We start from the raw sequence: 114,445 nt of genomic DNA, 5'->3' as shown, positions 1-114,445 counted from the left end.
ACATATCGCACTTCCTTTGTCGTAATCAATGATTCTTTCTGTCATCTATTATAACAACATTTTTTATTACCTGGTACTAATTTTTAAGATTTCTCCCGTTAAAACGCCAAAAAGCTGAGGATTCGCCCTCAGCTTTTGTTATATTTCCTCTCTGGTCGGCGGGGCCATAAACTCCGGTCCGACAGGGTCTGATATCGTATTTTCCAATATAGTATTGATATCTTTCTGATCTTCACTGTTCAGCGTCCAGCCTGTAATCTCAGATAGGGCCTCAAGCTGCCCAGGCTTTCTTGCCCCCCAAAGAGCGATATCCGCTCCCGGCTGATCTAAGATCCATCTGACAGCCAAGTGAATCACTGATTTTCCATAACGTGTCTTCGCCAGCTTATCCAATTGATTGACAGCAGAAAGATACTCTTTAAAGCGGGGCTTCTGGAATTTTGGATCGTGATTACGCAGATCATCGCCCTCAAATGTATACTCTTCGGTCATTTTGCCTGTTAACAGCCCTCTGCATAAACTGCCGTATAATAATGTTGTTATCTTGTTATCTTTCGCATAAGGAAGAACACTCTCTTCCATCTCTCTTTCAAACAGATTATATGGAGGCTGAATCGTATGGAGAGGTGCGACGGCGCGAAATGTATCCATTTGCTCAATTGAAAAATTGCTGACGCCAATCGCCCGGATTTTTCCCGCATCATATAATTCCTTCATGACTTCAGCCGTTTCTTCAATTGGCACAAGCGGATCGGGCCAATGCACCTGATAAAGATCAATATAGTCTGTTTGAAGCCGCTTCAAAGAATTCTCAACTTCCTCTACAATTCTCGCTCTGTTCGCATGGCGGAACAGCTGGTTGTTCTTCCAGTCCAGAGCCGTTTTCGTTGCGAGAATCACCTGGTCTCTTTTGCCGTACTCTTTGATTGCCTTTCCGACGATTTCCTCGGACTGCCCGAAGCCGTAAGCCGGCGCGGTGTCAATCATTGTAATCCCCTGATCAAGAGCGGCTCGGATTGTTTCAATCGATGTTTTTTCATCAGTGCCTCCCCACATCGTTCCGCCAATGGCCCATGTGCCGAGGCCGATTCTGGAGGCTTCTATTCCTGTATCTGCTATACTGGTATATTCCATTGTGCCACTCCTTCACTTTTTCACTATCTTTTCCCCTCTGGAAAAAATGTTAAACATTTCTCCGCACTATCTTTTGCGGGCATTTTTGGGTACTATATAGTAATGGTGTTTGATTAGGTATAAAAAAGCCGTTTGCATGTAATGTGCAACTTTAAACCTTTCTTATGCGTGTATAACATAGAGGGGAGAAAAGGCAGTGACGATCGATGAAATTTACCAAATGTACATGAATGATGTTTACAGGTTCCTGCTCTCCATGACAAAAGACAAGCATCTTGCTGAAGACTTACTGCAGGAAACCTTTATGCGGGCATACATACACATTCACTCCTATGATCACAGCAAAGTAAAGCCCTGGCTTTTTCAAGTGGCGCGAAACGCCTTCATTGATTACGTCAGAAAGCATAAGAAAGAAGTAACCATTTCTGATGACTTAATCGGAAGCCTCTTTCAAAATGCTGTTCAAAGTCCTGCCCATCAGGTAGAGATAAAGGAAGTGCTGACTGGTTATATGTCCGAGCTCCCCGATAATTATCGGGAGGCCTTAACGCTATATTATTTAAAAGAGTTAAACTACAAAGAAGCATCCCATATTATGAATATTTCAGAGGCGAATTTTAAAAGTGTTTTATTTCGTGCCAGACAGCGGCTGAAAGCACTTTATAATAGAGGTGTTAATGATGAATGAAGAATTTAAAAAGCGTTTTGATCAATATAAAAATGGGGAAATGAGCGACCAGGAAATGACTGCATTTGAGGAAGAACTTGAGAAGCTCGAAGTATATCAGGAACTGATTGAAAGCGAACTCGAGGACGATAACGATTGGGATCTCAGCATCAGTCCTGAAAAACAAAAAGCGATTTTAGCCTACGGCAAACGCAAGTCTTATTTGCGAATTTCTGTGCTTGCCGTCATTTCGACATTGATGATTTTGCCGCTTTGTACGCTGGGAAGCTACCTCTATTACGGAATGGGTGGAAAACACAGCACCGGCAATGAGTTTATGGAAACTGCCGCGGTCACTGTAGCCCTGACCATGCCGAATGTTCTTGTTGATACTTCCGGACTGAAAAGCCAAGTGAAGCTATTTGGAATGAATACGGAATTCCCGCTGCAAAAGCAGATTGGCACGAAGACGGCTGCCGTAGGGAATGAACGGGTTGAAATGTTTTATAACAAAGTAAAAGCACCGGCAGTAAACTACTATGACTTAGAAGTGAATAAAACCGGCCATTACTTTACACATCCTTCAAACAAGTCTGAACAAACGACCGCAAAAGCAGAAAAAACGTTAAGCACATTGCCTGAAGGAACGGTATCAGAGGTCTACCTTTCATATGACCGTGCATATCCGACAAAAGACGTGTATAACAAATTCAAAGGCTATGATGTGAGCTTTTTGTGGAACGCAATCGAAACAGAGAAAAACACAAATAAGACAGCTTCCACAGAACCTCTTGGCTATCCTGGAAAGGATTCAAAGTTCTTGGCCGCCCTTAATACAAAAGGCAAGTCGAATGGCGATCAGTTTATCAACGCCCTGAAATTCATGTCCAAACACGAAAAATGGGCTCAGGTCATTTCAAAACGGAAAGACCTGAATGTAGATAACCGATTAGATTATGTAGAGAAAAACGGTGTCAATGTATACGGTTCGGTCGTTACAGGGCCAACCAAGGAAATCCAGCGCATGCTGAAAAATAAATCTGTAAAATCAGCGAATGTCGGCGAGGTGGAATTATGGAACTGGTAAGAATTTTTAAAGAACACAATGTATTCGGCTGGATCTCTGTCGGGACAGCGGTTCTGTCCCTGCTGTTGCTGAATTTGGCCATTATCAGCAACGTCACGTTTTATTCCTATCAAATGCTTCCGTTCGCCATGGCTGCCGTTCCGTTCGGCGTTGTTGAACTCTTCATCAAGAGAGGGCGCACAGGTCCAGGCCTGCTCGGCGTCATCCTTAATCTCTTTGTGATTATTTGTGTGTATACCATTGTATCTGTAGATACGAATTTACAGTTTGGCTTTTAAAAAAGACGCCTTTTCAGGCGTCTTTTTTTCATTACACCGGTTTTTGGAACAAATAACTTTCTATAGTAAAACCCATTTTATCTGTATAAAATCGATGTGCGTCTTTACGCTGAAGGCCAGATGAAAGACTGACAAAACCAAGTCCGGCTTTTCTCGCCCAGTCTGAGGCATAATCCAAAAGCATTTTGCCGTATCCCTTTGATCGGCAAGGTGCCGTTGTAACAAGATCCGCAATCCACAAGTGCTCTCCTTTATGAATGGAAACTCTCGGCAGAGCCCCGCACAGCGCTCTGATTGCTGTATCTTCATATAAGGCAAACAGCATATACGATTCTTTCTGCACACAGGCTTCAAGCCTTTGTAAATACGTCTCTATATCCAGTTCTGTTCTCAATTCACTCATAATCGGATACGACTCAGCCCATTCTTCTTTCGAGGTTAATTGTTTCATATGGATCATCTTCTCAATCCCCTTTCCTTTCGTTACAATGATCATAGCTAATAAATGGCATTTTCCAAATAGCCAATCTCAGAAAAAATGACCACGCCAGCTACAAAGGAGACATGAGATGGATATTACGCCGTTTCTTGATAAAACGAGCAAAACACCGCTGTATGAGCAGCTTTATACCTTTTTTAAACAAGAAATTTCACATGCGCGAATCACAAAGGGAACAAGACTTCCGTCAAAACGCAGGCTCTCCAGCTTGCTCGATGTCAGCACGGCAACTATAGAACGAGCTTATGAGCAACTAACTGCTGAGGGCTATGTCAAAAGCAAGCCGAAAATCGGCTGGTTCGCGGCGGAAGTAGAACCAGGCTTCCCGACAGCTCCTGACCCTTTTCAGCAGTCTGTACAGCCGGGATTACATGAAAAGAACGCACCTGCTATTGACTTCCATCAGGGCAGCGTTGATCCGACCCTCTTTCCCTTTAACGCATGGAGAAAAAGCATAGTAAAAAGTCTTGATCGCTATTCCGGATCGTTTCACACCTCTGGCGACCCTCAAGGAGAATACGAACTCAGGCACATGATTGCCCGATTCGTCAGGCTGTCTCGGGGAGTAAATTGCGAACCCGGCCAGATTATCATCGGCGCAGGAACCACCGTGCTTCTGCAAATTCTTTGCCTTTCGCTAAAGCCAGTACAAAAATCGGCTTTGAAGAACCGGGCTTTCACCGTTCAAGAAGGATGTTTGAAGCAAATCACATGGATGTCACTCCGATTTGTTCTGATGCAGAAGGCGTCCTGCCGGATGAGCTCTACCGCCAGAATCCTTATCTCATGTATACGATTCCTTCGCATCAGTTTCCGATTGGGACCATTATGACGATTACCCGCAGACAGGAGCTGCTGGCATGGGCGGCAGAAACAAATTCATTCATTATAGAAGATGATTACGATGGAGAATTTCGCTACAGCGGCCATCCCATTCCGTCTTTACAGGGTCTTGATCCGAATGGCAGAGTCATATATCTGGGCACTTTTTCAAAGTCACTTCTGCCTTCCTTGCGGCTCAGCTTCATGATTGTGCCCCCTGAACTCATGGAACCGATCAAAAACAATGCTCAGTTAATGAAGCAGACCGTCTCTGCCTACTCGCAATTGGCACTGGCAGACTTCATCGAAACCGGAGAGTGGCAAAAACACATAAATAGAATGAGAAGCTTATACCGAAAAAAACACGCTATCCTGTTAGAAGCCATCCGCTCTGAACTAGGAAACACCGTTGAGATTCTCGGTAAGAACTCTGGGCTTCACATCCTGTTGCGCCTTTTGTTTCCAGCAAGTGAGGATGAAGCAATACAAGCAGCTGCAGACCACGGTGTAACCATCTATCCCGTGTCTCCCTCATATAAAGAACAGACGGCTTTTACTTCTGTCTTAATCGGTTATGGCGGTTTGTCAGAAGAGGATATCAGGCTCGGCATCCAAAAACTGAAAACGGCATGGGCACCGTTGATATCATCTTATTAAATAAAAAAAAGGCCCCGGAAACGGAGCCTGTTTTTTAAAATGATAAAATTCCGATTAGATTTAAGAACACGATAATAATGGCAAGCGGCACGATAAAACGAAGCAAATAAAACCACGTGTAAAAGAATGCTTTACCTGCATTTGATCCATTTCGCATTTCAGCCAAGAGTTCGCTTTTCGAAATTTTCAGCGGGATAAATAGAGAAATTAACAGAGCGCCTGAAGGCATCAAAACATTGCTGACGGTAAAGTCGGCAATATCAAAAAACGTTTTGCCAAATAGGTGCACATCACTCAAAACGCCATAAGACAAGCAGCATGGGATTCCGACCAAAAAGATCAAAAGCCCGCTCGTCCATGACAGTTTTTTTCTCTTCTTTTCGTCCCCTTTTCCGATTGTGGCAACGATAATTTCAACCATCGAAAATGCTGAGGTTAAGGCTGCAAATAAAAATGCAACGAGAAAACCGATAAAAAACAACGTGCCGAACGGAAGCTGTTCAAAAACGGCCGGAAGCACTGTAAACAGCAGTGTCGGTCCTTCATTTGGCTGAAAACCGAATGAGAAAACCGCCGGAAAAATAGCCAAACCTGCCAAGAGTGTCACAATGATATTCATCAAGACAATGGAGGCTGCCGAACGAGGGATATTTTGTGTTTTCGGCAAATAGGAGCTGTAGGTCACCATCACCGAAACCCCCAGTGTTAACGTAAAGAAGGCCTGTCCCAGCGCGAATAATATGGATTCCGGAGTCAGATCGCCGAAATGAGGCACAAGCAGAAACTTTACGCCTTCCATTGCACCATTAAGCGTAAGAGACCGAAGAACGAGCAGAATAAACAATAAAAACAAAATCGGCATCATCACCGCGCTTACCCGTTCAATCCCTTTTTGAACCCCTCTTGCGACAACGATGACAGTAAGTACCATAAAGACAAGCTGAGCCGCGAGCGTCTGCACCGGATTTTGGATAATAGAAGCAAAAAGAGCGCCATACTGTGCTTGAGAAAGCCCGGACAGTGAGCCTGACGCCGTTTTTACGATATACAGCAAAATCCATCCCCCGATTACACTGTAAAACGACAGAACTAAGAAACACGCGGCTACGCCGATCCACCCTGTAAGAAACCAAGCTGATCGCGGCGCTTCTTTTTTATATGCATCAATGGCATTCGTCTGGTTCCGTCTTCCAAAAATAAATTCCCCCACCAAAAGCGGATAGCCTAAGAGGATGGTAAATAACACGAAGATAAGAAAAAAGGCTCCTCCCCCATTGGTCCCCGCTACGTAAGGGAACTTCCAAATCGCGCCCAAGCCGATAGCCGAGCCGGCCGCTGCCATGACGAAACCGATTTTCGAAGCCCATTGGACTGGTTTTTGCTCAGACAATAAACGTCACTTCCTTTCCAGCCTATATTATCTCTTATTTTTGTCTTCATTTCTATAGATTCATTTGCCAGGAACAGAAAAGAGAGCGGCCTGTATGGCCGCTCTCTTTATCAAAAGGTTATTGATTTAATTTTGAATGCTTTCTTGAATACAGGAAATAGATTACCAAGCCGATTAACAGCCACACTAGGAAGCGGACAATCGTCACCCACCCCAGATTTAAAATCAAGAACAGGCAGAACAGAATCGCCAGGCCTGGGATAAACGGAACTCCCGGGCATTTAAAGGCTCTCGGAAGATCCGGTTGCTTCTTTCTCAAAACGATAACTGCCACAGAAATCAGTACAAATGCCGACAGCGTCCCGATGTTCACCAGCTTTGCAAGTTCATCCAGCGGAACAAGTGAGCCGAGAAGCGCCGACATCGTTCCGAAAAACCAAGTGGCTACATAAGGTGTTTTGTGCTTTGGATGCACTTTAGAAAGTGAGCCCGGCACAAGCCCGTCACGCGACATGGCAAACATGACGCGTGTCTGCCCGTAAAGCATGACGAGCATAACTGTTGTCATTCCCAGCACGGCGCCAATATCAATGATGCCTGCCACCCAATTTTGTCCTGCGCTTTGAAGAACTAGAGAAACCGGATGATCCACACCCGCAAATTGAGCAAACGGGATAACCCCAGTCATGATCGCTGATACGGTGACATATAAAATCGTGCAAACCAATAAAGAGAAAATAATGCCTTTAGGCAGATCCTTCGCGGGATTTTTCGTTTCTTCCGCAGCAGAGGATACAGCATCAAATCCGATAAAAGCAAAGAATACGAGCGCCGCTGCACTGAACACGCCGCCAAAGCCCATCGGCATAAACGGCTGCCAGTTGTGCGGCTTCACGTAAACGGCTGCCACCGCGATAAACAGCAGAACAACCAGTATCTTCAAGATAACCATGATATTGTTGACTCTTTTTGATTCTTTGATGCCTAAATAAAGCAAATATGTGATCGCCATTACAATGACGAATGCAGGAAGATTAAACAGGGTAAAGGTGCCTTTCACTGCGCCCGGTGCCGCTGTTAAAGCAACCGGAAGATGAATGCCGAGCCCTGATAAAAACGATTGGAAATAACCAGACCAGCCGACCGACACTGCACTTACCGCCAGCATGTATTCTAAAATTAAATCCCACCCGATAATAAAGGCCATAAGCTCTCCCAATGTCGCATAAGTGAATGTATACACCGAACCTGAAACAGGCACACTTGACGCAAATTCCGCGTAAGACAGGGCAGCGAATAAACAAGCCAGCGCCGCCACAACAAATGAAATCGTCAGCCCGGGACCGGCCGTGACTGCACCTGTTCCCGTCAGAACAAAAATCCCTGTGCCAATAATGGCGCCGATTCCAAGCAATGTTAAATCAAATGCCCCTAATTCTCTTTTTAAAGATTTTTCCCCGCTCGTCGCAGCGATTAAATCCTGAATGCTCTTCTTCCTAAAAACGCTCCCTTTCATTCCCCTTCAACTCCCGATCATCTATTTTTATATATTTTATTTGAATTTTCTGAATTCATGAGCAACAATGGTCATTTTTCTTTTTTTCTACTATATTTGTACTGGTCGCGAATCATTCCTTTCTCCTACTCAATATTATATAGAAAATTGCAAAAATGAAAACAAAATTGTTAGAAAAATCGACAAATTTTTTATTTTGAAATTTTTTACCATACAAAAAAACCAGCTCTGGAGCTGGTTTTTCGTTGATTACGTTGAAATAAAACGGCCGCCATTCACATGAATGGTCTGCCCTGTCATATAGGAAGATTCGTCAGACGCCAGCAGAACATAGGCGCCTGCATGCTCAACCGGCTGTCCCGGTCTTCCCATTGGGGTATCCAAGCCGTGCTGTTTCACTTTTTCCTCAGGGAATGTCGCCGGAATAAGCGGTGTCCAAATCGGACCGGGCGCCACCGCATTCACTCTGATGCCTTTATCTGCAAGCGACTTCGCCATGGAACGCGTAAAGGAGACAATCGCACCCTTTGTGCTGGAATAATCAATTAACGCCGTATCCCCTTCATAAGCGGTAATCGATGTCGTATTAATAATGGCACTCCCCTCTTCCAGGTGAGGCAAAGCTTTCTTCGTCATATGAAACATGGAAAAAATATTTGTGCGAAAGGTTTTTTCCAGCTGTTCTGTTGAAATATTAAGAATGCTGTCCTGGGGATGCTGTTCAGCGGCGTTGTTCACCAAGATATCGAGTTTACCAAAATGGTCCACTGTTTGCTGCACAGCTTGTTCACAATGGTTCTCGTCCCCGACATCTCCCGGGATAAGCAGGCAGCGGACATTCTCCTTTTCGATCCGTTTACGTGTTTCCTCTGCGTCCGAATGCTCGTCTAAGTATAGAATGGAGATATCAGCCCCCTCTTTAGCAAAGGCAATAGCTGCTGCTCTCCCTATTCCGCTGTCGCCTCCAGTAATGATCGCGACTTTTCCTTTCAGTTTTCCGCTTCCTCGATAATCCTCGTCCTCTGACAGCGGCAGCGGGTTCATTTTTGATTCAATGCCCGGCTGTCTGTCCTGATGCTGCGGTTCTTGTCCTTCTGTTTGTCTGTCCATTGGGTTCACATTCATCACTCCTAGACATGTGGTTGATACTGAACGTTACCACACGACAGAAATGAATAAACGCCAAAATATGTTATGAAAGTACTTCCTCGGGAATGGCACCGGTATATTTCGCTGACGGGCGGAAAATCATGTTGTTTTCTGCCTGTTCCAGCACATGGGCGCACCACCCTACCATTCGGCTTGCTGAAAAGGTCGGAGTAAACAATTCATCGTCAAAATCGATGGCCTTCATCACTGCAGCCGCGTAAAATTCAACATTTGTGTACAGCTTTCGTCCCGGTTTGTAGATTTCAAGCAAACGAATCGCTTCTGCTTCTACATGCAGCGCAAGATCAAGATCACGGTCATTGCCGGCCACCTCTTCTGCTTTCTGTCTCAAAGCTTCTGCCCGCGGGTCTTTTGTTTTGTACACCCTGTGGCCGAATCCCATCAAGCGCTCTCCTTTTTCGAGTTTTTCTTTCAGATATGCTTCAGCATGTTCTTTTTCTCCAATGTCTTCAAGCATTTTTGTCACCGCAGAAGGAGCGCCTCCGTGCAGCGGACCTTTCATCGTGCCGAGAGCAGACGTGACGGCTGACACTAAATCACTCTCTGTAGATAACGTGACTCGTGCCGAAAAAGTGGATGCGTTCATGCCGTGCTCCATGGCCAGAATCATATAGGTTTCAAGCGCTTTCTTTTTTGCCTCTGAAGGCTGTTCGCCTGTGAGCATATAATAGTAGTTTTCGACATGTCCGTACTGGGAAGAAGGTGCAATTGCTTGTTCACCGCGCGTCCATCTTTTTCTGTATGCAATGATGGAAGGCGTGATTGCAATCAGCCGGATTGCTTCTTCTGTTTTCGGATGGAATGTGTACGTATTTTCCCCCAATGCTGAAACAACCGTTCTCAGCACCGACATATCGTCCATGTTGTTTGGCAGTGATTGAATCAAGCGCTCAATATGTTCCGGAAGATTCCGTTCCGCAGCCAGCTTATCTTTAAATACCTGCAATTCTTCAGTTGAAGGCAGTTTTCCAAATAAAATCAAATAAGCCGCTTCTTCAAAGCTGTGATTCAGTGCGATGTCTTTTGCATGATGTCCTCTGTAAATCAGACGCCCTTTTTCACCATCAATATGGCTGATGGATGTTTCTACACATGTAATTCCCTTTAATCCGTAATGTACCATTTGAATTCCCCCTATCCTTTTCTGTTATTATAGTAAATATAATATTTAAAAAATAATGAATATTTTAAAGGGAATTAATTAAAAATATTAATCAGAGGGAGAATAGAAATGGATTTCAAATGGCTTCACACCTTTGTGACCGCTGCAAAATATGAGAACTTCCGAAAAACAGCGGAAACGCTTTTCTTATCTCAGCCCACTGTGACCGTACATATCAAGCAATTAGAAAAAGAAATCAGCTGCAAGCTGTTCGAGCGTAAAGGCAGGCAAATCCAGCTGACTGATGAAGGCAGGGCGTATTTGCCGTATGCGCTCAGGCTTCTTGATGATTATGAAAACAGCATGGCAGAGCTTCACAGAGTGAGACAAGGCTACTCTCAAACCTTACAGCTCGCGGTTTCTCCGCTTATTGCAGATACTGTGCTTCCTTCTGTCATGAAGCGGTACACAGCAATGAATACAGAAACAGAAATGGCGGTTACGATTTTCGAATCAGCGGAAATCGCGTCACTGATTAAAGCCGGGGAAGCAGATATCGGACTAAGCTGTTTAAAGGTACAGTCTTCTTCTTTAAGCTGCCACTGCTTATACAAAGACCCTGTCGTCCTTGTTGCCCCGCCCGATAAGCGTTTCATAGAAGACAACGAAATTGATGCCAAAGAAGTGCTCGAACAATACCTGCTTTTGACCCACAATCATCCTGATTACTGGGACGACTTGCTCCGTCAAGTCAGAATGACATTTCCATTTGTGAGAACAATGAAGGTCACTCAAACACATATAACGAAACGGTTTATCAAGGAAGGACTCGGAGTTTCATTTCTGCCTTTATCTACAGTAAAGCGTGAGTTAGCAGAGAAACAGATGATCAGAATTCCTTATCAGTCTGTACAGCTGCCCTATGCCGGCGCTTACGCGATTGCCCTTTATGAAAATAAGAAAGAAAAAAAATTCTTGGATTTTTTATCACATTTTCATTTTTAGGAGCAACCAAAACGCCTATGCTCCGTCTAATAAAAAAACCCGTTCCAATGAACGGGTTTTCTCTAAAATTAGAATCTTTTCGCACCGAGGTAACGAGGCTTCCAGTAGCTGTTGTTCAGGCTGCTGATTTGTACGCCGTCAGATCCTGCATGAATGAAACTGTTGTTTCCAATGTAAATCCCCATGTGAGAAGGGCCGGATTTATATGTTGTGAAGAAGACGAAATCACCAACAGACGGGCTGGCAATGCTCTTCATAGAACTCCAGTATCCTGCAGTGCTTGTTCTGCCCACACTCGTTTGTTTATTCAGTACGTACCAAATGAATCCGCTGCAGTCAAAGCCAGAAGTTGTCGTTCCGCCCCATTTATATGGCGTTCCGACTAACGCTTTTGCATCAGAAACCAGTTTGCTCACATTAAGTGATGTAGATGACGTTTTGCTGCTTGAAGATGATGAAGATGAAGCAGGTTTTGAGCTGCTTGTGCTTGTTCCTTTCACCTTCAATACTTGGTTGACATAGATTACATCTGATTTTAAGCCGTTTAAGCTTTTTAATTTGCTAACCGTAGTGCCGTATTTGCTTGCAATTTTAGAAAGACTGTCTCCGCTCTTCACTTTATAAGTAGAAGTTGAAGACGATGACACTTTTGATGAGCTGGAGCTGCTTGAACTAGTTGAACCTTTCAGTTTCAGGACTTGTCCAACACGAAGCAAATCTGATTTTAAGCCATTCAGCTTCTTCAGTTCATTGATTGTCATGCCGTATTTTTTTGAAATTTTCCAAAGGCTGTCCCCGCTCTTTACTTTGTATGTAGAAGAAGAGGAAGAAGAACTGCTGCTTTTTGAACTTGTAGATTTGCCGTTAATCGATAAAGTTTGTCCCACATAAATAATGTCTGAACGAAGGTGGTTCTCTGATTTAATTTTACTGATCGTTGTGTCGTATTTTCTTGAAAGATCCCATAACGTGTCGCCTTTTTTCACCTTAATGCTTTGTGCAGATGCCGCTCCTGCAAATAACGTCGATCCTAAAACAACTGCTGTCGTAGCTGTAATGATTTGCTTTTTCATATTTTCCTCCCCAAATGTTAACTCTATATATATGTATCTCTTTTTTTAATTAATCTTATTGATTTCTATTATAAGGATAGATTCCCATCAGAAATAGTCTTGACTTCATGTGACAAATTTCTTAATTATTCGTTCTAAAAAAAAGTTTTTAAGGGTATTAAATATTTCATTTTCGTTGCAAAGGTGACAAAAAACGAGTGCTTTTGTCATGTTTTATGGGATGTTTTTCAACATAAAGGAAATAAATGAAAAACTTTCGGGGTCGGCTCACATATCTGAAAAATGAGTGATAAAGAATATTCGAGGAGAGCTGCGGTTATCCGCAGTTTTTTTATTTAAACAAACATATCATGCAAAGACAGAGAGGTAAAGATTTTTCTGAAAAATGAATGCTTTACATCAAATAAGGCAAGATAACGAAAAGCGTTTTTTTATTTCCTTACAAGGCTTTACTTATTGTTTACATGATCAACAGCCGCATTTAACAAAATTTCCCTAACATGATAAACGGAATACATTAAAGGAGGCATGAAAAAAATGAGTTTGTTTCAAAATATGAAATCAAAACTTCTGCCAATCGCCGCTGTTTCTGTCCTTACAGCTGGAGTCTTTGCCGGAGCTGAGCTGCAGCAAACAGAAAAGGCCAGCGCCAAAAAACAAGACAAAGCTGAGATCAGAAATGTCATTGTGATGATAGGCGACGGCATGGGGACGCCTTACATAAGAGCCTACCGTTCCATGAAAAATAACGGTGACACACCGAATAACCCGAAGTTAACAGAATTTGACCGGAACCTGACAGGCATGATGATGACGCATCCGGATGACCCTGACTATAATATTACAGATTCAGCAGCAGCCGGAACAGCATTAGCAACAGGCGTTAAGACATATAACAATGCAATTGGCGTCGATAAAAACGGAAAAAAAGTGAAATCTGTACTTGAAGAGGCCAAACAGCAAGGCAAGTCAACAGGGCTTGTCGCTACGTCTGAAATTAACCACGCCACTCCAGCCGCATATGGCGCCCACAATGAATCACGGAAAAACATGGACCAAATCGCCAACAGCTATATGGATGACAAAATAAAAGGCAAACTTAAAATAGACGTGCTGCTCGGCGGCGGAAAATCGTATTTTAACCGCAAGGACAGAAACTTGACAAAGGAATTCAAACAAGCCGGCTACAGCTATGTGACAACTAAACAAGCATTGAAGAAAAATAAAGATCAGCAGGTGCTCGGGCTTTTCGCAGAGGGAGGGCTTGCTAAGGCGCTCGACCGTGACAGCAAAACACCGTCTCTCAAAGACATGACGGTTTCAGCAATTGATCGCCTGAACCAAAATAAAAAAGGATTTTTCTTGATGGTCGAAGGGAGCCAGATTGACTGGGCGGCCCATGACAATGATACAGTAGGAGCCATGAGCGAGGTTAAAGATTTTGAACAGGCCTATAAAGCCGCGATTGAATTTGCGAAAAAAGACAAACATACACTTGTGATTGCAACTGCTGACCATACAACCGGCGGCTTTACCATTGGCGCAAACGGGGAAAAGAATTGGCACGCAGAACCGATTCTCTCCGCTAAGAAAACACCTGAATTCATGGCCAAAAAAATCAGTGAAGGCAAGCCGGTTAAAGATGTACTCGCCCGCTATGGCAATCTGAAAGTCACATCTGAAGAAATCAAAAGCGTTGAAGCAGCTGCACAGGTTGACAAAAGCAAAGGGGCCTACAAAGCCATCATCAAGATTTTTAATACTCGCTCCAACAGCGGATGGACGAGTACCGATCATACCGGCGAAGAAGTACCGGTATACGCGTACGGCCCCGGAAAAGAAAAATTCCGCGGATTGATTAACAATACGGACCAGGCAAACATCATATTTAAGATTTTAAAAACTGGAAAATAAAAAGGATGCAGAACGCTGCATCCTCTTTTTTATAAATATCTGCGGTGAACACCTTTTCCGTCGTACGAAAACATGACTTCCTTATCCTCAAGCACAGACTCAATGTGCACGCTTCTTCCCCAAAGCTGGAATAAATAAGGGAGCACTTTCTCCAAATATTTCAAATCTAACTCTATTCCTTCATACCAATGCTTAATATAGAGCTCGTTATTTTTCATATAATCGCCGTCGTTTACTGTCAAATATGGAAAACCGCCATTTACCCGCATGCTTACGAGCTGGTCGCGCACCGACTTCCACTGTTTATCGATGATTTTATAATCTCGGCCCTGTTTTTGAAACAAATAAAGATCCTCGCGCATGACTAATTCTTTGGTTAAATAATTGCGGATGAAAGAGATATCGGATTCAATCTCCCTGACCTCAAACATTTTCTCCCGGCCGGAGTCAGGCTGCACGCCCATTTTCTTCATTTCCTCCGTCGGGTTGTTGTACCTCTCCTCAATGTCTTCAAATATTTTTAGCCCTAAATAATAAGGATTAATGCCTGTTTTGGACGGCTGAACGACACCTGCATTCAGCTTGGCGAACTCGATCGCTTCATCAGAGGTTAAATCAAGCTCACGTATAATTCGCTGGTGCCAATAGGAAGCCCAGCCCTCATTCATAATCTTGGTTTCCAGCTGAGGCCAGAAATAAAGCATTTCCTCTCTCATCATCGTTAATATATCACGCTGCCATGGCTCCAGCTCCCGGGAATGCTCCTCGATAAAAAGCAGGATATCTTTTTCAGGCCGCGGCGGGAACGGTTTTTTCGATTTTTTCACTTGTTTTTTCGGTTTCTTTTCATCCAATGACCATAGATCATCGTAAGGCGTGGCTGCCTCTTCAATCTCCTCTTCCTCATCATCCACACTCCATTGGAGCTTTGGTCGGACCAACGACGGATCGATATGCTCCTGAATCGAAAGGATCGCATCTAAAAAAGATTCGACTTCTTTAATCCCGTGAACCTGTTCATAGTGTTTTATCCGTTCAGCCGTTGCCGCCATGCTTTCCACCATATCGCGCTTCGTGTTTTGGAAACGGCAGTTGTTTTTGAAGAAATCGCAATGGGCAAGAACGTGTGCGACAATCAATTTATTTTGGATCAGTGAGTTGCTGTCCAGCAAAAAAGCGTAGCATGGATCTGAGTTAATGACCAGTTCATAGATCTTACTTAACCCTAGATCATAGTGCAGCTTCATCTTGTGAAACTGCTTGCCGAAGCTCCAGTGGCTGAATCTTGTCGGCATCCCGTACGCGCCAAATGTATAAATAATTTCAGCCGGGCAGATTTCATATCTCATCGGGTAGAAATCAAGGCCGAATCCTTTTGCAATTTCGGTAATTTCCTCAATTGCCCGCTGTAATCCCTTCTTCTCCTCCGCGTTCAACCGAATCCCCCCTACTTGGACTTATCTATAATGTATGAGCCCGCCAGACAAAAGATGATAGTCTCACTCGGGCAAGAAAAAATTCCCCCGGCACATTCATCTGTTTGCTTATTGGATAAGTGGGTAAACACACACCATACTACGAAAAAGGAGCGATACCAATTGAATGTAGCAGACGTGTTTTCTTCTTATCTCAGTAAGCTGCCAAACGTAATCATTGCTTTACTCGTCTTATTAATCGGCTGGGCTATTGCTAAAATTATTGAAAAAGCTGTATACAAAGGACTCAGCAAAACAAAAATCGACGACAAGCTCTTTGCTGGGAAAAAGCCTTCACGCTATTCCTCGGAAAAAGTCATAAGCAAGGTCGTTTATTTTATCGCACTGATCATCGTCTTTATTTTATTCTTTAACATTTTGCACCTGACAACAGTGGCATCGCCGTTTGTCAGTATGCTTTCGGCGATTGCAGCCGCGATCCCAAGCGTGCTGAAAGCTGGACTCATTCTGCTGTTAGGATGGGCTGCAGCCTCTGTTTTAAGCTTCCTTGTCAAAAAAATCGGGATGAAGCTGAACACGAGTGACAAACTGCGCAAGTGGAATTTGGTGTCTGAAGGAAAAGATATTCACCAGGCTGTCAATACCGCTTCACAAATTGTCTTTTATCTCGTGCTGCTTGTTTTTCTGCCAGGGGTCTTATCTTCTTTGAAAATCAGCGGCATTTCAGGTCCTTTTACAAATATGATGGAAAGCGTGCTCGCTTTTCTGCCGAAATTATTTGCAGCGGCGCTTATCGTATTAATCGGATGGCTTGTTGCCCGCCTTGTCCGTGATATCATTACGAATTTCCTTGCAAGCATCGGCACGGAAAGATTCGCGGCACGTATGGGTTTATCAATTTACTTAAAAGACACAAGCCTTTCAGCAGTCATCGGAACAATCGCTTATGTACTCATTATGATTCCGGTGGTCATTTCAGCGCTTGATCAGCTGGATGTCGCCGGCATTTCAAAACCAGCTGTCTCTATGCTGAATACGATTTTAAACATGCTTCCGAACATCATGATTGCCATCGTGCTTGTATTAGCGGGTATCTGGGCAGGAAAATGGGTGAAATCCATGGTGTCCGGACTGCTCCATCGCGCAGGCTTTGATTCTGTCTTAGGGAAAATGGGCATGGAAGCCGGAACGCCTGCAAAGCTGTCCTTGTCTCAAGTTGTCGGTATGATTGCGCAAATCATTGTCATTCTGCTCTTTACAGCTGAGGCGCTTCAAATTGTTCGGCTGCACTTCCTCGTAGAAATTGCCACTGGCATCATCGCGTATCTGCCGAATGTCCTTGTCGCAGTATTCATTCTCGGACTCGGCCTTTACGCAGGAGAATTGGTGAGAAAAGTGCTCTCAAGCATGATAAAAGGCCAGGAATTCAAGTCTTTAGCGCCTATTGCTAAATATACGATTATCGCACTTGCTTTCTTTATGGCCCTGGATCAGCTTGGTGTCGCTGCGACAATCGTCAATTCCGCGTTTATCATCGTTCTTAGCGGCTTCGCACTCGCTTTCGGTTTATCCTTCGGCCTTGGCGGTAAGGATTTTGCATCACGTTATCTGTCTACATTTGAACGCAAAATGCAAAACACAGAAATCGAAAAAAACCGTAAAAACCAAAATCCGCCGAATGACATGTAAGCAAAAAACATGCACCCAGCTGGGTGCATGTTTTTTTAATTCCTTTTTTTTCATTTTTCAATCGATTATGATAAGATATAGAAAATGTCTTATTCTGAGGTCTTATTATGAAGTTAACCAATTATACAGATTATTCATTAAGAGTGTTGATTTTTCTGGCTGCAGAGCGTCCCGGAGAACTTTCAAATATAAAACAGATTGCCGAAACGTATTCTATTTCAAAAAATCATCTCATGAAAGTCATATACAGGCTCGGCCAGCTCGGCTACGTAGAAACGATACGCGGACGGGGCGGCGGCATACGATTAGGCATGGAACCTGAAGACATCAACATCGGTGAGGTTGTCAGAAAAACGGAGGACGATTTTAATATTGTTGAATGTTTTGATGCGAACAAGAATCTCTGTGTTATTTCCCCGGTTTGCGGCTTAAAACATGTGCTGAATGAAGCGCTTTTAGCCTACCTCGCAGTTTTAGACAAATACACACTGCGCGACCTCGTCAAAAACAAAGAAGATATCATGAAGCTTTTAAAAATGAAGGAATAGATTAAGATTCCTTCTTTTTTTATGCCCTTTTTCCCCCTTATTGTTAAGATAATTTGGCTATTTTTATAAAAAGGCAAAACGATGAGACAAATGTGCCGATATAAAAAAGAAACAGCAAATGCAAAATCATTGGGGGAAAAAGGAGAGCTAAGATGAAAAAGAAATTAGCAGCAGGGCTGACAGCATCTGCGATTGTCGGCACAACTTTAGTAGTGACACCAGCTGAAGCAGCAACGATTAAGGTCAAAAGCGGAGATTCTTTATGGAAACTGGCCCAAACCTATAACACAAGTGTGGCGGCCCTCACATCCGCCAATCATCTTTCGACTACTGTTCTGTCGATCGGCCAGACGCTTACTATTCCAGGCAGCAAATCCAGCACTTCTTCATCTACTTCAAGCTCAACAACCAAGAAGAGCGGAAGTTCTGTTTACACAGTGAAAAGCGGAGATTCACTTTGGCTGATCGCAAATGAGTTTAAAATGACCGTGCAAGAACTGAAAAAATTAAACGGACTAAGCAGCGATTTAATTCGTGCTGGGCAGAAATTAAAGGTGTCCGGTACAGTTTCTTCAAGCCCTAGTTCCAGTAAAAAAAGCAACTCTAATAAGAGTTCAAGCTCCAGTTCAAAAAGCAGTTCTAATAAGAGTTCAAGTTCTTCATCTTCTACGGGAACATATAAGGTGCAACTTGGAGATTCACTTTGGAAAATTGCAAACAAAGTCAATATGTCCATCGCTGAATTGAAGGTCTTGAACAACTTAAAATCAGACACCATTTACGTGAATCAGGTGTTGAAAACAAAATCAAGCGGCTCTGATACGTCTTCTAAAGACAATTCATCCAAATCGAACCAAACTTCAGCAACAACTAAATATACCGTTAAAAGCGGTGATTCACTTTGGAAAATCGCAAATAACTATAACCTGACTGTACAGCAAATCCGAAATATCAACAATCTGAAATCAGATGTGCTTTACGTTGGACAAGTATTGAAGCTGACAGGTAAAGCATCTTCAGACTCTTCATCATCGTCGTCTTCTTCGTCAAATGCAAGCTCCGGCACGACGACTACATACACGGTGAAAAGCGGTGATTCCTTATGGGTGATTGCTCAAAAATTTAATGTAACAGCTCAGCAGATTCGTGAGAAAAACAATTTAAAAACGGATGTCTTGCAGGTTGGCCAAAAGCTGGTCATTTCCGGAAAAGCTTCATCATCGTCTTCATCCGGTTCTTCAAACACCACCAGCTCAACGAGTGCGAAGATTAACACAATGATTTCGGCCGCTAAAGCGCAGCTTGGGGTTCCGTATCGCTGGGGAGGCACGACACCGTCCGGGTTTGACTGCAGCGGATTCATTTACTATGTACTGAACAAAGTCACATCCGTATCTAGATTAACGGCAGCGGGATATTGGAACACAATGAAATCAGTTAGCCAGCCTGCTGTCGGAGATTTTGTTTTCTTTACAACATATAAAGCCGGCCCTTCCCACGTCGGAATTTACCTAGGCAACGGGGAATTCATAAATGCCAACGATTCCGGAGTTGTCATTTCCAATATGAACAACTCTTACTGGAAACAGCGCTATCTCGGTGCAAAACGATATTTCTAAAAACAGAAACTGTGCGGCCTTAACGGCTGTACAGTTTTTTATTAGAGCCTAAAGACGTTGATGCTGATCATATGATTTGTCACCGGATGAAAATAGACTTCGGCCCGAACAGAAAAAGTGTCATCTTTCTGTCTGACTGTCACCCGAAAGACATCTTTCGTCTGCTGATCATTCACCTCTGTACGCCCCATATAAGCATAATCAGAAAATGAAGCGCCCTTATATTCATCCTGAATTTTGCTCCAGGCAAGCTGTTCCCACTTTTGAACGGACTCGTCTGTGTCCGTTGAATGACCTTTTGCAGCCATTGACACGATAATCAATCCGCAAAAAAGAAGCGCGATGGTATACGGCAGGGATTTCATTTTTTCAGTCTCCTGTACCCAGAATATATTCCCTCATAGGTTTACCAAAAGCGATATCTTCATTCAGGCATTTTGATTTTATGTCTCCCTCATATTGCTACCCCTTTACTGACGCAGACGGCAAGTTTTGCCCCGTCAATAACAGAGGATGCGGCATAAACTAATCATGAACTTCTCACCCAAGAAAGGAGAAGCGATTCATGGATTATGCCGATTACGATAAAGCGCTTTATTACACCCATCGTTCTCAATGGGATAATTTATTAATTTTAATGGTGCGTACAGAGGACGATTTGTTATCAAAACGAATTGAGCATTTTCTGCATGCGTATCATTTTGAACAGGATTACGCCGTTTTAGAAAAGATGCTGTATTCCCTTCTCCGATATATTGATCATGCCACAGAGCTGACTTATGAAGATCAAATAGCCCTTCTCACATAAACAAATCCCGGCGTTTAGACGCCGGGATTTCCTGCTTTTGCGAACATGCTGAGTTCTTCGACAAGCTCTTTTATGCTTTCCTTAATGTTTTCAGCCACTGTAGCATTTTCAACATCAATATGCACCGGATCAAGCACCAGCTGCTTCGGAATGACATTGGCGTAGACACCCCGCATCACAGTTCTCATATTGTTCAGCGCATTGATGCCGCCTTTTCCGCCTCCCGCTACTGCCAATAATGCAACGGGCTTATATTTGAATTGTTCGCTGCTTAGAAAATCCAAGGCATTTTTTAAAGCGCCGCTCATGCCGCTGTGATATTCAGGCGATAATAATACAATCGCATCCGCTTTCGTAACGCGTTGCTTAAGCTCCTGTACTTTCAACAGTTCAGATTGTTCCGCTTCACCGTTAAAAACGGGCAATACAAACTCGCTTAGATCAATCAAATCCGTGTGATACAGAGCTGCAATATAGGATGCTGCAATTCTTGTTCTGCCATGTTTTCTTGGCGTGCCATTTATGACTAACATGTTCATTTTGAGATCTCTCCATTCAGGTTATATTTCACTGCGAAAAGCGCTGCTTGCGTGCGATCGGCCACTTCAAGTTTTGCTAAAAGATTCGATACATGGGTTTTTACTGTTTTTTCTGAAATAAACAAGGCTGCTGCGATTTCTTTATTGCTTTTCCCGTTCGCTATTTCAGTCAGAACGTCTTTTTCCCTTCTAGTTAATTGATAGTATTTTTCTTTTTCCGGGTCGTGCTGATTTTTCATATGTGTCAGCACATGGGGCATAATAGCTGTAGAAAGCTTGTATTCGCCACCATGCACTTGTCTTAGTGTTTTCACCAATTCCTCGGGCTCCGTATCCTTTAATTGATACGCCTTCGCGCCTGCCTGAAGCGCGGGGATGACGTGCTCCTGATCAGAGTAGCTCGTCAGCACAATGATATTCGTATCCGGAAATTGCTGTATTGCTTTTTTAATGGCTTGAATGCCGTCCATCTCGGGCATAGACAGATCCATTAGCACAAGATCCGGCTTTGTCTCTTCGATGACACGGAGAGCTTCTAATCCAGTTGCAGCTTCTCCGACGACTTCAATATCATCCTGGGTGGCAAAGAAAAAACGCAGACCCTTTCTGACAACATGATGATCATCAGCAATGACAATTTTCATACCGCCCCTCCTTTTCGGCTTGTTAGCGGAAGCCTGATGGACAGCTTTGTTCCTGTTCCAAGCGCTGACTCAATCCAAAACTTAGCTCCGGCTTTTTCCGCTCGCTCTTTCATACCTTTTATGCCAAGTGAAGGCAGACCGGCATGTGCTTCATAGCGAAATCCCGCCCCATGATCGATGATATCCAGCTCCGCATGGCACAAAGAAGCAGTCAGACTAACATATGCCGTATCCGTTCCGGCATGCTTTTTGCAGTTATTTAAAGCTTCCTGTACGACACGCCATAGCATATGCTCCTGCTCATCAGTCAGAACAGGACAGCCTTTTTGTGTAAAAATGATCTTCAATCCAATGAGCGCACCATAGCTTTTAATGGCTTCAGCCAGCCCTTTTTCCAATCCTCCGGGGCGAAGCTGCCAAATTAACGCTTTCATTTCTGCGAGCGCGTCCTGTGATAGGTTTTGAATGAAATCAATCATCTGCTGTAAATTTTCATCTTTTGTTAGTGTCTTCGCAGCTTTGGCAGTTAAACTGACGGAAAACAGCATTTGATTGACTGAATCGTGAAGCTCCTGAGCGAGGCGGTTACGCTCCATTAAAAGAGCATTTTTTTGTTGATATTCAGAAAGCCTCATACGCTGGATTGCCGTTCCGATCTGAAAGGCGACAGACTCGAGTAAATGCAGCTCTTCCTCATCAAACATGGTTTTTCCGGCCGCCGCTACATTTAACAATCCGAATCTTCTGTCCCCGTCTTCTAAAGGCACAGTTGCATGATGCGTAATCCCTTCTGTGTCAAAACAATGCAGGTTTTCTGCTGATTCGATGCGTTTGCAGTTCATGATATTTGCAGCCTTTCTAAGCCCTCCGTTATTGAATTTCGTCAGGCAGTAACACTCCCCTTCGCACATCAGCACTTTTTCCTTGCGGCTTAAAGCCGGGGGCAGATAAGCGTCGGCCGCTAACGTATAAGACCCATCTTCTTCGATCAGAAAAATCCATCCGGATTGAAGGTTTGTCAGACTCAGCAACTCTTTTAAAACCTCATCCAGTGTTGCTTTGATATCGTGCCCTTGATTTAAGGTTTCCGCAATCGTTTTCAGCGTTTTTAATTTTTCCATCCTCGTTTTGCTCACGTTTCTCACTCCGGCATTGATCTTGTATTTAAGATTATACCAGTTTTTTGTATTTCATTACTTCACTTGTAGGATGATTTTCTTTCAGACTTTTGGATGAGAAAAGAAAAAGCCGGATCATTTACAATGACCCAGCTCATACTTGAATTATTTTGCCGTCGACTCAACAATTTCATCCACCGTCTTCATTACATCTTCAGAAAGGGCGGCAAGACGCTGTTCACTGTCTTCCAAAGATGACCCTTTTACGGCGAAATAAAATTTCACCTTCGGCTCAGTTCCTGAAGGACGAAGACAGAACCAAGACCCGTCTTCCAGGAAGTATTTCAATACATTTGATTTTGGCAAGTCGATGGCTTCTTCTTTGCTTTCAGTCAGAAGCGTCCGTTTGCTTACAGCGTAATCTTCTGCTGTGACAACCTGTTTGCCCGCCATTTTCTGCGGCGGATTTTGTCTGAAGGAAGCAAGAATCGCTTCAATTTGCTCTGCTCCTTGTTTGCCTTTCAGCGTCAGGGATTTCAGCCCTTCACGATAGAAACCATACTCGTTAAAGAGATTGATGAGCGCCTCATACAAAGACATTCCCTGTTTTTTATAGAACGCGCAAACTTCAACTGCCAAAAGCGCAGCCTGAATGGCGTCCTTATCGCGGGCAAAATCCCCGATTAAATAACCGTAGCTCTCTTCATAACCAAATTGGAAGGTATACTGGCCTGATGCTTCGTATTCCTTAATCTTTTCACCGATAAACTTAAAGCCTGTCAGCGTATCAATCGTATCAAGGCCGAATGAAGAAGCTACAGCACGGCCGATTTCGCTTGTGACGATCGTTTTGAGAACAACACCGTTATCAGGCAGGATGCCTTGTTTTTTCTTTTCAGAAAGCAGGTAATGAAGCAGCAGCGCTCCGGTTTGGTTTCCTGTCAGCACTGTATATTTGCCTTGATCGTTTTTCACCGCGATGCCGAGGCGGTCAGCATCAGGATCTGTCGCGATGAGAATATCTGCATTCTGCTCCTCCCCAAGCTTAATGGCATATTCGAATGCCGCATGCTCTTCCGGGTTCGGCGATGTAACAGTGGAGAAGTTTGAATCCGGCAGTTCCTGTTCTTTGACAACCGTTACATTTTTGTAGCCGAGTGCTTCAAGACCGCGTCTGACCGGTTTATTTGCAGTTCCATGCAGCGGTGTGAAAACAACCTTTACATCTACTTCTTCCGATAATTCAGGATGTACAGAAATGGACGTCAGTTTTTCTGTATAAACTTTATCAATATCTTCACCGATGATTTTGATTAAGCCTTTTTCTTTTAACTTATTTTCTTCGTCCACTGTGATCGTCAGCTCATTTTCAATCGCGTTTACCTGCTCAATGACGATGTCCGCTTCCTTTGGAGGCAGCTGGCCGCCATCATCCCCGTATACTTTGTAGCCGTTATATTCAGGCGGGTTATGGCTTGCCGTTACCACAATTCCACCATAAGCGTTCAGCTGTCTGACAGCGAATGACAGCTCTGGCGTCGGGCGAAGCTCATCAAACACGTATGTTTGGATGCCTTGTGTTGCAAGTGTTTTTGCCGCTTCCATCGCGAACTCCGGAGATTTATGGCGGGAATCATAAGCAATGACAACGCCCCGTTTTTTCGCTTCCTCACCTTGCTTCGAGATGTATGCCGCAAACCCGGCCGATGCTTTGCGCACAGTGTAAATATTCATCCGATTTGTCCCGGCGCCGATTTCCCCGCGCATTCCGCCGGTACCGAATTCAAGGTCTTTATAGAAACAGTCCTCAAGGGCCTGTTCATCTCCCTCTAATTCAATAAGGCGCTCTTTTAATTCCGGATCTAAATGGTCTGTCTGTTTCCAGCGTTCATAGCTCTTTCTCCAAGTCATATTCGTCCTCCTATGTATCAGCTTATGCCATTATTTTATATGAAGCGGGTGCCTCTGTCACTTGATAACCTGAGATCTGGCCCTTTCGGCACGTAAAAAGAAATAACAGGCTGCAGACAGCCCGTTATGATTTATTGCTCAAGCGGTACGACCGCATCGTGTAAAAGCTTGTTGAGGTTTTCTGTATGTTTGTTTTTCGCCTGCTCATCCCATTGGAATCGCTCGCTCATAAAATCAATAACGGCATCTTTATATGTTCTTACCCAATTGATATCGAAAAATAAACGTCCCGTTCTGCGGACAAAGAAGTCAGCAGGGGTTGCAGTCATCTCTTCTTCTATACTGTATTCTGCCTCAGCAAGAATATGAACCGGAATGTTGCGTTTCGCGGCCTCATCTTTCAGCGCTTCTACCCGGTCAAAGACGCGATCTACGTTAGAGCCGTATCTGATCGCAAGCTGTTTTGCGTCTTTTTCTGATAAACCGGCTGCAATTCCTTCTTTTGTTTTCGCGGTAACGAAGGACATAAGATTTTTCGAACCGCCGACGTGCCCGCCAGAGATTGGCATGTTTTTCGTTTTACATGGTCCAAAATCCTTTTCGCCCTCTTCTTTTAAGCGATCACGGACAAGATCAACGATGTGCTCCGCCATTTTTCTGTATCCAGTCAGTTTTCCGCCGGCAATGGTGATCAGGCCTGAGTCAGATGTCCAAATCTCGTCTTTCCGTGAAATTTCAGAAGGATCTTTGCCTTCTTCATGAATCAGCGGACGCAGCCCCGCCCAGCTGGATTCGATGTCATTCGCAGTGATATTCAGTTCCGGGAACATGTAATTGATTGAATTGATGACATAATCACGATCCTCCGTTGTCATCCGCGGATGCTCCAGCGCCTCTTTGTAAACAGTGTCTGTTGTTCCCACGTATGTTTTGCCTTCACGAGGAATCGCAAATACCATCCGGCCATCAGGTGTATCGAAATATACAGCCTGTTTCAGCGGAAAGACAGACTGGTCAAATACAAGGTGAATGCCTTTTGTATGCTGCAAATGCTTTCCGTTTTTCGAATGGTCTTTTTCTCTGAGCTGATCGACCCAAGGGCCTGTAGCATTGACAATTTTTTTCGCATACACTTTATATTCTTTCTTTGTCAGCACATCTTCAATTAATACGCCGACGGCTTTGCCTTTTTCGTAAAGAAGCTCCTTCACTTTGGAGTAATTCACAGGCTCTGCCCCGAATTTCACCGCTTCCTTCATGACTTCGATGGTCAGTCTCGCATCGTCAGTGCGGTATTCCACATAGTACCCGCCGCCTTTTAAGCCGTCTTTTTTTACCAAAGGCTCTTTTTGCAGCGTTTCTTTTGCTGAAAGCATGCTTCTTCGTTCTGACTTTTTCACACCTGCAAGGAAGTCATAAACCCTTAACCCGATAGATGTTGTAAATGAACCGAATGTGCCGCCTTTATGAAACGGAAGCAGCATCCATTCCGGTGTAGTGACATGCGGGCCGTTTTCATACACAATCGCCCGCTCTTTTCCTACCTCAGCGACCATTTTCACTTCAAATTGTTTTAAATAGCGCAAGCCGCCATGTACCAGCTTCGTTGATCGGCTAGATGTTCCCGCCGCAAAGTCCTGCATTTCGCTTAGTGCGACCTTCATTCCCCTTGATGCCGCGTCAAGAGCTGTTCCGGCTCCTGTAATTCCTCCTCCGATAATAAATAGGTCATATGTTTTTTTCGTCATGTCTGTCAGCATGCGATCTCTTTCAAGACTTGAAAATTGATGTTTCATCATTACGTCTCCTCCTTGTTGTCACGGTAAATAGAAAAAGAGACCACAACAGCCAAAGTGCATGCTTACACTTTGGTGCTGTGGTCTCTCCTCATCTCAGGACCGTTCTTATTAACTTGTAACCATTATACCATAGTATTACTTTATTTAAAAGCCATAGCTGCTTTCACGGCTTTTTGCCAGCCTTTATACAGCTCATTTCGTTTTTCTTCTTCCAATTTAGGCTCAAACCGTTTATCCAGATTCCACTGGTTCGCGATTTCAGAACGGTCCTTCCAGAATCCCACAGCGATACCCGCCAAATAAGCCGCGCCAAGTGCAGTCGTTTCATTAATTTCCGGGCGCTCCACAGGAACATTCAACAGGTCTCCTTGGAACTGCATTAGGAAATTGTTTTTCACAGCTCCTCCATCTACACGAAGCGTCTTTAATGAAATGTTTGAATCTGCTTCCATTGCGTCAAGCACATCTTTGGTCTGATAAGCCAATGACTCCAGTGTCGCACGGATAAAGTGCTCTTTTGTTGTCCCTCTTGTCAGGCCGAAAACCGAACCGCGCACATCACTGTCCCAGTAAGGCGTTCCCAGTCCGACAAATGCTGGAACAACATACACGCCGTCAGTTGAATCCACTTTTTCTGCATAAGATTCGCTTAGCGATGAATCCTGGAACATTCTCAAACCGTCTCTAAGCCACTGGATGGCAGAGCCTGCGACAAAAATGCTTCCTTCTAACGCATAGTTCACTTTTCCGTCAATGCCCCAAGCGATTGTTGTCAAAAGCCCATGTTCGGACTTAATTGCTTTTTCCCCGGTATTCATCAGCATGAAACATCCTGTGCCGTAAGTGTTTTTCCCCATGCCTTCTTCAAAGCATGCCTGGCCGAACAATGCGGACTGCTGGTCGCCTGCCGCTCCCGCAATCGGGATATTTTTTCCGAAGAAGTGATAATCAACAGTCTCCGCATACACATGAGAGGACGGCTTCACTTCAGGGAGCATGGATTTCGGTACGCCTAGAATGTCGAGCAGTTCTTCGTCCCATTTTAAATCGTAAATATTAAACATCAGTGTTCTTGAGGCATTGGAGTAATCGGTCACATGCGCTTTTCCGCCTGACATTTTCCAAATGAGCCATGTATCAATCGTTCCAAACAGCAGCTCGCCTTTTTCCGCTTTTTCTCTTGCGCCTTCCACATTGTCTAAAATCCACTTCACCTTCGTGCCGGAGAAGTATGGATCGATTAAAAGCCCAGTTTTTTCTCTGAATTTATCATTATATCCTTTTTCACGAAGTTCCTCACAAATGCCGGACGTCTGTCTGGACTGCCAAACGATTGCATTATAGACAGGACTTCCTGTATCTTTATCCCACACAACCGTCGTCTCGCGCTGGTTCGTGATGCCGATGCCGGCAATTTGAGAAGCGCTGATTCCTGATTCAGAGATGACTGAGGCGATAACCGCGAGGACAGAGCCCCAAATTTCATTGGCATTATGCTCAACCCAGCCAGGATGCGGGAAGTATTGTGTAAATTCCTTTTGAGCAGAGTGGACAATTTTGCCTTCTTTATTAAACAGAATCGCTCTTGAACTTGTCGTCCCCTGATCTAAGGATAAAATGTACGTTTCCATAAGATGTCTCCCCTTTGATTAAATATATTTTGAATTTGATAATGTTTTAGCAGAATGTGATTTCGTATAAACATAGAGTCCTAACAATACCACAACCAATATAACGCTTACAATCCAGAAGCTGCTTGTGATGTGCCCTTTAAATGCAGCGTTGTAAAATACGCCGCCGAATGATCCGCCTAAAATCGGGCCGACTACCGGAACCCATGCGTATTTCCAGTTTGATGAGCCCTTCCCCGGAATCGGAAGAAAAGCGTGGGCTATCCGCGGACCTAAGTCACGTGCAGGATTGATAGCATAGCCGGTGGTGCCTCCCAGAGAAATACCGATTGCTACAATGAGGAAACCGACGATTAAAGGATTAAGTCCTTCTGTAAATTGATTTGCCCCAATGGCCAAGATTCCAAGCACAAGGACAAATGTCCCAATCACTTCGCTTAAAACGTTTGCAAATGTATGCGGAATGCTGGGCCCTGTTGAGAAAACACCCAGCTTGGCAGCGGGATCATCCGTTGACTTCCAGTGCGGGAGGTAATGCAGATAAATAATCACCGCACCGATGATCGCTCCGATCATTTGCGCCGCAATATAAACCGGAACCTCTTTCCAAGGAAAATCTCCTACAAATGCAAGCGCTATCGTTAGCGCCGGATTCAAATGGGCACCGCTGATGCCGCCAACCGCGTATGCCGCCATGGCAACACCCAATCCCCATCCAAATACAACAACAATCCAGCCAGACTGGAATGAAAGCGATTTCTTTAAATTGACACCTGCACAAACACCTGCACCAAAAATGATAAGCAGCATCGTACCGATGACTTCTCCCCAAAATGCTGTCATAGCACATTCCTCCTAAAGTCACGATTAAAAAGCATGATAGAGAAGAAGAGAATAAAAAAACCACAACAAACCGCTTTACGGGTGCATAAACATTTGCCGTAAAGAGCTGCTGTGGTCTCCGAGTTCTCCATCACAATGTATTAACCTAGTGCAATTGTATCAGTGCATGAAAGCGGTGTCAATCACTTTCCGTCAAAAAGTTTTCATATTTTTTCCACAATTTGGTATTAGATGTTGTGACAGCTACAGCCCCCGCTTTCAATGCCTGCTCTACATCCTCTTCCGTACGGATGAAACCCCCGGCAAAGATGGGAATCCCTGTTTTCTCTTTTATTTCCTGAATGAGTGACGGAACGATGCCGGGAAGCACTTCGATGAAGTCAGGCTTATGCTTGCCGATAAACTCCATGCTTTTCTCCATCGCGCTTGTATCAAGCAAAAACAGGCGCTGAATGGCATAAATTTTCTTCTGCTTCGCTTTGGCAATCACATTCGATCTTGTGGAAATAATCCCAGCGGGCTTGATATCCTGACATATAAATTCCGCACCGTATTCGTCATGCTTAATCCCTTGAATGAGATCGACGTGCACCATCATGTTCTTTCCGTGCTTTTGCGCTTCTTTGATCACGCCCTTCAGCTGGCCGAGATGAATATCAAGAATAACACCGTAAGAGAACGAACTGTTCAAAAACTCATCAAATTGCTTCATATTGCGAATAGCCGGTAAGATCGGCTGGTTGTGAAAACTCATCATGTGCTCCTTTAATAAATCACTTTTATATTATATCGTTTGAAAACTTTCTTTCACCGTTTTCACGATAAAGGAAAGGTCCTCTTCTGTCAGGCAAAATGGCGGCGCAAGCTGGATGACATTGTTGTAGCCGGCGACTGTATCGCCGTTTTTGCCGATGATCAGCCCTTTTTCTTTGCACGCCGCAACCACTTGGTTTACTTTGGCGGCATCAGCCGGCTCTTTAGTCAATTTGTCTTTGACGAGTTCGATTCCGATCAGCAGCCCTTTTCCTCTAACATCCCCGACTGCCGGGTGTTCTCTCAGAGCTTGAAGCTCACCTAAAAGCTTTGCTCCAAGATCGCGGGATCGCTGAATCAGCTGTTCGTCCTCCATAATTTGCAGGTTTTTCAACGCCAAAGCACAGGCAGCCGGGCTTCCGCCGAACGTGTTTACGTGGCGGAAACGGTCATAAGGAGCTTCCCCCTGATACACTTCGAAAATGTCCCGTTTCACAGCAGTCGCTGACAATGGCAGATACGCGCTTGTGATTCCCTTTGCCATCGTAATGATATCAGGCTTCACACCGTAGTGCATAAACCCGAACGGCTCACCTGTCCGTCCAAACCCGCAGATCACTTCATCGCAAATCAAAAGGGCTCCGTGGCGCCGGCAAATGTCCTCCACCTTCTTCATATATCCGTCCGGCGGCATTAGGATGCCTCCGCCTGTAATGATGGGCTCCATAATGACCCCGGCAATCGTTTCGCTTAATTCCCATGTCATGATGCGGTCGATTTCATTTGCGCTTTCAAGCGTGTCTGCATCATCAGGATTCCGGTATATATCTGGCGGAGCTGCATGCAGGAACCCTTGGCTCAAAGGCTCGTATTTATATTTCCGCTGCGCCTGTCCGGTAGCTGAGAGCGCTCCCAATGTATTGCCGTGGTATGCCCGATATCTTGAGATGAATTTATAACGGCTGTGGTCGCCGTTTTGCAGATGGTACTGGCGGGCAATTTTAAAAGCAGTTTCGTTTGCTTCCGATCCGCTGTTGGAAAAAAAGATAACATAATCGCCGCCAAGCCATTCATTCAGCTTTTCCGCCAGTTGAATTGCGGGTGCGTGACTTTGCGTTAACGGGTAGTAAGACAGTTCCTTTAGTTGCTCATAGGCAGCCTCCGCAAGCTCCTTTCTGCCGTAACCAATGTTGACGCACCACAAACCGGACATCGCATCCAAATAGCGGCGTCCGTCTATGTCGGTTACCCAGGCCCCCTCGGCCTTCTGGGCTATCAGGCTGTCCGCTTGATGCGCCCCCTTCATGGCATGCCACACAAATTGCTCATCTTTTTGCTTTAATCCCTGATTTTGCTGAATGTTTTCCATCCCCATCATCTCCATTTCATTAGCGTTCCCTATAATGCCAATTCAATTGAAACAGACCTTCTCTTTATGTGATGTCTTGGTGATGATTTCCCTGCCTTCAATATAAAGCCAGACCGGGTCAGAGTCAATAAACCGCGTAAATAATAAAACATCCCCTTTCTCAAGAAGAAAGAGGATGAAGCTTCCAAAGCAAAACAGGCAAAGTGACAATGCTCAGCATCGTACTGATAAAGGTTGCACTCGAAACAACTTGGACAGCCATTGCAATAGCAATATGAAGCCTAGCCGTTTTCTGTATGATATAGGAAATGGCGAAAATACAGAAACTCCATAAGGCACCTCCGCTATACCTACTTTTATTTTAAAGATAGCACCTAAACAATTCCGCTTTTGTTTTAAAAAACCCGCCAATTCAGGCGGGTTTTTTGGGGATTATTTTTCATATTGAATATGATAAATATCACGCCGTCTGTCTTTTAGCTGGCGCACTGTACCGTTTTGGCGCTGTCTTCTGAGAATTTCCAGGTCAACATCGCCGATGACGACCATTTCAATATTCGGGTTTGTTTCGCCAACAATGCCGTCTCGGGCGAATTCAAAATCAGACGGGGCAAAGATGCCTGACTGGGCGTATTGGATATCCATGTTTTCCGTTTGCGGAAGGTTTCCAACCGTTCCCGAGATAACCGTATAAATTTGATTTTCAACCGCTCTTGCCTGCGAACAGTATCTGACACGCAGATAGCCTTGACGGTCTTCTGTACAAAATGGCGTAAAGATGATTTTGGCTCCTTTATCAGCCGCAATCCGGGCAAGCTCAGGAAATTCAATGTCATAACAGATCTGGATCGCGATTTTTCCGCAGTCCGTATCAAACACGCGAACCTGGTCACCTGCGCTGATCCCCCACCATTTGCGTTCATTCGGCGTAATATGGAGTTTGTATTGCTTTTCGATTGTTCCGTCCCGTCTGAACAGGTAAGCGATATTATAGATCTTGCCTTCCTCTTCGACGAAATGAGATCCGCCGATAATGTTGACGTTATACTTCACAGCCAAGTCAGTAAACAGGCTGATGTAATCTTCTGTATACTCGGTAATTCTCTGCACCGCCAAGCTCGGTGACCGTTCCTCAAGGAAGGACATCAGCTGGGTTGTGAAAATTTCTGGGAACACCGCAAAATCAGATCTTGCGTCTGAAGCAACATCGACATAGTATTCTACTTGATTCGCAAATTCCTCAAAGGAATAAATTTTCTTCATTTCGTATTGGATCACACAAATTCTAACAGGGAACGCCGATTTATAATAGCGTTTTGTCTGCTGCGGTAGATAATCGACATTATTCCATTCCATCAGCGTCGCATACTTGATCGAAGCTGTATCATCCGGGAGATAGTTCGGGTTAATTCGCATAAGGGTAAAGCCGTTCATCAGCTGAAAAGAAAGAACCGGATCGTAAATTTGGTGGCGTGTCACCTGTTCAACATACTCTCTCGCTGTCATTTCCTCTGCATATTTATGATAGTTTGGAATCCGACCGCCTATGATGATGCTTTTCAGGTTTAAGCGTCTGGCTAAGTCCTTTCTCGCCTCGTACAAACGGTGGCCGATTTTCATTCGTCTGTATTTCGGGTGCACCATGACTTCAATTCCGTACATATTCAAGCCGTCAGGATTATGGTTGGTGATATAACCGTCATCTGTAATGTCCTGCCACGTATGGCGGTCATCATATTCATCAAAGTTAATCAGGAGACTTGAGCACGAACCGATAATTTCACCCTCGAATTCTGCACAAAACTGTCCTTCTGGAAAATGCTCCAAATGGCTGATTAAATGCTCCCGCTTCCAAGGCTCCATTCCTGGAAAGCAGTCCTTTTGAAGATCGATAATCTTGTCGATGTCTTTCTCTTCGATATTGCGGATAACCATTTTCTTTTCAAACCGGGTCAAATCTAATTTCTCAGACAACCTACTCGCTCCTTTCTAGTTTTGTGAGTTCAGATGATCAAGCAATAGGGCGAGCTCCATCTCCGCCATTGATTCAAGCCTGTGATCATAGTCTTCAAACATCAAGGTACCCGTTACTTTATTCGGGACAATGACACACTTCATGCCTGCACGTTTCGCAGCAATCGAACCATTGACAGAATCCTCAAACGCGAGACATTCCGCTGGCGATACCCCGAGGTTCTTTGCCGCCAATAAATAGAGTTCAGGATTCGGCTTTACCTCTTCCACATCATCAGCAGTTTGAATAACTTCAAAATCATCAAACAGGCCGATTTGCTTCAAATGGCCGGAAACCCATTTATAATCAGAGCTGGAGGCAAGGCCTACTTTTAAGCCTAAATCCTTTGCCGCATTCAAATACGCTTCGACACCAGGTCTCGCTTTTTCTGTTTCCATGCGTTTGGCGAACCGCTCTCTTCTCAATTTTGTGAGTTCTTCATGGTTCAGCTTTTTCCCGATCTGCTCTTCTAAATAGTCAAAAGGCCGGAATCCCGCAGCAGTTCCGATGACCTTTCCCCAGACAGATAGCGGCAGCACTGAGCCGTGCTCTTCAAATATTTCCTGAAGAACCTCATATTCGTGTGTTTCTGTATCTAGAATAAGCCCGTCAAAATCAAAAATTAACGCTTTAATCACTGGGTACAACTCCTTTAGTCCGAATTGAGACATATGTATACACTCAACTATACCCCGAAACAAGTCTGCTTTCAAAAAGTAAAGCTTTATGTGAAGAAAGAGCCTGCACACTGCAAGCTCTTTCTTATTAATGAATGTTTTGGTGAGAAATGTTTGTCAGCGCTGATCCCGCAGACTCGTTCGACATCTGATTGACTGCCAGGTCTCCAAGCGCAACGATCCCGACTAGATTGTTTTGATCTACAATAGGAAGGCGGCGGATTTGGTGCTGGGCCATCAGCTGCGACGCGTCTTCCAGACTCATATTAGGGTTTCCTGATACGAGTTCTGTTGACATCACTTCTGAAACGGGTGTCTGGCCATCACGGCCCTGAGCTGTAGTTCTTAATGCAATGTCACGGTCAGTCAGCATTCCTTTTAAAACACCTTGCTCTACAACGGGGATCGCCCCGACGTTATGCTGTTTCATTAGAGAAGCCGCTTCCTGAATCGTTTGATTCGGAGAAACGGTTGCCACCTGCGTTGTCATTGTATCTTTAACTGAACTCATTGTCAGCACCCCTTTCAATCATTAGTATGTTCAGACACGAGCCGTTTAAAAAGGGAGTTAGAGGAAAGGTTTTATGATATGATTTCTCTGATACAAAAAAGAGCTTTTCTGAAAATAGAAAAGCCCTTCCCGCATGATTATATCAGCCTTCTTTGACCGAAAAAGGCTTTGTTAGTCTTCTTTTGAAAGTCAGAAAAAGCAAACGGAAAATAAATCCCAAAATCATTCAGCATCTTGCTGTTTTTTTCAAAAATCGCCTGATCACTCAAATCAGAGTACGGCGAAGGCTTGGTCAGGATAATATGTATCATTTGCAGACAAGCCATAATTTGAAATGCTTCTTTTAATGTTCCTTGGTAATAATGGTTATTTAAAGACAGAACGCCTTTCTTTTTAAAGCGCTGAATGTCCAGTTCGGAGAAATAAAGAGGAAATACATCATGGATCAGCTCCATAGTCAGCTCCTTGATAAAGCTCTCCTGTTCTGCAGTTGCTGCGTTCACAATTCTCACGTCAATCACCTTTCTTGCCATCGAATATCCTAAAGTCTTACTCAAGAATAGCACAGAAAAAAACGCGAAAGCTAAGGTAAGTGTTTCCTATGAGAAACAGCAGCCTTCCGCTTCGAAAAGGAGCCATTTAATATGAACCAAAAAGGCAGAGGGCTTGAGATCCTCATCAATGAAAAACAGGACGGCCAATGGCTGTTTTCCGTACTCAAAACAGCGCTCAAAGCTTCTAAATCAGTGATACAAGACTGGATGTCCCATCAACAGATAAAGGTCAATCACGAATCCGTCTTAAACAATATGATTGTAAAAAAGGGAGACCGCGTGTTCATTGATCTTCAGGAAATTGAAGCATCTTCGGTCATTCCGGAGTATGGCGAGCTTGATATTTTATATGAGGACAATCATATGCTCATCGTCAATAAACCCGCTGGCATCGCGACGCATCCGAATGAGGATGGGCAAACCGGCACACTGGCTAATTTGATCGCGTATCATTATCAGATAAATGGCGAAACATGTAAGGTGCGCCACGTCCATCGTCTTGATCAGGATACATCTGGCGCTATCGTTTTTGCCAAGCATCGTTTGGCACACGCCATCTTAGACCAGCAGTTAGAGAAAAAGACGCTGAAGCGTACGTATACCGCCATCGCTGAAGATAAGCTCCGGACGAAAAAAGGGACAATTAATTCACCGATCGGCAGAGACCGATCACACCCGACAAGACGCCGGGTTTCACCAGGCGGGCAAACAGCCGTCACTCATTTCAAGGTAATGGCCAGCAATGCGAAAGAACGGCTGTCGCTCGTTGAATTAGAGCTGGAAACAGGCAGAACACACCAAATCCGTGTTCATATGGCGAGCATCGGACATCCGTTGACAGGAGACTCGCTTTACGGAGGCGGGAGCAAGCTGCTAAACAGGCAGGCACTGCACGCCAATAAAGTACAAGCGGTTCACCCGATAACAGACGAGCTCATAGTTGCTGAAGCCCCTTTCCCGGCTGATATGAAAAACCTTTGCCGCACATATTTTTCATGAAGAAAAGCCGCAGGCACTGCCTCGGCTTTTTAAGTCACTCGTTTTCCATATATAATATAGCGTTTCGGGGCATTTCCGACGTATGAAAACGGATAGCAGGTCGTCAGAATCAGCTCTTCCTTTTCATGCTGGAGCGTGATAATAGATGTGTCATCCTTATCGACAATTTTTGTTTTTACAATTTCATATCTGAATTCTCCATATGACAGGAGAATGCGGAGCTGATCCCCCTTTTCCAGCTCTCCCGTCCGGCGAAACACGGTATCCCGATGCCCCGAAAGCACAATTTGTCCGTTTTCATCAGGATAATAGCTGTCCTTGTAATGCCCGACACCTTTTTCTAAATCATCAGCATCGGTGCCCTCCACGATCGGAAGCTCTGCATTGATTTTCGGTATTTCTAAAATGCCGCTCGCTTGGCCGGTCTCAGGCTTAAATGATGCTTTGTTCTTTGCTTGATCTGCGCTATTTTTTGTCCCCAAAGGTTCCTGCGGCTTTTTAGCCGCCAGTTTTGCTTCTTTTAATGTCTGTTCCGTTTTCATATTCGTATCGATCAATTTAAAGCCTCCATAGCCTGTGATCACTAGGCCGGCAGCAATGATAAATAGTGGAATAACTTTTTTCACGTTCTGGAGGCGCTCCTTTTTCTTCTGACATATAGATAAGTTCCGGACAATGTCACCGCCGCACCGATCACCATAAAGTTATAGTAGCCCGCTGACGTATCCGGAAGCTGATGATCAGACCCGCTTTCCGCAGTCTCGGTTTGTAACGGCAATGTGCTGATGCTATTAGCAGTATCAGCGGTTTTTGTGTTGTTGATTGGTATTTCATTGAATCTCGAAATGGCTGAAGGCGGAAGCTGATGAACCGGTGCTGTTCCCGGAGTTTCTTTTATATCATGCAAATCTTCATCTGGCCTTGGATCCTCTTTAATCGGATCCTCCGTCCCCGGATCATCTCCAGGCTCTTCCGTAATCGGGTCTTCTGTTACAGGGTCTTCAATATCACTGGCTGCAGCGAGCTTAATTCTTCCCTCTTTTGTATACGCAATTGGCTCATCAAAACTCTTCACGTACTCAACTGCCGCTTCCAAATCCTCTGGCCCAGTCACCGGATTTTTTCCCAGCAGTCCGATTGGCTGATATTTGGTTCCTGTCGCAGTCGCCATAAAGTTGTTGACGGTCAATGTATATGTGGCATCGGGCTGGATCTCGGTGCCATCTGCCATTTTCATATCAACTGCTTTTCCGGTATCTTTATCCCACGTATACGTAAACCCGCTGATGCTGTAGTCAGGCCCAAAAACCGGCGAGATTTGAGCATTGATAATCTCTCTTAAATCTTTTCCTTTAATCTCAAGCTTCGTTAACACATTTCCAAACGGCTGAATGTTGTAAAGATCTCCCCACGTAATCGGGCCCTTCTTCAACGCTTCACGTATGCCGCCGCCATTCATAAGAGCAAAATCCGTTTTCATGGCAGCTCTCATACCATCCGCAATCAGGTTTCCAAGAGGTGTATCGCCGTCATTTGAATACCCCCCTTCCATATCAACAGCGGCTTCGCCGACTACCTCGCTGATAATCGGTTCCGCAATTGTTTCGTATTTCTTTAAAATGGCTGACGCGCTGACATCCGGTTCGATTTTACTTTGATCAACATATACGATTTCCGCGGACTTTTTGACAATGTCTTTTGTCGTTTTATCGATCTCTACATCAACGACACCTATCGCTTTTCCATATTCAAACGCTTGAACAATCAGTTTTCCATTCACTTCACCGTTAACAACCTGATGATTATGCGCGGCAAAAATCATGTCAATTTCAGAATCTGTTTTGTTTGCAAGATCAGCAGACTCACCGGTAATGGCGTTGCCGTTTTGTCCAGCTGACATATGTGCGAGAACCGCGATGGCCTTCACGCCTTTTTTCTTGAGCTCTTCGGCCGCCTTATTCACCGCTGTCACTTCATCTGTAAACTCGATATTTTTTATTCCTTCAGGCATAACCATGCCAGCTGCCGACTGTGTGACAACCCCGATAAAAGCAACGGGTACGCCCTCCACATTTATGATGTCATAAGCCGGCAAAAAGGGCTCTCCAGTTGATTTCATTTTACAATTGGCACATACAAGGGGAAAGTTCTGTCCATCATATCCGCTTGTGCCTTTCGGATGATCACCGCCATTTAAGATCCTCAGCAGTTCATCCGTGCCTTCATCAAATTCATGGTTTCCCACGGTTCCGACATCAAATCCGATGTCCTCCATCAGTTCTACAGTCGGTTCATCTTGAAGAAGAGAGGAAACTGGAGAGCTTCCGCCGATCATATCTCCCGCGTGCACAATCAGCGAGTTTTTCTTTTCAGCCTTTTTTTCTTTTAAATATGCGGCGGCATAATCCATGCGTCCAAACGTGCCGTCTGCAATTCCATTTCCATCAAGATCAAGCTCATATTGCTGATCGATTTTGCCATGCAAATCATTCATGCTGAGAATTCTAAGCGGCACATGTTCTTGAGGTGCCGTTTGCCTTTTTTTATATCCCGCGCTCTCCGCTTCACTTGCTGAAGCGAAGAAAATTCTGTTTTCCACAGCTACCTTCTTCCAGTCAGCTGGCTGCACATATGTTTTATTCGACGAGTCCCCCACATATCTTGTTAAGCCTTTCCCTTGCTCTCTGGCTCTGAATTCAAACGGCATTTCCATGAGCGGATCGTTTTCATTCCAAATTCCTTTTTGGTCTTTTTTTGCAGCGGCTACTGCGGCCTGAAACTGCTGATAATCCTCTTCATTGTCAACCGGCCAAATAAAATACGTCGGAGCATAGCCATTTTTTACAAGCTCTAAGTTTACGTTGGAACCTGATTCGGTTATGACTTGTCCGAGCAATCTGCCATAGCTGTCCTTGGCTTCACTCCCGACCTTGACAGTAATTTTATCACCCGGGGACAGAACCGTTTTTAGATAGTCAGATGCTTTTTTGCCAAATCTTAATTGATTTTCATCTGCGTCGTTTTTTGGTGTGTGATATGTTTCGGGTGTATCTACATTTACAAACCGGATTTTTGTCGTTCCAAGCACCGGAGATTTGAGATGAATGGTATCGCCATCAACTACCCGGTCAACAATCCCTTCATATTCTCCCTCTGCAGACGGAGGTGCGGGCTGCTCTTCAAGCAGCTTCAGGTCAGCCGATTTTCGCGGAAGCAGCTGAAAGGTTTGGTATCTGCTTAACACACCGGTAAATTCATACCATTTGCCCTCATCAAGCTCGTTTATCACCGCTGTTTCATTCATAACCCGGAGCGTCATTGCCTGATGGTCGTCATCAATCATTGTTACATTGTAACCGCCGCCGGCAGGAGAACTTGGAATTGAGGAAACAAAAGCGGTTAGTTTCACAAGGCGTCCTTCATACTTATCACCTAGGCTGCCGTTAATAAGTTCATTGATTGTTAAGTGTTTGGGGGCGGGGAGGGATTGATTTGACTGGTTGATTTTGATGCCTGATGAGTTTGGAACGATTTCTTTCAGCCCCTGGTAAGACGTGATTTTCCCTGTCACCGTGACATCCATACCCTCTTTTAATTCGGGAAATTGTTCAGGGGATGGCGAATAAATGTTAATGCCTCCGGTTTCATCTTGCAAAAAGGTCGACAGTTTCCCGCCTCCGATTGCGTTTTGATCAGCTGTAATGATCCCTTTTATCGTTACTTCTTCATTCAGCCTTCCCCGTGCTTCATTTATGGTCACTGGCTGTTCAGCCGGCGGAGTTTTCGTGTCATCGGTTACGTTCATCGACTGAACGTTTTTAAGTCCTGTCGTGTTAAAGTAATTTTCAAGCTTTCCTTGAACCGTTATCTTTTTCCCAAGAAGAAGCGGATTAGTTTGCAGCCCAAATTGGCTTCTGAAGGCGGAGGGGATTTGCACAGGAAGGATGTGTTCGGGCGATGTCTCGTTTTTACGGTCTGCCAGCGCAACATTATAATCATTTGAAAAAGGGCTTGTCAGCTTATAATGCTGCGGGGAAACAGCCTGGCCGACTGCATATCCTTCGACAAGCGCCTGTCCTTCTTTTTGCTGTATTGCCTTCTCAATCGATATAGGCTGTTGCGGTTCAGCTGCAGCTGCCTTTACAGCTTCGCACGTGTACATTACATTTAAGAACATCAATGCCGTGATCAACACAATATGCAGAATACGCCTCATCATATTTCCTCCCTTAATATACACATAATGACAACGATTTTGTCTGCTTATCATTTCGACAGACAGCATATAATTCCTTTCAGGCTTCTGCATAATACACGGCAGACTGACACAAAATACAGCTGATCTGAAAAAAAAGGAGGAATTCGGTTTGGATCAGTTCAATCAGCAGCAGCAATCCCAAATGAACAAAGGTATTCCTGGCAAACCGCATAAAAACCACGGCGGACATGAAATGTTTGATATGCATGAGGTGCTTTCCGGAACACTTACTGTGCTAGATCAGTTTATGATGCTGAGACAATTCTGTAAGGATCAAGAATTATTAAACATCCTTGATCGTCAACATCAATTCATTACATCTCAATACAATATAACTGCAGAATGCTTCAAAACAGGCAGCGAACCTTCACAAAAAACAGCAACTTATATGATGAAGGAGGACAACCAGGCTGTTTACGGCATGCAGCCGTCACAGCCTAAAAAACCTGTTCAATCCATGAATGATATTGATGACAGCATCATCAGCCGACAAATGCTTTGCGCGATTAAAGCACAAGCTTCTATGCTGACGATGGCTTCTCTGGAAATGACAAATCCGGCCGTAAGACGCGTACTGTCTGCGCAAATTCAGGAGTATGTTGAAATGGCATTTGAAATTTTCCTATACCAAAACAAACACGGCTATTACCAGGTTCCTCAGCTTGATGCGCAGGATATGGAACAGCTGAGAAATTCATTCGCCCCTGCCCAAGGACAAATGCCTCCGACACAAGGCGGAATGGGTCAGCAAGGACTTCACTAATAACAAAGGCATTGGATAGATACTATCCAATGCCGCACTGTTTTTTTCAAATTTTTTCTTGAAATCTTTTTCAAATTGATCAAGACTTTCCTTTGTTGCTGATTTAAACCCTTTTTCAAAGTCCCCTTTTTTTGCTGTTTCCTTAATCATTTCTGAAATAATGTCTTTCCCATATTTGTCCGTCAGCTCATCGATCATATAAAAGCTTTGCAAATAGACATCAGTGTCATATTCGGCTCTGGCTTCCTGCCAGTCTCGATCAGTCTGCAAACGGTCAAAGGGCACGACAGAAAACGTGATCGGATCTATGAGCAATTCGTAGTTCGCAATCCACTCGCTTAACCCTTCATGAAACCATAACGGAAACTCATCGGGATCCGTCTCAAGCTCCTTCAATTTCTGGTGAAACGCATGGTGCGAGTATTCATGAATCAACAATCTCTGGTACAAATAAACCGCTACCTCGTCCCCTTCTAACAGTTTCTTTTTCTCTTCAGGCAACAATCCGATCAGCTGCTCCCGTTCAGAATAAAAACCAACTACATCCAATAAACCGGAGTAAGCCTCCATCTGTTTTTCATTAGGAAAAAAAATAATGTCAATAGGCTTTTGATTCGAATATCCAATCATAATCTGATTAATACTGACCGCATATTCAAGCGTTTCTTTCGTCAATGGCAGTAAGGACTTTTCCTTAGAAGTGTAATAAATATCGGCCTGTTTGAATGACTCTTTCTTCATGTGCTTCGTCACTTGTTCTTTTGTTATTCCAGATGCCTGACCTGGAAAAGACAGGATATACATCGCGCTTGATACGATGGCTGAGCTCACAGCCAGCATCACAAGGACTCCGCACAGGAATAGAGCGGATGCCGCACGCTTTCCTATGCCATCCCGCAAACGTCTCCCTCCCTGAGCCGGTCCGTCTTGTACCTTTTTATTTTTACTCTATGCAGCCTGAGTTCGCAGTGTGTCATTAACGCAAAGAAAAAGCCGCACAAATTGTGCGGCTTTTTTTATTTATTCAGCGTTAGGGAATACGCGCTGTACAGTTTGTGTAAATTCATCAAATAATCCGGCGATTGGGTCACCATTTTGAATACGTTTTCCATATCCTTGCATACGCTCTACAAAATCAGGGTTAGCTGAAACGTAAACATTATCAATGTTTTTGTCAGTAGATCTTACCTTTTTGGCTATTTTTTTCTTCAGATTGTTTTCTACTGCACCTTTATTTCCATTGGTTAAAACGACTGCAACGTAGGCTTGATTTCCAGCCACAATGATATCGGCATGCTTTACTTCTTTTAGGTCTGTTACTTTATCAGCTGCTTCATCAGCAACCTCAAGTTTTCGGTCGTTGTTATTATCGTCATTTACACGATTGTTATTGACATTATCATTAACATTATTGTCAACGTTATCCCGATTGTTTACATTGCGCATATCGTCATTGGCCGGATTTCGATAATTTACGTTTCTTACATCATTATTATCACGTCTGCCCTCACCTTGGTCGGCCACACCGCAGCCAGTCATAAGCAAAGGGATAAGAAGCACAGACGCAAGGACTTGTTTTTTTCCAAACATGTGAATTCCTCCTTTATCACTTTACTTATAGGTTTTTCTAACTGGCTTTAATTATGCATGCAAATCTGGAGGAAATGCTTTCCCGGGAAATATAACGGTTAATTTGTCTAACGAGGGGGAAAATATGAATACACTGCAAAGGAGGGATCATGTTGTTCAACCAGCGAAGAGGAATCAGCCCCGCAGCATTGATCATAGGATCAACTATGCTTATTGCTGCATTATCACCTCAGATCCGCCACAGAATCAGCGGGTTTATCACAGGACAAATGAACAGACGAAATTCAGAAAATAACACGTTTGATGCTTCTAATGTAGGAAACATGGTCAAACAAGCATTTAGCGGAAGCAGCGGTGATAACCAGGACCGTTCGCAGCATCAAAGCCAGCGGCAAAATGGCCGTCAGCACCAGCACGCCGGACAGCAGCAAACACAGCACCAGCATACACAGTCTCAAACTAGGCAAACTGAGACAGCCGCGAAAAAAAGACAGCAGCATTATGCTGAACCCATTCATTTTGAACAAAGCGCAATGAATGTCATGGACGACAACACGATGATGGAAATGCTGGAGGACTTAGAACCCGGCCGTTAAAAAAACGTGTAATCCTGTTGGGATTACACGTTTTCATATGTTACGCTTCTTCAGCTTCAATCACTCTGGATTGATCATGAAATGCCCCTTGATCAATTTCCTTTGTGACCTTACTTGTAATAAGACCGGATGTCATGCTTCCGCTGACATTCAAAGCAGTACGCCCCATGTCGATTAACGGTTCAATTGAGATTAATAAACCGGCGAGCGCGACAGGCATGTTTAATGATGATAAAACAAGAAGCGCCGCGAATGTCGCTCCGCCGCCGACTCCGGCAACACCGAAGGAGCTGATGGCAACGACTGCAATAACAGTGATAATAAACACCGGGTCAAATGGATTTTGGCCGACAGTCGGAGCAATCATCATCGCCAGCATCGCAGGATAAATGCCGGCACATCCATTTTGGCCGATCGAAAGACCGAACGAACCGGCAAAGTTTGCGATTCCCTCCGGTACACCCATGCTTCTCTGTGTTTTAATATTCAGCGGTAAAGCACCTGCGCTAGACCTTGACGTAAATGCAAATACAAGTACAGGCACCGCTTTTTTCAAATAAATCACCGGATTCAAGCCGCTGAACGTCAGCAGCAGCAAATGAATGATAAACATAGTGATTAACGCGGCATATGAAGCAATCACGAACATGCCCAGTTTTAGAATGCTGTCAAGATCACTCGTGGCAATTGTTTTTGTCATGATGGCCAGCACCCCATAAGGCGTCAGTCTCAAAATGAGTGTGACAACACGCATGACAATGGCATAAACGGCATCAACCAGTTTTTTAAATGTTTCTGCCTGTTCCGGCTGTTTGTGTTTTACGCCGAGGAATGCCACTCCAAGGAAAGCGGCAAAAATAACGACAGCGATTGTTGAAGTCGGTCTAGCTCCCGTGAAATCTAAAAACGGGTTTCCAGGCAGCAGTTCAACAATCTGCTGCGGCAGCGTTTTCGCTGTCATATCCTCTGATTTCTGCTGAAGCTCCTGCCCCCGTGAAAGCTCTGTACTTCCTTGGTCAACCTGAATCGCCTGCAGATCAAATGAAAGCGCGGACGCGATACCGACAGCTGCAGCAACTGCTGTTGTTGCTACTAAAATCCCGATAATCAAACCGCTGATTTTCCCAAGATTTTTTGTCAGCTTCAGCTTTGTAAATGCGCCGAGAATCGAAATAAAGACGAGCGGCATGACAACCATCTGAAGCAATTTGACATATCCGCCCCCGGCAATATTAAACCAGTCGGCTGTTTGAATGACTATATTTGAAGTCGGGCCGTAAATCAGCTGAAGCGCAAATCCGAATACAATTCCCAGCCCCAGCGCAGTAAATACACGTTTAGAGAAGGAAACATGTTTTTTCTGCATAACAAAGAGCCCTAAGATAAGTAAAAATAAAATAAATACATGTAATACAACCAGTAAAGTCTCCAAAGCAGGTAAACTCTCCCTTCAAATTTTCTCATTTACTATATTACACTAATTCCGATGGGTCAAGTGCGAATTATTTTAACTTATCAATTCAAGTAAAAAAACCTTATATAATGCCTTTTTTGTTCTTTTCTTTCCCTTCCATCTTTAGTACCTTATATAAGGGTGATAATATTGCTGAAAGAACTGTTTGTAAATTTGACCATTTTAATCACATTTAATTATCTCTTCACCCACCTGTTTAAAGAAAGGTTAGTACATAAAAAAGACAGCATATCTTTTCAAGCTGTTAAGGGACTGGCCTGCGGTTTACTCGGGGTTATTCTGATGGTTTTTGGATTTACCTATCAGCATTCAATTATTGATCTTCGAAATATCCCTATTATGATTGCCGCTCTTTATGGAGGCTGGGTTTCAACGGCAACGGCCCTGGCCATGATCACTGCAGGCCGCTTGCTGATTACAATGAACACATCTGCACTATACTCGGTTATTATCATTTGTATCGCTGCCATCCCGTCACTCATTGTTTCTAGAAGAAAAAAAGTTCAACTAAAACATGCTTTCTATCTTTTAATAATCACAAATAGCTTGATCTCCTTTTCCTTTTATTTTCTTATAGATTTACATTCATACGAACTTCATTTGTATTTTTGGATCATATCAATAGCGGGCGGCATGCTCAGTTTATATATTATTGATCATGAAACAAATGCACATCTTCTTTTTAAACAATATAAGTTTCAGGCGCACTTTGACTTTTTAACAGGCGTGTATAACCGAAGAAAGTTTGAAGAAACCACAAAAGCTCTGTATCAGCAGGCGGCCGATACCCCGCATTTTCAATTTGCACTGATTTATATGGATATCGATCATTTTAAGACCATCAATGACCAATATGGCCATCATGAAGGAGATCAGGTGCTCAAAGAGCTGGGGTTACGTCTGAAGCAGAGCATCCGAAATACTGATCCTGCCGCTCGGATCGGCGGTGAAGAATTTGCCGTTCTCCTGCCGAACTGTTCTCTTGATAAAGCAGCCCGGATCGCTGAACGGATCAGGAGCACTGTAAGTGATGCACCGATTGTATTAACAAACGGCGAAGAGCTTTCAGTTACGATATCACTAGGGGCCGCTCATTACCCCAATAATACGGAACAGCCAGGATCCTTGCCCATTCTTGCCGATCAAATGCTTTACAAAGCGAAAGAAACGGGACGGAACAGAGTGTGTTTTTCAGAAAAAAAAGAATGAATTCAATGTTCGAATTCATTCTTCCAATCTGAAAGACGTTTCAAAGGCAGAAAAGCCGGGACAAGATCTCCCTGATATTCTTTTTCTATAAATGCCGCTGTATCATCTGCTTGATAAAGCTCAAGAATGGTTTTCAGCGCTTCCCGATCTTGATCCTCCGCTCTGACAACAATCAAATTCATCTCTTCCTCAGACATGAGTCCGCCGCTCTTTAGCGTATGCTTTTTCGGGTTCAAGCCCGCTTTTTTTGCTTCTGATGGTTTCATGACAAACACGTCGGCACCGCTCACTGCATCCTGTTGCCGGACAGCTTTTAATTTCAGGTGTCTCGGATTATCTTTAATCATATCAACTGAACCTGTTCCGTTAAATCCGTTTTTCAGCGTTAGCAAGCCCGCTTCCTGGAGCACCGTAAGCGCCCTGCCAAAATCGAACGCTTTATCCGGAACAGAAACGACAACTCCCCGCGGTATATCTCGGATTCGTTCATATCGTTTTGAATAAATGCCCATGGGCGTTATGTATGTCGTCCCGAGCGGTGCCAAATTAAGTTTGTATTTTTCAGTGAACGACTGAAAATATGAAATGGTTTGAAAGGCGTTGGCATCAATTTCTTTGTTAGCAAGTGCGATATCAGACTCCGCATAATCAGAAAAAGGGATCAGCTGAATATCCAGCCCTGCCTCTTCAGCCTTTTGAGCAATATAGTTCCATATTGCCCCGTCAGACTCAGCAATCCCGATTTTTATCGATTCATGTTCTGCAGACGGTGAACATGCAGTAAATGAAACGAGAAGAACAAGGACGAAACTGCATATAAGCCACTTTTTCATTGTGACCATACTCCTATCTATGTATTAGAGCATGCAAGCAATATCAGACATAAAAATCATACGCTCTCTTAGTTGATAAACGTTGTCATTTGTAATATTGATTAACTTTTACCTTACTCATATCCAATAAGGTTGTCAATTCCTATTACTTATCTTCCCAAAATGAAGGAATACTAAGGCAAACGTATGATCACATATCGAGAAAGCAGATGAATTTCCGCAAATAAATATCAAATTGAAAAATAAATATGGTATTTTCCGAAAAAAGTTTCAATAAGCAGTTGTTTTTTCTGAAGATTACTGGTAGAGTAAAGGTAATTATTTTTGTTCGAACTATCTTTAAGAAGAAAGTTTTGTAAGAGTTTTCGTCTTGAAAGTTTGTTAAGAGCAAGAATAGTGAATTTAAGCGTTATGATCGCTTTAGGAGGAAATTTCATGTTAGAAGGTAAAGTAAAATGGTTCAACTCTGAAAAAGGTTTCGGATTCATCGAAGTAGAAGGTCAAGACGATGTATTCGTTCATTTCTCTGCTATTCAAGGCGAAGGCTTCAAAACTTTAGAAGAAGGCCAAGCTGTTTCTTTTGAAATCGTTGAAGGAAACCGCGGACCACAAGCTGCTAACGTTACTAAAGAAGCGTAAGCATAAATTGATATGAAAAACTGCAGGTGCAAACCTGCAGTTTTTATTTTGACAAAAAAGCTGTTTTGCATAAGCAAAACAGCTTTTTTTATTAGTTTGCAATATCCCGCTTCATGAAGATTCCGAAAGCAAGCAACAGGAAGATGATAAAGTAGATCGCTAGCATGACGAGAGAAAACGTCATAGTCATCCCTTTTATTAACGGTGTGCCATCCACATACTGAGTCAAGTCGACATTAGCAAACAATATATATTTTGCCCAGTCAAATTTCGCTGCAATAAATGCAGTTGCAGTCGTACCGGCAACCAACAAGAAGATGGAAAAACCAACCGCAAGAGAGCTGTTTCTGAATACCGCAGACAGCATAAACGCCATCGTCGCCACCATTAAAGCCGAGACGGATTCAGAAAGATACGTTGTGGCCAAATGCCCCATCATGTTTTGCTCAATGACATGGCCATCCTTATAGATTAAATGAATGTTCGCGGCGGTTTCACCACCCGTCCCGAAGAAGATCAACCCTAATAAAGTAGAACCGATAAATAAAATCAACAGCAACAGGAGCCCAAACAGGAGAACTGTAATATATTTGGACATCAAAATTTGAAAACGGCTGAGCGGCCGAATCATTAATAGCTTAATCGTTCCCCAATTAAATTCGTTAGCGACAATTCCGGCCGCGATGATAATAGTAAACAGACCGGTAAGGATGGTAAAGTTTGCCGAATCCGTTACATAAGACCATGCCGTATAGCCCGTGTCACTAGGGATATTATGCTCGATGCGATAGTCGTTGAGTGTGATTGTTTCTTTATACCCATCTTTCAGTGAAGGATCTTCTTTGATTTCTTTCTTTAATTCGGCGTTTTGTGCTTGAAGCTCTTGTTTCCAATGGGAATTTGATTCACTAGCAGAAAAATGATTCGCCAAAAATGCAAATCCAACCATTGTCAGCCCCAGAATTCCGATCATCACCCATGTTCCGGCACGGCTGAAAATTTTGAGCCACTCATTATAAATCAAATTAAGCATGCTGAACCTCCTCTTTTGTTTCACCTGTCATTTCTAAGAAACGGTCCTCTAATGATTTTGTTATGACCTTGACCTCATAAATACGGATTTGCTGCATCACCAGCAATTCAATAACCGCAGGGACTTCCTCTTTAGCCAGTTTGATTTCTACACCATTTGTCTTACTCAGCAAATCGTACTGATTTAAAACAGTAGCGGCTTCACTCGGCTGCTCAACCTGGAAGAAATATGTATCATTCTCATCAATGTTTTCATCTTTTACATTTTGAATATCGATCAGCTTTCCTTTTTGCAGAATCGCAATTCGATCACACATCAGTTCCATTTCTGACAGCAGGTGGCTTGAAACGATGACAGCCATTCCTCTTTCTCGGGTCAGCTTCTTTAAATGATCTCTGATTTCTCTGATCCCCGCCGGATCAAGGCCGTTTGTCGGTTCATCCAAAATCAGCACTTTTGGATCGTGCAGAAGGCATTGTGCCAAGCCAAGACGCTGTCTCATCCCCAGAGAATATGTTTTCACCTTGTCGTGGATTCTGTCTGTTAAACCGACCAGTTCAACAACTTCATCAATTTTTTCCTTCGTGACACCCTTGACCATCCTTGCGTATTGCTGGAGATTTTTATATCCGCTCAAAAATTTATACAGCTCGGGATTCTCAACGATCGCTCCGATATGCTTAATCGCCTTGGCATATTCTTTCGTAATTGATTGGCCGCAAATGAGGACATCACCTTTCGACAGCTTCATTAACCCCACCATCATCCGGATGGTTGTCGTTTTCCCCGCTCCGTTTGGTCCCAAAAAACCGAATACCTCGCCTTCACGAATCGTAAAACTGAGATCATCAATGATCGTTCGGCCTCTGATGTTTTTAGTCACGTTTTTCAATTCCAACACTGTTTTCATCATATTCCTCCTCTTTCTAGCAAACTTCCATTTTTGATTTAAACCATTGCAAAACAGACATGCCTTCCTGTTCACGGATATCTTCTACTTCACGCTGTGCAACTTTTTCTCCATTGGCGAGGATGATTACTTCGTCTAACAAAGTCTCAATTTCATCAATTTCATGTGTCGCGATCACGACAATCTGCTGCTCAAAATCAATGTACGACACAAGGCTGTTTACGATGGAATCCCTGACCATCGGATCAAGCCCGGAAAAAGGTTCATCAAGCAAGATGACGTCTGCCCGTCTCGCTAAAGCAAGAACGATTTTCAGCCGGCCCCGATTTCCTTTTGATAGCTTTTTAATCTTTTTTTCCGGATTCAGCTGCATCTCATTCAATAGCTTATAAGCCTGTTCTGTTTGAAAATCAGGAAACTGCGACTGATAAAAATTCACCATATCTTTAACAGTGAAATGCGGATAAAACATATCAAGCTCAGTAAGATAAGCCGTTTGACGCACCATTTCTCTCGTAACCTGCTCTTCATCAACTTTCACAAATCCTGAAGTCGGAAACAGAAGGCCAGCCATCATTTTCAGGGTCGTTGACTTGCCGCTGCCGTTCGGTCCGATCAGGCCATAAATCCGTCCGGATGATAGGGTGATTGACACATCATTGACGGCCGTATGGCGGCCGTATTTTTTTGATACATGTTCTAGCTTGATTTCCATTTTAGCCTCCCTCTGTGAATGTTTTAATCCCTTCTACCATTTCCTCTTTCGTTAGCCCCAGCTCTTTCATTTGCTTGACAAAGCCTTCCAGCACCTCTCGTGTCAGCTTGTCTTTCAGCTCGTCTACGATTTCTGCTTTTTCCGCAATAAACGTCCCTTGACCTCTTCTTGTCTCCACAATACCCAGCCTTTCCATCTCACTGTAAGTTCTTTGAATTGTATTGGGATTTACCTTAGTTTGAATCGCCATTTCTCTTACTGAAGGAAGCTTGTCTCCTGGGAGCAGCTCCTTCCTGACCAGCCTATAAAAGATCTGATCAGCGATCTGCAGATAAATCGGTTTCGAGGATTGGAATTGATTGTCCATATTTACACCTCTACTTTACGATCAAGCAGTTTTGAAGCCATAATGAGCAGCAAGAATGTGATGACTAAAGTAATAGGCAACCCTAGCACAGACAGATGGATAGGTTTTAATTCCAATCTCCAAACATTGTGGAAGTGGAAATCAAAATTGCAATAGACTGTTACAGGCCAGAAATGCTTTTGAGATTCAACCAAAGGGCTTATGATGTATTCATCGAAGAATAACCACACTGCAACCAACAGAACCATCGCAGCCCACCGCATTCCGCGCCAATTTTTGAGAGAGTGAAAAACAGTCCAAAACACAATGACTGTTACTGACATATCTAACGAAGAAATAAGCCCATACATATTCAGCAAAGCCACTGTACTCGTTATATCAACTTGATGCTCCAGCAGATTTTTTACAAAGAGCATATGATACATCCATATGCCATAGGCTGTTAATGCCAACTGAATCACAAATTGATAGAGCAAAGATGCTGCCAATTTAGAAGAAAACAGCCAGAAGCCGCCATTTGGATTGTACAGCCAAAGCTGTGATTTCCCTTCCTTGCGAAGGTGATAAAACACAAAAACAGGAGATAAGAAAAGCAGAAAAAAAGCAACTGCAACAAAAAAACCAAAAATGACTAGAGGTTCTTTCGTGCGAGAAGCTATAATATGGCCTGTTCCCAATAAGAAAATGATTCCGCACATCCATACTAGCAGCCACATTCTTGAAAGCTTGATATCTTTCTTTAATAAACCTAAAAAAGAATTCATGTCTTTACCTCCCAGAAAAAACCCTCGGTGTATGAGTAACATAGTACACTAGATCAAGATGGAATACAACATATTCCATGGATTTATTTGATAAAAACCGAATTGATGGAAACAGCAAAAAAGGCAAACCCGCATGAGAAAACGGATTTGCCTTTTTCATTACTTTTTCTTATTTTTCATAGAGAGCAGCGCATCACGATAGCTGCGGTCCTGCATTTTGTCACTTTCCTCAGTGACCTCTTCTTCTGCATGAACTTCATCAGAATGCTTAAACTTTTGCAGCGCCTGCCTGTAAATATCATCACCCATTGTGTCACGCTTCTCTTTTGGAGAATCGTTTTTGACAACGGATGGCGTATGCTCGGCAGCCCTTGCTTCAGCAGGGTAATGCGCTTCGTTTTTTTCCTCTTCTGGAGGTGCGATTCTATCGGTTGCTTCTTGCTTCTCAGGTCCAGGTGAGGCGTTGCGGACGTTAAATGTAATAAGGGCCGCAATGACAATGACAGCAGCAATTATTGCTATAATAATGGCCATTTCAACCTCTCCTTACTGTCCTGCTGTTAGGTTTCCTGTAACTTGGCTGACACGTCTTCCCAACGCGCGTCCAAGCTGAATACCTTCCTCAGACATTAACTCATCACTGTCTACCGGACAAGTGACACCTGCTCCGTAATAAGAGCCATAAAGTGCGTTTTCAGGCACGTTGCCAGGCAGTCCGACAACAATCATGCCTTGGTGGAACATCGGCGTGATTAAATTGTGCATTGTCATTTCCAAGCCGCCGTGTGTTGTTGCCGTTGTGCAGAAGACAGCACCGACTTTGTTGATCAGCTCGCCTTCAGCCCACAAGTAGCCAAGTCTGTCGATCCAAGTTTTAAGACCGGAGCTGATTGTTCCGAAATGCCCTGGGCATCCCCAAATAATCGCATCCATATCTTTAAGCTTGCGGATATCAGCCTGATCTACATGGTCGATGAACACTTCAGCCGCGTCGTTTTCTCTCGCGCCTTCAGCAATCGCTTCTGCAAGCACTTTAGTATGTTCGCCTTCACTATCATACACTACATAAATTTTCATTCAGGAAACCTCCCTGTACAGATTAAGATTCCTTAGCTTCTTTTGGAGCAGGAAGTAATGAAAGCTCCTCTTTTTTCTTCTTACGCAATTTATCTTTTCTGACGTCACGCAGGAAGATACTTAAAATCAAACCTGCTACACAGAATAAGGTTGCCCACATAAAGGCATCATTTATCCCCATGACATTGGAATCGAGTGACGCGTGTTTATAAATATGTGAGTACACATATGTTTTCGCCGTATCATAAGACACATTCATATTCACCATTAAATTCGAAACTGCATTTTGGAACGCATGGAGGAAGTTCGGGTCCGCCGTGCTTGTTTTATCTGCAATTTGTGAATAATGGAATGTCGTCCGGTTTGTATAAATCGTCGTAATTAAACTTGTTCCGATTGATCCGCTGATTTGGCGAAGCGTGTTGCTCATCGCCGTTCCGTGGCTGTTCAGACGGGCAGGAAGCTGGTTCATCCCGGCTGTCATGACTGGCATCATTAAGAGAGACATACCAAATGCACGAATTGAATAGATCAGCATGATGTGTGTATATGGTGTATCAATTGTCAATTGCGTGTATTGATAGGTTGTTACCACTGTCACGAGAAGCCCGATAATCGCAAGCGGTCTCGGTCCGAATTTATCGAACAAAATACCTGAGATCGGTGACATAATCAGCATAACGATCGCACCCGGAAGCAGAAGCAGACCGGATTGAAGCGCCGTAAAGCCGACCAGGTTTTGCAGATAGATCGGTAAAAGGAACATACCAGTGTAAAGTGCCACTGTAATAATGATATTAATGACACTCGAGAGTGAGAAAATGTCATATTTAAACACTCTGAAATCAAGCATCGGATCATCATGACGCAATTGCTGAACAACAAAAGCAACAATTGCAATGGCTCCGATAATAACTGTAGACAATACAATCGGGTCGGTCCAGCCGTCAGATCCGGCTTCACTGACCCCGTATAATAAGGAGGCGAATCCGACAATCGAGAGGATTGCGCCAAGAGTATCGAGTTTGATTTTTTGCGGCTCCACCATATTTTTAAAGATGAAGAAAGCCACAATGATAACAATTGCGCCGATCGGCACAAGTCCGTAAAACATAATGCGCCATGTATAATGCTCAATAATCCACCCGGAAAGAGTCGGGCCGACCGCTGGAGCAAACATCATCGCTAGCCCGAAAATCCCCATTCCTTTCCCCCTGCTTTCAGGCGGGAAAATTAACAGAATGGTTGTCATAACGAGCGGCTGCAAGATACCTCCGCCCACGGCCTGAATCAAACGGCCGATCAGCATTGTAGAGAAGTTAGGTGCGATACCGCAGACTAACGTACCGAGCGTAAAACAAAACATCGCGACGAGAAAGAGACTCCGCTGGCCAAATCGTGTAATCAGGAAAGCAGATAACGGAATCAATACACCGTTAACAAGCATGTAACCTGTTGTCAGCCACTGAATCGTCGTTGCACTTACGCCAAATTCAGTCATTAAGTGCGGCATTGCAACATTAAGCAGTGTTTGGTTTAGGATTGCCAAAAATAAACCCGCCATTAGCACAATCAGCAATGACATAGGGTTTTTTGCATTTTTTTCTTTGCCTGTAGCCATCTAAGACAACCTCCTTTCATGGTTTGATGACTGATCTGTTTTACTCAGAAATTTTAACAGATGCATTCATTCCAGGAAGCACCTTATCAGATGGGTTTTTGATTGAAATTTTCACAGGAATTTTTTGTGTTACTTTTGTGTAGTTTCCGCTTGAATTTGTAGAAGGAAGCATATCAAAAGTTGAGTTAGTCGCATAGCCAATTTCTTCTACAGTACCGTCAAATGTTGTATCAGGGTCTCCGTCAACTACTACGTCTACACTATTTCCTACTTCAATATCCGCAATATCTGTTTCTTTAATATTTGCTGTGATGTATAGGTTATCCATGTCAATCGTTTGTGCAATTGTTGTACCAGCTTGTACGGTTTGTCCGTTTTTCACTTCGTTTTTCACAATTGTTCCATCCATAATGGATTTTACGTCAACAGTTTGTTCGCCTTTGATTTTTGCAACTGTATCGCCTTTTTTCACTGTTTTTCCTTCATCCAGATCCCAGTCAGATACTTTACCTGCTGCTGGAGCAGTAATAGCAGCCATATCGCCCGCTACTTTTGCTTCATCTGTTTTTACGTAGTTTGTGCTTTGATAATAGTAGTAAGCACCTCCAGCTATAATTGCAAGAACAACAATCAAACCGATAATGTTGGTCAGAATTAAACGTCCTCTGTTCATTTTGTTTTCTCCTTTCGTTTCATCCTCTATCATTTTGCGGAAAGCTGGTGAAAATATGTGAGAAGTTTTTAATTACCGCTTTTTTCTGAACAGCCTTCAGCAAGCTTCGTTAAGCTTCCGGCTAGTTTGCGCAAATACTGCAGCTGGGAGGTATCAAGCTTTTGGTACAAGCCCGCACCCATTTTTGCATATTGCACAGCGGCTTTTTCTATCAGTTCTTCCCCCTCTTCGGTTAACTGAATCATGACGATACGGCGGTCATCCGGACTGTCATATCGATTCATCAATTGGCGCTTATACAGAATATCTGTCATCCGCGTCACAGAAGCAGGCTTAAGATCAAGCGACATTGCCAGCTTGCTTAGCGGGGTGCTTCCGCTTTGATGAATTTTAAACATCAGCAAATATTGAAGGACTGTAATATCAAAAGGCTCAAGCACAATCTCCAATATCTTCTTCTGTTTTTTATATATCGCCCGAGACGTATCGAAGAGCTGTTCAAAAGTGAGCAAAGCACGTTCTGATTCAGTCAACTCCTTTTCACCTCATTCCTCAATAATAGTTCACAAGATAAAATATTAATAAATGAAAGAAGATTTGTCAAAGGAAAAATTTCTTTTTCTCCCGTATTTTTTTCGCAAGCGTTTTCTTGCTTTTATTAAATAAAAAAAAGCCCTGAAATGGGCTTTTCATTACGAAAATTGATGGCTTACACCAGACTCTTCATTTCTGAAAAAGTTCTTTAGAGCCTGAAAAACATCAGATTTCTGTTTTAAAATATAGTACTTAAATTTCTCATCTTTTACATTTTTATATGCAGACATTAACGTTGAATGCCTGTTGTACTGATTGACCTCGCCGTAACAGAATAGATTGGCCTTCTTCATAATATCATTGACCAGTTTCACACAGCGCGCGTTATCAGATGTTAGGTTGTCACCGTCAGAAAAATGAAACGGGTAAATGTTATAGCGGGCGGGATTGTACTTTTCATCAATAAGCTCAAGCGACTTCCGATATACGGAAGAACAAATTGTTCCGCCGCTTTCTCCCTTTGAGAAAAAATCCTCCTCCGAGACCACTCTTGCTTCTGTATGATGGGCAATAAATTCAATTTCCACAGTCTCGTATTTCGTACGCAAAAAACGGGTCATCCAGAAAAAGAAGCTTCTGGCCATGTATTTTTCCCAAACCCCCATACTGCCGCTTGTATCCATCATGGCTAAAACGACGGCTTTTGATTCGGGCTTTGTGATGTCATTCCACGTCTTATATTTCAGGTCCTCCGGATAAATTGGATAGAACGACGGTTTTCCTGACATTGCGTTTCGTTTAAAGGCTGACATCATCGTTCTTTTCTTATCAATATTACCGGTTAACCCTGTTTTACGGATATCATTAAACTCGATATCTGTATGAATGATATTGTCCCGCTCTTTTTGCTGGAGATTCGGAAGCTCTAATTCTTTAAAAAGCGCTTCTTCTAAATCCATTAATGAAACTTCCGCTTCATAATAATCCTCGCCTGCCTGATCACCGGCACCCTGCCCTTTTCCAGGCCCTTGTTTTTTGTCTGAACCATCCCGGGCCACAACATCTCCAACCTGGCTCTCGCCGTCTCCTTGCCCTACATGTTTATTTTTATCATAGTTATAACGGATTTTATACTCATCAAGTGAACGGATTGGGATCTTCACTACATCTTTTCCATTAGACATAATAATGCTTTCCTCAGTTACGAGGTCCGGAAGATTGTTTTTGATCGCTTCCTGCACTTTTTTCTGGTGGCGCTGCTGGTCATCGAAGCCTTTGCGATGGAGGGACCAGTTTTCCTCAGAAATCAAAAAATGGCCGCTGTCATTTTGGGACATGAATTCCCCTCCTTAACCATTTGTGGTCGTGATACATACGTATTCCGGCTTGTGCCAGATTATGAAACAAGTCTTTCGAAAAGATTTATATTCATCATATGCATAAAAGCACATTTAATTGACAAACTATTTAGAAAATGGGACAAAATAACCCGCCCTATTCGGACGGGTCACGTTGTTTATCGGTTCAGCAGGCTGCCGACATATTTCAGCAGCTCATTGGCGCTCGTCGAGTTGTAGCCGTGCTCATCAATTAAACGGGCCACGACTTCATTTACCTTTTTCAGCTGCTGCTCATCCGGCGTTTTTGTTGAGGTCGTAATTTTAACGACATCCTTCAGATCAGCAAACAGCTTTTTCTGAATAGCTTCACGCAGTCTTTCATGGGAATTGTAATCAAACCGCTTGCCTTTTCTCGCATAGGCTGAGATGCGGATTAAAATTTCTTCGCGGAACGCTTTTTTGGCGTTTTCCGAAATGCCGATCTGCTCTTCGATGGATCTCATCAGCTTTTCGTCAGGGTTCATTTCCTCTCCTGTCAAAGGATCACGAAGCTTGTTTTTATTGCAATAGGCCTCTACGTTATCGAGGTAATTGTCCATAAGTGTTTTTGCTGATTCTTCATATGAATACACAAACGCTTTTTGAACTTCCTTTTTCGCAATATCGTCATATTCCTTGCGGGCGGCAGAAATAAAATTCAAATACCGCTCCCTGTCCTCGCTTGAAATTGATGGGTGCTGATCAAGACCTTCTTTTAAGGAGCGAAGGACATCGAGAGAATTAATCGATTCCATATTTTTTCTGATAATCGTTGAAGAAATCCGGTTGATCACGTACCGCGGATCAATTCCGCTCATGCCTTCATCATTATATTCTTTTTTCATATCCTCAACGTCGACAGAGTTATATCCTTCCACACTTTCCCCATCATACAGTCTCATTTTCTTGACCAGATCAATATCCGACCGCTTCGGCTCTTTTAACCGGGTAAGGATTGAGAACATCGCGGCGACCTTCAACGTATGCGGGGCAATATGAACATCCGCCACATCGCTTTCTGCAATCATTTTTTCATAAATTCTCTCTTCCTCAGACACTTTTAAATTATAAGGAACCGGCATCACGATGATTCTTGAGTGCAGGGCTTCATTCTTCTTATTAGAAATAAATGAGCGATACTCCGTTTCATTCGTGTGAGCCACGATCAGCTCATCAGCAGAAATTAACGCAAACCGCCCAGCTTTAAAATTCCCTTCCTGTGTCAAGGAAAGCAAATGCCAGAGAAATTTCTCATCACATTTCAACATCTCCTGAAACTCCATCATCCCGCGGTTCGCTTTATTCAGCTCTCCGTCAAACCGATAAGCGCGCGGATCTGATTCTGAACCGTACTCGGCGATTGTTGAGAAATCAATACTCCCCGTCAAATCGGCAATATCCTGAGATTTCGGATCAGAGGGACTGAATGTTCCAATTCCCGTACGCTTATCTTCTGAAAAGAAGATGCGCTCCACCTTCACATCCTCAATTCTTCCTCCGTACTCTTCCTCCAGCCTCATGACATTTAAAGGAGAAAGACTTCCTTCTATTCTAATGCCGTATTCTCTGTAAAAGTCATCGCGTAAATGATGGGGGATTAAATGTAGAGGGTCCTCGTGCATCGGGCAGCCTTTAATCGCATATACAGCGCCATTATCTGTCAGCGTGTACGCTTCGAGACCTTTTTTAAGCATTGTGACCAGCGTGGATTTACCGCCGCTCACAGGCCCCATCAGCAATAGAATCCGCTTTCTGACATCTAGACGTTTGGCAGCCGGATGAAAATACTCTTCCACAAGACGCTCCAGAGATTCTTCAAGCCCGAACAGCTCGCGGTCAAAAAAACTGTACTTCTTGCGCCCGTCAATCTCCTCTATCCCGCTGTCTTTTATCATATTAAAAACTCGAGAATGAGCAGATTGCGCGACCATCGGATTTTCTTTAATAATCTCCAAATAATCGGCGAAAGTTCCTTCCCATTTCAGCCGCTGCTCTTCCTCTCTGTACTTTTCAATTTTCTTTAATATATCCATAAGGACCTCCTCTATCATGTTTGATACACTATGCAAATAAGGTACTTTGATACAATCTATGCCGCCATCTCGTGATACATGCTTTGGTTTCTTAAAAATAAAGATACTTATACATCGTTGACAAGGCAGACTGCGACCGTTCATAATAAAGAAAAATACAGAATCATCCAGACTCGGACAGCACGGAAAAATTGAAGAGGGGGAGAGACGGTGAAAACAATCATCATGATGGGTGTCATTGTCACTTTTTTAGTATCAATTTTTACCGCAGGATACGAAAGCAAGCCTGGAAAAGAATAAAAAAGGGTGCTCCTGAAAGAGCACCCTTTTTGTATAACAGAACAATGTTTTACAGTTTTGTTTTTTCTTTAATCTGTGAATGCGGATCGCATTCATATTTGTTTTCGTACTCAATTGTTCCGATACTGCATCCCGGCCCGATGATCACTTCTTTTCCCCTGACGACTGCCGCTTCGGTATTCTCCAAATAAACCCGATCGCCTTCTATGACATCGGCGATCAGCTTCACTTTCTTCCGGTTAAAAAAACTCGCGCGTCTTTTCACTGTAATTGTTGTTCCGCCGATTTCCTGCACATGGCTTATATCATGGCTCAATCCCAGCTTGATCTCACCCGAATTTAATAACCCCGATACATCAACACAGCCTGTGACATGGAACATTTCTGTTTCACAATCACCTTTTACGCTAAGCTTCCCTTTCACATCGCAGGATTCTCCAGTCATATTCCCGCCAATTTCAGTCTGGCCTTTCAGATTGAATCGATCAAATTGAAGTGAGCCGCTGACTTTCATTATCCCATATATATTGATTTTGCCGGCAGTCAGATCGCCTTTACATTCACTTTCTCCGAGCACACGCAGCCGCTCAGTCTCTGCTTTTCCGAGAAAAAGGCCCGTTCCGTATATGCGGCAGCCTACAGCAGACAACCCTTCTCCAACTATACCTTCTCCTTTGATGCTGACATTGTGATACGCGCCTCCTGCGGCATGCCCAGCGCCATATAATTTTAAATTTCCCAGTTTTGTTGTCTCCATTACGATCCTCCTTACAACTTTGTGGATGTTTCAACCGATGCGCTTGGATCACAGGTATAGTCCCCGCTGTATTCGACAGTTTCAATCTGGCAATCCGGGCCGATGATCACTTTATTTCCGCGCACGGTTTTCGCCTTTGTATTTGTCAATTCAATCACGTCACCTTCGATCAGCTCTGCTGTTAGAACAGGCTGCGGCATCAATCTGAGCAATGTCAGCATTCCTTTTCTGCAGGTCACTTGAAGATGGCGGCAGCCGATCTCCCGCGCATAGCTTTCCCCTGCAGAAAGCTTAATGATCACCTGGTCTGCATTTAAAAGCCCGCTGATTTTGCATTTCCCTTCTGATTGAAAGGTTTCTGTTTCACAATCTGCTTCCATGACAACTTTTCCGCTAATGTCAATGCCATCAGCCTTGACAGTGCCGCCAAATGTTGATGATCCAGCGATTTTCAATTGTTTTGCAGATACCTCTCCTTGAATAAAACCAGTGCCATTCATCCGGATAGATTCTGCTTCAACGTCTCCATGTATCTTTCCTGAACCGCTGATGGTTACCGCTTTCGCTTTGACGCTGCCGTCAGCTTTTCCGTTTCCATTAAAAGAAAAAGTGTCACACTCCACGTCCCCGGCCACTGTCCCGCTGCCATTAATCTCAACAGATTGAAATGTTCCTCCCTTTGAACTTCCTGATCCGTTTATCACCAGCTTTTCCACTACATCCATCGATGGCCCTCCTGCATAAATGTTGTTTTTAATTCCTCTGAAGCTTTTAATAAATCTACCCGTTCCACAACCTTTACGGATGATTCAAACAAAATGCTGTCCGCCACAGCCGCTATAAAACAAGTTGTGACACCGAGCTTGCGGAGCACGATCAGCTCCGTCTGTTTTTCAATCTCTTCAGTATCATGCTTCTTTAATACCTCTGCAGCCATTTTTGCTTCTGCAAGGCTGACATTTCCAGACTGCAGCAGTCCCTCAAGCACATACAGCGAAAGCAAATCGCTGGATGAGAAAACCGGACTTCCTCCGTCTTCTGAATAGGCTTCAAGAGCAGGCCTTGAAACCAAACCTTTATGAAGCAATTCATCAGCGGTCATGCTGACATCCTTCATTTTCGGCGACAGCATTTCCCTCATTTCATCCAAAGACAAATTTTCTTTCATCTTTTGAATCATTGATATACGCTTTAAAATCTCCTCTCTCGGAAAAAACGTCTCTTGCCCTGTAAATGTGGATTTACGAATAAACCATTCCTCAGGTATTAAGTTTTTCCGCTTCCATCGATACAGCTGACCGTATGAAATCGATGTTCTTTCAAGTAATTCTTTTTTAGAGATTAATTGTTCTTCCATAAGTCCAGCTCCTTTGATGGGTACATTGTAACATAACACTGTTACGTTGTTAAGCCCAAAAACGAAACAAAGCATTTCAACATCCGTAAAAAAACCCGCCCATCATCGATGAGCGGGTTTTTTCACTATTTTAAATCACGGTAATTTTGCTGGCGCAGCGCTTCATAAACAAGAATCGCGGCAGTATTGGACAGATTTAACGATCTGACGTGCTCTGTCATCGGAAGACGCAGGCAGCGGTCCATATTATTTTGAATTAAATCCTTTGGCAAACCGCTTGTTTCTCTTCCGAACACGAAGAAATAATCCTCGTCAAGATCAGTGTAATCAAATGATGTATGAGACTGCTGGCCAAATTTTGTAATAAAGAAAAACTGGCCTTTTTCATATGCCTCAAACAATTCTTCTAACGAATCATGATACACAACGTTAACAAACTCCCAATAATCGAGTCCGGCACGCTTCAGCATTTTATCATCCGTTGAAAAGCCGAGCGGACGAATCAGGTGTAGCGTTGTATTGGTTGCTGCACAAGTACGTGCAATATTCCCTGTGTTAGCGGGAATTTCTGGTTGATATAAAACGACATGTAATGCCACAATGTTCACCTCTGTTTTTCTTATCCGCCCATCATTATAACATTAATTACTCTTTTGTCGTATCATCAACGATATGAAAAAAGGCATATCGTATTGACTGCGTGTATGCCGTAGAATCCTCATATGACCAATACCTCATCCTGCTGTCATAGGTCTGGGCGTTGACAAGCGGCATATTGCCTTTGTCCTTTGCCACGACAATCGTTGTATGATTAAAGCGGCCGTCTCCTTCGAAGTCATAGCAAATCACATCGCCCGGCATCAGTTCTTCCGCTGATTTCACCCGCACCGCACGCAGTCCGGCCTTTGAATTCGACAAATACATTTTCATAGAGTGCGCCACCGTCCAGCTGTAGCTCCATGAGCTTTGTTTCATCCACCAGCCTGATCCCCTGTTCGGATGACCGCGCATCGGCGCGCCTCCTGCATGAAGACACTGAGAAATAAAATTTGTACAGTTATCGCTGAAATTTTTATAAGCAGGATTGCGCTTGTTCCAAAATTTCTCGGCATATTGGACAGCGCCGAGACGATCGTATTGAAAAGCCCTGCCAAACGCTTCTCTTTCCTCTTCAGCTTCAGAATAGTCAATAATACTGGTCCCTTCATGAAATCCAGCCGGCTTTTTCGCAATTTCCTGATCACTAATCAAAATGTGATCATACAGGAAAGCCATTCGCTCCTCTATGTGCTCTTCTATATACAAGCTGTCATCTTGTTCCTTACACACGTATTCGTAATGGATGGTATACGAAAGGCAGGTCGTTCCGTCATCCTCAACCCGCACATGATTAATCACGGCCTTTGCTTTCGCTTTTATGATGTCAACTTTACGTTTTTCCAGAAGCTTTTTCTTACGCTCCATGACTTTAAGGTCTCCGACTTGAGACTCCTGTCTCATAGCATGCCCGTTAACCAGAAAGCCCAGCCGCTCCTCCGCTAATTGTTCTAAAATGTACTTCAAGCTCACCCCACCCGCCATACTTTTTTATAGAGAAAAAACACTTGGATGATCTCAAGTGTTTTTTCCTTCTGCTCTATACGTATGTCAGGACAGGCCTTGTTTAGTCATGCCTGAAGCTTTTAGCAACTCAATTCCTTTTTCAATTTCCAGCTTTGCCTCTTCATCCTTCTCTTTTTCCAGCGCTTTTTCAAGCTCTTCCGCGTAGGCGGGGTCTCCGATTTTTCCGATTGCCCATGCGGCTGTCCCCCTGATGACAGGACGCGGATCCTTGTGCATCAGTTCCGTCAATTCAGGCAGTGCGGAAGCATCCTTAAAATGCGCAAGCGCGAGAATGGCGTTTCGCTGAATCGGTTTTTTCCCGCGCCAAGAACCTGAGACATGCCCGAATTTCTCCTTAAATTCCCGATTACTGATGGTCAAAAGCGGCTTCAATAACGGTTTGGCAATCTCAGGATCAGGCTCCATTTCCGGATGTAGATGAAAATCCTTCCCTTTATTGAGAGGGCATACCGTTTGGCACGTATCGCACCCGTACAGGCGGTTTCCGATTTTTGTCCGGAATTCATTAGGCAAAAATCCTTTTGTCTGGGTCAGAAAAGAGATGCAGCGCTGCGCATTAAGCTGCCCGGGATTAACCAGTGCTCCCGTCGGACAGGCGTCCAAACATTTCGTGCAGGACCCGCACATATCTTCAATCGGCACATCAGGCTCAAAAGGGATATTTGTGATCATTTCCGCCAAATACACATAAGAGCCATACTCGGGTGTTGTGATCATACAGTTTTTCGCACTGAATCCGATTCCGGCACGTTCCGCAACGGCGCGATCAGACAATTCACCTGTATCAACCATTGACTTCGTTCTGATATCCTCATGCTTGCTTTTTAGAAAATCCTCCAGCAGATCAAGCTTTTCCCTCAGCACATCATGATAGTCTTTTCCCCAGGAAGCTCTGCAAAAAATGCCCCTGCGCTCAGTTCTCGTGCTTCTCGGCGCATCCTTCATTCTGGAAGGATATGCGAGAGCAATTGCCACTATTGATTTCGCTTTCGGCAAAAGAAGCTTCGGCGTCACCCTTTTTTCGATATCCGGCTCTTCAAAGCCGGAGAGATAGCCGAGTGATTCTTGAAGAATCAAACGGTCTTTTAAACTGTCAAAAGTATCAGCAGTCGTAAAACCAATCTTGTCCACGCCAATGCTTTTCGCGTATTCAATTAATTCTTCTTTGAGCTGATAAACGTTCATGTTTTGCACAGCCTCCTTTCTTTGTGATAAAACGATACAGCGTTTATAATAGGTTGATATCACGTAACTGGAGTGAATGCTAGTGAATATCAAACTTGATTCTGTTATTACTGAACGTGCGGCCGGCTTACATGCAGCTGCTGTCATTTATGAGAATATCGAAGTCGGCTCCTCACCGCAAATGCTGAAAGGCAGACTCCGCCTGTTTCAAGAATCCTTGTTTTTCGACTATGCGGACGGCGGTATATCCGATGAATCCTTCGTCAAGGAATGGCAGAAACTCTTTAAACAGCTTAACCCTTCATTTGAGGGAGAAACAACCCCAATGGAGGACATGCTGGTCCCGATATCCAAGGAACAATTCATGGAAAGTAAAGACTCGGCCCATGACACAATCGATTTTTTCGCATTAAAATATTCTCTGCCTATTATGATTTATGATGCCGGAAAGCTTCATGAGCCGGTCCGGATCTCATTGGGAGAAAAAGAAAACATACTGCTTTTCTCTGATGAAAACGGCATTTTTGGCGATTTCAAAAACAGCGTCAACCACTATCCCGTTTCAAACGAGACTAAGAATATGCTGCAAATCATTTTTTTCCCGCCATCGATTGAGAAAAGCAGCGCTGTTAACCTCTTATCATCATTAACGAAAATGTTTGAACAAATTCACGGCGGCACCCATACAGTACATTGGCTTACGTAAAAGAACACGAATGTCGTGTTCTTTTTTACATAAAAAAACGCAATACTTCGTTTATCTGAGAAACGAAACACTGCGTTAATAACGTATGTATGGAGCGGGTGATGAGAATCGAACTCACGACATCAGCTTGGAAGGCTGAGGTTTTACCACTAAACTACACCCGCATTTGCGATTGTCAGCAACAGTACCGCTCTGACTTTTTTTATATTACATGTTTATTTATTTTTCGTCAAGGGAATATAAAAATTTTGTCGAAAAAAAGTTATCTTTTTGTAAAGTTGTTAAGTTCTATTTACATAATGTTAAGTATACTATACAATATAATCAATCGAGATTGTGAAGGGGACAGACGTCATGATGAAAAATAAAGTAAAAGAGCTGAGGGCACGCTTCGGCTATTCTCAGGAAAAACTCGGAGAAACGGTCGGCGTCACAAGACAGACTGTGGCAGCGATTGAAAAAGGCGATTATGTTCCCTCACTGCTGTTAGCACTGAAAATCTGCAAAGCCTTCTCCATGAAAATGGAGGATGTCTTTTGGTTAGAGGAGGAAAACTAAGATGAGCATGAAAACAAAAGCAGCTTTTCACCTTGTTTTATTTGGCCTTGCATGCTGGGCGCTGATTTCATACTTTGAAGCCTCAGAAGGCATAGCATCTTTTTTCGGCACAAAGAGCGGCGGGATGGTATTTGAATTAAACCTCACCCCCTTTATTCTGTTTGTTGCGGCGTTTGCGGTTTATTTGTACTTACAGAAAAAAAGCCGCCCTGCCAGAAAGCAGCTTCTTCTGCCTGATGAGTTTGAAGAGCAGGATGAAAGAGAGCAGATGATGACGGCAAAAGCATGTCGCGCGTCATATATCGCTGTCTACTTCTCGCTGCCTGCCGCAGCGGTTCTTCTCATTTTTTATCCGCTTTTTCAATCGCGTATTCCGTTTTTCCCTATTATTATTGTGTTTATCATCATGATCATCCAGCACCTTTCCTACGTCATCTCTTTCAAGAAAAACGAAAAAAACTCCGGCGCGCTGTAATCGGCCGGAGTTTTTTCTTACCAGCTTGCTTTTTTCACACCGGGAATCTGGCCTTTATGGGCCAGCTCCCTGAAAGCGATTCTGGACATTTTAAACTTCCTCATATATGCTCTCGGGCGCCCCGTTACCATGCAGCGGTTGTGAAGCCTTCCCGGTGCTGAATCTCTTGGCAGCTTGCTGAGTGCCTCGTAATCTCCTTTTCCCTTCAACTCGCGTCTAATATCAGCGTATTGTTCAACAAGCTGTTGGCGTTTTAACTCTTTTGCCACTTTTGATTTTTTAGCCAAGTCGCATAGCCTCCCTTTTTAAATCGAAATTGTTACGATTTAAAATGTATCATGCACCATTCAAAAAAGCAAGCATACCGCTTTGTAAAACAGACGGCCTGAAGCCGCCCATTCTAATGATGCAATTCCACATAATACAGTAACGCATCTTGATGCTTTATGAGCTCTTTTTTATGTTCAGAGGTGTGCATTGTCTCGTCAGTCCCTCTAATACTGCTGCCGATCAAAGCAGGCTTCTCGAAAGTAATCGGTTCCGGCGATGAAATATTCTGAGTCATTTCCTGTGTTGTGCTATCGTCGCGTTTCACCGATGAATCAGCCGCTATATTTCCCTGTTTATCCACAATGCCAAAATGAATGGTGGTATGTTTATTCTTTCCTTCCCCCTCTTCCTTCTCAAAATAAACAAATTGTATGGTATCGGGTTTTTCCTCTGAATAATCTGCACTAGCCGGTCCAAACCTCTCAACATGCTTTCCCTTTTGATAATGTTCGATGTACATGTCAGCTGAAGAAATACCTTCACCGATATTGACGGCTTCGGCAGTGAATGCCTGTGAAGCTGCGACATCCATTCTGTTTTTTTCAAGATCTGATATGTCCGCCGCTTTGATTTCCATCTGTTTTGAATGTCCGCATGCTGACAGCATAGCTATGAGGCAAATGACTGCCGCGCTTCTCAATGTTTTCAGAAAAAAAGCCCCCTTTTTTTGAATATCATACCATGTTCGGGGGGCTGTATTTTAGTTAAACTCATGCATTTTTCTCTTTGACAAAATAAGTGTTTCCTACCGCTTCTCCCCTTTTGTTCTGAAGCTTTCTCGTCCGATCATTTTCAAACGGCAAAAGCGGAAATACAAGCTCTGCAAAATAATACGCTTCTTCTAAATGCGGATAGCCTGAGAATATAAACGATTCTATGCCGAGTGCCTGGTACTCCGCTATCCGGTCGGCAATCGTCTGCGGATCACCGACAAGAGCTGTTCCTGCCCCTCCTCTGACCAGGCCGATCCCCGCCCACAGATTCGGACTGATTTCAAGCTTCGTCCGATCGCCTTGATGAAGGACGGCCATCCGCTGCTGGCCTGAAGAGTCGTAACGGCTCAAAGCTGCCTGCGCTTTGGCAATGGTGTCATCATCCAAGTGGCTGATCAAGCGCTCAGCCGCTTCCCACGCCTCTTGTTCAGTTTCACGGGCAATGACATGCAGCCTAATGCCAAATCGAACGGATCTTCCTTCTTTTGCCGCTTGCTTTTTGACTCTCTCTATCTTTTCTTTTACTTGTTCAGGCGGCTCCCCCCATGTCAAGTACACGTCTGTATGCTTTGCGGCAGCTTCAATTCCAGCCTGTGACGAACCACCGAAATAGATGGGCGGATGCGGCTCTTGCTGCGGCGGGAAAAGCAGATTGCTGTTTTCCACTTTTATATGCTTTCCTTCATAGGAAACCGTTTCTCCCTGCAAAAGTCTCCGCCAAACGGTTAAAAATTCGTCTGTTGCCTCGTAGCGCTCATCATGGCTGATAAACAGGCCATCGCCTGCCAGCTCATACGGATCGCCCCCTGCCACAACGTTGATCAGCAGCCGCCCGTCTGAAATGCGGTCTAGGGTGGATGTCATTCTGGCTGCCAGAGAAGGCTGCATTAAACCAGGTCTTACCGCGACTAAAAACTTTAAGTCCTTTGTTTCTCCTGCCAGTGCCGACGCTGTAAGCCACGGGTCTTCGCACGATCTTCCCGTTGGCAGAAGAACTCCTGTATATCCCAGCCTGTCTGCCGCCTGGGCGACTTGTTTAAAGTAAAGATGATCCGCAGTCCGTCCATCACTTTCAGATCCTAAATATCTCGCGTCTCCATGAGTCGGTATAAACCAAAGAATTTCCATATTCATCTCCCCTTTATATCTTTTATCCTTCGTAGCTGTTTCTCCACTTTAACAGCTTTCGTTCCAGCAGCCTGACGAAGGAATCCGTCAGCTTTCCAACCACTGCAAAAATGATAATCCCTGCAAAGACTTTATTTGTTTGTGAAAACTGTCTCGCATCCATGATCATATAGCCGACTCCCGAGCTTGAACCCATCAGCTCTGCCACAACGAGCCCGAGCCATGCAATGCCGAGCGATAAGCGAATGCCTAGCAATATATTGGGCAGGGCTGCCGGCAATATCACTTTGGATATCTGCTGATGCCATTTAAATTCAAGCACCCGGGCGACTTCAAACAGCTTCGCGTCAACCCCGCGGATGCCGTTAAACGTATTGATATAGACAGGAAAGAAGGCACCGAGCGCAATCAGCAAAATTTTAGATACTTCGTCAAATCCGAACCATAAAATAAACAGCGGCGTGACGGCCAGATGAGGTACGGTTCTAAGCATTTGCAACGACGGATCAAGATACAGCTCCGTCCGTTTGGAGAATCCAGCCAAAATCCCGATCATCAATCCAAGCCCCGCGCCAAGCAAAAAACCAAGTGCCGCCCGATAAATGCTGATTTGCAGATGGCCGAACAGTTCGCCGGACAAAATAAGCTCCTTAAAGGTCAGAACAATCGTAACAGGTGTAGGCAGCACTGTAGCGGACACAACCCCCAGCCCGCCGATGACCTGCCAGATGGCAATGATGACAGCGGGCAGTAAAAGCCCCTTCATCCAGCCGTATCTCTTCCTTCCGGGCTTTTTTCGCACCGCTTCCGCATTCGTTTTGGGCAGCGAGCCCGCAGCCTCTGCTTTCATCATTGATCACCTCCTGAGGAATGTTCCTTTAATGCTTTTTTGATAAAAGTGTTATCGACAACATCCTTCACATCAATCTTCTTATCTATCGCCTTTGTTCGAAATTGAAAATCTGCTGTTTCCTGCTGCGCTTTCACAATGTCGTCACTGATGACCTCATTCAGAGGTTCAGTATTTTTCAGCACATTTTCGACGACCTTTTTATCGAGATCTTTAATGTCAGAATACAAGTCCGCTGCTTCATCCAGATGTTCCTTTTGCCATACAACGGCTTTATTAAACACCTTCAGAAAACGGACCACTTCGTCTGGATGCTCCTCTGAAAACTTTGTTCTTACTAAAGTAAAACCCGGTGAATATAAATCTGTGCTTTCTCCGTTCACAAGGATTTTTGCTCCGTGTTTCATTGTTTCTAAGGACAAGTACGGCTCCCAAATGGACCAGGCATCAACAGATCCGTTTTCAAATGCGGAAGCTGCTTCATCAGGCTGAAGCTGAATAATTGTCACATCGTTAGCTGACAACCCCACTTGATCAAGCGCTTTATACAAAAAATCAAACCCGCTGCTGCCTTTGGCGACTGCAATTTTCTTTCCCTTTAAGTCCTTAACGTCTTGAATGCCGCTGTTTTGATTGACAAGGATGCCGTTTGCTTTCAAACCGTCCTGTGACAAACCGATTTCTTTAAAGTCAATGCCTGCCGCCTGTCCAGCAATCACAGGCGAATTACCGACTTGAGAAAAATCAAGTTTGTCTGCCGCAAGGCCTTCAAATTGGGGCGGACCGCTTTGAAACTCCACCCATTTCACTTTGATGCCTTCTTTTTCAAATGCATCTTCGAACCAGCCTTTTTCCTTTGCGATCAAAAGCGGGCTTAAGCTTTGCTGAATACCAATACGAATTTCCTTCAATTGTTTGTGGTCACCGCTGGCTCCATTTGCTCCACAGCCTGCGAGCAGAAAAATAACGGCAACCAATACAATGAGTCCTTTTTTCATTTCCGCTTCCGCCCTTTCTATATCCCTGATCCTTCTGCGTACTCCAAATCTTCTGTTTTCTCGAATTCCGACAGCACTCTCTGTCTGATCGCTTGGAAATCCGGAGTCGTCCGGTTTCGCGGATACGCCAGGTGAATGGGCATCAGCTTATGGATTTTCCCCGGTTTGGCCTTAAGGATCGCAAGCTCATTTCCTAAATAAACAGATTCATCTATATCATGAGTCACAAGAATCATCGTTGTTTTTTTCCTCCTCCATATATCCAGCAGCACGTCCTGCAGGTGTTTTCTTGTAAAAGCGTCGAGTGCACCAAACGGTTCATCTAAAAGCAGCATCTCAGGCTCCCGCAGCAGGGCCCGGGCGATGGCTACTCTTTGTGACATGCCGCCTGACAGCTCGCGCGGATATGCTTTTTCCGATCCTTTCAATCTGACAATCTCGATCAGTTCATCCACCTTTTGTTTGACTTTTGGGTCCTTCAAATTCAAGTCGGCGGCAATATTCTGCTCAACAGTCAGCCAAGGAAAGAGGCGGTGTTCCTGAAAAATAAATCCTTGCTGAATACCCGGAGCTGTTACGCTGCGGCCGTTAATTTCAACACTCCCGTCATATTCAGAATCAAGCCCTGCAATAATCTTTAACAGGGTGCTTTTTCCGCACCCACTCGGTCCGATAAGCGTTAGAAATTCGCCTGGTGCGATTGATAATTCTATGTTTTCTAAGACCGTGTTTTTGCGGCCTTCTTGAACAAATGCCTTTTCTTTGATGCTGATGGTCACAGCCACTTTTATCCCTCTCTTTCTGCCAACCCCGCCTTCAAAAAAACAAAAAGGCCCCCATCTCTGTTCTTGTAGAGATGAGAGCCTTCGGCGGTCCGATCAGCTGCCCAATTGTTTTTTTGTTTGAATAACATGTTAATTCAAATTATTCCGATATGTCAACTATTTTTTAAATACGATTTTTGATATCCTTGTTTATCACTTACTCTGCTTGTTTCGCAAATAGAGAAGGAAAAATTATTTCTCCAAAAATTATTAAGTGTCATAGAAAGCTGTTACAACAAGGTTTTTCAACACTTTCGATACTAGATATCGATTAATAGAGATGACTATTTTATAATAATTATAAAATAATATTGACTTTTTACTTAGAGATGATATTATGTTCTTATAAATTCCAAGAGGTGATAACATGAGTTCAAATAAACTGACAACTAGCTGGGGCGCTCCGGTTGGAGATAATCAAAACTCAATGACTGCCGGTTCTCGCGGACCAACTTTAATTCAAGATGTACATTTACTCGAAAAATTGGCCCATTTCAACCGAGAACGTGTTCCTGAACGTGTTGTTCACGCCAAAGGAGCAGGCGCACACGGATATTTTGAAGTGACAAACGACGTAACTAAATACACGAAAGCCGCTTTCCTTTCTGAAGTCGGCAAACGCACACCGTTGTTCATCCGTTTCTCAACAGTTGCCGGTGAACTTGGCTCTGCTGACACAGTTCGCGACCCGCGCGGATTTGCTGTTAAATTTTATACTGAAGAAGGAAACTACGACATCGTCGGCAACAATACGCCTGTATTCTTTATCCGCGATGCGATTAAGTTCCCTGATTTCATCCATACACAAAAAAGAGATCCAAAAACACACCTGAAAAACCCTACGGCTGTATGGGATTTCTGGTCACTTTCACCAGAGTCACTTCACCAAGTGACAATCCTGATGTCTGACCGCGGAATTCCTGCAACACTTCGCCACATGCACGGCTTCGGAAGCCATACATTCAAATGGACAAATGCCGAAGGCGAAGGCGTATGGATTAAATATCACTTTAAAACGGAACAAGGCGTGAAAAACCTTGATGTCAATACGGCAGCAAAAATTGCCGGTGAAAACCCTGATTACCATACAGAAGACCTTTTCAATGCAATCGAAAACGGTGATTATCCTGCATGGAAACTATATGTGCAAATCATGCCTTTAGAAGATGCAAACACGTACCGTTTCGATCCGTTTGATGTCACAAAAGTTTGGTCTCAAAAAGACTACCCGTTAATCGAGGTCGGACGCATGGTTCTAGACAGAAATCCGGAAAACTACTTTGTAGAGGTAGAACAAGCGACATTTTCACCTGGAACACTCGTGCCTGGTATTGATGTTTCACCGGATAAAATGCTTCAAGGCCGACTGTTTGCTTATCATGATGCACACCGCTACCGTGTCGGTGCAAACCATCAAGCGCTGCCAATCAACCGCGCACGCAACAAAGTAAACAATTATCAGCGTGATGGACAAATGCGCTTTGATGATAACGGCGGCGGATCTGTGTATTACGAGCCTAACAGTTTCGGCGGTCCAAAAGAGTCACCTGAGGATAAGCAAGCAGCATATCCGGTACAAGGCATCGCTGACAGCGTAAGCTACGATCACAACGATCACTACACTCAAGCCGGTGATCTGTATCGTTTAATGAGTGAAGATGAACGTACCCGCCTTGTTGAAAATATCGTTAATGCTATGAAGCCGGTAGAAAAAGAAGAAATCAAGCTGCGCCAAATCGAGCACTTCTACAAAGCGGATCCTGAATACGGAAAGCGCGTGGCAGAAGGCCTTGGATTGCCGATTAAAAAAGATGCTTAATGTAGAAATGCAAAAACCCGCTGTAATCAGCGGGTTTTTTTCTATTTAGTTACACATTGCGTATGCTTCTCATCAATCTTCATATAAATTTCTTCCATGAGCTCCGCGCTGTTTATAATCTCTCGTTTGTTTTTTTCAATCAGCAGCTCAAGCGGCAAAATCTGATTCCCGTAGGTTTTTCGCTTTCTGAATCGTTTTCTCCCCTTTTCTTTTTTGACTCCCATCAATAATCCCTCCTTTTTCATACAAAAAAGGCCCTTATCTAAACGATAAGAGCCTTCGGTGTTCCGATCAGCGCGATAAATTTGAAAAATTTGTACTGACCATGTTAATTCATACAATACTGATCTGTCAACTATTTTTTAAGGGTGTTGACACTGTATCAGATTGCATCCCCGCTTTTTCCTTATACACTCTTTTCCCCTGACGCATAAGCTAGAGAAACTAGAATACGAAAGAAAGAGATGTGGGAGTGTGGAAAAGACAAAATTGACAGGACGTATCGTGACACGGGATGATCCGGACTATAACGAAGCAAGAACCAATATTAACCTAAGCTTAGAAAGGTATCCTGACATCATTGTGTTTTGCCAAAACAAACAGGATGCACTCAATGCGCTGAAATGGGCGCGTGAAAACCGTGTGCCTTTCCGTATTAGAGGCGGCAGACACAGCTATGAGAACTTTTCCCTTTTAAATAACGGTCTTGTTATTGATTTAAGCGAAATGAAAAAAATAACTGTGAATCAGGATAAAAAGCTGGCCTATATTGAAGCGGGGGCTGAATTGGGAGAAGTCTATCGGACACTCTGGCAATACGGCCTGACGCTTCCCGCAGGCACCATTGCTAATGTAGGGCTCACAGGTTTAACTCTCGGAGGGGGAATTGGACTTTTAACAAGGGCTGCCGGCCTTACTTGCGACAGCCTCGTGCAGCTTGAGATGATCGTAGCAGACGAAAAAGAGGGCGCTGATCTGATTACAGTCAGCTGTTCAAGTCATCCAGACTTATTTTGGGCGTCTCAGGGAGGCGGAGGAGGCAATTTTGGCATAGTCACCTCCATGACATTTAAAGCAGTGCCCATCTCTCAAGTGTCGATTTTTTCTATAACATGGGGATGGGATGATTTTGAGGAAGTATTTAACACGTGGCAGCACTGGGCTCCGTATACAGATGACCGGCTTACATCATCAATAGAGTTTTGGCCTAAAGAAGTAAACCGAATAGAAGCCATCGGCCAATTTGTCGGGCCAAAAACAGAGTTAAAAAAACTGTTAAAGCCTTTATTGAAAGCAGGAAGCCCAACAAGCGGAATGGTAAAAACAATGCCGTTCATCGAAGCGGTAACCTTTTTTAACAGCCCGGGAGGCAATCAGCCTCAAAAAATGAAACGCTCCGGCTCTTTCATTGAAAAGCCATTATCAGAACGTGCGATTTCAACACTAAAACACTTTTTAGAGCACGCTCCGAATCAAAACGCCAGTGTCTGGCAGCAAGCACTCGGCGGGGCAGCCGGACGGATCGCTCCCGACCAAACGGCATTTTATTATCGTGATGCAATCATCGCCCAGGAATACTTAACAAACTGGACATCTCCTGAAGAAAAAAGACAAAATGTCCGCTGGATTGAGGGGCTGAGAACGTCCCTTTCGAGAGAAACGATGGGAGACTACGTAAATTGGCCAGATATCGAAATCAGAAACTGGCCAAGAACATATTACGGCGAAAACGTTGAACGACTCCGCCGTGTCAAAACGAAATATGATCCAGAAAATGTTTTCCGCTTTGAACAGAGTATTCCTCCGCTTCGACGCTCTCTGTTTTTCTAAAAAAATGAAGATGGAGCATTCTCCATCTTCATTTTTTTTATTGATATAAATTGCTTCCCGTATCGACAAACTCTTTTGCTTTTTCTTTTAATCCTTTATTTATGGCTTCTGCTTCACTGAGATCGTTTTTCTTCGCATAATCCCGAATATCCTGTGAAATTCTCATGCTGCAAAATTTCGGACCGCACATGGAACAAAAGTGAGCGGTTTTTGCTCCTTCAGCAGGCAGGGTTTCATCATGGTATTCAAGGGCTCTCTCCGGATCAAGAGATAAATTAAACTGATCCCGCCAGCGGAATTCAAAACGGGCTTTCGATAACGCATCATCCCGGATTTGCGCTCCGGGATGCCCTTTTGCAAGGTCCGCAGCGTGCGCAGCGATCTTATATGTAATGACTCCTTCACGAACATCATCACGGTTTGGCAGCCCTAAATGCTCCTTCGGCGTTACATAACAAAGCATTGCTGTCCCATACCAACCGATCATCGCCGCTCCGATCGCTGAAGTAATATGGTCATATCCCGGGGCAATATCCGTTGTCAACGGCCCCAATGTGTAAAAAGGCGCTTCTTTACAAATGTCCATTTGTTTATCGACGTTCTCTTTGATTTTATGCATCGGAACATGTCCAGGACCCTCAATCATCACCTGAACATCATGCTTCCAGGCAATTTGCGTCAGCTCTCCAAGCGTCTCTAATTCAGCAAACTGCGCTTCGTCATTGGCATCAGCAATTGATCCGGGACGCAAACCATCCCCAAGAGAGAAAGCAATATCATACATTTTCATAATCTCACATATTTCTTCAAAATGTGTGTATAAAAAGCTTTCTTGATGATGAGCCAGACACCACTGCGCCATAATCGCTCCCCCGCGTGACACAATACCAGTTGTCCGTTTGGCAGTCAGCGGTACATACCTAAGCAAAACACCCGCGTGAATCGTAAAATAATCCACTCCCTGTTCTGCCTGCTCGATTAGCGTATCACGATAAATCTCCCACGTTAAATCCTCCGCTACGCCGTTTACTTTTTCAAGCGCCTGATAAATCGGAACAGTTCCCACAGGCACGGGGCAATTGCGGATAATCCATTCACGCGTCGTATGAATATCTTTTCCGGTAGAGAGATCCATCATCGTATCCGCTCCCCAGCGGATGGCCCACGTCATTTTTTCCACTTCTTCTTCAATGGATGACGTAACCGCTGAATTCCCGATATTCGCATTAATCTTCACATGAAAATTCCGGCCGATAATCATTGGCTCACTTTCAGGGTGATTAATGTTTGAAGGAATAATCGCCCGGCCGCTGGCTACCTCGTCTCTGACGAATTCAGGAGACACATGCTCACGAATGGCGATAAATTCCATCTCAGGTGTAATGATCCCCTTTTTTGCATAGTGCATTTGTGTGACATTTTGACCTGCCTTCGCCCTCAGCGGTTTCCGCTTTAATCCTGGATAGCTTACGTTTGGATTTGCTTTTTTATAACCGTTATCTTCTGGTTTTATAGCCCGACCTTCATACTCTTCCACGTCACCGCGCTCTGTGATCCATTTTTGGCGGAGCGGCTTTAATCCTTCTTGAATATTAATGGTTACTTCAGGGTCCGTATACGGTCCGCTTGTATCATAGACACGCACAGGCGCGTTTTCCTCTTCGCCGAACGATCCCGTCGTCGGACTCAATAGAATCTCCCTCATCGGCACTTGGATGTCCGAAGAAGAGCCCTCCACGTATACCTTCTTGCTGCCTGAAAAACTTGACATAATGGAAATGTTGGCTTGCTGCACTGAATTGTTTTGCATTACTTTTCCTTCCCCTTTCTACGTTTGAAAGGACAAAATCAAGCCCATAACCAGCACAAAAAACCGGATTCATATAAATGAACCCGGTTACAGTCAGAAAGAAACATATTATTGCCCAGCAAGACAATAACAAAAAACAATTCCTCTACTTCCCCACGCTGGTACGAACCAGATCAGGTCCAAAGGGTTAAGAAGCTTACCTTCTCTCTCAGCCCGAAAGCGGGCACCCCCAGTAACTATTGATTTCGCACTCATCTTATCATAAAATCAATCTGAAAAAAAGAGGAATATAGATAATATTCAGCCAATTTCACCCTAAATATTTGACCGGCAACGGGATTTCAGCTATTTCATGTTCAGCCATCATCACCCGATATGCCTTTGCACCCGACCTTGAACTCACAGTCTGAAACAGCTGATCATTTATGAAATGGAGAGCAGCCCCATCATCCGCTGCATAGCCACTGCATAAGAACTTGTTAGATATCAGCTGGTGGTATGCCGGTCTCCGATCCTTTTCCCCGTCATAATGGGGACAAAAGCTCCCTTGCAAAAAACCTAAACTTTTCAAACTTGTCAGCGGTCCGGCTGATCTGTCACCCCTTCTTCAAACCAGCAGATCGCACCGGCACTTATTCCAGCTACAACCACACCGTTCTTCCATGCTTCCCTGAGAATATGGTCCAGCCCCCACTCTTTCCATAACACAAGTAAATTCCGCGTATTTCCCCCGCCAACATAAATCACGTCCATTTCCATAACAAAAGAAGCTAAATCTGATGATGGCGGCTTAAACAAAGATAAATGAGACGGCACGCAATCCAATGTTTGAAATGCATGATAAAACCGCTGAATATAGTTTTGGGAATCTCCGCTCGCCGTCGGCAAAAAACAAATACGAGGCTGCTCTCGTTTTGATTGATTGAGGATATATTGATCGAGGGACAAATTATCCGGCTCCATCGAAAAACCCCCGCCTCCCATCGCAATAATCTGCTTCATCATCACACCCCCCAACAAAATTTGTTGCTTATTATAGCATTTTGTATAGAAGCAAGAAACAAAGCCAAATACTTTCTTATCAGGAGCTGCTAAAAAACAAAGGAGGTGGTTTCCCATTGAACAAAGTCTTTGTCCCAAAGATATTCTTGATTTGTTAACAACAATAAAAACCAGCATTAACAAATACACTGTCGCAATAACAGAAGCTGAAAATCCCCACATCAGAAGAGCATTGCATGATCAATTAGATACAACTGTTTATCTCCATGATGAACTGTCAGATCTTCTGTTAGAAAAGGGGTGGCTCGGGTGAGCAATTACGTTTTTATCTTGCAGTAAAGACCACAAAAAGAGACGGGATCTCAAAGATGAGATGCCGTCTCTTTTTTATTGCTCCACTCTTCTTAAAGCCTCGTTTACCGTTTCTTTTATAAACGCGTCTTCACCGCTTAATCGGTCTAAACTGAGATCACCGTTTCTCAGCCTTTCGGAAATACTGTTTATATCCTCCTCTACTGTGATTTGCAGCTCACCGGCCAAAAACATTCTGTGTAATTCATCTGCAACCAAACTTTCTTTATTCACTTCCATCCACTCCTTTATTTTCAATATTATTCTTAGTCTGTCCCTAGGCCGAGACGAATAATAGGAAAAAAGTATGAATCAAACGAATCTTTTTTCCTCCTTCTTACGTATATCTGTTGAGAAAAAAGAAAAAGGGGAAGATCTAACATGTCATTTTTTAAGAAGCTTGCGGCAAGTGCCGGAATTGGAGCTGCAAAAGTAGATACAATTTTAGAGAAAGACGCATATTTTCCTGGAGAAGAAGTACAGGGAACTGTACATGTCAAAGGCGGAAAAATCGCTCAGGACATCCGTTATATCGATTTACAGCTTAGTACACGGTATGTCATTGTAAAAGACGATGAAGAGCACCGGAAATACGCTACAATTCATTCTTTCCGGGTCACTGGTTCATTTACCATTCAGCCTGGTGAAGAGCATCAATTTCCATTCACATTCATTCTGCCTCTAGATACGCCGATCACTGTAGGGAAAGTAGAGGTTGCCGTGGTGACAGACCTTGACATTCAAGGCGGTATCGATAAATCCGATCATGACCGCATTTTCGTTGAAGCGCACCCTTGGATTGAAAATGTGCTTGAAGCAATCGAAAACCTGGGCTTCCGTCTTAACGAAGCAGACTGCGAACAAGCGCCCTACTTCCAGCGTCGTCTTCCGTTCGTTCAGGAATTCGAATTCGTTCCGACTTCCGGATATTATCGTCAGATGCTTGATGAATTAGAGCTCATTTTCCTTTTAGACGAAGACGGTTTGGAAATCATTTTCGAAGTCGACCGCAGAGCAAGAGGACTCCGAGGGTGGCTGGAAGAGATGTATAATGACGGAGAACAGCTTGTACGCGTCCGTTTCAGCCAATCAGAGCTTGAAGATACAGAAGAGCTAGAAGAGGTGCTAGAAGAGATCCTAGACCAATACGCTGAGTAAGTATAAAAAGGAGCCGAGGCTCCTTTTCTTTAATAAAAAATAAAAACCCGTTTCTGTTAAGAAACGGGTTTTTCAGTATACCGGTGGTCGGGGTCGAACCGACACTCCAGAAGGAACACGATTTTGAGTCGTGCGCGTCTGCCAATTCCGCCACACCGGCAAGTTTTACGTTGTATCTAACCGACGAATATAAATATATCATGGATCTCATAAAGTGTCAACGTATTTCAAAAAAGTTTTTATGGAAATATAAAATAAAAGTGTTGAAAGACTAGCTATACAGCCGCTTTATAATAGACCTCGGAACTTAACTTTTTATGATAAATCAAAGCATTAAAAAATGATCTACTTATGTAGATCATTAATATGATTAGTTATAATGATAAAACACAAACACCAATTCAACTTACCATGTAAATAAAATTGGTGCCGAGGGCCGGACTTGAACCGGCACGGTAGTCACCTACCGCAGGATTTTAAGTCCTGTGTGTCTGCCAATTCCACCACCCCGGCAATAAGAAGGCGACACCCGGATTCGAACCGGGGATAAAGGTTTTGCAGACCTCTGCCTTACCACTTGGCTATGCCGCCGTAATTGGAGCGGAAGACGGGATTCGAACCCGCGACCCCCACCTTGGCAAGGTGGTGTTCTACCACTGAACTACTTCCGCATTTTTAATGGACTTAATACATTATATGCAGTTGATATAAAAAGTGAGACTGGGCTAGCTGGATTCGAACCAACGCATGACGGAGTCAAAGTCCGTTGCCTTACCGCTTGGCTATAGCCCAATGATAATATGGGGCGATTGATGGGAATCGAACCCACGAGTGCCAGAGCCACAATCTGGTGCGTTAACCACTTCGCCACAACCGCCATAATCTCAAGATGTCATAAATTTGGCAGGGGCAGTAGGAATCGAACCCACACCGGAGGTTTTGGAGACCTCTGTTCTACCGTTAAACTATGCCCCTATAAATGGTGGAGGGGGGCAGATTCGAACTGCCGAACCCTGAGGGAGCGGATTTACAGTCCGCCGCGTTTAGCCACTTCGCTACCCCTCCACATTAAATTTTGAAAAAACAGTGCCGGCAAGAGGACTTGAACCCCCAACCTACTGATTACAAGTCAGTTGCTCTACCAATTGAGCTACACCGGCATAGGTGGTGGCTCGGGACGGAATCGAACCGCCGACACACGGATTTTCAGTCCGTTGCTCTACCAACTGAGCTACCGAGCCTAAGTATTTAAATGGCGGTCCGGACGGGACTCGAACCCGCGACCTCCTGCGTGACAGGCAGGCATTCTAACCAACTGAACTACCGGACCATTTTGAAATTTGGTTGCGGGGGCAGGATTTGAACCTGCGACCTTCGGGTTATGAGCCCGACGAGCTACCGAACTGCTCCACCCCGCGATGATATAATGGTGGAGGATGACGGGCTCGAACCGCCGACCCTCTGCTTGTAAGGCAGATGCTCTCCCAGCTGAGCTAATCCTCCATCATATAATGACCCGTACGGGATTCGAACCCGTGTTACCGCCGTGAAAGGGCGGTGTCTTAACCGCTTGACCAACGGGCCCAGACTTTCAATTGTAATTATTGTAATTATGTATAAGTATCAGTGGCGGAGAGCAAGGGATTCGAACCCTTGAGACGGAGTTGACCGCCTACACGATTTCCAATCGTGCTCCTTCGACCACTCGGACAGCTCTCCAATAATGGCTCCGCAGGTAGGATTCGAACCTACGACCGATCGGTTAACAGCCGATAGCTCTACCACTGAGCTACTGCGGAATGAAGTCTGCCTGGCGATGTCCTACTCTCACAGGGGGAAACCCCCGACTACCATCGGCGCTGAAGAGCTTAACTTCCGTGTTCGGCATGGGAACGGGTGTGACCTCTTCGCCATCATCACCAGACAATTTCAGTGACATTTAACATTATACTATGTATTCTTGAGAAAATCAAGTGTTTTTTTTGAAAAACTTATTCTCTCAAAACTAGATAACAGGTGTGACATCATTCAAAATGTGGTTAAGTCCTCGATCGATTAGTATCTGTCAGCTCCATGTGTCGCCACACTTCCACCTCAGACCTATCAACCTGATCATCTTTCAGGGATCTTACTTCCTTGCGGAATGGGAAATCTCATCTTGAGGGGGGCTTCATGCTTAGATGCTTTCAGCACTTATCCCGTCCGCACATAGCTACCCAGCGATGCCCTTGGCAGAACAACTGGTACACCAGCGGTGCGTCCATCCCGGTCCTCTCGTACTAAGGACAGCTCCTCTCAAATTTCCTGCGCCCGCGACGGATAGGGACCGAACTGTCTCACGACGTTCTGAACCCAGCTCGCGTACCGCTTTAATGGGCGAACAGCCCAACCCTTGGGACCGACTACAGCCCCAGGATGCGATGAGCCGACATCGAGGTGCCAAACCTCCCCGTCGATGTGGACTCTTGGGGGAGATAAGCCTGTTATCCCCGGGGTAGCTTTTATCCGTTGAGCGATGGCCCTTCCATGCGGAACCACCGGATCACTAAGCCCGACTTTCGTCCCTGCTCGACTTGTAGGTCTCGCAGTCAAGCTCCCTTGTGCCTTTACACTCTGCGAATGATTTCCAACCATTCTGAGGGAACCTTTGGGCGCCTCCGTTACCTTTTAGGAGGCGACCGCCCCAGTCAAACTGCCCACCTGACACTGTCTCCCCGCCCGATAAGGGCGGCGGGTTAGAAGGTCAATACAGCCAGGGTAGTATCCCACCGATGCCTCCACCGAAGCTGGCGCTCCGGTTTCCAAGGCTCCTACCTATCCTGTACAAGCTGTACCAACATTCAATATCAGGCTGCAGTAAAGCTCCACGGGGTCTTTCCGTCCTGTCGCGGGTAACCTGCATCTTCACAGGTACTATAATTTCACCGAGTCTCTCGTTGAGACAGTGCCCAGATCGTTGCGCCTTTCGTGCGGGTCGGAACTTACCCGACAAGGAATTTCGCTACCTTAGGACCGTTATAGTTACGGCCGCCGTTTACTGGGGCTTCAATTCGCACCTTCGCTTACGCTAAGCGCTCCTCTTAACCTTCCAGCACCGGGCAGGCGTCAGCCCCTATACTTCGCCTTACGGCTTCGCAGAGACCTGTGTTTTTGCTAAACAGTCGCCTGGGCCTATTCACTGCGGCTCTCTCGGGCTTGCACCCTAACAGAGCACCCCTTCTCCCGAAGTTACGGGGTCATTTTGCCGAGTTCCTTAACGAGAGTTCTCTCGATCACCTTAGGATTCTCTCCTCGCCTACCTGTGTCGGTTTGCGGTACGGGCACCTCTCACCTCGCTAGAGGCTTTTCTTGGCAGTGTGGAATCAGGAACTTCGCTACTATATTTCGCTCGCCATCACAGCTCAGCCTTATGGGAAACGGATTTGCCTATTTCCCAGCCTAACTGCTTGGACGCGGATATCCAATACCGCGCTTACCCTATCCTCCTGCGTCCCCCCATTGCTCAAATGGTGAGGAGGTGGTACAGGAATATCAACCTGTTGTCCATCGCCTACGCCTTTCGGCCTCGGCTTAGGTCCCGACTAACCCTGAGCGGACGAGCCTTCCTCAGGAAACCTTAGGCATTCGGTGGAGGGGATTCTCACCCCTCTTTCGCTACTCATACCGGCATTCTCACTTCTAAGCGCTCCACCAGTCCTTCCGGTCTGGCTTCACAGCCCTTAGAACGCTCTCCTACCACTGTTCGAAGAACAGTCCGCAGCTTCGGTGATACGTTTAGCCCCGGTACATTTTCGGCGCAGAGTCACTCGACCAGTGAGCTATTACGCACTCTTTAAATGGTGGCTGCTTCTAAGCCAACATCCTGGTTGTCTAAGCAACTCCACATCCTTTTCCACTTAACGTATACTTTGGGACCTTAGCTGGCGGTCTGGGCTGTTTCCCTTTCGACTACGGATCTTATCACTCGCAGTCTGACTCCCAAGGATAAGTCATTGGCATTCGGAGTTTGACTGAATTCGGTAACCCGGTAGGGGCCCCTAGTCCAATCAGTGCTCTACCTCCAAGACTCTTACCTTGAGGCTAGCCCTAAAGCTATTTCGGAGAGAACCAGCTATCTCCAGGTTCGATTGGCATTTCACCCCTACCCACACCTCATCCCCGCACTTTTCAACGTGCGTGGGTTCGGGCCTCCATTCAGTGTTACCTGAACTTCACCCTGGACATGGGTAGATCACCTGGTTTCGGGTCTACGACCACGTACTCATGCGCCCTATTCAGACTCGCTTTCGCTGCGGCTCCGCATCTTCTGCTTAACCTTGCACGGGATCGTAACTCGCCGGTTCATTCTACAAAAGGCACGCCATCACCCGTTAACGGGCTCTGACTACTTGTAGGCACACGGTTTCAGGATCTCTTTCACTCCCCTTCCGGGGTGCTTTTCACCTTTCCCTCACGGTACTGGTTCACTATCGGTCACTAGGGAGTATTTAGCCTTGGGAGATGGTCCTCCCGGATTCCGACGGAATTTCACGTGTTCCGCCGTACTCAGGATCCACTCAGGAGAGAACGAAGTTTTGACTACAGGGCTGTTACCTCCTATGGCGGGCCTTTCCAGACCTCTTCATCTACCTCGTTCTTTTGTAACTCCGTATAGAGTGTCCTACAACCCCAAGAGGCAAGCCTCTTGGTTTGGGCTAATCCCGTTTCGCTCGCCGCTACTCAGGGAATCGCATTTGCTTTCTCTTCCTCCGGGTACTTAGATGTTTCAGTTCCCCGGGTCTGCCTTCTCATATCCTATGAATTCAGATATGGATACCACTCCATTACGAGTGGTGGGTTTCCCCATTCGGAAATCTCCGGATCAAAGCTTGCTTACAGCTCCCCGAAGCATATCGGTGTTCGTCCCGTCCTTCATCGGCTCCTAGTGCCAAGGCATCCACCGTGCGCCCTTTCTAACTTAACCGTTAAAAAGAATCACTATGTGATATCTTGTGTTACTAATTGAATGTGATGTCTACTGTTATCTAGTTTTCAAAGAACACGTTTCGAAGGAATGATCCTTCAAAACTAAACAAGACAGGGAACGTTCTGTTTATAAGACCCAAGGTCTTATATTCCGTATAATATCCTTAGAAAGGAGGTGATCCAGCCGCACCTTCCGATACGGCTACCTTGTTACGACTTCACCCCAATCATCTGTCCCACCTTCGGCGGCTGGCTCCTAAAAGGTTACCTCACCGACTTCGGGTGTTACAAACTCTCGTGGTGTGACGGGCGGTGTGTACAAGGCCCGGGAACGTATTCACCGCGGCATGCTGATCCGCGATTACTAGCGATTCCAGCTTCACGCAGTCGAGTTGCAGACTGCGATCCGAACTGAGAACAGATTTGTGGGATTGGCTTAACCTCGCGGTTTCGCTGCCCTTTGTTCTGTCCATTGTAGCACGTGTGTAGCCCAGGTCATAAGGGGCATGATGATTTGACGTCATCCCCACCTTCCTCCGGTTTGTCACCGGCAGTCACCTTAGAGTGCCCAACTGAATGCTGGCAACTAAGATCAAGGGTTGCGCTCGTTGCGGGACTTAACCCAACATCTCACGACACGAGCTGACGACAACCATGCACCACCTGTCACTCTGCCCCCGAAGGGGACGTCCTATCTCTAGGATTGTCAGAGGATGTCAAGACCTGGTAAGGTTCTTCGCGTTGCTTCGAATTAAACCACATGCTCCACCGCTTGTGCGGGCCCCCGTCAATTCCTTTGAGTTTCAGTCTTGCGACCGTACTCCCCAGGCGGAGTGCTTAATGCGTTAGCTGCAGCACTAAGGGGCGGAAACCCCCTAACACTTAGCACTCATCGTTTACGGCGTGGACTACCAGGGTATCTAATCCTGTTCGCTCCCCACGCTTTCGCTCCTCAGCGTCAGTTACAGACCAGAGAGTCGCCTTCGCCACTGGTGTTCCTCCACATCTCTACGCATTTCACCGCTACACGTGGAATTCCACTCTCCTCTTCTGCACTCAAGTTCCCCAGTTTCCAATGACCCTCCCCGGTTGAGCCGGGGGCTTTCACATCAGACTTAAGAAACCGCCTGCGAGCCCTTTACGCCCAATAATTCCGGACAACGCTTGCCACCTACGTATTACCGCGGCTGCTGGCACGTAGTTAGCCGTGGCTTTCTGGTTAGGTACCGTCAAGGTACCGCCCTATTCGAACGGTACTTGTTCTTCCCTAACAACAGAGCTTTACGATCCGAAAACCTTCATCACTCACGCGGCGTTGCTCCGTCAGACTTTCGTCCATTGCGGAAGATTCCCTACTGCTGCCTCCCGTAGGAGTCTGGGCCGTGTCTCAGTCCCAGTGTGGCCGATCACCCTCTCAGGTCGGCTACGCATCGTTGCCTTGGTGAGCCGTTACCTCACCAACTAGCTAATGCGCCGCGGGTCCATCTGTAAGTGGTAGCCGAAGCCACCTTTTATGTTTGAACCATGCGGTTCAAACAACCATCCGGTATTAGCCCCGGTTTCCCGGAGTTATCCCAGTCTTACAGGCAGGTTACCCACGTGTTACTCACCCGTCCGCCGCTAACATCAGGGAGCAAGCTCCCATCTGTCCGCTCGACTTGCATGTATTAGGCACGCCGCCAGCGTTCGTCCTGAGCCAGGATCAAACTCTCCGATAAATGGATCACAGGTTAAGTTCACCGCATCCTGCGGCGACACCTGTGTGACCTGCGTCGTGTAGGACCTAGTTTGACTGACTACGCACATCGCTGTGCGATTTTTAAAAACTGAATTAACAGGTACGTTTTGTCTTGTTTAGTTTTCAAAGATCATTTTCACTTCTTGTTGAAGCGACTTTATTAATATAACATTTTGACTTTCTTTTGTCAAATGTTTTTTTGATTTATTTTCCCGCCGCTGTGAGCTTGTTTTCTCAGAAGCGCATCAGCGACGTTTAATAATATAACACGGTCAAGAATCAGAGTCAACATCTTTTTTAAAAGAATATCCTCGGTGATAGACAGCCTGTCCTTTCGTTTCTATCTGGCAGACGTTGATAAGTCCCTTTTCTGTCAAGTAATCAAGCATAACGCCAAGATCTTGGGTAAAGTGCTTTAGGTCATGATGTTGAAGAAGCTCACCGAATTGCCAAATGTCTTTTTCTTTCATTACTTCGAAAAGATGCGCCGAACCGATCTCGGCTTTGGAATGGATGAGAAAATCATTTGCTAAGAATAATAATTCAAGTCTTTTTTCCAGGCTCTCATGACTTTCAATCAGCTCGGAATATAATTTGTACACTTGCGGCTCCATCTGGCGCACTTGGCTCCACACCGTGGTTTCGGGATGGAATCCTCTGTCGATTACTTCAATACGTGCTAAATGATGCAGCGCATGAACAACGGCATTGTAGGCATCTAAAAATTGATTGGCTTCAAAAAAAGCTTTCCCTTCAACATACCTTCTGATTAATTTGCCGTATTCGAGTCCGATCTTCAGTTTACGTTCGGCAAACGGAAATGTATTCAGCCTGTCAATCAGTTCAACTACGTATTCATTACGGTCAAACAAAACTCTGCCATTTACAATCCAATCTATGATTCTTCTATTTGTTCCGAGCAAAATCCATTCTTGAATCTGAGAATCTGTTACCACATGCAAAGAAGCTGTTTGATGATCAAATTCATAATGCTTTATAAAAACTGGCTCATCAGCATCCTTTACAATCACCAGCAAAGCTGCATCAAAGTTATCTGTTAAGGAAGATGTTTTGTTTCTTCTCTCAATCATAATGACAGCCAATGTGTTGGGATGACTTGCTCTTTCTTGGTAAATTGGACGGAGAAGATTTTCCATCACTATTCCTCCAATGCAATTGTTCAAATTTTTTTATTCTCTATTTGATTCAATTCTATGGTTAAAACGAAATTCCTTTTTTCTAAACACATTGAACTATTATAAACAATTTCACAGTAACTCTCCATATATAAATTCCAGTTCAACCGAAAACATGAAGAAAATCCCATCGAGTTTGTGCTATAGTTAAATCAGAGGGGGATGGACATGGCGAAATACTCCAGCAAAATTAATAAAATCAGAACATTTGCGTTAAGTTTGGTTTTCGTTGGGTTTATCATTATGTACATCGGGATCTTTTTTAAAGAGTCAGTTTTGCTTTCTAGTTTGTTTATGATACTTGGACTTTTATCCATCGGTCTCAGCACGGTAGTTTACTTTTGGATCGGAATGCTTTCGACCAAAGCGGTTCGCGTCATTTGTCCGGGCTGTGAAAAAGAGACAAAGGTTTTAGGAAGAGTCGATATGTGCATGCATTGCCGAGAGCCGCTGACTTTAGATAAGGGATTAGAAGGAAAAGAATTTGATGAGTCTTATAATAAAAAGAAAATATCGAAATAAAATAAGCTGACCGTTTCGTGCGGTCAGCTTATTTTTAATGATTTTCTTTTTTCGAACACTCTTGGCAGACGCCGTAAATTTCTAAACGGTGGTGGCTTACCTTGAAACCCGTGACGTGGGCAGCAAGCTGCTCAACTTCGTCAAGGCCCGGGTAATGGAAGTCCACAATTTTCCCGCAGTTTTCGCAAATCGCGTGATAGTGATCGGATGTGACAAAATCGAATCTGCTGGAAGCATCACCGTATGTGAGCTCTTTTACCAAACCTGATTCCCGGAACACACGCAAATTGTTATATACTGTCGCTACGCTCATGTTAGGAAATTTCCCTTCCAGAGCTTTATATATATCGTCCGCTGTTGGATGAGCCATAGAGTTAACGAGATATTCCAGAATCGCATGACGTTGAGGAGTAATGCGAACTCCGGTTTCCTTCAACGTTTCTAAGGCTTCTTTTAGTTCATGTGCAGCCATCCGTCATGCACCTCTCTTCTAAAAAAAATTCTTACATTGTAATGTTTATAATTAGTGTAACTCTTCCTACGATAATTTGTCAATTGATATCAGGGTAAAAGTAAGCATAGGCTCATAGAGATTTACTTTTCCGACATATCTTTGAGGGTTTGAAGCGCTTCGGCTACATGGTCCTTTACTTTTACTTTTCTCCATTCTTTAATGAGCCGGCCTTCTTTATCAATTAAAAAAGTGGAACGCTCGATTCCCATATACTCTTTTCCGAAGTTTTTCTTCAGCTTCCACACATCAAATGCTTCCGCCAGCTCATGCTCGTCATCAACAAGAAGCAGAAATGGCAGGTTATGCTTCTCTTTAAATTTTCCGTGTTTTTCCTGGCTGTCCGGGCTGACGCCGATAATGACGGCATCCAGTTCAGCGAAGCTTTCGTGACTGTCCCGAAAATCGCATGCTTCAGTTGTACATCCCGGTGTCATGTCCTTTGGATAAAAATAAAGCACGATGTACTTTCCTTTATAATCCGATAATTTTACTGTTTCCCCATGATCGCCTTTTAACTCAAGATCAGGCGCTTTTTGTCCGATTTCTATAGTCATTACGTTACCTCCGGATGTTTTTTATTAAGCGTATCCAATTCTTGTCCAGATTACAACCATCTCAGCTGAATCTGAAGCCCGAAGCCATTGTTCTTGTTCGGAAGCATGCTACAATAGAAAGGACGCATGGAGATATAGGAGGTTTTTATTCTTGCATACAAAATCAATTGAACTTCACAATGAGGCATTACAGCACATTGTCGGCGGTGTAAACAGCCCGTCTAGATCATATAAAGCAGTCGGCGGCGGTTCTCCTGTTGCAATGGAGAAAGCAAGCGGCGCTTATTTTTGGGATGTGGACGGCAACAAATACATCGATTATTTAGCGGCGTACGGTCCGATTATTACAGGACATGCCCACCCGCATATTACAGAAGCGATTAAAAAAGCGGCAGAGAACGGTGTATTGTATGGAACACCAACGAAACACGAGGTTACATTTGCAAAGATGCTCAAAGAAGCCATTCCCGCTATGGACAAAGTAAGATTCGTCAATTCGGGTACAGAAGCCGTTATGACGACCATCCGCGTGGCTCGCGCATATACAGGCCGGACAAAAATCATTAAATTTGCGGGCTGTTATCACGGGCATTCGGACCTTGTGCTTGTCGCCGCAGGCTCCGGCCCGTCTACTCTCGGCACGCCAGACTCAGCCGGTGTACCGAAAAGCATTGCAAACGAAGTGATCACAGTACCATTTAATGATATCGATAGCTATAAAGCGGCTCTTGATAAATGGGGCAGTGAAATCGCGGCGGTTCTCGTTGAACCGATTGTCGGCAACTTCGGTATCGTCGAGCCGAAAGAGGGCTTCTTAGAAAAAGTAAATGAATTGACACATAATGCAGGCGCTCTCGTTATTTACGATGAAGTCATTACGGCTTTCCGCTTTATGTATGGCGGCGCGCAGGATCTCTTACAGGTGAAACCAGATTTAACAGCACTCGGGAAAATTATCGGCGGCGGACTTCCGATTGGCGCCTATGGCGGCAAAAAAGAAATCATGGAGCAGGTAGCTCCGCTAGGGCCTGCTTATCAAGCAGGAACAATGGCAGGGAACCCCGCTTCCATCCTATCAGGCATCGCTTGTCTGGAAGTGCTTAAAGAGGAAGGCGTGTATGAAAAGCTTGATCACCTTGGCGCTATGCTTGAGGAAGGCATTTTGAAGCACGCAGAAACACACGGCATCACCATTACGGTCAACCGGTTAAAAGGTGCGCTCACGGTATATTTCTCTGATGAGAAAGTGGAAAATTACGAGCAGGCTGAACGGAGTGACGGAGAAACATTCGCTACGTTTTTTAAGCTGATGCTGGAACGCGGAATTAATTTAGCACCTTCTAAGTATGAAGCTTGGTTTATTACCACAGCACATACAGAGCAGGATATTAAAGACACGCTTGCAGCGGTCGAGGATGCATTTAAACATCTAAAAAACTAGAATCAAATACCTTGAACAGGAGCTTTGAGCTCCTGTTTTTTTTATGGAATCAAACAACGTGTAAGATTTTGGTCTTTTTCTAGAAAAATAGCTTGAATATTTGTATCGATCCCTGTATATTACTTAATTGTTTAGCAAATAAACTAACCGGGAATTTTAAGGATTAGCCCATTTGCTATGTCACACAATTTACTATAGAAAGGAATGCACGCACAAACCAATGAAACTTGGTGCCCGCATTTTCAAAACCGGGATTGCGATTACACTTGCCCTTTATTTGGCTTCGTGGATCGGGCTTCCCGCGCCGATTTTCGCTGGAATTGCAGCGATATTTGCGATCCAGCCGTCGATTTACCGCTCTTTTCTCATTATTATTGATCAGGTTCAAGCAAATATCATCGGAGCTGTGATTGCCACAGTGTTCGGCCTTATTTTCGGACCCAGCCCGATTATGATCGGGTTAACAGCAGTTATTGTCATTACAATCATGCTGAAACTTAAAATTGAACATACAATTTCAATTGCTCTTGTAACAGTCATTGCGATATTAGAATCTGCCGGTGACGACTTTTTAATGTTCGCGCTGATCAGAACAAGCACAGTCATCTTAGGGGTGCTTTCTTCCTTTATCGTCAACCTTGTGTTTTTGCCTCCTAAGTACGAAACAAAGCTGATTCATAATACCGTCGAAAACACCGAAGAAATTATGAAGTGGATCAGATTGTCCATGCGGCAGTCGACAGAGCATTCGATTTTGAAAGAGGATATTGAAAAACTGAAAGAAAAAATGATCAAGCTTGATCAGACATATCTTCTATATAAAGAAGAAAGAAGTTACTTTAAGAAAACGACTTATGTGAAATCAAGAAAGCTTGTCCTGTTCAGACAGGCCATTATTACTGCAAATCGGGCGCTTGATACATTGAAGAAGCTGCATCGTCTGGAAAACGAGATCTATCATATGCCGGAAGAGTTTCAGGAAACATTGACTGAAGAACTTGATTACCTGCTTTACTGGCACGAACGGATTTTGATGAGGTTTGTCGGAAAAATCAAGCCGCATGATGACGCGGTTGAAGAAGGCATCCGGTATAAGCAGCTTTTAACAAAGTCATTTTTAAAAAATCAGCAGAATACGGATGAGGAGCTTATTGATTACAACATGCTTAATATTATGGCAAGCGCCGTGGAATATCGCGAGCAGCTTGAACATTTAGAAACACTTATCACAAGTTTTCAAACGTATCATCCGAAAGACTGCGAAATAGAAACAGAAGAGTAACCCGGTTAAACAGCCGGGTTTTTTTATACACAAAAAAATCTTATATCCTTCGTTAAAAGGATATAAGATTGATGTTTTAGTTCAAATTTTGAATGGTAAATAAATGCTTGTACTGGCTCTCATAGTCCATGAGTTCATCATGGGTTCCGATTTCAATGATTGTGCCGTTTTCCATGACAACAATCTTATCCGCATGGGTGATTGTCGATAAACGGTGGGCGACAACAAAAGTTGTTCTATCCTTCGCCAGTTTGTCCATCGCTTCTTGAATGTAATGCTCACTTTCCAAATCCAGAGCTGATGTAGCTTCATCTAAAATGAGGAGCGGCGGATTTTTCAGGAATACCCGCGCAATTGAGATCCGCTGCTTTTGTCCGCCTGAAAGCTTAACGCCTCGTTCTCCCACCCGGGTCTCATATCCTTCTGGAAAACTCATGATAAATTCATGGGCATTTGCAGCTTTGGCGGCTTCGATTATCTCTTCAAGTGTGGCATCAGGCTTGCCGATCACGATATTTTCCCGAATCGTTTCACTAAATAAAAAGGTATCCTGAAGCACCATACCAACCTGGTTGCGAAGGCTTCTTGCTTCATAATCGCGAATATCCGTCCCATCAATCAGCAGTCTGCCGCTTGTTACATCATAAAATCTTGGGATCAGGCTGACGAGCGTTGATTTTCCTCCTCCGCTCATGCCGACGAGAGCTACAGTTTCTCCTCTATTTACTTTTAAGGATACATCATGAAGAATATTTTCTTTGTCCTTCTCATATTGAAACGAAACGTTTTGAAACTCCACTCCTCCGCGAATCTGATCGGCCTTTATCGCATTTGGTTTGTCAGTGAGTTCATAGGGCTCGTCAATAAATTCAAACACCCTGTCCATTGATGCGATTGACTGTGTCAAAGTTGTAGAGGAATTGATCAGCCTTCTAACAGGGTTGTACATTCTGTCAATATATCCGACAAACGCGACCATTGTTCCGACTGTCAGTGGTCCATTAATGACAAAATACCCGGCGCACGCTATGACGATGAGCGGCGCCAAATCTGTAATGGTATTAACGACCGCAAAGGTTTTGGCGTTCCAATTCGTGTGGCGGATGGCTTTATCTAAGAAATGACCGTTTTTCTCATTAAATTGAGCCTGTTCATGATCTTCTATCGCAAAGCTTCTGATGACAGGCATGCCTTGAATGCGTTCGTGCAAATGCCCCTGCACTTGAGCAAGAGCCTGTGAGCGCTCCCTTGTCAGCTTTCGTAAACGGCCGTAAAAATACTTCACTGATATTCCGTATAATGGGAATAATACGATAGAGATCAGCGTTAATTTAACGTCCAGTGTGAGCATGATAGAGATCACGATCAATATCGTCAGCATATCGAGCCATATATTCATCAGCCCTGTGATGACGAAATCCTTTGTTTGTTCTACATCATTAATCACTCGGGAAATGACTTCCCCTGTTCTTGTATTCGCGTAAAAACGAAGGCTCAGTTTTTGTATATGGTCAAACAGCTTAGCTCTTATATCATAAAGCACCTTGCTGGCAGTCCACTGGGCAAAATATTGCCGGTAATATTCAACAGGCGGGCGCAAAATTAAAAATAAGGCGAACATGATCGCCATAATCGTGAACAATGACGTGGTTTTGTCACTGGCCGTGCCGCCTCCTTGAATAATGTCGTCAACTACGTACTTCAGAAGCAATGGGAGAGCAAGCGGAATGGAGAATTTTACGATCCCGATTAACACTGTAACGAAAATTTGCTTCTTATAAGGTTTGACGAATTGCATGTAGCGTTTCATAACCCCCACGTTGATTCCCCCTCTCTATTTCTCATGATGTGTGTGAGCCCATGTGAAAAACCTGTTGTACCCCGCAACAGGTTTTTACGTAACCATTATTTTGTATAGCGCAAATACCGTTCATACCACATATCGACAAACTCGGGCGCAAACGGTCCCTGACGCTGGTGAATCCAATGGAGCAGCGTATTTAAGTAGTCTCTTAAAATACTGTCGATTTCTTTTGGATAATTCATGGCTTTCCGATGATCATCATATTCGTCTTCATCGAGAATATTGTAGGTCATGTCAGGAAAAACCTTAACATCTAAGTCATAATCAATATATTTAATTGCTTCGCCATCATAGGCAAACGGAGAACTGATGTTGCAATAATAATGAACCCCGTCTTCCCTCAGCATCCCGATGACATTAAACCATTGTCTTGCGTGAAAATAACAGATTGCGGGCTCTCTGGTTATCCATGTCCGGCCGTCTGATTCGGTTACCATCGTCCGGTCATTGGCTCCGATGACACACATTTCTGTACTTTTTAAGATTGTTGTCTCATTCCAAATTCTATGAATCAGCCCGTTGTGCTTATAGCTGTGAATTTGAATGGTTTCTCCTTCCTTGGGATAGCCCATATTTCTCCCCTACTTTCTATAAAGCCCTACAGTTAGTATGTCCAAATTTGCTTACCGACAACGTCTTTTACCTATTATAACGTTACAAATTGAAAAATGAAAATAAAAGAGCCATTCCGGCCGGGGAATGGCACATTCCTGCACTACACAAAGGAAGACGGCTTTTCTGAGCTGCGATATGAACGAATGACCTGCTCTGTCTGCTTTTGAAACATATCCTGTATATCGGCAAGGTGTTTCCGTTTTACCGCAATTTCAGCCTGAATCCCACGCAGCCTTGCATCCCTTTCCAAATGCCGGAGTTCCGCCTCAATTTGTTTGCAGCGGTCGAGCTCTGATTGGAGATCGAGAAGCTTATCCATCGTTTTCATCTGTTCACTTACCAGCTTTTCAAATTCGGTCATCGGTTCCTCCTTCAGCCTGATGGAAGTATAAACATTTCCTCCTTTAATCATTTCGATCTCCGTAAAGCAAACCCTTTGACTCATTCTGTAGACCTTCCACAAGTTTTGTCGTTTTCCAAACAGAAAAAAGCACTTCCACCCGAAGATGAAGTGCTTTTTTCTGTTTCAGTGATTAGCTGTTTTGTTGTTTGTTTTGTTCAGCAGATTGGTTTTGCTGTCTTACCTGCTGTGCGTCAGTTTCACTAGCGAATTCAGTGCCGAATTGACCTTGTTGTCCAGCTGATTGCTGGTTTTGTTTTCTGACTTGCTGAGCGTTTGTTTCGCTAGCAAATTCAGTGCCAAATTGACCTTGACCAGCAGCTGATTGTTGGTTTTGTTTTCTAACTTGTTGAGCGTTTGTTTTGCTGAAGTTATTTGAGTTAGCCATTGTTATCACCTCCACGGTCATTAGAATGTGCAGGTGATCGTATAGCTATTCCTCTTTTTTAAAAATTTTTAAACGAGCAGTGAGCGTCCGCCGTCAACGATAATTGTCTGTCCGCGGATCATGTCAGCCTTGGAAGACACTAGAAACTCCACAGTATCAACCATGTCTTTAATTTCGACCATGCGTCCCGCCGGCGTATTTTGGCGCGCATCCTCAAGCAGATCTTCTCTATTCGGGAAGTGCTTCAGCGCATCTGTGTCGATCGCTCCGCCTGAAACAGCATTGACGATAATTTGTTTTGGTGAAAGCTCAACGGCAAGATAACGGGTTAAAGCCTCTAACGCTGCTTTTGATACACCGACCGTGGTGTAGTTTTCAAGATAGCGGATAGAGCCTAATGAACTAATGCTGACAATATGCCCGCCACCGTTCTTCTCCATTAGCTTGGCAGCTTCCTGAGCGCAGAAAAGCAATGCTTTCGCATTAATGTTCATCGTCCAGTCCCAGTGTGTTTCTTCTAATTCCATGACAGGTCTTAGTACTCCTGAAGCGGCATTATTGACAAAAACATCAAGTCTGCCGAACGTTTCATCAATTTGCTGAAACATTTCTTTGATTTTTGCAGGCTGTCCTACGTTTGCTTTTACGACAAGCACTTTAACGCCAAGCTTTTCGATTTCTTCCGCTGTTTCTAATGCTGCTTTTTTGCTGCGTGCATAGTTAATGACGATGTTATAGCCGTTCTCAGCAAGTCTGATCGCGGCCGCTTTTCCGACACCGCGGCTGCTTCCTGTTACGAGTGCACATTTATTTTGTTCCATTTTTCCTCATCTCCTTGTAGCGTATAGTTCTTTTATTTCCACAAACAATAATGGCAAGAACTTTAAAGGGGGTCTTCTGTTATGTATGTCGGACGTGATATGAGCGAATTGAACATGGTTTCCAAAAAAGATTGGAAGAACAGTGAACTCGCTTATTTTCATCATGCCTTTCAGCAAATTATGCCTTATTTGAACGAAGAAGGCCAATCAAAATACCGGGAATTAACGCAAGAAATTGAAGCGCGCGGCGGAATGAAGCGCAATGAAGCGGACTACAGCCACGGCACGCGCGTCTCTTACGATTAAGAATGGTTTACGGAGCAGCCGAGATGACGGCTGCTTCTACTGCCATCTTCCAGATTTTTTGATGTGACACCGGGAACGCAAATTGTTCGAGCTCTTCTTTCGTTACTTTTTTCAGCTTGCTGGTATCCGACACTTGTTTTACTTTACCGAAAAACACTGAAATATTCCATACCAGGTGGGTGAAAACATGCTCGACTACACCTTGCAGATCACTGATATCAGCTTGTATGCCATATTCGTTTTCTAAGAAAGCAATGAGCTGTTCACGCTCAGTTTTGATCCCTTTTTGTGTTTCAAGATTCGGGAATTCCCACAGGTTGGCGAGCAAACCTTTAGACGGCCGTTTGTGGATATACACTTGTCCGTCTTCATCAGTCAGTACGATCGCGGCCATGGTTTTGATCCCGGGCTTTTTCTTTTTGCTTTTTACCGGAAGCTCCCGTTCAGTGCCTTCTTCAAATGCTGAGCAATGCTGCTGAACCGGGCAAAGCAGGCATGAGGGTGATTTTGGCGTACAGATCAAGGCTCCAAGCTCCATCAAGCCCTGATTAAATTCAGATGGTTTTTCTTTGGAAATAAAAGCTCGTATGGCGTCTTCAAAGATCGTTCTTGTTTTTGGTTTGGCAATATCATCCCAAATAGATAGAATTCTGGACATGACACGCATCACATTTCCGTCAACCGCGGGAATGGGTTTATTGTAGGCAATGCTGAGCACCGCTCCCTTTGTATAAGGGCCGACGCCTTTTAACCCGCCAAAATCTTTCTCGTCTGGAGGGACAATGCCGCCGTATTCCTGTTTCACTTCTTTTACCGCGCTTTGCAGGTTTCTGACTCGCGAATAATAGCCGAGCCCTTCCCATGCTTTCAGCACCTTTTCTTCATCAGCATCAGCGAGCGCTTCCACTGTCGGGAATTGTTCTACAAACCGGAGAAAGTAAGGAATCACTGTCTCTACTCTCGTTTGCTGCAGCATCACTTCAGATACCCACACTTTATATGGATCTTGGTCCTCTCTCCACGGCAGAACGCGCTGCTCTCGTTCAAACCATGAGATTAAATCATCGCGAAATTGCTGTATGTCTTTTTGTTTTAATTTGTCTTCAAGTACGTTCATATGTGTTTCTCCCCAGTCTTTCGCGCCCCGCTTTTCTTTAGACTGTTTTTTGTTGTACACTAAGGGCACAGTACGATAATATGTTACATTAAATAGTAATAAAGAAAAAGCGGAAACATATGAGAACGATTGAATCAGTTTAAAAATTGGGTATATGAAAATGGGGAATTTCTTACAAAGTGAATGTGCAGGATCACCCTGCAAGGAGGTCACCTATGGATACGGGCACACATGTCGTTATGGGCATCGCACTGGGCGGTATTGCGACGCTTGATCCTGTTGTCGGATCAGATCCGGCAATGGCTCACGCTGTTATGATCGCAACGCTTGCGGGCTCTCAGGCTCCGGATATTGATACTGTGTTAAAGCTTAAAAACAATGCTGTTTATATAAGGAATCACAGAGGATTTACCCATTCAATTCCCGCCGTTTTGTTTTGGTCTGTCATCATCCCGGCGATTCTGTATTTATTTTATCCTCAGGCCGATTTTCTGCACCTGTGGCTGTGGACACTGCTGGCAGTCGTTCTGCATGTCTTTGTTGATATATTCAACGCCTATGGAACACAAGCCATTCGTCCGTTTTCGAAAAAATGGGTTGCGCTCGGGCTGATTAATACGTTTGATCCGTTTATTTTTATCAGCCATCTGGCAGCTATCGCGATTTGGTATGCAGGCGGGAGTCCCGGCATCACGTTTCTCAGCTTATATATCATATTGGTAGGCTACTACTTGGTGCGCCTGATCATGCAGCTGAGAATTAAACGGAAGCTTCATGAGATGATTCATGATGAGATCGAAAGCATTATTATTTCTCCAACGATGAAATTCAGGCAATGGCGAATCGCAGTGACGACAGCACATGCTTTCTATGTAGGAAGAAGCATGGAAGGACATGTCGTGATTCTGGATACATTTAATCGGGTGCCTGTTCCTGAAACCGATGTAATGCATGCGGCAAAGCAGGATGATAACATCGCGGCGTTTCTGTCCTTTTCTCCGGTTTACCGGTGGGAAGTGGATACGTTTAAAGATCATTATGAGGTGAGATTTATCGACCTGCGTTATCGGAGCAAAGGCCATTATCCGTTTGTCGCAATTGTTCATATCGGCCATGATCTCACGATTCGTTCATCCTATACGGGATGGATATTCAGCGAAGAAAAACTTCAGAAAAAATTAAAGCTCGGCTCTATATAGAGCCGGGCTTTTTACGTCTTATATAAAAAACAGCAAGCAGCAGACTGACGAGAGATATGATCGCCGATATTTTGAAGTATGGCGGATAGTAAGTCAGCTCAATGTGATTGTCTCCCTTTTGCGCCTTGAAGCCTATAAAAGCATAATCCGCTTTTTCGATCTTCTGTGTTTTTCCGTTGATCTTCAGCTCCCAGCCTTTTTCATATGGGATCGGAAGCATGATGTACTGGTCTTTTGACAGATGATAGGAAAAGGTCAGTCGATTTTTGTTCCAATTCAGTTTGTCTGCTTTCTCTGTTTTATTTTGCATTACAGCGTTTTTCAGCGTTTGGTAATTTTCTTCATAGAGCGCTATGTTTCTCAGCTCATAGGTTCCTTTCGGAAGATTGATTGAGATATGGCCTGATTTAGGCACTCTTACCGTTATATTATTTACTCCGGTTTTATAGATCGATTTGTTCGATTTCCTTGTTGTGACATAATCATTTACCTTTAATGTAAATCCTTTGTCTTTTGCTTTGCTTTTCAAATAAAAGCTGACATAGTAGTCTCCCGGAGCGGATGATGGCTGTTTCGGGGTGATGATCAGCTCTCCTCCGTTTTCTCCAGTTACGGTTAGCAGCCCGTTTTGATACTGGGCTTGTTTTGCGGTGATGTCCGACTTGGTGATCAAATTGGACGGTTTTGGTGTCTGCTCCGTTTTTCCTGATGGATCTTTTAATATAATTCCTTTCAGCATCGCCTGTTCTTTCGCAAGAGCGGGCAATCGGTCCAGCTCACTTTCGCTGTATATGGCATCCGCTGTTTTAACGAATGGAAGCATGTACTGATTCTCATAAACTGCATAATGCTCTGTTTCTAAATGCTTTTTGAAGCCGTACGGGACGCTGGCTTCGTTTGTTTTTTCGGTCATATAATATTTGCCGTAAAGCAGGCTGTATAAATTCGCCCTGTCTCCCAATGACGCGTAACGGCTGACGCTTTCCCTGCCCATATCGATGCTTAAATCATTCCAATAGAAGGCCAGCAGATCTTTGTTTAAAATGCTGGAATACGCGCTGAAGCCATTAAATCCGTAAATGATTGGCGTATTATTGCGGACCCCGTTCATCCAGTCGATTCTCATGAGCGGGTCATCGTCTTCCTTCTGTAAACGTCTGATGAGCTCAGATGATTCCCGCCCTCTGTATTCCTCACTTGTAAGATATTCTTTTGTCACACTGTCCAAATCGCCGCCTTCTGAGAGCGCGTATTTTTGATAGGAGTTGGCGACAAACAGCGAAGAAAGAATGATTATACCGTACACAGCCATTTTTGCCCGTTTTTTCGCAAAAGCTGCAGCAAACAAGGCTGCGATTGTCATGAGTAAGAGCAATAGAATACTTTCATTCGCAGGCTTCCATATATCGAGCTTATACCTTTGGATATGATACAAGTAAAGAAGCAGGACGACAGCTGCGGCCGGGAGCAGTTCTTTCCGTTTCAATTCAGACAGCTGTGACAAACCAGCCGCAGCTGCTCCCGCAATGGTAAAGGCCAGAACATATTCAAACCGGTTTTGCGGGGCGGAAAAACCGTTAAAGACGCTTGCCGCATACGGACTGAAATGAAACAGAATAAACAGCAGGCTCAACCCGGCAAAGAGACGAAACACACGGTTTTTGTAAAAAGAAATAATAAACAAAAACAGCAGAAAAGCGGCCGGCACAATGATGATCCGGCTCGAAAATAAGATATTATCATCGAAATTGAGCCACTCTATTTTCTGGCTGTATGGAGGGCGCAGGTTGTTTAAAAAACCGTATACTACCGGCACAAACGCCGCCGCACTGATGCCAAAAGAAATGAAGCCTGAAACGAGAAATAATCTGATTTGAATCCATCTTTTCTCTTCATGTGGTTCCAAACGGATCAGCCATCTGAACAGCACATAGATTCCGATGAATATAAGGTTTATGTATGCAAAGTAAAAATTGTTGATTAACGTCAGCGAACACGCAACGATAAACCACGCCGGACGCCGCTCTCTAATAATTTTTTCTGCGCCAAGCACAAGCAGCGGAAGCCAAACCATTGTATCGGTGAAAAATTCCCAATACGCTTCGTGACGGAAATAAATAATTGAGACGCCGTATAACACGGCTCCCGTGAACGATGCCGCCCTGTGCTTAAGAAGATAATGAAAAACAGAAGCGGACGTAAAGATGATCAAGCTCAATTTGAAAATACTGATAAAAACAGCTGACTCTGCCCAAAAAAGCGTATCCGCTTCTCCGATCAGCTGGACGGCTTGAAGCAGCCAAACAGCGGCAGACACAGCAAGAAAAAGAAAAGACGCAGAAAAATAATAGCCGAGCTGACTGAATGTGCCGCCGCCAAGTCCGAATGAATAATTGTAGAAAAAATTCCCGTGTGTATATTGGTCAAATAATAATTTTTTAAATACGATCATTTGCGCAAGCCCGTCACCCGGACCTGTCATATACCTGCCTTCCGCCCATTCTTTCACAAAAAAAGCGTGTGCCAGAACGGACACCAGCAAACTGGCCGCATAGATCATGATATGTTTTCTTTTCATATGAATTCTCCAGTCTTGCTTTTAAGATAATAGACACGCAAAAAAAGCACTGCCAATGGCGCTTGGTATTTTCAGTGCATTTTTGTCAGACGCCGCATGCTTTTTAATTCGTTCGTTTCAGGCAGGTCTTTGTTCGGGATATTCGCCTCTTTGATCAAATAATGCGGGCGTTTTTTTGTTTCATAATAGATTCGGCCGATATATTCACCTATTATTCCAAGACTTAACAGCTGTACTCCGCCGAGAAATAACACTGCTGAGATAATGGTGAAATACCCAGGCACAGAAATACCGTTAGTCAGAATTTTAACGAATGTGGCAATGATATAAATGATGGAAAGCAGCAGGATGAAAATGCCTGTATAAAAACATAATCTCAGCGGCTTATGATTAAATGAAACGACGCCGTCCATTCCGTAGTTAAACAGACTGCTGAACGACCATTTGGAGGTGCCGTTTTTTCGTTCGACATTTTCATAAAATACAATTTTCTGATCAAAGCCAATCCAGCAAAAAAGGCCTTTTGAGAAGCGGTTTCCTTCGCTCAGCTTCAAAAGTGCATTCACAGCTTGGCGGCTTAACAATCTGAAGTCACCGACACCGTCACGCAAATCGACTTCAACCGCTTTATTAATGAACTTGTAATACATAGATGATAAGAGTGAGCGGACAAAGCTGTCCCCTTTTCTGTTCCTTTGAGCAATGACTTGGTCATACCCTTCTTCGTAGCCTTTGATAAATTCCTTCAGCAAATATGTCGGATGCTGCAGATCAGCATCCATGACAATAACCGCCTCGCCCTGAACATGCTCAAAGCCCGCCAAAATTGCGGCTTCTTTTCCAAAGTTTCGAGAAAAAGATATATATTTTACCCGGCTGCACGTCGCTGCCAAGTCTTTGATCTGCTGAAGCGTGTCATCAACACTTCCGTCGTTTATGAAGAATATTTCATAGTCATAATGAATGTTTTTAAATTCCTTTTTTAAAGATTCATGAATGAGTTTGACATTATACCCTTCATTGTAAGACGGGATAATAATCGAGATTAATCCTTGCTTCATTAAGGCACCTTCTTTTTATTATTCTTTTTAAGTATTGCCTTAGGGGAGTTTTACACAAATCTTCAGTAAGGCTATTCCTTTTTTTAAAGTCGTTTAAACCTGTTTTTTGTTACAATTTTATGGTGACATTCATGATTTTTAATGTTATTTTGTCATGTTTAAAACAGACTATGAAAAAAACGCACAGAAAAAGTCTGCCATTATGACAGACGGATGGAGAGAAATTTTAGCTTATTGGTTCTTAAGATATTCCAAAATCAGCTGATTGACGATGGCTGGCTTTTCGTGGTTAATCCAATGGGAAGCTTCATCAACAAAGATGAGATGTCCATTCGGGCAATGCCTTTCCGTCTCTTTCGCAAGCTTTCTGCTCAAAAAGCGGTCTTCCATTCCCCAGATCATTCGGTAAGGTACTGTTTCGTAAGAGGGTTTCTCTGCCAAGCTTCCTTTTCTGAGGGCTCTGTACCAGTTCAGCATAGCTGTCAGCGCGCCCGGCTGTTTCCACGCTTCTTTGTACCTGCTGACATCCTCGGATGTAAAAAGCGCGGGACGGTCGGATAATCCAATCGCTTTGTCTAATGTTTCATAATCATTTTCCCTTAGTGATGCCTCCGGTATATCGGGGAGCTGGAAGTATGCGATATACGAGCTTTTCAGCCATTGCGGCGGATAAAGCGGCGTTACGGTTTTCATGACGTGCGGGTGCGGGATATTGATCGCGATCAGTTTTTCAAGATATTCCGGGCGTGTGGAAGCCAAATGCCATGCGACAGCCCCTCCCCAGTCATGACCGATGACAATTGCTTTTTCATCAGTGAATTGCGTAATAAGCCCGATGATATCATCTCTTAATGTATCAATCCGATATGAATCAATTCCTTCCGGTTTGTCACTGAGATTGTAGCCCCGCTGATCAGGAGCAATGACCCGGTAACCCGCATCAACAAGCGGTTTGATTTGATTTTTCCAGCCGTACCAAAACTCAGGAAATCCATGGAGCAGGACAATTAACGGGCCGTCTTCCGGTCCTGCGGCTGCAACGTGGAGCGTGATTCCGTTCGTATTGACAAACTGGCATTTAACTCCGTCCACTTCAATCTCCTCCTTGACTGTGCGTCATGATTTTCAGCCTTTTCTCCGTTAGCATAAATGTTATGACACTGGCGGCAATCAGCATGATAAGCTGAAGAATAAACAAGTTTGATCCCAGCAGCAAACCCATTCCCGCAATCACCAAGCCTGACAGGATCATTAATGATGCACTGTAACGGTTCGCTTCATTCCATAATCTTTGATCTGACATTGAGCGTCTCGTTCTGTATCCGTACACACTGTTGATCGATTTGGGAGGAAACAGTTTGATCAGTATGCCCGCAATGATCATAAGCCCTCCGCCGACTAAACCCGTCATATCATCATCTCCTTTCTCATTGTTACGTGCAGAAAGAAGAAATGTTTCATGCATAGGCAAAAAGACAAGCCTCGGCCTGCCTTTTTATCGCATTTGTAAATCCTTTGTGTGAATATAGCCTTTAACTCCGCCATAATCCACGAACGCCCAAGTGAAGTCAAATCCGCCGTTTTCACTGAATCCCCACCCAAGTATTGTCACCTCTGTTCCAGATGAGAGCTGTTTAGCTTTTCCATTTTCGGGCGTCGGTGCATAGAAGGCTGTCTGTTTCGTTGTTTTCGCTTGGCTTGCGGTTTTCATTAAAAAGTGAGTTGAAATATATGCTTTCTTTCCTTTGAAATAAATTTGAGCCCAATCGGCATTTACGAACCTATCGACTTTTACCTTTTGTTCTGATGATACAGTGCCGAGAATATCACCTTCATGATTTGGCTCAGTCCGGACATTCAGTTTTCCTGCTTTTATGATGTAAGTATCGGATGATGGCATGCTGACAGATATGTCGTGAAGGGGCGCAGCTTTTGCTGCGGGAGCGGAATGAAGTGCTGTCAAACCCAGTCCTGCGGCAGCTGTTAAAGCGAGCATTACTTGTTTCTTTTTCATATAAAGCTCCTCCTCGCATTTTGACAAGATATAAGTGGTATTCCCTGATTGACAGGCTGGTGAAACATGTTTTGTTTATGATTTCTTCCTGTTAAGGTAATTTTAAGAAAATGAAAAAACCTGCCGGTCGTTAACGGCAGGTTTTTAATGCAAAAGGCCTCTGCTTTGATTTAAGTAATCATTCACGTCGTTACGGGAGCTTTGAAAAAGGTGGAGCTGGCCGCCATAGTTTTCAATCCATTGTGTGACGATTTTTTCAGTCATTTTTTCACCTTGATAGGCGTGTCCGGCTTTTGCATAGGTTGCTTCGAAATCGCTCCATAACAATTCCACCCACGTTTTTGCCTGTATATAGCTGATCATCTCGTTCTTTTCCAGAAGCAGATTAGTCAGTTTCTCAATGTACATATTCATATGTGCAGTCTCCTTTCTTCAGGAAAAAAATAACGCTTTATTACGTAGTGTTCTCCATATACTAACCTTACGTCTTCATCTGGAAAGACGCAACTTTTTGATCTCGAATCTAGGGGGATATGACATGGTCCGAAATAAAGAAAAAGGATTTCCTTACGAAAACGAAAACAAATTTCAGGGTGAACCGAGAGCAAAGGACGATTATGCTTCAAAGCGTGCTGACGGATCTATCAATCAGCATCCTCAAGAAAGAATGAGAGCCTCAGGCAAACGGTAAAGAAGAACAGCTGCATACACTGCAGCTGTTTTTACCCTTTATTGACTTGATATTCGTAGACGCTCTTCTTTTCTGATAAGTGTGCGAAGGTAGAAAGCACAAGTCCGCATGCAGTCATAAGCGCACCTCCTGCAAACAGCCAGGAATAAGAGCCTGTTCCGTTTAAAATCATTCCGCCGATCCATGCACCAAGGGCATTGGCAAGGTTAAATGCTGATACGCTGACAGCTGCGGCAATGGTTGTGCCGCCCTCAGATGAGGAAATGACCTTTGTTTGCAGAAGAGGCGGCGTGCCGAATGCGCATGCCCCGAATAGGAACGTTGCCACAATGGCTGCAGCCGGGTAAATGGCGATGTAAGGAAATACAGCCAGAACACCGATTAAACCGATCATTACGCCGATCATCGTCCGAGTCAGCAAAGGCAGCGGTACTTTTCCAGCAAAGAAATTCCCGGCAACGCCTCCCAATCCATACGCAAAGAGAGCACCTGTAATGCCAACCGTGCTGAATCCGGCTGAATGCCTCAAAATGGGTTCGATAAAGGTGTAGGCGATAAAGACACCGGAATAGCCTAAAATGGTAATCGCGAAGGAAAACAGCACTTGTTTGTGTTTAAAAACCCCCCACTCATTCATAAGCATTGGGATCACTTTTGGTTTTCTGTTCGGCACGGCAGCCATAAGGCCTAAAAATCCGATGACACCAAGTGCCGTAATGATGGAAAACACCGCTCTCCAATTCAGGACATCTCCGAGATAAGAGCCGAATGGAACACCAAGCATTAGAGCCACTGTCAGTCCGCCGTTCATTGAAGCAGCAGCTGCAGCACGCTTTTCCGGCGGAACCATTTCACTTGCGAATACCATGGCAATCGCGAAGAAAGCGCCGTGTATGGACGCAGATAAAATTCTTGAAATGGCCAATACAGCAAAATTCGGCGCCAGTGCGCTCATCAGGTTGGAAAGGATAAATATCGCCATCAGCCCAAGAAGCACAGGCTTTCTCGGAAGCTTGACGGAAATGATGGTGACGAGCGGCCCTGTCAAACAAACGCTTGCCGCATAAGCCGTGACAAGAAGCCCTGCGGATGAAACCTGTATATGAAAGTCATTGGCAATCGACGTCAAAATACCCATCACCGCGTATTCTGTATAGCCGATTGAAAATGTACAAATCATAAGAACAAATATAATAAATTTTACAGATGGGTTTTTGATACTCAACGTCATCGCCTCCTTTGATTTTAAAAAACAACGAGTTTCATCTTAAAAGATTTTTCAAGTGAATTCAATGATTTTTTCTTTAAGAATTCGTGTAAATGTGCTGCAAACAAAAAGAGGCTGATCATCAGCCTCCCCGTTACGCTTTAATCTTTTTCTTTCAATACTGAGATTGGCAGCGCTTCCTCTTGCTGAGGGGAAGAGGTTCTGTATCCCCATGCGAAAACGCCATTTAAATAACTGATGGTAAACTCGTCCTCAGTGTCTTCCACACGATATGTTTCTCCCGGTGAGTAATCTTCCGGGTTCAGCAAATATGCTTTTGCCATCGTAATTTTCCGTTCGAGCACTGCCAGTTCGTTTATGATTCCATGCTGTTCGGCTTTTCTTGCTTTTTCAGAAAGTAATGCGATTTCGGTATTAAGTTCGTGAGGTGTCATTTGACTGTATCGTTTCTCCATTTCAGTACTCCTCTTCCTGCAGTAATTGCTCGATTAAATCGAGTGAGAATCCTTTGCGGAATAAAAATTGTTTGACCTTCATGGCGCTTTCATATGAGCCGTCATAGCGGTATTTTCTAAACGCTTTTTCCGCGTGAAGGCGCAGCGCTTCTTTCTCTGTGTCTTCATCATTTTCATATTCAATCTGATCCATCGCCGCGCTGATAACATCAAATGAGAAGCCCTTGCGCTGAAGCTGCAGCTGGGCGCGCTGTTTAAGTTCTTTCGTCGAAAGTTTTTTATCTTTTTTGAGAAGCTTTTCAACATGCTTGACCGCTTCCCTTGTCTGATCCTCAAAGGAAAAGGAACTTAGCGCCTCCTTAATTGTATCGTCATCAATTCCCTTCGCTCTTAGCTCTCTGAACAAAACATCAGGGCCTTTTCCGTTTGTTTTTTTGTGAGTGCTGACATAGGCTGAGGCAAATTCCTGGTCGTTTAAGTACTTGTAATCGTTAAGCCTATGGATGACTTCCGCAATGACGGGGGGCGAGGTTTCTTTTTTCTTTAAGTGGTCCTCGACCTCTTTCGTCGACCGCATTCGATAGGATAAAAAGTCAAGCGCACGGTTGAAGCCTTTCTTCACTTCATCGCCGTATTGAATCTCAATGATGTCAAGATCATCGAGTTCTTTTCCCTTCTTGAGCTCAAATTTCACGAGCACATCCGCGTCCACGCTGAAGGCGTATTTATCATCCAGAAAAATATTGAAGCGTTCCGTATTCTTTTTTTGCGTTGATATTTTTGTAATAAACGGCATCTTAATCTCCCTTCTCAGGCCTGAAACGCGTTTTCTTTTATTACAATGAGGTAAAGTATATTTATTAGAACGATGAGGAGAGATGTTCATGAATATCGCAATGACGGGCGGAACCGGTTTTCTCGGCCAGCATCTGACAGGCGTTCTTATCCGCCAGGGACACCATGTTTATATTTTATCAAGAAACGCAAGAGAAACTGAACAAAAAAATATGACATATGTGCAATGGCTGACGGAAGGAGCCGCCCCGGAGCAGGAACTTCCTCATATTGATGTCTGGATAAACCTTGCGGGAAAATCGATTTTTGGCCGCTGGACAGAAAAAACGAAGCAGCACATTCTCTCCAGCCGTATCAATGCGACGCGTGAAGTGCAGCGGCTTATTCAGAAACAGAAGGAGAAGCCGAAGACATTGATCCAAGCCAGTGCCGTGGGTATTTACGGGACAAGCCTTGAGAAAACTTTCACAGAGGATTCTGCAACGTCAGATGAGGATTTTCTCAGCCATACTGCACACCTGTGGGAAAAGGAAGGACAGAATATTGAAGCGATGGGCATCCGGACGGTTTATGCAAGATTTGGCGTGATGCTTGGAGAAAGAGGTGCTCTACCGCTTATGGTTCTCCCCTATAAGTTTCTGGCCGGCGGAACGATCGGAACGGGAAGGCAGTGGCTGTCATGGATTCATGTCGAGGATGCGGCCCAGATGATCCGATATGCGGTGGAAAATGCCGGCATCTCAGGCCCAATGAATGTCACCGCGCCCAATCCTGTGGACATGAAGCAATTCGGAAAAGCGATTGCACGGGTGAAGCACCGCCCGCACTGGCTCCCCGTCCCGGAATTCTTTTTATCAAAAGCATTGGGTGAAATGAGTCTTTTGATTGTGAAAGGACAGCGCGCTCTTCCTAAAAAAGCGATAACCTCTGGATTTCGTTTTACATATTCGGATCTTGAATTTGCACTCTCACAGCTGATAGCGGACCGAAAGACTGTATAAAAACAGCAGGAAGCGTCAACCTTAAGAATAACATGGTTGAAGGAGGTCCTTTTTATGGAAAAAAAGAGGGAGAAGCATCAGCAAGGCGCCAACCTTAAAAAAATGCAGGAAGTTCTTTATTCAGGCGAATTTAAAAAAGCGGAAAAAGCTGCTAAGCGGAAGTAGGAATACATAACCCCTTAAAACCAAATACTATATTTGTTTGATATCACTTTTTAGGGGGAATTTGATATGGGCAGAAATCATATCCACAAAAACCGTGATAAAAACAAACAAAAGCTTCCACAAGTTCCCGATGCATTAAAAAGGGAAACTGACGGCGTTTACGAAGAATATTCAACCGAGCTTGCTGATGCAGATGATCGCGAAGCGCAAGAGCGTGCGAAAGCAGCCGACAACAGAGCGAAAAAGAAATCTCGTTAATGAAAAACCCCTTGTCTCCGTTTGAGACAAGGGGCTTTTTACATTTCAGTGAACCGGTCGCGGATCGGTGTGCGTTTTTTCACTTCCGGCGCCTCGTCAGGATAACCTGTTTGTATGATGGCGGCGAAACGCTCATTATCCTGCAAACCAAAGGCCTGATGGACTTCTTTGTCATAAAGGATTTTTCCGCTTTTCCAAACCATGCCGATTCCTTTTTCCCAAGCAAGAAGCTGAAGATTTTGAATCAACGAGCTTGTTGCCGCAAAATCGTCGTCCCGCGCTCTTTCGTTTTCATCTTCCTGAAACACGACGAGGAGAAATCCCGGAACGCGCCCAAGTGTGTTTTTGAAATTTTGAAGCTTTTCCTCTGTCATATCCGGCTTGGATTTCTTAGAAAACGCTGCAAATGTATTGATGAGGTTCGCTTTACCTGTCTCACTGGAAACGTAAATAAATCTCCATGGCTCTGTCACTCTGTGATTTGGCGCATATTTTGCCGTTTCTAGCATGTCAAGAATGACTGCTGAAGGTACTGGCTCTTGTTTAAACTTTCGAATCGATCTTCTGCTGCGTATGATGTCACGCAGTACTGAATGCTGATGTATTTGTTCGGTTTGAGGCATACCGTCTCACCTTCCTATGCAATTGAAAATGATTATCATTTCATAATGATAACGGAAAGTGCATCTTTTTGTAAACCACCATCCGTATTAGATTTTAAGAATACGGGTTTCTGAGTAAACGGCTGTTCCTGTCATGTTCACTTTCACATGGCCGCCGGCTTCGTTCATTTCGATCTCCACTTTTCCGTCTTTTCCAATTTCCTGCCCTTGTTCAATGATAAATTTATGCTGCTTGGCATTGCCATATTGTTTCATATAGGCCCCCATCACGCCGGAAGCTGTGCCGGTCACGGGGTCTTCAATCGTTCCCGAATACGGGGATGAAAAGTGGCGTCCGTGCAGGTCGCTGTCGGGATGAACGGTTTCAAAGGTAAACGGATGGACTGAAGCTTTTGGCAGATCAATTAACACTTCCGGAAATTGTTTGTTATCTGGCACCATTTTTTTGGAAGCCTCCAATGATTTAAGCGGAACGATGGCTGTCCATATGCCAGTGCTGCCAAACACAATCGGAAGGTCTTCATGAAAATCCTCTTCGGTGATACCCAGTGCGTCCGCAAGTTTTTTCCGATCGCCTGTAAATGGTTTGAATTGCGGAGAGGCCTGTTCAAGCGTGATATGAATACGGCCATCTTTTTCAGAAATCTTCACAGGCAGGATACCCGCTTTCGTTTGGATACTGTACGTTTTACCGCTCTCCAGCATTCCTTTCTCACATAATGCGTAAAGAGAAGCAACTGTCGCATGACCGCACAAATTCATTTCGTGTCCAGGGGTAAAGTAACGGAGTTCAAGATCGGCCGACTCGCTTTTTCGGATAAAGGAGGTTTCTGAATACCCAGCACGCTCAGCTATGATCTGCATCTCGTCTTCCGTATAATCGTCTCCCTGCAAAACGACGCCTGCGGGGTTTCCTTTGCCGGGACTGCTTGTAAATGCTTCATATTTTAATACCTCTGCTTCTTTCATTCATCTGCCGCCCTTTCTTTATCAATGTCTCTGTCAGTATAGCAAAAATAATTACGAATCTTCAGTCATTATCAAAAAAACCCATTTTCTTTTTTTAAGAAAATGGGTGTAACGATTAAGAATTTCTTGTTTTATAGAGCAAATAAATAAAATAAGGTGCGCCGATAGCCGCTGTAAAGACGCCGGCCGGCACTTCCACCGGAGCAAATAAGGTTCTGCCGACGATATCAGCTGTTAAAACGAGCAGAGCTCCAATAAGTGCCGACGCTGGGAGCAGCGCGCCATAAGATGAGCCGACAAGCCGTCTTGCAATATGGGGCGCCATCAGCCCGACAAAACCGATTGTGCCGGCAACTGAAACTGCACAACCAGTAAGAGCCGTGCTCAAAAGTAGCAAGAAAAAACGATTTCGCTGCACAGCGCTTCCTGCACCCGCCGCAATATCTTCACCCAGCACCTGTATATTCATATTTTTTAGCGCGACAAAACAAATGAATAAGAGAATGACAGATAAGATAATAGCTATTTTTACATGCTGCCAGTTTGACCCATAAACTGACCCAGTGATATACACATTGGCTTGTGATGCCCGGTAAATCGGACCTTTGATCATCAACAGGGTAGTCATCGCCTGCGCCGACATTGAAAATCCGATTCCGATAAGCACCAGCCGAAATGTGGAGGCACCATTTTTGTATGCCAGTAAATAGACGATGAGCCCGACAGCCGATGCGCCGATAAATGCGGCTGCTGGAAGCCATGACAGACTGATCGTAAGTGAACTGCTGCGGTCTGAGAAGAACATCATTAAAAGCACGACCGCTACCGCCGCTCCTCCTGTTATTCCGATAATATCCGGAGATGCGAGAGGGTTTCTGACGAGCCCCTGCAATATCGCGCCTGCCGCTGCCAAGCAGACACCGGCGCATAAAGCCGTCAAAATTCTTGGCATGCGGAACGACATGATCATCAGTTCATCCAGCTTGGAACCTGCACCAAAGAATGTTTTTGCTACATCCCAGGGAGGAATAAACCTTTGTCCGAGACCTGCGCTTATGATGAGTACAGCAGCTGTTAGCCCCAGTAAAATTAAAAAGACGATACATGCTTTCTTTTCAGCCGCAGTAACGCCAAAACGAAGTTTCATAGCTTCGCCCCCCTTCTTGCGATGTACACAAACACAGGCATTCCGATGATGGCGGTCATGACCCCGACAGGAACTTCCTGAGGCATAATGATATATCGCGCACCGATATCCGCGCAAACAAGCAAAATGGCACCCAAAACAGCGGAAAATGGCAGAACCCAGCGATAATCATTACCAACGACAAAGCGGGCAAAATGCGGAATAATGATGCCGATAAAAGAAATCGGCCCGGCAATGGCGACAGCGGACCCTGCAAGCATGACAACACAAAGCGCCATCACAAATTTCAGCAGGCCTGTTTTTTGGCCGAGTCCTTTTGCCACATCTTCTCCCATAACGAGGAGATTAATTTTTTGGCCGAGAAAGAAGCAGATTACCAGCGCTGCCGCTGCATATGGAAACATCGTCATCAACAGATCCAGACTCCGGCCCTGCACAGAGCCAGTCAGCCAAAAAAGCACCTGGGCAAGCTCGAGTTCGTTGACAGACAGCAAGCCCTGTGTCAGAGAAGAAAACATGGCTGCCATGGCAGCTCCCGCCAGCGTCAGTTTGATTGGCGTCAGCCCTTCCCTCCCAAGCGAGCCTGCTGCATAGACGATCGCGGCGGTAAATGCTGCCCCCAGAAACGAGCTCCATACTAATGCCTGAGGTGACTGAATATGCAGAAAAAACGATCCGGCAACAATAAAAAAACCTGCACCGGCGTTAATCCCGAAAATCCCCGGTGACGCAAGCGGATTTTTTGTGAGCGCCTGCATGAGAGCGCCCGCGGCTGCAAGCGAGGCGCCGACGACTGTCGCAACCAAAGCGCGCGGAAGCCTGACATCCTTGATGATGACATGCTCATTTGTTCCATTGAAGGAAGTAAACGCCTGATAGACCTGTCTCCATGACGTACCTGTATAGCCATACACGACGCTTGCGCAGACAGCCGTCAGTAAAATGAAAATCAGACATACTAACACAATCCATTTTGAAGATGCCTTTTTGCAGATCATGATCTAATTCTCCTAGTTATTTACTATGTAATGTTTGTTTTTGAGAATAATCCTCAATTAGGGATTGACACTCTTAACACTGCTTATTATGATCTAAATGATAATGAATTTCAATATTGGGAGGAAAAAGATGAAAAAGCATATCAGCATGCTATTCGTATTTTTAATGGCCGTTATGGTACTTTCTGCCTGTAATAGTTCAGAAAGTTCAAGCAACAGCGAGGGGTCAAGCAGCAAAACAAGAACGGTCAAACATGCAATGGGGACATCAGACAACATCCCCGCCAATCCAAAACGGATTGTTGTTTTAACTAATGAAGGAACAGAGGCGCTCTTAGCGCTTGGCATTAAGCCGGTCGGAGCCGTAAAGTCATGGAAGGGCGACCCGTGGTATGACTATCTGAAAGATGACATGAAAGGTGTTAAAAACGTCGGTCTTGAAACGGAACCGAATGTGGAAGCCATCGCAGAATTAAAGCCTGATTTGATTATTGGAAACAAAGTGCGCCAGGAAAAAATTTATGATCAGTTAAATGCGATTGCGCCGACTGTTTTTGCTGAATCTTTGGCCGGGAACTGGAAGGATAACCTGACTCTATACGCCAACGCGGTGAATAAGGCGGACAAAGGCAAGGAAGTCATTGCCGATTTTGATAAACGTGTTTCTGATTTAAAAAACAAGCTGGGCGACCAGACAAACAAAACCGTTTCAGTCGTACGCTTTTTATCCGGTGAATCAAGAATCTATTATACCGATTCATTCTCAGGGATTATTTTAGACCAGCTTGGCTTCAAACGCCCTGAAAAACAAGTAGAACTGTTCAAGAAACAAAAGGACCAATTTACGTTCTCAACTGACAGTAAAGAATCTATTCCTGATATGGATGCTGATGTGCTGTTTTATTTCACTTATAAAGCCGATAATGCAAAGGAAAATGAAAAATGGGCCAATCAGTGGACAAGCAGTTCACTATGGAAAAACCTAAAGGCCGTGAAATCAGGTAATGCGCATGAAGTCGATGACGTCGTATGGACAACCGCAGGCGGAATTAAAGCCGCAAACTACCTGCTTGATGATATTGAAACCTACTTCTTAAAAACGAAATAAAAAAAAGACTCCGTCTTATTAGACGGAGTCTTTTTTGCTTTTGCCAATCAGACGTGTAACGAGGAACATGGTGACAGAAAGAGATCTGTTTTTCCGATACGCTAAGTATTTCCCTCGCCACTCCGGTTTGTATTTTTCTTTAAAGGCTCTTAGGCCGCTGAAGCTGTACATGTATCTGACATTATTAAAAATGACAGCGGCAAACCTTTCGGACCAGAAGGATGTAAAGGCAGTGCCGACATTAGCCAAGGGTGCCATCCCCATATTAAATGACGTGCAGCCCTCTTCCTTTGCCCATAAAAACATACGGATAAACAATGCGTCCATAATGCCATTTGGAGCGTCGCCGCGATAGCGCATTAGGTCAACCGATATCTCTCCCTCCTGGTACATCGGCATGACATTTGCGAATGCAACGATCTCTCCCTCTGCATTTTTCATATAGGCGATCGGCGCTTTCTGTAAATAAGAAGGATCAAAAAATCCGAGCGAGAATCCCTTCTCCTTTTTCGAGCCGAGCCATTCGTCTGAGATTTGCTTCAGCTCCTCCAAAAACGCATCAGAAAATGGGGGATGATCCACATGGAAAGTATACTCCTCCCGCTCAAAGCGGTTATTGATTGCCCGAAGGCCGGCTTTTTTCTTCCCAGTCAAGGTGAATGTATTTAAATCTACATATGCTTCCTCGCCAAGTTTAAAGAAGTTGTAGCCAAAATCGTGATACAGCGCCATGTCCTCTCGTTCAATTTGATAGAACAAAACACTGAATCCCTTCTGATGCGCTTCGTTCAGAAATTCTTCCAGCACGAGCGGGAATGATTCTCTTTGGCCAGACGGATCGCCGAGCACGACCAGCCTTCTGGCGATTTTCCCGAATAGAAGCAGTGCATTCCCATCACTGGAAAAATAAAACCGCTTATCTCCAAGAAAACCGAGATGGCTCAGCGCGTTGCCGCCTTTTTCATTGAGAAACGCAGCAAGACGCTCAGGGTCAGCTTTCTCTCCGATCGGTTTCGTTCTCTTATGATAGACCACTGTAAATATCAAGAAGAACAGCGGCACAATAATGATCGCCATGATGGTTGCATGTGTAATATGCGAGGTGCTGTGGACGAAATATTCGTGACGCAGCACCTTCTTCATCCGGTCCCAAATAAAGCCCGCGATCAGATTGTAGTTAAAGAGCGCCACAGTAAACAGCGCCACAGCGAATATCAATTGTCCCAGTGTATAGGATGCCTGTTCGCGGACAAATTGTTTTTTCAATAACACAAGCAATACGATAATCATCGGCAGTACGAATATCGCGCTGATGTTAAGCCCTTTTAAAAAGCTGAACACAAAGCCGCCGACAAGCGCTGTAATGGCCATCGTATAGGAACGTTTTGTCCGTTTATAAAGCTCGATCGGCAAAATTAGCAGAATGAGCGCTGAGCTTAAGGACAGGCCGTTGAACAGCAAAAGCGCCGGGCGCGGAATGTGCGGTATAACCGTCAGCCTGTCAATCGGCAAGGAAACTGAGGCCAAGACAATCAGACCTGCTACGAACACAATAAGGGAAAGCGAGCCTTGCAAAATTCTCACTAATACCGCACGCTGAACAACAAGCAGAACGTTTGTCGTCTCAATTGCCGGTGCGATGCGCGGGTTCGTTTCGAGCCGCTTCATTGTATTTTCCGTCAGGTCGCCTGCGGCAAAGAACAGTCCCAAGATAAATGGGATAAATGAATAGGCGAGCCTGTACAACACAATAGAAGTAACGATGGCCTCCTGATGATAGCCAAGCTGCTCCATCCCCAGCAAAAATAAAAGGTCAAACGAGCCGAAGCCGCCCGGCACGAGGCTGATCATTCCTCCGATCGCCGCAATGACGAACACCCCGAACACATACCTGATATCTGCATGAATGCCCATAGCGAACAAAGCAAAATAGATGACGGTCCCGGCCATGAGCCATTCAACAACTGAAGCTCCAATATATGCGAAAATCGGATTTTTCACTTTATCCGCATTCTCTTCGTCCCCAGCTTTGCGGTCTTTTATTTTGGACACCGCCAAAGACAGCGGCAATATCAGCGCAAAACCGATAACGACCGCCCATAGCCAAGGCTTTTCATGAATCACTTCATCCACTGGCAGCACTCTCGCAGCGACGAAAATGCTGAAAACAGATAATCCGAGCAGCATAGATGATGTGAGCCAGGCGATTCCTTTCACGAGTGCCTTATGGTCTTTCGTATGCTCCTTATAGAACATCATTCTTAACCCGACTCCGGCTAAACCGCCGAATCCCAACACATTATTAAATGAATTGGCGATCCAGGAAACCCTGAATACTTTTCCGTTTGTGATCGATAGGCGCAGTGAGTATTTCAGGACGTAATCATACAGCGACATGGCCGCAACAGCCAGCA

The 114,445-nt window shown here is 44.3% G+C and carries 110 protein-coding genes, 17 tRNA genes, 3 rRNA genes, 3 pseudogenes and 1 riboswitch (2 of these 134 running past the window's edge); of the genes and pseudogenes, 32 read left to right on the top strand and 101 right to left on the bottom strand.

The features are described from left to right. Positions 1-4 carry the 5' end (the start) of a 1-acylglycerol-3-phosphate O-acyltransferase gene (locus NSQ83_RS05415; protein ID WP_003233335.1) on the bottom strand. The gene continues 596 nt to the left of window position 1, outside the view, so the window shows 4 of its 600 coding nt (coding positions 1-4); it begins with the start codon at positions 2-4; its stop codon lies beyond the left edge, outside the window. 134 nt (positions 5-138) lie between these two features. Further along, positions 139-1,134: an aldo/keto reductase AkrN gene (gene akrN, locus NSQ83_RS05410; protein ID WP_003233337.1), complete on the bottom strand. Its 996-nt coding sequence runs from the start codon at positions 1,132-1,134 to the stop codon at positions 139-141. A 196-nt stretch (positions 1,135-1,330) separates the two neighbouring features. Here akrN and sigM point away from each other — a divergent pair, with 196 nt between their 5' ends. Genes sigM through NSQ83_RS05395 form a run of 3 tightly spaced genes read left to right on the top strand, consistent with a single transcriptional unit; the run spans position 1,331 to position 3,166 of the window. Continuing rightward, positions 1,331-1,822, top strand: coding sequence for an RNA polymerase sigma factor SigM (gene sigM / locus NSQ83_RS05405; RefSeq protein ID WP_003224177.1), 492 nt, complete (start codon positions 1,331-1,333; stop codon positions 1,820-1,822). Continuing rightward, positions 1,812-2,888, top strand: coding sequence for an anti-sigma factor (locus NSQ83_RS05400; RefSeq protein ID WP_015252469.1), 1,077 nt, complete (start codon positions 1,812-1,814; stop codon positions 2,886-2,888). Before sigM ends, NSQ83_RS05400 begins: the two co-directional genes overlap by 11 nt. Then, on the top strand, positions 2,876-3,166 hold the full coding sequence (locus NSQ83_RS05395; RefSeq protein ID WP_003233341.1) for an anti-sigma-M factor: 291 nt from the start codon (positions 2,876-2,878) through the stop codon (positions 3,164-3,166). The genes NSQ83_RS05400 and NSQ83_RS05395 overlap by 13 nt, the downstream gene beginning before the upstream one ends. 31 nt (positions 3,167-3,197) lie before the next feature. Here NSQ83_RS05395 and NSQ83_RS05390 read toward each other — a convergent pair whose 3' ends face one another. Further along, positions 3,198-3,626, bottom strand: a complete 429-nt coding sequence (locus tag NSQ83_RS05390; protein ID WP_015252470.1) for a GNAT family N-acetyltransferase — start codon at positions 3,624-3,626, stop codon at positions 3,198-3,200. Between the two features lie 109 nt (positions 3,627-3,735). Here NSQ83_RS05390 and NSQ83_RS05385 point away from each other — a divergent pair. Continuing rightward, positions 3,736-5,144 (top strand): annotated as a pseudogene (locus NSQ83_RS05385) (PLP-dependent aminotransferase family protein). 34 nt (positions 5,145-5,178) lie between these two features. On the opposite strand, the gene NSQ83_RS05380 reads toward NSQ83_RS05385, so the two are convergent. The 4 genes from NSQ83_RS05380 to citA form a co-directional block, all read right to left on the bottom strand. After that, complete coding sequence (locus NSQ83_RS05380; protein WP_003233348.1) at positions 5,179-6,534, bottom strand: sodium-dependent transporter; 1,356 nt, start codon at positions 6,532-6,534, stop codon at positions 5,179-5,181. 118 nt (positions 6,535-6,652) lie between these two features. Further along, positions 6,653-8,050 (bottom strand): branched-chain amino acid transporter BcaP, encoded by a 1,398-nt coding sequence (bcaP, locus tag NSQ83_RS05375; RefSeq protein WP_003233350.1) that lies wholly within the window; start codon positions 8,048-8,050, stop codon positions 6,653-6,655. A 249-nt stretch (positions 8,051-8,299) separates the two neighbouring features. Next, positions 8,300-9,169 (bottom strand): SDR family oxidoreductase, encoded by an 870-nt coding sequence (locus NSQ83_RS05370; protein WP_021479668.1) that lies wholly within the window; start codon positions 9,167-9,169, stop codon positions 8,300-8,302. 73 nt (positions 9,170-9,242) lie between these two features. Next, positions 9,243-10,343, bottom strand: coding sequence for a citrate synthase CitA (gene citA / locus NSQ83_RS05365; protein ID WP_021479669.1), 1,101 nt, complete (start codon positions 10,341-10,343; stop codon positions 9,243-9,245). A 108-nt stretch (positions 10,344-10,451) separates the two neighbouring features. Here citA and citR point away from each other — a divergent pair, with 108 nt between their 5' ends. Continuing rightward, positions 10,452-11,327 (top strand): transcriptional regulator CitR, encoded by an 876-nt coding sequence (citR, locus tag NSQ83_RS05360; RefSeq protein WP_003233357.1) that lies wholly within the window; start codon positions 10,452-10,454, stop codon positions 11,325-11,327. 68 nt (positions 11,328-11,395) lie between these two features. Here citR and lytE read toward each other — a convergent pair whose 3' ends face one another. After that, positions 11,396-12,400, bottom strand: coding sequence for a peptidoglycan endopeptidase LytE (gene lytE, locus NSQ83_RS05355; protein WP_003244816.1), 1,005 nt, complete (start codon positions 12,398-12,400; stop codon positions 11,396-11,398). A 528-nt stretch (positions 12,401-12,928) separates the two neighbouring features. Here lytE and phoA point away from each other — a divergent pair. Further along, positions 12,929-14,314 carry an alkaline phosphatase PhoA gene (phoA, locus tag NSQ83_RS05350; protein ID WP_198878818.1) on the top strand — a complete coding sequence of 462 codons (1,386 nt, stop codon included), beginning with the start codon at positions 12,929-12,931 and terminating at the stop codon, positions 14,312-14,314. Positions 14,315-14,343: 29 nt separating this feature from the next. Here the strand turns inward: phoA and spoVR are convergent, their stop codons facing one another. Beyond that, positions 14,344-15,750, bottom strand: coding sequence for a stage V sporulation protein SpoVR (gene spoVR / locus NSQ83_RS05345; protein WP_014479295.1), 1,407 nt, complete (start codon positions 15,748-15,750; stop codon positions 14,344-14,346). A gap of 30 nt (positions 15,751-15,780) precedes the next feature. Here spoVR and NSQ83_RS05340 point away from each other — a divergent pair, with 30 nt between their 5' ends. The 3 genes from NSQ83_RS05340 (at position 15,781) to lytF (ending at position 19,606) form a co-directional block, all read left to right on the top strand. Beyond that, positions 15,781-17,439: a mechanosensitive ion channel gene (locus tag NSQ83_RS05340; RefSeq protein ID WP_072592518.1), complete on the top strand. Its 1,659-nt coding sequence runs from the start codon at positions 15,781-15,783 to the stop codon at positions 17,437-17,439. Between the two features lie 107 nt (positions 17,440-17,546). Then, entirely contained in the window at positions 17,547-17,987 is a 441-nt protein-coding gene (nsrR, locus tag NSQ83_RS05335; RefSeq protein ID WP_014479293.1) for a nitric oxide-sensing transcriptional repressor NsrR, read from the top strand. 152 nt (positions 17,988-18,139) lie between these two features. After that, entirely contained in the window at positions 18,140-19,606 is a 1,467-nt protein-coding gene (lytF, locus tag NSQ83_RS05330) for a peptidoglycan endopeptidase LytF (RefSeq protein ID WP_198878817.1), read from the top strand. 41 nt (positions 19,607-19,647) lie between these two features. Here the strand turns inward: lytF and NSQ83_RS05325 are convergent, their stop codons facing one another. Continuing rightward, entirely contained in the window at positions 19,648-19,971 is a 324-nt protein-coding gene (locus NSQ83_RS05325) for a YqzG/YhdC family protein (protein WP_003233371.1), read from the bottom strand. A 200-nt stretch (positions 19,972-20,171) separates the two neighbouring features. Here NSQ83_RS05325 and NSQ83_RS05320 point away from each other — a divergent pair, with 200 nt between their 5' ends. Continuing rightward, positions 20,172-20,414, top strand: coding sequence for a YhdB family protein (locus NSQ83_RS05320; RefSeq protein ID WP_003233373.1), 243 nt, complete (start codon positions 20,172-20,174; stop codon positions 20,412-20,414). 14 nt (positions 20,415-20,428) lie between these two features. Here NSQ83_RS05320 and yhdA read toward each other — a convergent pair whose 3' ends face one another. From yhdA to NSQ83_RS05255, 13 genes are all read right to left on the bottom strand, one after another. Beyond that, positions 20,429-20,953 carry an FMN-dependent NADPH-azoreductase gene (yhdA, locus tag NSQ83_RS05315; protein ID WP_003244703.1) on the bottom strand — a complete coding sequence of 175 codons (525 nt, stop codon included), beginning with the start codon at positions 20,951-20,953 and terminating at the stop codon, positions 20,429-20,431. Next, on the bottom strand, positions 20,950-21,597 hold the full coding sequence (yhcZ, locus tag NSQ83_RS05310; RefSeq protein ID WP_041335631.1) for a two-component system response regulator YhcZ: 648 nt from the start codon (positions 21,595-21,597) through the stop codon (positions 20,950-20,952). The genes yhdA and yhcZ overlap by 4 nt, the downstream gene beginning before the upstream one ends. Next, a complete protein-coding gene (gene yhcY / locus NSQ83_RS05305) occupies positions 21,594-22,733 on the bottom strand; it encodes a two-component system sensor histidine kinase YhcY (RefSeq protein WP_021479676.1) in 1,140 nt (379 codons plus the stop codon). Before yhcY ends, yhcZ begins: the two co-directional genes overlap by 4 nt. A gap of 147 nt (positions 22,734-22,880) precedes the next feature. Next, positions 22,881-24,626, bottom strand: a complete 1,746-nt coding sequence (gene pgcA / locus NSQ83_RS05300; RefSeq protein WP_088467592.1) for a phosphoglucomutase — start codon at positions 24,624-24,626, stop codon at positions 22,881-22,883. 131 nt (positions 24,627-24,757) lie between these two features. After that, positions 24,758-26,425 carry a glycerol-3-phosphate dehydrogenase gene (gene glpD, locus NSQ83_RS05295; RefSeq protein ID WP_015715569.1) on the bottom strand — a complete coding sequence of 556 codons (1,668 nt, stop codon included), beginning with the start codon at positions 26,423-26,425 and terminating at the stop codon, positions 24,758-24,760. 140 nt (positions 26,426-26,565) lie between these two features. Beyond that, positions 26,566-28,056: a glycerol kinase GlpK gene (glpK, locus tag NSQ83_RS05290; protein ID WP_021479679.1), complete on the bottom strand. Its 1,491-nt coding sequence runs from the start codon at positions 28,054-28,056 to the stop codon at positions 26,566-26,568. A gap of 18 nt (positions 28,057-28,074) precedes the next feature. Then, the gene (glpF, locus tag NSQ83_RS05285; protein ID WP_003233386.1) at positions 28,075-28,899 is read right to left on the bottom strand and encodes a glycerol uptake facilitator protein GlpF; all 825 of its coding nucleotides are present in this window, start codon (positions 28,897-28,899) and stop codon (positions 28,075-28,077) included. Between the two features lie 178 nt (positions 28,900-29,077). Beyond that, positions 29,078-29,656, bottom strand: a complete 579-nt coding sequence (gene glpP, locus NSQ83_RS05280; RefSeq protein ID WP_003233388.1) for a glycerol uptake operon antiterminator GlpP — start codon at positions 29,654-29,656, stop codon at positions 29,078-29,080. Positions 29,657-29,683: 27 nt separating this feature from the next. Continuing rightward, positions 29,684-31,036 carry an aspartate aminotransferase family protein gene (locus NSQ83_RS05275; RefSeq protein WP_198878816.1) on the bottom strand — a complete coding sequence of 451 codons (1,353 nt, stop codon included), beginning with the start codon at positions 31,034-31,036 and terminating at the stop codon, positions 29,684-29,686. A 417-nt stretch (positions 31,037-31,453) separates the two neighbouring features. Further along, positions 31,454-32,995 (bottom strand): bifunctional GNAT family N-acetyltransferase/carbon-nitrogen hydrolase family protein, encoded by a 1,542-nt coding sequence (locus tag NSQ83_RS05270; protein ID WP_198878815.1) that lies wholly within the window; start codon positions 32,993-32,995, stop codon positions 31,454-31,456. A 15-nt stretch (positions 32,996-33,010) separates the two neighbouring features. Then, positions 33,011-33,673 (bottom strand): HAD family hydrolase, encoded by a 663-nt coding sequence (locus tag NSQ83_RS05265; RefSeq protein ID WP_033883027.1) that lies wholly within the window; start codon positions 33,671-33,673, stop codon positions 33,011-33,013. Between the two features lie 127 nt (positions 33,674-33,800). Further along, positions 33,801-34,223, bottom strand: a complete 423-nt coding sequence (locus NSQ83_RS05260; protein WP_003245462.1) for a CBS domain-containing protein — start codon at positions 34,221-34,223, stop codon at positions 33,801-33,803. A 137-nt stretch (positions 34,224-34,360) separates the two neighbouring features. Continuing rightward, on the bottom strand, positions 34,361-34,756 hold the full coding sequence (locus NSQ83_RS05255) for a YhcU family protein (RefSeq protein WP_161477124.1): 396 nt from the start codon (positions 34,754-34,756) through the stop codon (positions 34,361-34,363). A gap of 111 nt (positions 34,757-34,867) precedes the next feature. On the opposite strand from NSQ83_RS05255, the gene NSQ83_RS05250 reads away from it, so the two are divergent. Continuing rightward, positions 34,868-35,776 carry an RluA family pseudouridine synthase gene (locus NSQ83_RS05250; protein WP_198878814.1) on the top strand — a complete coding sequence of 303 codons (909 nt, stop codon included), beginning with the start codon at positions 34,868-34,870 and terminating at the stop codon, positions 35,774-35,776. A 29-nt stretch (positions 35,777-35,805) separates the two neighbouring features. Here the strand turns inward: NSQ83_RS05250 and srtA are convergent, their stop codons facing one another. Beyond that, entirely contained in the window at positions 35,806-36,402 is a 597-nt protein-coding gene (gene srtA / locus NSQ83_RS05245) for a sortase SrtA (protein ID WP_198878813.1), read from the bottom strand. Further along, entirely contained in the window at positions 36,399-40,061 is a 3,663-nt protein-coding gene (gene yhcR, locus NSQ83_RS05240) for an endonuclease YhcR (protein WP_198878812.1), read from the bottom strand. Before yhcR ends, srtA begins: the two co-directional genes overlap by 4 nt. Before the next feature lie 82 nt (positions 40,062-40,143). Here yhcR and NSQ83_RS05235 point away from each other — a divergent pair, with 82 nt between their 5' ends. Next, positions 40,144-40,797 (top strand): spore coat protein, encoded by a 654-nt coding sequence (locus tag NSQ83_RS05235; protein WP_015715563.1) that lies wholly within the window; start codon positions 40,144-40,146, stop codon positions 40,795-40,797. Here NSQ83_RS05235 and NSQ83_RS05230 read toward each other — a convergent pair. Next, on the bottom strand, positions 40,729-41,697 hold the full coding sequence (locus NSQ83_RS05230) for a hypothetical protein (RefSeq protein ID WP_003245770.1): 969 nt from the start codon (positions 41,695-41,697) through the stop codon (positions 40,729-40,731). The two genes, NSQ83_RS05235 and NSQ83_RS05230, sit on opposite strands and share 69 nt — an antisense overlap. A 120-nt stretch (positions 41,698-41,817) precedes the next feature. After that, positions 41,818-42,387, bottom strand: coding sequence for a YhcN/YlaJ family sporulation lipoprotein (locus NSQ83_RS05225; RefSeq protein WP_003245125.1), 570 nt, complete (start codon positions 42,385-42,387; stop codon positions 41,818-41,820). A gap of 149 nt (positions 42,388-42,536) precedes the next feature. Between NSQ83_RS05225 and NSQ83_RS05220 the strand changes: the two genes are divergently transcribed. Then, positions 42,537-42,983, top strand: coding sequence for a hypothetical protein (locus NSQ83_RS05220; RefSeq protein WP_198878811.1), 447 nt, complete (start codon positions 42,537-42,539; stop codon positions 42,981-42,983). Positions 42,984-43,023: 40 nt separating this feature from the next. On the opposite strand, the gene tcyP is transcribed toward NSQ83_RS05220, so the two are convergent. Further along, positions 43,024-44,415 carry an L-cystine transporter TcyP gene (tcyP, locus tag NSQ83_RS05215; protein WP_003244685.1) on the bottom strand — a complete coding sequence of 464 codons (1,392 nt, stop codon included), beginning with the start codon at positions 44,413-44,415 and terminating at the stop codon, positions 43,024-43,026. 171 nt (positions 44,416-44,586) lie between these two features. On the opposite strand from tcyP, the gene dgcK reads away from it, so the two are divergent. Next, entirely contained in the window at positions 44,587-45,666 is a 1,080-nt protein-coding gene (dgcK, locus tag NSQ83_RS05210) for a diguanylate cyclase DgcK (protein WP_015383186.1), read from the top strand. A gap of 2 nt (positions 45,667-45,668) precedes the next feature. On the opposite strand, the gene NSQ83_RS05205 is transcribed toward dgcK, so the two are convergent. Beyond that, positions 45,669-46,499, bottom strand: coding sequence for a MetQ/NlpA family ABC transporter substrate-binding protein (locus NSQ83_RS05205; protein WP_198878810.1), 831 nt, complete (start codon positions 46,497-46,499; stop codon positions 45,669-45,671). A 435-nt stretch (positions 46,500-46,934) separates the two neighbouring features. Here NSQ83_RS05205 and cspB point away from each other — a divergent pair, with 435 nt between their 5' ends. Then, positions 46,935-47,138 (top strand): cold shock-like protein CspB, encoded by a 204-nt coding sequence (gene cspB, locus NSQ83_RS05200; protein WP_003224086.1) that lies wholly within the window; start codon positions 46,935-46,937, stop codon positions 47,136-47,138. Between the two features lie 91 nt (positions 47,139-47,229). Here the strand turns inward: cspB and NSQ83_RS05195 are convergent, their stop codons facing one another. From NSQ83_RS05195 to queG, 19 genes are all read right to left on the bottom strand, one after another. Then, positions 47,230-48,171 carry an ABC transporter permease gene (locus NSQ83_RS05195; RefSeq protein WP_038427544.1) on the bottom strand — a complete coding sequence of 314 codons (942 nt, stop codon included), beginning with the start codon at positions 48,169-48,171 and terminating at the stop codon, positions 47,230-47,232. Beyond that, on the bottom strand, positions 48,164-49,081 hold the full coding sequence (locus tag NSQ83_RS05190) for an ABC transporter ATP-binding protein (RefSeq protein WP_029317524.1): 918 nt from the start codon (positions 49,079-49,081) through the stop codon (positions 48,164-48,166). Before NSQ83_RS05190 ends, NSQ83_RS05195 begins: the two co-directional genes overlap by 8 nt. A 16-nt stretch (positions 49,082-49,097) precedes the next feature. Further along, the gene (locus tag NSQ83_RS05185; RefSeq protein ID WP_015252494.1) at positions 49,098-49,796 is read right to left on the bottom strand and encodes an ABC transporter ATP-binding protein; all 699 of its coding nucleotides are present in this window, start codon (positions 49,794-49,796) and stop codon (positions 49,098-49,100) included. 1 nt (position 49,797) lies between these two features. Then, positions 49,798-50,163, bottom strand: a complete 366-nt coding sequence (locus tag NSQ83_RS05180; protein ID WP_015252495.1) for a GntR family transcriptional regulator — start codon at positions 50,161-50,163, stop codon at positions 49,798-49,800. 2 nt (positions 50,164-50,165) lie between these two features. Continuing rightward, complete coding sequence (locus NSQ83_RS05175) at positions 50,166-50,927, bottom strand: hypothetical protein (protein WP_198878809.1); 762 nt, start codon at positions 50,925-50,927, stop codon at positions 50,166-50,168. 4 nt (positions 50,928-50,931) lie between these two features. Beyond that, entirely contained in the window at positions 50,932-51,087 is a 156-nt protein-coding gene (locus tag NSQ83_RS05170) for a hypothetical protein (RefSeq protein ID WP_072557135.1), read from the bottom strand. Further along, a complete protein-coding gene (locus tag NSQ83_RS05165; RefSeq protein WP_003233427.1) occupies positions 51,087-51,461 on the bottom strand; it encodes a hypothetical protein in 375 nt (124 codons plus the stop codon). Before NSQ83_RS05165 ends, NSQ83_RS05170 begins: the two co-directional genes overlap by 1 nt. Before the next feature lie 12 nt (positions 51,462-51,473). Beyond that, a complete protein-coding gene (locus NSQ83_RS05160; protein WP_003233428.1) occupies positions 51,474-52,004 on the bottom strand; it encodes an NAD(P)H-dependent oxidoreductase in 531 nt (176 codons plus the stop codon). Between the two features lie 22 nt (positions 52,005-52,026). Beyond that, positions 52,027-53,625, bottom strand: a complete 1,599-nt coding sequence (locus tag NSQ83_RS05155) for an MFS transporter (RefSeq protein WP_003233429.1) — start codon at positions 53,623-53,625, stop codon at positions 52,027-52,029. Between the two features lie 40 nt (positions 53,626-53,665). Next, on the bottom strand, positions 53,666-54,331 hold the full coding sequence (locus NSQ83_RS05150) for an HlyD family efflux transporter periplasmic adaptor subunit (RefSeq protein ID WP_014476241.1): 666 nt from the start codon (positions 54,329-54,331) through the stop codon (positions 53,666-53,668). A gap of 35 nt (positions 54,332-54,366) precedes the next feature. Beyond that, positions 54,367-54,831, bottom strand: coding sequence for a MarR family transcriptional regulator (locus NSQ83_RS05145; protein ID WP_003233431.1), 465 nt, complete (start codon positions 54,829-54,831; stop codon positions 54,367-54,369). A gap of 159 nt (positions 54,832-54,990) precedes the next feature. Next, positions 54,991-56,169, bottom strand: a complete 1,179-nt coding sequence (yhbH, locus tag NSQ83_RS05140) for a sporulation protein YhbH (protein WP_003233432.1) — start codon at positions 56,167-56,169, stop codon at positions 54,991-54,993. Between the two features lie 179 nt (positions 56,170-56,348). After that, complete coding sequence (prkA, locus tag NSQ83_RS05135) at positions 56,349-58,244, bottom strand: serine/threonine protein kinase PrkA (protein WP_003233433.1); 1,896 nt, start codon at positions 58,242-58,244, stop codon at positions 56,349-56,351. Positions 58,245-58,593: 349 nt separating this feature from the next. After that, positions 58,594-59,301 (bottom strand): hypothetical protein, encoded by a 708-nt coding sequence (locus NSQ83_RS05130; RefSeq protein ID WP_019712204.1) that lies wholly within the window; start codon positions 59,299-59,301, stop codon positions 58,594-58,596. Between the two features lie 11 nt (positions 59,302-59,312). Beyond that, positions 59,313-60,026, bottom strand: a complete 714-nt coding sequence (locus NSQ83_RS05125; RefSeq protein WP_046664059.1) for a polymer-forming cytoskeletal protein — start codon at positions 60,024-60,026, stop codon at positions 59,313-59,315. Beyond that, positions 60,017-60,658 carry a YhbD family protein gene (locus tag NSQ83_RS05120; RefSeq protein ID WP_198878808.1) on the bottom strand — a complete coding sequence of 214 codons (642 nt, stop codon included), beginning with the start codon at positions 60,656-60,658 and terminating at the stop codon, positions 60,017-60,019. Before NSQ83_RS05120 ends, NSQ83_RS05125 begins: the two co-directional genes overlap by 10 nt. A gap of 125 nt (positions 60,659-60,783) precedes the next feature. Next, complete coding sequence (gene trmL, locus NSQ83_RS05115) at positions 60,784-61,266, bottom strand: tRNA (uridine(34)/cytosine(34)/5-carboxymethylaminomethyluridine(34)-2'-O)-methyltransferase TrmL (protein ID WP_080478189.1); 483 nt, start codon at positions 61,264-61,266, stop codon at positions 60,784-60,786. A 37-nt stretch (positions 61,267-61,303) separates the two neighbouring features. Further along, positions 61,304-62,239, bottom strand: a complete 936-nt coding sequence (locus NSQ83_RS05110; RefSeq protein WP_031315024.1) for an amidase domain-containing protein — start codon at positions 62,237-62,239, stop codon at positions 61,304-61,306. Positions 62,240-62,305: 66 nt separating this feature from the next. Further along, complete coding sequence (gene queG, locus NSQ83_RS05105) at positions 62,306-63,466, bottom strand: tRNA epoxyqueuosine(34) reductase QueG (RefSeq protein ID WP_198878807.1); 1,161 nt, start codon at positions 63,464-63,466, stop codon at positions 62,306-62,308. Positions 63,467-63,548: 82 nt separating this feature from the next. On the opposite strand from queG, the gene NSQ83_RS05100 reads away from it, so the two are divergent. Beyond that, positions 63,549-64,172 carry a B3/4 domain-containing protein gene (locus NSQ83_RS05100; RefSeq protein WP_003245517.1) on the top strand — a complete coding sequence of 208 codons (624 nt, stop codon included), beginning with the start codon at positions 63,549-63,551 and terminating at the stop codon, positions 64,170-64,172. 90 nt (positions 64,173-64,262) lie between these two features. Here NSQ83_RS05100 and NSQ83_RS05095 read toward each other — a convergent pair. Beyond that, positions 64,263-64,336 (bottom strand) — tRNA-Gly (locus NSQ83_RS05095). A gap of 193 nt (positions 64,337-64,529) precedes the next feature. Between NSQ83_RS05095 and NSQ83_RS05090 the strand changes: the two genes are divergently transcribed. Beyond that, positions 64,530-64,730: a helix-turn-helix transcriptional regulator gene (locus NSQ83_RS05090; RefSeq protein WP_009966860.1), complete on the top strand. Its 201-nt coding sequence runs from the start codon at positions 64,530-64,532 to the stop codon at positions 64,728-64,730. A gap of 1 nt (position 64,731) precedes the next feature. Next, positions 64,732-65,205 carry a hypothetical protein gene (locus NSQ83_RS05085; RefSeq protein WP_038428659.1) on the top strand — a complete coding sequence of 158 codons (474 nt, stop codon included), beginning with the start codon at positions 64,732-64,734 and terminating at the stop codon, positions 65,203-65,205. Between the two features lie 17 nt (positions 65,206-65,222). Here the strand turns inward: NSQ83_RS05085 and rpsN are convergent, their stop codons facing one another. The 6 genes from rpsN to NSQ83_RS05055 form a co-directional block, all read right to left on the bottom strand. Further along, positions 65,223-65,492: a 30S ribosomal protein S14 gene (gene rpsN / locus NSQ83_RS05080; protein WP_046664058.1), complete on the bottom strand. Its 270-nt coding sequence runs from the start codon at positions 65,490-65,492 to the stop codon at positions 65,223-65,225. 113 nt (positions 65,493-65,605) lie between these two features. Then, positions 65,606-66,142 (bottom strand): hypothetical protein, encoded by a 537-nt coding sequence (locus NSQ83_RS05075; protein ID WP_046664241.1) that lies wholly within the window; start codon positions 66,140-66,142, stop codon positions 65,606-65,608. A gap of 103 nt (positions 66,143-66,245) precedes the next feature. Then, a complete protein-coding gene (ssuD, locus tag NSQ83_RS05070; RefSeq protein WP_003245787.1) occupies positions 66,246-67,376 on the bottom strand; it encodes an FMNH2-dependent alkanesulfonate monooxygenase in 1,131 nt (376 codons plus the stop codon). Between the two features lie 22 nt (positions 67,377-67,398). Then, positions 67,399-68,229, bottom strand: a complete 831-nt coding sequence (locus tag NSQ83_RS05065) for an ABC transporter permease (protein ID WP_010886451.1) — start codon at positions 68,227-68,229, stop codon at positions 67,399-67,401. After that, a complete protein-coding gene (locus NSQ83_RS05060; protein WP_024572624.1) occupies positions 68,226-69,224 on the bottom strand; it encodes an aliphatic sulfonate ABC transporter substrate-binding protein in 999 nt (332 codons plus the stop codon). Before NSQ83_RS05060 ends, NSQ83_RS05065 begins: the two co-directional genes overlap by 4 nt. A gap of 17 nt (positions 69,225-69,241) precedes the next feature. Next, positions 69,242-70,009, bottom strand: coding sequence for an ABC transporter ATP-binding protein (locus NSQ83_RS05055; RefSeq protein ID WP_046664057.1), 768 nt, complete (start codon positions 70,007-70,009; stop codon positions 69,242-69,244). A gap of 406 nt (positions 70,010-70,415) precedes the next feature. Between NSQ83_RS05055 and katA the strand changes: the two genes are divergently transcribed. Continuing rightward, complete coding sequence (gene katA, locus NSQ83_RS05050; RefSeq protein ID WP_046664056.1) at positions 70,416-71,867, top strand: catalase KatA; 1,452 nt, start codon at positions 70,416-70,418, stop codon at positions 71,865-71,867. A 41-nt stretch (positions 71,868-71,908) separates the two neighbouring features. Here the strand turns inward: katA and senS are convergent, their stop codons facing one another. Further along, complete coding sequence (senS, locus tag NSQ83_RS05045; RefSeq protein WP_029317517.1) at positions 71,909-72,091, bottom strand: transcriptional regulator SenS; 183 nt, start codon at positions 72,089-72,091, stop codon at positions 71,909-71,911. A 250-nt stretch (positions 72,092-72,341) separates the two neighbouring features. On the opposite strand from senS, the gene NSQ83_RS05040 reads away from it, so the two are divergent. Then, complete coding sequence (locus NSQ83_RS05040; RefSeq protein WP_046664055.1) at positions 72,342-73,697, top strand: FAD-binding oxidoreductase; 1,356 nt, start codon at positions 72,342-72,344, stop codon at positions 73,695-73,697. A 37-nt stretch (positions 73,698-73,734) separates the two neighbouring features. On the opposite strand, the gene thiC is transcribed toward NSQ83_RS05040, so the two are convergent. Then, a complete protein-coding gene (thiC, locus tag NSQ83_RS05035) occupies positions 73,735-75,507 on the bottom strand; it encodes a phosphomethylpyrimidine synthase ThiC (protein WP_017697515.1) in 1,773 nt (590 codons plus the stop codon). A gap of 133 nt (positions 75,508-75,640) precedes the next feature. Continuing rightward, positions 75,641-75,748, bottom strand: a riboswitch (TPP riboswitch). Positions 75,749-75,817: 69 nt separating this feature from the next. Beyond that, a pseudogene (locus tag NSQ83_RS05030) lies at positions 75,818-76,509 on the bottom strand (Type 1 glutamine amidotransferase-like domain-containing protein). A 41-nt stretch (positions 76,510-76,550) separates the two neighbouring features. Here NSQ83_RS05030 and NSQ83_RS05025 point away from each other — a divergent pair. After that, positions 76,551-76,822, top strand: a pseudogene (locus NSQ83_RS05025) (spore coat protein). Between the two features lie 74 nt (positions 76,823-76,896). Here NSQ83_RS05025 and NSQ83_RS05020 read toward each other — a convergent pair. Beyond that, positions 76,897-77,100 (bottom strand): hypothetical protein, encoded by a 204-nt coding sequence (locus NSQ83_RS05020; protein WP_041055483.1) that lies wholly within the window; start codon positions 77,098-77,100, stop codon positions 76,897-76,899. A gap of 141 nt (positions 77,101-77,241) precedes the next feature. Between NSQ83_RS05020 and spo0M the strand changes: the two genes are divergently transcribed. Further along, positions 77,242-78,018 carry a sporulation control protein Spo0M gene (gene spo0M, locus NSQ83_RS05015; RefSeq protein WP_198878806.1) on the top strand — a complete coding sequence of 259 codons (777 nt, stop codon included), beginning with the start codon at positions 77,242-77,244 and terminating at the stop codon, positions 78,016-78,018. A gap of 78 nt (positions 78,019-78,096) precedes the next feature. Here spo0M and NSQ83_RS05010 read toward each other — a convergent pair. The 20 genes from NSQ83_RS05010 to NSQ83_RS04915 form a co-directional block, all read right to left on the bottom strand. After that, positions 78,097-78,178: transfer RNA gene (locus NSQ83_RS05010), tRNA-Leu, on the bottom strand. Between the two features lie 264 nt (positions 78,179-78,442). After that, a tRNA-Leu gene (locus NSQ83_RS05005) sits at positions 78,443-78,531 on the bottom strand. Between the two features lie 7 nt (positions 78,532-78,538). Beyond that, positions 78,539-78,609 (bottom strand) — tRNA-Cys (locus NSQ83_RS05000). Positions 78,610-78,614: 5 nt separating this feature from the next. Beyond that, positions 78,615-78,689, bottom strand: a tRNA-Gly gene (locus NSQ83_RS04995). 49 nt (positions 78,690-78,738) lie between these two features. Then, positions 78,739-78,810, bottom strand: a tRNA-Gln gene (locus tag NSQ83_RS04990). Positions 78,811-78,819: 9 nt separating this feature from the next. Continuing rightward, positions 78,820-78,895, bottom strand: a tRNA-His gene (locus NSQ83_RS04985). 24 nt (positions 78,896-78,919) lie between these two features. Continuing rightward, a tRNA-Trp gene (locus NSQ83_RS04980) sits at positions 78,920-78,993 on the bottom strand. Between the two features lie 5 nt (positions 78,994-78,998). Further along, positions 78,999-79,083: transfer RNA gene (locus NSQ83_RS04975), tRNA-Tyr, on the bottom strand. Between the two features lie 22 nt (positions 79,084-79,105). Further along, positions 79,106-79,178: transfer RNA gene (locus tag NSQ83_RS04970), tRNA-Thr, on the bottom strand. 5 nt (positions 79,179-79,183) lie between these two features. Further along, positions 79,184-79,259 (bottom strand) — tRNA-Phe (locus NSQ83_RS04965). A 12-nt stretch (positions 79,260-79,271) separates the two neighbouring features. Beyond that, positions 79,272-79,348: transfer RNA gene (locus NSQ83_RS04960), tRNA-Asp, on the bottom strand. An 11-nt stretch (positions 79,349-79,359) separates the two neighbouring features. Beyond that, a tRNA-Met gene (locus NSQ83_RS04955) sits at positions 79,360-79,436 on the bottom strand. A gap of 9 nt (positions 79,437-79,445) precedes the next feature. Beyond that, a tRNA-Val gene (locus NSQ83_RS04950) sits at positions 79,446-79,521 on the bottom strand. 9 nt (positions 79,522-79,530) lie between these two features. Beyond that, positions 79,531-79,602: transfer RNA gene (locus tag NSQ83_RS04945), tRNA-Glu, on the bottom strand. Between the two features lie 43 nt (positions 79,603-79,645). After that, positions 79,646-79,737, bottom strand: a tRNA-Ser gene (locus NSQ83_RS04940). 5 nt (positions 79,738-79,742) lie between these two features. Beyond that, a tRNA-Asn gene (locus NSQ83_RS04935) sits at positions 79,743-79,817 on the bottom strand. 9 nt (positions 79,818-79,826) lie between these two features. Then, positions 79,827-79,942, bottom strand: a 5S ribosomal RNA gene (gene rrf, locus NSQ83_RS04930). 111 nt (positions 79,943-80,053) lie between these two features. Then, a 23S ribosomal RNA gene (locus tag NSQ83_RS04925) occupies positions 80,054-82,981 on the bottom strand. A gap of 170 nt (positions 82,982-83,151) precedes the next feature. Next, positions 83,152-84,701 (bottom strand): 16S ribosomal RNA (locus tag NSQ83_RS04920). Together the 16S, 23S and 5S rRNA genes with 16 tRNA genes alongside form the textbook arrangement of a ribosomal RNA operon. Before the next feature lie 292 nt (positions 84,702-84,993). Continuing rightward, positions 84,994-85,878 carry a nucleotidyltransferase-like protein gene (locus NSQ83_RS04915; RefSeq protein ID WP_106074049.1) on the bottom strand — a complete coding sequence of 295 codons (885 nt, stop codon included), beginning with the start codon at positions 85,876-85,878 and terminating at the stop codon, positions 84,994-84,996. Between the two features lie 207 nt (positions 85,879-86,085). Between NSQ83_RS04915 and NSQ83_RS04910 the strand changes: the two genes are divergently transcribed. Further along, on the top strand, positions 86,086-86,439 hold the full coding sequence (locus tag NSQ83_RS04910) for a YgzB family protein (RefSeq protein ID WP_198878897.1): 354 nt from the start codon (positions 86,086-86,088) through the stop codon (positions 86,437-86,439). 34 nt (positions 86,440-86,473) lie between these two features. On the opposite strand, the gene perR is transcribed toward NSQ83_RS04910, so the two are convergent. After that, positions 86,474-86,911, bottom strand: a complete 438-nt coding sequence (perR, locus tag NSQ83_RS04905; RefSeq protein WP_003223285.1) for a peroxide-responsive transcriptional repressor PerR — start codon at positions 86,909-86,911, stop codon at positions 86,474-86,476. A 122-nt stretch (positions 86,912-87,033) separates the two neighbouring features. After that, positions 87,034-87,507, bottom strand: a complete 474-nt coding sequence (gene bcp, locus NSQ83_RS04900) for a thioredoxin-dependent thiol peroxidase (protein WP_024572676.1) — start codon at positions 87,505-87,507, stop codon at positions 87,034-87,036. A 151-nt stretch (positions 87,508-87,658) separates the two neighbouring features. On the opposite strand from bcp, the gene NSQ83_RS04895 reads away from it, so the two are divergent. Continuing rightward, complete coding sequence (locus NSQ83_RS04895; RefSeq protein WP_128737674.1) at positions 87,659-88,948, top strand: glutamate-1-semialdehyde 2,1-aminomutase; 1,290 nt, start codon at positions 87,659-87,661, stop codon at positions 88,946-88,948. Positions 88,949-89,168: 220 nt separating this feature from the next. Beyond that, complete coding sequence (locus NSQ83_RS04890; protein ID WP_003233537.1) at positions 89,169-90,230, top strand: aromatic acid exporter family protein; 1,062 nt, start codon at positions 89,169-89,171, stop codon at positions 90,228-90,230. Between the two features lie 76 nt (positions 90,231-90,306). On the opposite strand, the gene NSQ83_RS04885 is transcribed toward NSQ83_RS04890, so the two are convergent. From NSQ83_RS04885 to fabL, 5 genes are all read right to left on the bottom strand, one after another. Further along, positions 90,307-92,049: an ABC transporter ATP-binding protein gene (locus NSQ83_RS04885; protein ID WP_198878898.1), complete on the bottom strand. Its 1,743-nt coding sequence runs from the start codon at positions 92,047-92,049 to the stop codon at positions 90,307-90,309. A gap of 86 nt (positions 92,050-92,135) precedes the next feature. Continuing rightward, on the bottom strand, positions 92,136-92,666 hold the full coding sequence (locus tag NSQ83_RS04880) for a DUF402 domain-containing protein (protein ID WP_003223272.1): 531 nt from the start codon (positions 92,664-92,666) through the stop codon (positions 92,136-92,138). 143 nt (positions 92,667-92,809) lie between these two features. Beyond that, positions 92,810-93,070, bottom strand: a complete 261-nt coding sequence (locus NSQ83_RS04875) for a YgaB family protein (protein ID WP_003242708.1) — start codon at positions 93,068-93,070, stop codon at positions 92,810-92,812. Positions 93,071-93,242: 172 nt separating this feature from the next. After that, positions 93,243-93,497 carry a gamma type acid-soluble spore protein SspE gene (sspE, locus tag NSQ83_RS04870; RefSeq protein WP_003233541.1) on the bottom strand — a complete coding sequence of 85 codons (255 nt, stop codon included), beginning with the start codon at positions 93,495-93,497 and terminating at the stop codon, positions 93,243-93,245. A 68-nt stretch (positions 93,498-93,565) separates the two neighbouring features. Next, positions 93,566-94,318 carry an enoyl-[acyl-carrier-protein] reductase FabL gene (fabL, locus tag NSQ83_RS04865; protein ID WP_003223262.1) on the bottom strand — a complete coding sequence of 251 codons (753 nt, stop codon included), beginning with the start codon at positions 94,316-94,318 and terminating at the stop codon, positions 93,566-93,568. 81 nt (positions 94,319-94,399) lie between these two features. Between fabL and NSQ83_RS04860 the strand changes: the two genes are divergently transcribed. Next, positions 94,400-94,624: a hypothetical protein gene (locus tag NSQ83_RS04860; RefSeq protein WP_003233542.1), complete on the top strand. Its 225-nt coding sequence runs from the start codon at positions 94,400-94,402 to the stop codon at positions 94,622-94,624. A gap of 7 nt (positions 94,625-94,631) precedes the next feature. Here NSQ83_RS04860 and mutY read toward each other — a convergent pair whose 3' ends face one another. Then, entirely contained in the window at positions 94,632-95,741 is a 1,110-nt protein-coding gene (gene mutY, locus NSQ83_RS04855) for an A/G-specific adenine glycosylase (RefSeq protein ID WP_198878899.1), read from the bottom strand. Between the two features lie 215 nt (positions 95,742-95,956). On the opposite strand from mutY, the gene NSQ83_RS04850 reads away from it, so the two are divergent. Further along, entirely contained in the window at positions 95,957-96,940 is a 984-nt protein-coding gene (locus NSQ83_RS04850; RefSeq protein WP_003244136.1) for a metal-dependent hydrolase, read from the top strand. Here the strand turns inward: NSQ83_RS04850 and NSQ83_RS04845 are convergent. The 6 genes from NSQ83_RS04845 to NSQ83_RS04820 all read right to left on the bottom strand — a co-directional run bounded on the left by NSQ83_RS04845 (position 96,933) and on the right by NSQ83_RS04820 (position 103,007). Then, positions 96,933-99,518: a YfhO family protein gene (locus NSQ83_RS04845; RefSeq protein ID WP_198878900.1), complete on the bottom strand. Its 2,586-nt coding sequence runs from the start codon at positions 99,516-99,518 to the stop codon at positions 96,933-96,935. The genes NSQ83_RS04850 and NSQ83_RS04845 overlap by 8 nt on opposite strands. Before the next feature lie 71 nt (positions 99,519-99,589). Continuing rightward, positions 99,590-100,579: a glycosyltransferase family 2 protein gene (locus NSQ83_RS04840; RefSeq protein ID WP_003244113.1), complete on the bottom strand. Its 990-nt coding sequence runs from the start codon at positions 100,577-100,579 to the stop codon at positions 99,590-99,592. A 231-nt stretch (positions 100,580-100,810) separates the two neighbouring features. Continuing rightward, positions 100,811-101,671, bottom strand: a complete 861-nt coding sequence (gene ephM / locus NSQ83_RS04835; protein WP_014479220.1) for an epoxide hydrolase EphM — start codon at positions 101,669-101,671, stop codon at positions 100,811-100,813. A gap of 1 nt (position 101,672) precedes the next feature. Then, positions 101,673-101,990, bottom strand: coding sequence for an SdpC immunity protein SpdL (gene spdL / locus NSQ83_RS04830; protein WP_038428649.1), 318 nt, complete (start codon positions 101,988-101,990; stop codon positions 101,673-101,675). Positions 101,991-102,074: 84 nt separating this feature from the next. Beyond that, positions 102,075-102,593: an SH3 domain-containing protein gene (locus NSQ83_RS04825; RefSeq protein WP_029317456.1), complete on the bottom strand. Its 519-nt coding sequence runs from the start codon at positions 102,591-102,593 to the stop codon at positions 102,075-102,077. A 144-nt stretch (positions 102,594-102,737) separates the two neighbouring features. Beyond that, positions 102,738-103,007, bottom strand: a complete 270-nt coding sequence (locus NSQ83_RS04820) for a YfhJ family protein (RefSeq protein ID WP_003243789.1) — start codon at positions 103,005-103,007, stop codon at positions 102,738-102,740. Between the two features lie 124 nt (positions 103,008-103,131). On the opposite strand from NSQ83_RS04820, the gene NSQ83_RS04815 reads away from it, so the two are divergent. Then, positions 103,132-103,284 carry a small, acid-soluble spore protein K gene (locus NSQ83_RS04815; protein WP_003223241.1) on the top strand — a complete coding sequence of 51 codons (153 nt, stop codon included), beginning with the start codon at positions 103,132-103,134 and terminating at the stop codon, positions 103,282-103,284. Positions 103,285-103,315: 31 nt separating this feature from the next. On the opposite strand, the gene NSQ83_RS04810 is transcribed toward NSQ83_RS04815, so the two are convergent. The 3 genes from NSQ83_RS04810 to recX form a co-directional block, all read right to left on the bottom strand. After that, the gene (locus NSQ83_RS04810; RefSeq protein WP_003243500.1) at positions 103,316-104,509 is read right to left on the bottom strand and encodes an MFS transporter; all 1,194 of its coding nucleotides are present in this window, start codon (positions 104,507-104,509) and stop codon (positions 103,316-103,318) included. A gap of 143 nt (positions 104,510-104,652) precedes the next feature. Next, on the bottom strand, positions 104,653-104,967 hold the full coding sequence (locus NSQ83_RS04805) for a YfhH family protein (RefSeq protein WP_038428648.1): 315 nt from the start codon (positions 104,965-104,967) through the stop codon (positions 104,653-104,655). A 1-nt stretch (position 104,968) separates the two neighbouring features. Then, on the bottom strand, positions 104,969-105,763 hold the full coding sequence (gene recX, locus NSQ83_RS04800; RefSeq protein ID WP_038428646.1) for a recombination regulator RecX: 795 nt from the start codon (positions 105,761-105,763) through the stop codon (positions 104,969-104,971). A gap of 88 nt (positions 105,764-105,851) precedes the next feature. Between recX and NSQ83_RS04795 the strand changes: the two genes are divergently transcribed. The 3 genes from NSQ83_RS04795 to NSQ83_RS04785 all read left to right on the top strand — a co-directional run bounded on the left by NSQ83_RS04795 (position 105,852) and on the right by NSQ83_RS04785 (position 107,186). Beyond that, positions 105,852-106,763: a TIGR01777 family oxidoreductase gene (locus NSQ83_RS04795; RefSeq protein WP_198878901.1), complete on the top strand. Its 912-nt coding sequence runs from the start codon at positions 105,852-105,854 to the stop codon at positions 106,761-106,763. A gap of 54 nt (positions 106,764-106,817) precedes the next feature. Further along, positions 106,818-106,928, top strand: coding sequence for a YfhE family protein (locus tag NSQ83_RS04790; protein ID WP_003223230.1), 111 nt, complete (start codon positions 106,818-106,820; stop codon positions 106,926-106,928). 66 nt (positions 106,929-106,994) lie between these two features. Beyond that, complete coding sequence (locus NSQ83_RS04785; RefSeq protein WP_003233561.1) at positions 106,995-107,186, top strand: YfhD family protein; 192 nt, start codon at positions 106,995-106,997, stop codon at positions 107,184-107,186. Between the two features lie 38 nt (positions 107,187-107,224). Here NSQ83_RS04785 and NSQ83_RS04780 read toward each other — a convergent pair whose 3' ends face one another. From NSQ83_RS04780 to NSQ83_RS04765, 4 genes are all read right to left on the bottom strand, one after another. Further along, positions 107,225-107,809 (bottom strand): nitroreductase, encoded by a 585-nt coding sequence (locus NSQ83_RS04780; RefSeq protein ID WP_003243940.1) that lies wholly within the window; start codon positions 107,807-107,809, stop codon positions 107,225-107,227. An 87-nt stretch (positions 107,810-107,896) separates the two neighbouring features. After that, on the bottom strand, positions 107,897-108,778 hold the full coding sequence (locus NSQ83_RS04775) for a PhzF family phenazine biosynthesis isomerase (RefSeq protein WP_015715533.1): 882 nt from the start codon (positions 108,776-108,778) through the stop codon (positions 107,897-107,899). A 115-nt stretch (positions 108,779-108,893) separates the two neighbouring features. After that, on the bottom strand, positions 108,894-109,925 hold the full coding sequence (locus tag NSQ83_RS04770; protein WP_015715532.1) for an iron ABC transporter permease: 1,032 nt from the start codon (positions 109,923-109,925) through the stop codon (positions 108,894-108,896). Further along, on the bottom strand, positions 109,922-110,923 hold the full coding sequence (locus tag NSQ83_RS04765) for an iron ABC transporter permease (protein ID WP_003242478.1): 1,002 nt from the start codon (positions 110,921-110,923) through the stop codon (positions 109,922-109,924). The genes NSQ83_RS04770 and NSQ83_RS04765 overlap by 4 nt, the downstream gene beginning before the upstream one ends. A gap of 130 nt (positions 110,924-111,053) precedes the next feature. On the opposite strand from NSQ83_RS04765, the gene NSQ83_RS04760 reads away from it, so the two are divergent. Beyond that, on the top strand, positions 111,054-112,031 hold the full coding sequence (locus NSQ83_RS04760; RefSeq protein ID WP_014476203.1) for an iron-siderophore ABC transporter substrate-binding protein: 978 nt from the start codon (positions 111,054-111,056) through the stop codon (positions 112,029-112,031). Positions 112,032-112,049: 18 nt separating this feature from the next. On the opposite strand, the gene mprF is transcribed toward NSQ83_RS04760, so the two are convergent. After that, positions 112,050-114,445, bottom strand: the 3' portion of a protein-coding gene (gene mprF, locus NSQ83_RS04755; protein WP_003242495.1) for a bifunctional lysylphosphatidylglycerol flippase/synthetase MprF. 175 nt of this gene lie beyond the right edge of the window; the window shows 2,396 of its 2,571 coding nt (coding positions 176-2,571); its start codon lies beyond the right edge, outside the window; its stop codon occupies positions 112,050-112,052.

This window comes from Bacillus sp. PS217, assembly GCF_037963535.1.
Lineage (GTDB): Bacteria > Bacillota > Bacilli > Bacillales > Bacillaceae > Bacillus > Bacillus subtilis.
This window is presented reverse-complemented; position numbering and strand designations above follow the sequence as displayed.

What these genes read in the sequence shown, in the direction of transcription:
- akrN (WP_003233337.1), bottom strand. Translation starts at nt 1,134, where the DNA reads ATGGAATATACCAGTATAGCAGATACAGGAATAGAAGCCTCCAGAATC.
- NSQ83_RS05400 (WP_015252469.1), top strand. Translation starts at nt 1,812, where the DNA reads ATGATGAATGAAGAATTTAAAAAGCGTTTTGATCAATATAAAAATGGG.
- NSQ83_RS05395 (WP_003233341.1), top strand. Translation starts at nt 2,876, where the DNA reads ATGGAACTGGTAAGAATTTTTAAAGAACACAATGTATTCGGCTGGATC.
- NSQ83_RS05390 (WP_015252470.1), bottom strand. Translation starts at nt 3,626, where the DNA reads ATGATCCATATGAAACAATTAACCTCGAAAGAAGAATGGGCTGAGTCG.
- bcaP (WP_003233350.1), bottom strand. Translation starts at nt 8,050, where the DNA reads ATGAAAGGGAGCGTTTTTAGGAAGAAGAGCATTCAGGATTTAATCGCT.
- citA (WP_021479669.1), bottom strand. Translation starts at nt 10,343, where the DNA reads ATGGTACATTACGGATTAAAGGGAATTACATGTGTAGAAACATCCATC.
- citR (WP_003233357.1), top strand. Translation starts at nt 10,452, where the DNA reads ATGGATTTCAAATGGCTTCACACCTTTGTGACCGCTGCAAAATATGAG.
- lytE (WP_003244816.1), bottom strand. Translation starts at nt 12,400, where the DNA reads ATGAAAAAGCAAATCATTACAGCTACGACAGCAGTTGTTTTAGGATCG.
- phoA (WP_198878818.1), top strand. Translation starts at nt 12,929, where the DNA reads ATGAAAAAAATGAGTTTGTTTCAAAATATGAAATCAAAACTTCTGCCA.
- NSQ83_RS05340 (WP_072592518.1), top strand. Translation starts at nt 15,781, where the DNA reads ATGTATGAGCCCGCCAGACAAAAGATGATAGTCTCACTCGGGCAAGAA.
- nsrR (WP_014479293.1), top strand. Translation starts at nt 17,547, where the DNA reads ATGAAGTTAACCAATTATACAGATTATTCATTAAGAGTGTTGATTTTT.
- lytF (WP_198878817.1), top strand. Translation starts at nt 18,140, where the DNA reads ATGAAAAAGAAATTAGCAGCAGGGCTGACAGCATCTGCGATTGTCGGC.
- NSQ83_RS05325 (WP_003233371.1), bottom strand. Translation starts at nt 19,971, where the DNA reads ATGAAATCCCTGCCGTATACCATCGCGCTTCTTTTTTGCGGATTGATT.
- NSQ83_RS05320 (WP_003233373.1), top strand. Translation starts at nt 20,172, where the DNA reads ATGGATTATGCCGATTACGATAAAGCGCTTTATTACACCCATCGTTCT.
- yhdA (WP_003244703.1), bottom strand. Translation starts at nt 20,953, where the DNA reads ATGAACATGTTAGTCATAAATGGCACGCCAAGAAAACATGGCAGAACA.
- yhcZ (WP_041335631.1), bottom strand. Translation starts at nt 21,597, where the DNA reads ATGAAAATTGTCATTGCTGATGATCATCATGTTGTCAGAAAGGGTCTG.
- pgcA (WP_088467592.1), bottom strand. Translation starts at nt 24,626, where the DNA reads ATGACTTGGAGAAAGAGCTATGAACGCTGGAAACAGACAGACCATTTA.
- glpD (WP_015715569.1), bottom strand. Translation starts at nt 26,425, where the DNA reads ATGATGAAACATCAATTTTCAAGTCTTGAAAGAGATCGCATGCTGACA.
- glpK (WP_021479679.1), bottom strand. Translation starts at nt 28,056, where the DNA reads ATGGAAACGTACATTTTATCCTTAGATCAGGGGACGACAAGTTCAAGA.
- glpF (WP_003233386.1), bottom strand. Translation starts at nt 28,899, where the DNA reads ATGACAGCATTTTGGGGAGAAGTCATCGGTACGATGCTGCTTATCATT.
- glpP (WP_003233388.1), bottom strand. Translation starts at nt 29,656, where the DNA reads ATGATGAGTTTTCACAACCAGCCGATCTTACCGGCTATTCGCAATATG.
- NSQ83_RS05275 (WP_198878816.1), bottom strand. Translation starts at nt 31,036, where the DNA reads ATGGAGATGATGGGGATGGAAAACATTCAGCAAAATCAGGGATTAAAG.
- NSQ83_RS05260 (WP_003245462.1), bottom strand. Translation starts at nt 34,223, where the DNA reads ATGAGTTCAGTTAAAGATACAATGACAACGCAGGTGGCAACCGTTTCT.
- NSQ83_RS05255 (WP_161477124.1), bottom strand. Translation starts at nt 34,756, where the DNA reads ATGGCAAGAAAGGTGATTGACGTGAGAATTGTGAACGCAGCAACTGCA.
- NSQ83_RS05250 (WP_198878814.1), top strand. Translation starts at nt 34,868, where the DNA reads ATGAACCAAAAAGGCAGAGGGCTTGAGATCCTCATCAATGAAAAACAG.
- yhcR (WP_198878812.1), bottom strand. Translation starts at nt 40,061, where the DNA reads ATGCTGTCTGTCGAAATGATAAGCAGACAAAATCGTTGTCATTATGTG.
- NSQ83_RS05225 (WP_003245125.1), bottom strand. Translation starts at nt 42,387, where the DNA reads ATGTTTGGAAAAAAACAAGTCCTTGCGTCTGTGCTTCTTATCCCTTTG.
- NSQ83_RS05220 (WP_198878811.1), top strand. Translation starts at nt 42,537, where the DNA reads ATGTTGTTCAACCAGCGAAGAGGAATCAGCCCCGCAGCATTGATCATA.
- NSQ83_RS05205 (WP_198878810.1), bottom strand. Translation starts at nt 46,499, where the DNA reads ATGAAAAAGTGGCTTATATGCAGTTTCGTCCTTGTTCTTCTCGTTTCA.
- cspB (WP_003224086.1), top strand. Translation starts at nt 46,935, where the DNA reads ATGTTAGAAGGTAAAGTAAAATGGTTCAACTCTGAAAAAGGTTTCGGA.
- NSQ83_RS05195 (WP_038427544.1), bottom strand. Translation starts at nt 48,171, where the DNA reads ATGCTTAATTTGATTTATAATGAGTGGCTCAAAATTTTCAGCCGTGCC.
- NSQ83_RS05190 (WP_029317524.1), bottom strand. Translation starts at nt 49,081, where the DNA reads ATGAAAACAGTGTTGGAATTGAAAAACGTGACTAAAAACATCAGAGGC.
- NSQ83_RS05185 (WP_015252494.1), bottom strand. Translation starts at nt 49,796, where the DNA reads ATGGAAATCAAGCTAGAACATGTATCAAAAAAATACGGCCGCCATACG.
- NSQ83_RS05180 (WP_015252495.1), bottom strand. Translation starts at nt 50,163, where the DNA reads ATGGACAATCAATTCCAATCCTCGAAACCGATTTATCTGCAGATCGCT.
- NSQ83_RS05175 (WP_198878809.1), bottom strand. Translation starts at nt 50,927, where the DNA reads ATGAATTCTTTTTTAGGTTTATTAAAGAAAGATATCAAGCTTTCAAGA.
- NSQ83_RS05170 (WP_072557135.1), bottom strand. Translation starts at nt 51,087, where the DNA reads ATGAAAAAGGCAAATCCGTTTTCTCATGCGGGTTTGCCTTTTTTGCTG.
- NSQ83_RS05165 (WP_003233427.1), bottom strand. Translation starts at nt 51,461, where the DNA reads ATGGCCATTATTATAGCAATAATTGCTGCTGTCATTGTCATTGCGGCC.
- NSQ83_RS05160 (WP_003233428.1), bottom strand. Translation starts at nt 52,004, where the DNA reads ATGAAAATTTATGTAGTGTATGATAGTGAAGGCGAACATACTAAAGTG.
- NSQ83_RS05155 (WP_003233429.1), bottom strand. Translation starts at nt 53,625, where the DNA reads ATGGCTACAGGCAAAGAAAAAAATGCAAAAAACCCTATGTCATTGCTG.
- NSQ83_RS05150 (WP_014476241.1), bottom strand. Translation starts at nt 54,331, where the DNA reads ATGATAGAGGATGAAACGAAAGGAGAAAACAAAATGAACAGAGGACGT.
- yhbH (WP_003233432.1), bottom strand. Translation starts at nt 56,169, where the DNA reads ATGTCCCAAAATGACAGCGGCCATTTTTTGATTTCTGAGGAAAACTGG.
- prkA (WP_003233433.1), bottom strand. Translation starts at nt 58,244, where the DNA reads ATGGATATATTAAAGAAAATTGAAAAGTACAGAGAGGAAGAGCAGCGG.
- NSQ83_RS05130 (WP_019712204.1), bottom strand. Translation starts at nt 59,301, where the DNA reads ATGGAGACAACAAAACTGGGAAATTTAAAATTATATGGCGCTGGGCAT.
- NSQ83_RS05125 (WP_046664059.1), bottom strand. Translation starts at nt 60,026, where the DNA reads ATGGATGTAGTGGAAAAGCTGGTGATAAACGGATCAGGAAGTTCAAAG.
- NSQ83_RS05120 (WP_198878808.1), bottom strand. Translation starts at nt 60,658, where the DNA reads ATGGAAGAACAATTAATCTCTAAAAAAGAATTACTTGAAAGAACATCG.
- NSQ83_RS05110 (WP_031315024.1), bottom strand. Translation starts at nt 62,239, where the DNA reads ATGGCGGGTGGGGTGAGCTTGAAGTACATTTTAGAACAATTAGCGGAG.
- queG (WP_198878807.1), bottom strand. Translation starts at nt 63,466, where the DNA reads ATGAACGTTTATCAGCTCAAAGAAGAATTAATTGAATACGCGAAAAGC.
- NSQ83_RS05090 (WP_009966860.1), top strand. Translation starts at nt 64,530, where the DNA reads ATGAAAAATAAAGTAAAAGAGCTGAGGGCACGCTTCGGCTATTCTCAG.
- NSQ83_RS05085 (WP_038428659.1), top strand. Translation starts at nt 64,732, where the DNA reads ATGAGCATGAAAACAAAAGCAGCTTTTCACCTTGTTTTATTTGGCCTT.
- NSQ83_RS05075 (WP_046664241.1), bottom strand. Translation starts at nt 66,142, where the DNA reads ATGCTGTCAGCATGCGGACATTCAAAACAGATGGAAATCAAAGCGGCG.
- ssuD (WP_003245787.1), bottom strand. Translation starts at nt 67,376, where the DNA reads ATGGAAATTCTTTGGTTTATACCGACTCATGGAGACGCGAGATATTTA.
- NSQ83_RS05065 (WP_010886451.1), bottom strand. Translation starts at nt 68,229, where the DNA reads ATGATGAAAGCAGAGGCTGCGGGCTCGCTGCCCAAAACGAATGCGGAA.
- NSQ83_RS05060 (WP_024572624.1), bottom strand. Translation starts at nt 69,224, where the DNA reads ATGAAAAAAGGACTCATTGTATTGGTTGCCGTTATTTTTCTGCTCGCA.
- katA (WP_046664056.1), top strand. Translation starts at nt 70,416, where the DNA reads ATGAGTTCAAATAAACTGACAACTAGCTGGGGCGCTCCGGTTGGAGAT.
- senS (WP_029317517.1), bottom strand. Translation starts at nt 72,091, where the DNA reads ATGGGAGTCAAAAAAGAAAAGGGGAGAAAACGATTCAGAAAGCGAAAA.
- thiC (WP_017697515.1), bottom strand. Translation starts at nt 75,507, where the DNA reads ATGCAAAACAATTCAGTGCAGCAAGCCAACATTTCCATTATGTCAAGT.
- NSQ83_RS05020 (WP_041055483.1), bottom strand. Translation starts at nt 77,100, where the DNA reads ATGGAAGTGAATAAAGAAAGTTTGGTTGCAGATGAATTACACAGAATG.
- spo0M (WP_198878806.1), top strand. Translation starts at nt 77,242, where the DNA reads ATGTCATTTTTTAAGAAGCTTGCGGCAAGTGCCGGAATTGGAGCTGCA.
- NSQ83_RS04915 (WP_106074049.1), bottom strand. Translation starts at nt 85,878, where the DNA reads ATGGAAAATCTTCTCCGTCCAATTTACCAAGAAAGAGCAAGTCATCCC.
- NSQ83_RS04910 (WP_198878897.1), top strand. Translation starts at nt 86,086, where the DNA reads ATGGCGAAATACTCCAGCAAAATTAATAAAATCAGAACATTTGCGTTA.
- perR (WP_003223285.1), bottom strand. Translation starts at nt 86,911, where the DNA reads ATGGCTGCACATGAACTAAAAGAAGCCTTAGAAACGTTGAAGGAAACC.
- bcp (WP_024572676.1), bottom strand. Translation starts at nt 87,507, where the DNA reads ATGACTATAGAAATCGGACAAAAAGCGCCTGATCTTGAGTTAAAAGGC.
- NSQ83_RS04890 (WP_003233537.1), top strand. Translation starts at nt 89,169, where the DNA reads ATGAAACTTGGTGCCCGCATTTTCAAAACCGGGATTGCGATTACACTT.
- NSQ83_RS04880 (WP_003223272.1), bottom strand. Translation starts at nt 92,666, where the DNA reads ATGGGCTATCCCAAGGAAGGAGAAACCATTCAAATTCACAGCTATAAG.
- NSQ83_RS04875 (WP_003242708.1), bottom strand. Translation starts at nt 93,070, where the DNA reads ATGACCGAATTTGAAAAGCTGGTAAGTGAACAGATGAAAACGATGGAT.
- sspE (WP_003233541.1), bottom strand. Translation starts at nt 93,497, where the DNA reads ATGGCTAACTCAAATAACTTCAGCAAAACAAACGCTCAACAAGTTAGA.
- fabL (WP_003223262.1), bottom strand. Translation starts at nt 94,318, where the DNA reads ATGGAACAAAATAAATGTGCACTCGTAACAGGAAGCAGCCGCGGTGTC.
- NSQ83_RS04860 (WP_003233542.1), top strand. Translation starts at nt 94,400, where the DNA reads ATGTATGTCGGACGTGATATGAGCGAATTGAACATGGTTTCCAAAAAA.
- mutY (WP_198878899.1), bottom strand. Translation starts at nt 95,741, where the DNA reads ATGAACGTACTTGAAGACAAATTAAAACAAAAAGACATACAGCAATTT.
- NSQ83_RS04850 (WP_003244136.1), top strand. Translation starts at nt 95,957, where the DNA reads ATGGATACGGGCACACATGTCGTTATGGGCATCGCACTGGGCGGTATT.
- NSQ83_RS04845 (WP_198878900.1), bottom strand. Translation starts at nt 99,518, where the DNA reads ATGAAAAGAAAACATATCATGATCTATGCGGCCAGTTTGCTGGTGTCC.
- NSQ83_RS04840 (WP_003244113.1), bottom strand. Translation starts at nt 100,579, where the DNA reads ATGAAGCAAGGATTAATCTCGATTATTATCCCGTCTTACAATGAAGGG.
- spdL (WP_038428649.1), bottom strand. Translation starts at nt 101,990, where the DNA reads ATGACGGGTTTAGTCGGCGGAGGGCTTATGATCATTGCGGGCATACTG.
- NSQ83_RS04825 (WP_029317456.1), bottom strand. Translation starts at nt 102,593, where the DNA reads ATGAAAAAGAAACAAGTAATGCTCGCTTTAACAGCTGCCGCAGGACTG.
- NSQ83_RS04820 (WP_003243789.1), bottom strand. Translation starts at nt 103,007, where the DNA reads ATGAATATGTACATTGAGAAACTGACTAATCTGCTTCTGGAAAAGAAC.
- NSQ83_RS04815 (WP_003223241.1), top strand. Translation starts at nt 103,132, where the DNA reads ATGGTCCGAAATAAAGAAAAAGGATTTCCTTACGAAAACGAAAACAAA.
- NSQ83_RS04805 (WP_038428648.1), bottom strand. Translation starts at nt 104,967, where the DNA reads ATGGAGAAACGATACAGTCAAATGACACCTCACGAACTTAATACCGAA.
- recX (WP_038428646.1), bottom strand. Translation starts at nt 105,763, where the DNA reads ATGCCGTTTATTACAAAAATATCAACGCAAAAAAAGAATACGGAACGC.
- NSQ83_RS04795 (WP_198878901.1), top strand. Translation starts at nt 105,852, where the DNA reads ATGAATATCGCAATGACGGGCGGAACCGGTTTTCTCGGCCAGCATCTG.
- NSQ83_RS04790 (WP_003223230.1), top strand. Translation starts at nt 106,818, where the DNA reads ATGGAAAAAAAGAGGGAGAAGCATCAGCAAGGCGCCAACCTTAAAAAA.
- NSQ83_RS04785 (WP_003233561.1), top strand. Translation starts at nt 106,995, where the DNA reads ATGGGCAGAAATCATATCCACAAAAACCGTGATAAAAACAAACAAAAG.
- NSQ83_RS04780 (WP_003243940.1), bottom strand. Translation starts at nt 107,809, where the DNA reads ATGCCTCAAACCGAACAAATACATCAGCATTCAGTACTGCGTGACATC.
- NSQ83_RS04775 (WP_015715533.1), bottom strand. Translation starts at nt 108,778, where the DNA reads ATGAAAGAAGCAGAGGTATTAAAATATGAAGCATTTACAAGCAGTCCC.
- NSQ83_RS04770 (WP_015715532.1), bottom strand. Translation starts at nt 109,925, where the DNA reads ATGAAACTTCGTTTTGGCGTTACTGCGGCTGAAAAGAAAGCATGTATC.
- NSQ83_RS04765 (WP_003242478.1), bottom strand. Translation starts at nt 110,923, where the DNA reads ATGATCTGCAAAAAGGCATCTTCAAAATGGATTGTGTTAGTATGTCTG.
- NSQ83_RS04760 (WP_014476203.1), top strand. Translation starts at nt 111,054, where the DNA reads ATGAAAAAGCATATCAGCATGCTATTCGTATTTTTAATGGCCGTTATG.